Below are 115,343 nucleotides of genomic sequence, written 5' to 3' on the forward strand. Positions count from 1 at the left end.
ATGGTATCGCCACCTATCCTATTGACCTGCTACAGGGCCAACGTTCTGGTACTGACTATCTTGCGCACGTGAGGCGGATTACCTTCCGAGCAAGAGTACTTTAAGTTAAGCCGGATTACTTCTAAGCGAGAGTACCTTAAGTAGAGGCGGATTACCTACTAAGCAAGGGTATCTTAAGTAGAGCCGGATTACCATCAAATCAAGAGTACTCAGGGTTGAGGCGGTTTACCTTCTAAGCAAGAGTCTCTAAGTTTATACCGGATTACCCAAGACACAGGACTTCAACTGGTTCGAACCTTAGAATCCTTAGCCATACAAGCTTCATGCGCGTAAACAAAATGATATCCCGCTGAGGATTAAACTCTTCCAAATAACAAAAACCCCGTATCGGCTCAGTGCCTCCGAAAAATTGCAAGTTTTTCAGTGGCCGTGTCCGCATACGGGGTTTTCTACTATACAATGGTTATAGAGCGGTATCTGGTAGCCGCCTAGGAGTTCCACAGGCATTCCACTGTGCTCCACCCTTCGGGGCCGAGTATCCAAGATCGCCAATCCTCCGTTTACTCCTTGATATGACGATTACGCCCAGTCGCGCCGCAGCGTGAAGAGATCCTTTAGCTCATCGGTGGACAGCTCGGTAATCCAGCCTTCGCTGTTTGAGATAACCTGATCGCTCAGCTGCTGCTTGCTCTCCAGCATCTCATCGATCCGCTCTTCGAGCGTCCCCATGGAGATGAACTTGTACACTTGGACATCCTTGGTCTGTCCCATCCGATAAGCGCGGTCGGTCGCTTGATTCTCGACCGCGGGGTTCCACCAGCGGTCGAAGTGGAACACATGGTTCGCCGCGGTCAGATTCAGACCTACGCCGCCGGCCTTGATGGAGAGAATCATGACATTCGGCTGCTCTTCGGGCGGCAGCGTCTGGGATTGGAACTGCTCGATCATGCGGTCGCGCGTCCGCTTCGGCGTGCTGCCGTTCAAATAAAGCACGGGCTCTCCAAGCTCCTGATGCAGCACCTGCCGCATCATCTCGCCCATGCCGATATACTGGGTGAAGATCAGGCAGCGCTCGCCTTCGTCCCGCAGCTCCTTCACCATGGACAGCAGCCGCTCCAGCTTCGCCGAACGGTTGACCACGGCCTCGGTATCAAGCAAGCCGCCGCCTCCCGGCAGTTCCGGGAGCGGCTCCTTCGTCAGCAGAGCCGGATGGTCGCAGAGCTGCTTGAACTGCGTCAGAGCTGCCAGAATGGCGCCTTTGCGCTCGATGCCCTCAAGCTTTTGCATGCGTTCCAGGAGACTGTTCACGGTCTGATCGTAAAGCGCGCCTTGTTCGGCCGTAAGATGGATATAGGTCTTCATCTCGTTTTTGTCCGGCAGGTCGAGCTGAATCGCAGGATCCTTTTTCTTGCGCCGGAGCATGAAAGGCTTGATCAGCTTTTGCAGATCGGCCGTGCGCTGCTCGCTTTTGTCTTTTTCGATGGCCTGGATAAACCGGAGATTGAACGCCCGCAGGCTGCCGAAATATCCAGGGTTAATGAAGTCATAGATGGACCACAACTCGGACAGCCGGTTCTCAATCGGTGTGCCGGTCAGCGCGACGCGATGCCTTGCCGGAAAGCTCCGCACGGCGGCGGATTGCTTGGTGTCCGCATTTTTAATGTTCTGGGCCTCGTCGATGCCGATCGTTTCCCACTTCATGTCTCTTAACATTTCTTGATCAAGCGTCGCCGTAGCATAAGAGGTAAGGATAATATCGGCTTGGTAGGCCTCATGATAGAAATCCTCGCTGCTGCTGCGTTTCCCGCCGTAGTGCAGCATGACCCGGAGCGACGGGGCGAACCGTTCAAGCTCCTTCTGCCAATTGCCAAGCACCGAGGTCGGACAAATCAGCAGGGAAGGGAGGCGTCTTTCTTCCCGCTCCATCGTCGTCTCCTTCACGTGCAGCAGGTAGGCAATGAACTGCACAGTTTTGCCAAGACCCATGTCATCGGCAAGGCATGCACCGAGCCCGTAACGCCGCAAAAAGGCAAGCCAGGCAAAACCGTCATGCTGGTACGACCGGAGCTCGGCTTTCAGCCCAGCCGGGACAGGGAGGCTCGGCCATTCGCTTTGCCGGCCGAGTTGGCCGATAAGCTTCACGAGGTGCTCGTTCAGCTCCACCTCAAGCTTGATCCGTTCCGGGTCCCGCGTTTCCTCCGCATCCTGCTGAGTCTGCTCCGTCTCATCGTTGTTTCCGAGCAGATGCAGGTGCAGAATATCTTGAAACGATAGGCCTTCCTCACGGTCTACGCCCGCCATCATCTGGCGGATTTGGGCGACGAGGGCGGGGTCCAGCGGAATCCATTGGCCCCGGAACCGAACCAGCCGTTCGTTCCGGGCAACAAGCTCGGCGAATTCCGCTTCGGAGAGGGTAGCTTCGCCGATGGCGATGCGCCAATCGAAATTGACCAGCGCATCCAAGCCGAACAGAGAACCGCCGCTGCTTCGCTCGGCGTTCTCACCCTCGCCCGAGCGTACCTTCGCCCGCAGCTTGGGCTTCTTCTTGCTGGCAGCTTCCCACCATGCGGGCAGCAGGACCAGCCAGCCTGATTGGAGCAGCCGCTGGCTGTCGTCGGTCAGGAACTGCCATGCGGCCTCGTCGGACAGCGGCCTCCCAAGCACGTCTTCAGCCGGAGCGTGAAGCACTCTTGCCGGCAGTGCTGCCTGCAATCCTTGGAGCCAGCCGGAGGCCCGCTCCTTGATATGGGGTGTCCATGTCTCGGGCCACGATCCATATGCCAGCCCGTCTTCAGCAAGACGAACGGCTGCAAGCGCCGCGGCGTCTTGCTTGTCTTGCAATACAAGACGAAGACGCCATTCAGCTTCTTCTTCGTCAGGCTCCAACAATTGCAGCAGCGGCCGGAATGGAGCGGTATCCGGTCGCCATCCTATAGCGATCAGCCAAGACTTGTCGTCCATGCCCTCGGCTGCCGTGCGGTTCGGCGAGAAGAGAAGCGGGTATTCCCTGCGCAGGTCAGCCGCCGCCTCTTCGCTGCCGTAACACTGGTCTTGAACGGCGGCGGAGAACGCCGCCCGCAAGCCTTCATTCCATATCTCGTCTGCTTTCAGCAGGGAGAGGCGGGACTGCTCTTCCGCTGTGAACGCCTCTGCATCCCAGATCCATTGCAGTTTGCCCGATTTGAATGCGCTCAAGCTCGGCGCGTATTGCGTATCCTGAATGCAGGCTGCCAGCGAAGGCGCAAGTTCAATGAAAGGAAGGCAATCCTCGTCCCATACCCATTCAATATGTTCGAGCAGCCGTCCATCCGCAAAGAACGGTATAACCTGCTCGGAAGGCAGGATGACCACTTCCATATCCTGAACGGATTGAACGGTAAGCTCTGTTCCGTAGAAGGAAGCTTCGTGCCATGCGAATAAACGGTGCTTCAGGTATTGCCCGGACACATAACCCTTCATGATGGTAGAGCCGTATATGACGGCATCTCCGTATTCGCTTAGCGCCATGTGGACCGTGATGGTTTCTGTGTGTCTGCTCATGATATCAGCTTTCCTCTCCGCAGCTCTTCCTGGAATGCGCGAAGCCGACTGTTTCGTACAGATAACGAGATAATGAACAGATCCCAGCGCTCCTGCTGCTTGAGCTTTTTATATAGCTTGGCCAACCGTTTGAGCAGCTTGACGGCTGCTTTATAGCCGGCTCGGTTCTTATGAAGGATGTACCGCTCGACGGCTTGATGGTAAAAAGGCAGCAGCAGCTCGGGCGCGTTCTTCTCGATCGGTGCCAGCTCGCTGACCCGGAGCTCCAGCGGCTCCCGGCCTGTGCTTAGTTGATAGTCGATCCATTCCCGCCATCTGCCGTGCGTGATCAAGGCGTTCTGATAGATGTCCTTCGAATAAGGAAGCATGTCAGCGAGACTGCTCCACATCCGTTCGGCTTCCTCTGGCAAGTGCTCTATGACGGCATCCCAGTAGTATTGATAGCTGCTGAGATGCTCGTTGCGGTGACTGCCAAGCAGCGGGCCGATCTCCGGGAGCCAGCGGGCCAAGCGGTCCCATTGCTGTCCTGAATGCAGCATGTCGAAAAAGCCAAGGACGGAAGACGGGGGCAGGCTGCTGACCTTATCTGCTTCCCTGATCAGGTCCCAGGACGATTCGTCTTCTCCGAGATAGAAGGCCATTAAGCTCTGCGCCATATTCCATGAGGCGCGTGAAAGGCTGCTGCCGAATTCGGCTTCGGCTGCCTGCAGCTGCTCTAACTCCGCCTGGATGAAGCTGCTGTCTTTTTTTGCAAACGGATAGATCCAGTACATCCAGAGCTGCATATAGACCTGGGCGTAAAATTTGCGGTTCCGCGGCTCGCTCAGCATGCTTTGCCGGGCATGCGAAATGGTCTCGGTCAGTCGCTGCCTGAATGCCCCCCCATGTTCGCTGACCTCCAGCCCTTCCTGGAAGATGCGCTCGATTCTGGCCAGGATATGATCCGCTGCCACCTGTGTATGATAGCCGATGTAGGAGCCGGAGGAATTCCAGGCGCTGGCGGGCTGCTTAACAAGCTTCTCGAGAATGAAGAGATGCGCATGGAGCTCGTATAACGGATCCAGATCCGGCGGAAGCGGGGGTTTAATGTGATGGAGGGAAGCCAGCGCATTTTTGGCGTAAAACGAATTCTGCGTATTCGTTCCCAGCGAAGCCGTGCAAACTTCGAACAGCTCATGCCATGCGGAGATCGGATGTTCGGGCAAATGGTCCGCCTTGACTCTCCATTTTGATGCTCCGGCAGACGGTCGGTCCTGCGCTGGGCTGAAGCCGGACTCGTTTCGGTCATACGAAGAGGTGGAAGCATACGTGGTGGAATGCGCATTAACCAGGGCGTGAATGGAACGACCCTGAAGCTGAGCATAGTCAAGCAGAACAGCCACCATATGCTTGCAGCCTTCGTTAACGGGACAACTGCATTTGCTGTCGCTCAGGGAGTGAAGATGAAGCTTCGTGCGGTAGGTTTCCGTTCCATCCACGGAAGCCTCGACCACACCGGACTCATCCGCCGATTCGCTGGCGTGGACACGACCTTGCTTGTAATACTGAAATCCCCGTTTAATGGTCAAATCGCTGAAAAATCCGGCGGTTTGTTGAATCAGCGTCTGCCATTGTATATCATCTAACGTTTCGTTTGAGTTCATCATCGGACGGTCTCCTAAGAGAAATAATTCTAAGTATCCATTTAATCTATCATATTCCCATAGATGAAGAAACAAGCCAGGGCAGCTTCACGCTGGAAAAGCCCGGCAACAGGCTGCACGGGCTTTCTTTTATGGGCGGGAGCAATATGTTTTCGTCCTAAATCTAATACGTAATCGTAAACCGGCCGATCTGATCGCATTCCTCGGCGAACCAGACCTCGCCGCCGGAATCCACGGTAATGGCATGAGGTTCTGCAGAGGGGGTAGGGATTGGATACTCCGTAATGTCCCCGTTACAGGTAATTCGACCGATTTGATTGGTTCCCCATTCGGTAAACCATAGATCCCCGGAAACGCCCGCCGTGATGGCATGGGGTCTTGCATTCGCGGACGGGAGCTTGAATTCCGTAATTTCCCCGGCCGTGGTGATTCGACCGATTTGATTGCCGTTGATTTGGACAAACCATAGAGCGCCATCGGCACCTGCGGTGATGCCGACAGGTCCGGATTGCTTTGTTGGAATCCGGTACTCGGTAATTTTCCCGTCCACTGTAATTCGGCCGATGCAGTTGTTCTGGTTTTCCGTAAACCACAACGCGCCGTCCGGACCGGCTGTAATATAGGAAGGGTACGATGCTTCGCGTGGTAAGTCATATTCCGTGATAATGCCTGCCGGCGTTATACTTCCGATTCGGTTGCCGATTAGCTCGGTGAACCATATGGCTCCATCCGGACCCTCCGCCAGGCCGTAAGGGGACGAATTGGCTTCAGGCATCTCGAATTCCGCAAATGTTCCTTCCATTGTCATCCTTCCGATTTTATTCGCTTGGTACTCCGTAAACCAGAGGTCACCGGTATGGGCAGAGAGGATGGACATGACCCCGGCATCCGGAGTCGGCACTTCGAACGTGCGTAATTCCCCATCTTTGGTGAGCCGTCCGATCCGGTTTCCTTTTTGTTCCGTGAACCATATGGTCCCATCTTGTCTTGCCGTAATACCATAAGGTCCCGATTCCCGATTCGCTGTCTTGTATTCCTGTGCGGCGATCTGCATGCAACCATGCCTCCTGTTTAGAAAGTAGTTGTTAGGAATGCTTTATAAGACGGATTCTTCATTTGTCTGAGCGTAAACATGTCTCTCGCTCCGGTTGCCCGTAATCGGGGAGGTTCAGTCTTGGATGTTTGGATGAGTGCCTGTCATGGATAATCTCCATTCTCTCAATTGGTGTTTTTAAAATAGAAAAAGCCTCCCACTCCGAGATTTCGGAATAGGAGGCTAATATGAACAAGGAAGATGCGGACTTTCATATAGAAGTCTCAAACATCCACCTGTCACATATAAAAAAAGCCGCACGGATCCTATCCCGAAAACCTCGTATCGAAATCGAAGTGTTTTCCAAGTGCTTGGGACAGGATTAGTAGATCATTGGCTTTTGGTTCACCCTTTCATTTCTGGCTGCCTAGACTTTACCACAGGAGATTCAGTGGTTTCAACCCTGAATTACCTGAAGTTCACCTTCACAACCGCCGGTTTCTTTTCTCATCGATGTAGAGTTCGAGCGCGGTTATGGCCCGGATCATCAATTTAATGAGGAGATACAAAGCATATAAACCGAGAAGTGCGAATAGCCCGTATACGATAACGCTAAGCATGGAAAACATGCCGAAAAAGGATATTCCCTGGTTCAAAGATCTCACCTCCCTTCAAGGTATGGTTTTATGAATCGATATCGAACACTCTATTTGTCGTTAGCCTTAAGATCAGGTGACGGCTGGACTCACAGCTAAAAGCTCGGATACAGGAGAGAGAGCTTGCCCGCTCCATGACATTCATATCGTTGGTATTCCGAATGAAAGCCAATACCCTTGAATCTTGCTTATTCCATAATATAACAATCAACTCTGATTCTAACATAACAGAAGGGGCGTGGTCATGATTATTGACATGGAATGGGGTGAATGATTGGATGCCCGGCAGGAAGGGGACGACAGAGGAAGTAGTTACATCATTTTTGGATATGAACGAACCAATCCCGGTCACGATGCGTTTTAGTTATATAAACCTTATATTACAACCCAAGGAGATTTAGAGAACATGATCACCCGGAAATGGACAAGAATAGCAGTAAGCGGCGCTATAGCGGCCACCATGCTGATGAGTACCTTCGTACAGGCTCAGGCTGAAGCTGCACCCAAGAAGGAAATGGAATTAAACATCAATCATTGGATTGTTACGACGGATGTTAATCCCGTCATCGTGAATCAGACCACGCTGGTTCCCTTGCGCGTTATGAAGGACTACTTGAAACCCATGGAGCTTCACTGGAACAACAAGAACAAGACGGTAACTGTCAACACAGATGCCGATCAAGTCACATTAGAGATGGGAAGCATGAAGGCGAAGGGAAAAGGGAAGGCATATTCACTATCCGTTGCCGCAGCGTTAAAGGATGGCCACGTTATGGTTCCGATCCGATTTATAGCGGAGCTGTACGATGCAGAAGTAGGTTGGGATCCGAAGGAGAGAATGATTTACATTTATACTCCGGATGTCGACGTGTCAACGGCGGAGGAGAACGGGGATGTAAAGCTGTATCCGGTAAGCGTTACGAAATACGGCAGATATGAAGGCATGGTGGTCGAGGTTGAGGGAAGGAAGCGGGTCTTTGAAGACTGGAACGGCGGGGACGGTACGCGTAAACCCGTCATTCAATATCAGGATGTGACAGGCGATGGGAAGTCTGATGTTGTGGTGTTCTACGTGGACGGGACCGGCACGGGTCTTTACATGGGGGAGATGCATGTTGTCGACGCCGAGACTCTGAAGGAAATCCCTATCGAATCATTGGAGCAGGCGGTATTGAGCCATGTACAATCCAACATCGAGAAGTATGCGGATCACTTTGTTATCAAGCTTTGGATCGACGGGAAGGAGTATGTCCAAAGGGTCGAGGATGATTCCAAGGATAAAAGCTACTTATATGATAAGGTTGGCTTCGGGGCCGTCGTCAGGCACAAACTAGCGGAAGGCCAGCTTGTTACGGAAGCGGCAGGGAGCATAAGTCCGGCCGGTTTTGCCGGGAATCTGCAAATAACGTATCGATTTCAAGAAGAGTCGAACCGGTTTGTGGTGGATAGCATCGAATACAGTCTGGAAGAGTAGGAGAAGTAATCGTTTATTGCACACGGAACTTTAGAACTACATATAAACGCATATGCAATAAGAGGGTATAAACTTGAACGAGAAGTCATTAATCTTGAAAGAATGATAGGTCTTACTAATAAAAGGGGTGCTGCGGCGCCCTTTTTTGCGTTTTTTTTATTCAATTCATCCTGAATTATCCCCTTCCTTATCTCCAAAAAAGGAATGAATGGAAGTGGCATATATGGAACATATGCAAGAAGATTTTTTCACCATTCATAGGCCTTTATTACCATTTACTTGAGTCTAAAGATTCCTCTAAGATAGTTAATAAACCTGACACATTTTTGCTAGGAAAAGAGAGTGATTTCGAAGTAAACGCATTCAATGTCAAGTAATATAACAAGTCCATACCATGTGGGCTTTGAACGAGGTGTTTTTGTGCAGCAATGGCTTGGGAAATCGCTAAAGCATAAATTGTCGTTACTTATTATTGTCGCTACGCTGGTGCCGCTGCTGTTTCTTGGTATTTTCTCTTTTAACATAGCCAAGAGCCTGACGGAGGAGAAGGCCAAGATTACAGGAATGAATACGCTTCGGCAGCTGGAAGCTTACCTGGATACGATGGTCAAAGACGTGGAGAATATCTCGCTGTTTCTCATCGGGCATACCGGAGTTCAGGCCTATCTGAAGACCGAGCAGAGCAACTATGTCCAGCAGACGACGGTTATCAATTTTTTGACGAACCTGGCCTTTTCCAAGGATTATATCGCCAACATCATCGTCGAACCGCTAGGAAGCAAAGATGCAATCTCGCATAAATCTTTGGTACGCTCCGAGTTTCGGAATATTACCGAGGTGGTCCCCGACTATTACGAGCAGCATCCCAAATGGTGGTCCTTTGTTCATCGCCAGTGGACCTTCGAAGGCGTTAGGAAAGTCATTACGTTGGCCAGACCGATCCGAAGCACGGATAAATATAAGCCGATCGGGAACCTGCAGATCAACCTGGACCAGGCCGTCATTGCCAATCAATTCCGGCAGGCCGTTCTAGAGAAGACCGGGTTTGTCCTTCTTCTTGACGAGAATAATCGGATTATCGCCGGTCCGCCGGATATGGAGACCAATCTTACGCTTACAGATTATTATCCTGCGATTGGAGAGTTTGAGGGGCTCAGCGGCAATATTGACTATGGCGAGGGGAGCAACAAGAAGACCATTCTCTATAAGAAAATGTCCAGCGTGAACTGGAAACTGGTCGGCATCATTCCTTCACAGGAATACCGTTCCCAGAACCAGTACTTCATCAAATTGACGGCGGTTGCGGTCTCGGTGGCCATCCTGCTCGCCATTATACTGGTACTTTTCCTGATCCAGAAAATTACGAATCCGCTGTCCGTGCTAACGAAGTTTCTCAAGAACTCAAGCCCGGAGGAACCGCTGCCTGCGCTCCCGGTTAAGACGGTCGATGAGGTCGGACAGCTCATTATCAGTTATAACCGGCTCAGCTCGCGAATTGTGAAGCTTACCGATGAAGTGAAGCTGAACGAGTCGCTGAAGAAGGAGGCGGATATGCATGCGCTGCAAGTGCAGATCAATCCGCATTTCCTCTACAATACGCTGTCATCCATCCATTGGCTGGCGCTGATGAACCAGGATGTGAAAATTGCCGAGATGGTGGGCTCGCTCAGCGATTTCCTGCGGTTCAGCCTCAATAACGGGCAGGAATATTGCACGATTCAGCAGGAAATAATGCATGTCCGTCATTACGTGAATATCCAAACCATCCGCTACCCGGAAAAGTTCAAGTTTGAGGTTCATGCGGAGGAAGAGCTGTATCAGCACACCATGTTAAAGCTGCTGCTGCAGCCATTGGTTGAAAACTCCATGCTGCATGGTATTTTGAGCCGTGACGGGATGGGGACGATTACGATTCGCGGACACCGCGAGCCTGAAGGGATCCACTTTGTGGTGGAGGATGATGGCATCGGAATGACGACGGAGCGCCTGAAATGGCTTCAGGATCAGCTGGTTGAGAATCCGCTCCAGTACGAGAAGGGGCAGACCCCGCGCGGAAGCTACGGGCTGCGAAATGTCCATAAACGGCTGCTCCTTCATTACGGCAAGGATGCGGGCTTGCGTGTGGAGAGTACGGAAGGAGCCGGAACGCGTGTGATGTTTACGATACCTGATTTACCTGAATTTCAACAATCCGAATTATCCAGCAAAGGGGATGGCGACATTGAAGGTACTGATCGTTGATGATGAAGTGATCATTCGAAATGGTCTGAGTACAGTGATCAATTGGGCTGATAACGGCTTTACGGTGCTGACGCCCGCGGCTTCAGCGGAAGAAGCCCTTCAGCGTATTCCCGTTGAAATGCCCGAAATTATTTTTACCGATATTCGCATGACAGGCTTGAGCGGACTGGATATGGCACATGAAGTCAAGCAGCAGTATCCCGAGATCGAAATCATTGTTATATCGGGATATGATGAATTTTCATATGCGCAGCAGGCGATGCGGGAAGGCGTAAGTGACTATTTGCTGAAGACGAGCAGGCCCGGGGAAATTATCGAGGCTGCCGTACAAGCAAGAGAGCGTTTGTTACAGCGCAGGCTTAGCCAAGCAAAAGGAAGGGCGCAGGAGTTGGTAGTCAGCCGGGGTTTCCTGAGAAGGCTGCTTGCTTCCGGCACTCCGCTGGACGAGCATGCGGAGGCCGAATTGTGTGAGCGATACCCGGAGCTGCGTTTGGAATCGAACGGCTCGGTGCTGCAGATCTGGATACTGTCGGTATATCCGCTGCATCCGGAACAATCGAACGTTAGCGATCTGCATCGATTAATCGGCACGGAGTTGGCCGAAACGCTGCAATGTGCATGGCTGGAGTGGAACGGCGCCCTGCTTCTGTTGGTGCGGGCAGAGCCGAATAATAGCTGGGGGCGGGTAGATTCCGCTCTGCGGAAGATGGAATCTACGCACGCCTGCCGCATCACGGCTGCCAGCGGCCGACGGATCGCAAACGCCAAGGAGCTGCACATTGCGCTGGCTACCACGGTAGAGGCCAGCTCCTACGAGTGGCTGCTGCAATCGGAACGGCATATCCGTTATGAAGATATCGAAGGACGTACAGGTATCCGCACGGTCTGTTCGATGGAAGAAGAAACCAAGCTGTCATCCCTGCTGCGTTCGGGAGAATCCGCCGACTTGCAGGCATGGGTGACGGATTTGCTGCGCCGTATCCAAAGTCAGAGTCAGGCGACGCCTGGCTCGGTTCAAGCATACCTGCATTCCCTGCTCGTGTCGGCGCAGCGCTGGCTCATACGGGCTGCAACCTCTATCGGATATGCAAGTCCGGTGAAAGTGGAGGAGACGTACGATATACGCGATTTGAAGAAGACGCCGGAGAAGGTGATGATCGATTCCCTCGGGCTTGTCATGAAGCAGTATCGTGAGATGGTCTCAACCACCAGTCCTGTCCAGCGAGCGATATCCTTCATTCATGAGCATCTGGGACAGAGCTTGTCTCTTCAACAAGTGGCGAAGCATGTTCATATGAACCCTAACTATTTCAGCGAGATGTTCAAGAAGGAAACCGGACAGAATTATATCGAATTCGTGACCCAGGCGAAACTGCGAAAAGCGATGCACCTGCTTAGGGAAACGCCAGCCAAAATCAGTGAAGTCGCGAATGAAATCGGCTATGAGGATATTAAGTATTTTAACCGCCTGTTCAAGAAATGGACGGGACAAACCCCGTCGGAGTATCGGGCGAATCCTGAATTTTGTCCCTCTATGGACTGAATTATATCCCCTATGTAAGCGTTATATCCTTTTATATACTTGGACTAATCATCTAAGACGTTTCATCATTTTCGTATATTAAAAAGGGGGATTGACCATGAGACCAAAACGTAAAATAGGTCTTGTACTGCTGATGATGTCACTGGTTCTTGCAGCTTGCGGAGGCGGGCAAAGCAAAGAGCAGGCCGGAGGAAATGAAGGCGATCAAGAGAAGGTCAAGCTGACGATTTGGCATAACTTTGCCGGTGATGACCTGCGCGCAAAATCAGTCCGAAGCTTTATCGATCAGTTTGCACAGGACCATCCAGAAGTGACGCTCGATGCACAGGCGATTCCGCCGGACGGTTATCGTCAACGTCTGAGTACGGTTGCGGCTGCGAATGAAATGCCGGATGTATTCTTCGTATATGCAGGAAGTCAGTCGGCCGAGCTTCATCAGGCGAAACTGCTTCAGCCGATTACAGAGGTGCTCGATGCTCATTCGGATTGGAAGGATAAATTCCTGCCGGGAGCGTTTGATCCGTACGAGTTCGAAGACGGCCAGATCTACTCCGCTCCACTAGGCATGTCGGCAACTTCGATTCTCTATTACAACAAAGCATTGTTTGACAAACATAACGTAAAGGTTCCAACGACTTGGGAAGAAATGATGGCGGCCGTTAAAACGTTTAACGATAACGGCATAACGCCGATCGCGCTCGGAAACAAAGCGCCATGGGTTGCGCAATCCACCATTATCGGATCGATTGCCGACCGTGTGACAGGCACCGAATGGTTCAAGAAAGCGGCAGCACAGGATGGTGCGAAATTTACCGATCCTGAGTTTATACAAGCGCTTGGATATTTCAAAGAGCTGGTAGATAACAAAGCCTTCCAGGAAGGCGCGAACAGCATCGACAACACGCAAGCCGAGCAGTATTTCATCCAAGGCAATGCAGCGATGATGATCAGCGGTGCATGGACCCTCACGAACCTGGCGGCTTCTTCCTCGGAAGAACAAATGAAGGATATTGAAGTCACGACATTGCCTGCGATTCCGGGCGGTAAAGGTGAAGCTAACACGATCTCCGGCGGAGCTGGCGGCGGTTTGGCTCTTAGCAGCAGAACGGAAGGGAAAGCGAAAGAATTGGCGCTGGAGCTGATTTATGCGGTCAGCGGACCGGAAGCTCAAAAAGCGATTGCCGAGAGCAACTCCATGGTGATGTACGATACCGAAATCGATCAGTCCAAAGTTACTTCCTTGTACTACAAAGCCTTTAACCTGGTGAAATCCACAGGCATTACGCCGGTCTACGATGCTTATCTGTCTGCAGAGGCGGCTGAAGTCATCAACAACGGTCTGCAGGAAATTATGATGGGCGGTCCCGTCGAAGGTGTGGCCCAGAAGCTGCAGGACGCGCAAGCCAGATCCGCTACTCCATAAGAAACCATTCACCACTGCATAAGGATTAGGAGGGAGGAGGCTGCCATGCCTACAGCGATGAGAAGCAAAGGATTTATAGCCATAGCTCTTCTTCCTGCGCTTCTGTTGTTTCTGATATTTGTTATTATTCCGGTCTTCTGGTCAGCTTACTACGGATTTTTCAGTTGGAAAGGGTTCGGAGAAGCCACATTTATCGGCCTTGATAATTATATAGAGATGTTCAAGGATCCGATCTTCTGGCGGGCGCTTCGAAACAACCTGATTCTGGTCGTATCATCCATTATCGGTCAGGTTCCAATCGCGTTGATTCTGGCCATTGTATTGTTCAAGAATTCGTTCTTCTCCAGGTTCATCCGGTCTGCCGTATTCATGCCGATGGTTCTCTCCACGGTTGTTGTCGGTCTCATCTGGGGTTACATTTACCATCCTCAGTTCGGGATCGCTAACTATGTGCTGGAGATGCTCGGTCTGGAGTCATGGACCCGTGCCTGGCTGTCCGATCCCAAAGTCAATATGCTGGCGATATCGATCCCGATTAACTGGGCGAACATCGGCCCTTATCTGGTCATCTTTATCGCAGCGCTGCAAAATATCTCACCGGAGATCCATGATGCGGCCAAAATCGATGGGTCCTCCGGCTGGAACAAGCTGATGCAAATCACGCTGCCGATGATCTGGAGCACGGTTGTCGTAACCATTGTGCTCTGTATCTCGGGAAGCCTGAAAGCTTTTGATCATGTTATCGTCATGACGGGCGGCGGACCGGCGCAATCGACCGAGCTGCTTGCCACCTATATGTACAACAGCACGTTCAGCGTGTACCGTTACGGTTACGGCTCCGCCGTTTCCACGATGATTATGATCGTCAGCGCCATTCTTATCGCACTTAACTATTTCGCAACGCGCAGAAAGTCAAGTTAAAATGAAGGAGGGAGCGATGTGAATTTACAGACGACCGGGACCGGAAGTGCCTCAGGGAAACGCGTCATCACGAAGGGGTTAACCGGGTTCGTAAAATTGCTGCTGATTGTGTATGCGATTCTTACGCTCTATCCCTTGTACTGGCTTTTTACGAGCGCGTTTAAATCGAATCAGGATTTCTTCACCAACCCTTACGGTTTGCCGAAAGAGTGGATGACAGAGAATTTATTCCGGGCATGGGAGCTTGGAAATATGGGCAGAGCGATGCTGAATTCAACGGTTGTGACGATTACAGCCGTCGTTCTGACCATCCTGCTCAGTGTACTTGCGGCGTATGTACTGTCCAGATTCGAGTTTCGGTTCAAAAAGCTGGTGGTCGTGTTGTTTACGACCGGGCTGCTGATTCCGATTCACAGTACGCTGGTGCCCTTGTTTATTATGATGAAAAATATCGGTCTGCTCGACACGTACGGTGCACTCATTCTGCCGTATACGGCGTTTGAGCTGCCGATCGCGATCTTCTTGGCGATGGCCTACATGTCATCCATTCCTAGAGAGATTGAAGAAGCGGCCATGATTGACGGCAGCGGCTGGTGGGGAATCTTCGGCAGAATGATTCTTCCGCTCTGTACGCCCATCGTGGCAACGATATCGATTCTGGCATTCCTCCGATTCTGGAATGACTTCTCCTTCGCACTCGTATTTATCAATACGCAAGCGCTAAAGACGCTTCCGCTCAGTTTGTCCTTGTTCTCGGACGGCTTCGGCACGGATTACAGCTTGACGATGGGAGCGATGGCGATCGCTGTCATTCCAACGATTGTGGCCTACCTGATCTTGCAGGAGCAGATCATGAAGGGTATGGTGGCAGGATCCATCAAAGGTTAATTCGCCCGATTCAAGGAAAATCAATATTCTCGAAAGAAAAGCCTCTTCCGGTTAACGGAAGGGGCTTTTCGTATTATTAGGTCAACCAGGAATGATCAAGTCGCGCGCCTCCCCTCGAAAATATTCATGCACGATTTTCGGCTACGCGGCCCCGGCATATCCAATATAATAGGAACACCAGGACACTAAGAGCGCGATTAGGATGGCTTGAAAGCGATAGCCACAGTGTAAGTACAGAGATCGAGGGAGGAACCCAAGTGATATCAGCTGCGAATCGACAGGAGTATTACCAGGCACTGCTCGAAAAGAAATCGGAGTACGAGGGCGTTTTTTATGTTGGCGTGAAAACAACGGGGGTATTCTGCCGCCCGACATGCCCAGCCCGGAAACCGAAGATGGAAAATTGCGAATTTTACAAGACGGCTCAAGAAGCGCTGCTGGCTTCCTACAGACCCTGTAAACGATGCCGTCCGCTATCACACCCCAATCAGGTGTCAGACCTGGTCCGGCTGCTCGTCGAGGCGGTGGAAGAAAACCCGGAGAAAAGATGGACCAACCAGGACTTTCAGAAGCTGTCCGTGGATGCTTCGACCGCAAGGCGCCAATTCAAGAAGCGGTTCGGGATGACCTTCGTTGAATATGCACGGGCCCGGCGGATGGGACTTGCCCTGAAGCAAATCCGGGAGGGGCATGCCGTCATCGACGCGCAGCTGTCGACCGGCTACGAGTCCAGCAGCGGCTTTAGGGATGCATTTTCCCGCATCATGGGCGCGGCGCCTAGCCGGTCGGGGCACCATAACATCTTAAAAGCTTCATGGATCGACACGCGTCTCGGACCGATGATGGCCATCGCAGATGAGGAGGCGCTGTATTTACTCGAATTTGTAGATCGTCGGGGCTTGGAGCGTGAAGTTGAGCGTCTTCGGCGGAGAACCAAGTCAGCAATCGTTCCGGGTTACACAGCTCCGATTCGTTCGATCGAGCTTGAGCTCGGCACGTATTTTGACGGGAAATTAACGGAATTCAAGACGCCCTTGTTCCTGTTAGGATCGCCGTTCCAAAAAGAAGTCTGGGACCAGTTGCAACAGATTCCACCCGGACAAACGTCTTCGTATGGCGAGATCGCTGCAACAATCGGAAGGCCCACCGCTTATCGTGCCGTTGCCCAAGCGAATGGAGCCAACCAGCTCGCGATTGTCATTCCATGCCACCGTGTGATCAATACGAGCGGCGAATTGGGCGGATACGGTGGAGGATTGTCTCGCAAGCAGTGGCTGCTGCATCACGAGAAATCGATGAGCAATGCAACCATACATGAATAGTAGACTTTGGTCGTAGAAAATGGTCTTACCTATAGGTAAGACCATTTTTGTATAGATCGTGCAGTCATTGGTATGACGTAATGATATATGGAATGTTTAAAATTAAGAGCATACCTTACATCTGAGGAAAAGGGAGCGTGAACATTGTGCAGAGCCAAGGACAATTGCCTGAGTGGGCAAACAATTATTTGCAATATATTCAAGTCCCGATAAGGGAGGCTTCACTGGAATATTTAACCGAAATTTGCACCGCACATCATCAGCGTGTACCGTTCGAGAACATTACCACGTTGCTGCAATATCAAGAATATCATCAAAAAGGAAGATTGGAGCAGGATGAGAAGAGATTCGTAGATCAGCTGTGGCAGCTGAATGCGGGAGGCACTTGTTATATGATTAACAGCAGTCTTCATCAGCTCTTGAACCAGCTTGGTTTCCAAACCCGCTATGCGCTGCTGGGCGGGGGGCATGTTGGATTACTCGTTCGGATCCCGGGTGGGCAAGAAGAAGTGTACGTGGATTGCGGAAACTCCGCCCCTTTTTTCGAACCCGTTCGTTTGGAAACCGATCCCGAACAAGTATCCCAATATGCAGGGATTGAAATCAGATTACGCCCAGGGGATGAACCGGGAACATATACGTATTATCGGTATGTGGATGGTCGGCTGATTACAGAATTGGTTTGGTCATTCGACACGCGGGTAACGTATCAGTTCGATGATTTCCAGCCGGCCATTGCAAATTATTTTCAACCGAATGATCTCTTCACCTCTTCGTTACGGTGTCAGCTGTGGCAATTGGATCAGCAGCGCTCGCTGTCTCTGGTCGACAATGTGCTGAGTATCCGGCATGCAAACGGGAAGGTAGAAAAACGCATTCTATCCGATCTCAGTGAGCTGCGAGAGGTTATTGATCAGGAATTTCGTCTTCCCAAGCTGCCTATTGAAGATGCCGTGAGGGTTCTTCAGGAACTCGGATTTGATATTTTTAAAGGCAGCGGTATAACAAATTCCCTTGAGTAGAACGTTAAGAAACATACACATTCATTCTGTCGATAAGTCGACGGATGGTTTGATCGTGGAATGAATTGGAATGAGCACGACTCGATCTGTTACGGATATGCTACAATTTAACTAGTTATAGCGCTCGTGACTTCATTCAGCAGTGACTACAAATACAATCAATCCGAAAAATACGGCGCTCAGTTGGAGGTTAGAGATGAATCTTACCAAGAATAAGAGTTACGTATTTTTCTGGCTAGCTTCCACCATTTCATATTTTGGCACGTATATTACCACACTCGCTCTCCAAGTACTGGTGGTGGTTAATCTGGAAGGCAGCACCGTTGATGTGGGCTGGATCAATTCCTCGAGGTGGCTGCCTTATGTGCTGCTGGGATTGGTGGCGGGAGTGATTATTGATCGCGTCAGTCGTCGGAACATCCTGGTACTGACCGATCTGGGGCGGGGGATCTTGCTAGTAGCGATTTGCCTACTGGCATTGTTCGATGGAATCAGTGTGGGCATTCTGATGATCATCATGATACTCTTCGGGGCGATGTCGTTATTCAATGATGCTGCATCTCAATCTATTGTGCCCCAACTCGTGCCGAGAAGGTTGTTATTGCCCGCTTATGCACGGTTGGAGCAAAGCGCAGCCGTTGCGGAAACCAGCGGCCCCGCAGCTGCCGGTTTATTAGTCTCCATCGTTACGGCTCCGTTTGCAATCTTGGTTAACGCAGCTTCGTATCTGTTTTCAGGGCTGGTTATGGCTTTCATTAAACATCAGCCCATACCGGAAAAGGCCTCGAATGAACGCATAGTTGAATTGATAAAGGAAGGATTGCGCTGGGTCTACCGGCATCCGTTTCTCAGCACGCTGGCACTCAATACCCATGTGTGGTTTCTATTTAACAGTATGCTGGGTACGGTGCTGGTAACTTACGCTCTCACCGAATTAGGGTTTCATGCGTCAACCTTGGGACTTGTCATGACATCAGCCGGGATTGGCGCTGTTATAGGCACGACGTTATCAACCCGGGTCAGCAAGCGATTTGGAATTGGACGCAGTATCACGTTTGCCAGACTCTTGTATGCACCTGCGGTCCTGTTCATGGTTCTGGCACCACCCACTGACAACGGTGATCTGTCGATTCAGACCTTCCTCATGATCGGGTTTGGGCAACTGTTTTATGGTTTAGCATTAGGTATTGAAGGTCCGATTGAGATGGGTTACCGGCAGACGATCACACCTGCACACTTGCATGGGCGTATGAATGCCACCATGAGGTCTATCAACCGCAGTATGATCGTTATTGGAGCGCCTCTGGGTGGCTTCATCGCTGATTTATTTGGATTTCGCACAGCATTAGGCGTTGTTATCACCGGACTGGCTGTAGTCGGAGTTTGGTTCGTGTTCTCACCGATGCGGGCTGCCCGGATGGATGATACAACGGATGTGAGTAATTAGATCGATACGTTCTGCACGAATTATGCGGGTTTTGATCGGCTTTTCCCGAAAGAAGGGGAGACGGCCAATTTCCTGACTTCGGACGGGCTCAGGGCCATCGGCACGCTCTTGGTTGTGGCCGTATTTATGGTGTTGGCCTATGCCTGTACTTTGACCAGCGGCTCCTTGATCCGTTTTAACGGGATGGACCCTGCCTTCCAATACGAGCAAGGAAAGAAGCTGCTGTTTATCGGATTGGCCTCTGTTGCATGGTTTGTCGCCAGCTTCCAGTGGTTGCTCCCGTACATTGTCGAGATCAAGCCGCGGGAGTGGAATCGCAACCATCTGATAGGGGTCGGCGTTTATTTCGCACTTGTTTTTGCTGCCGCCGGCGGCGCGATGCTATGAATGTATATATGAGGGTTCGGATATAGGAATAGCAGGCTCCGGGAAACCGGGGCTTTTTTAATTTGGTTCAAATTACCTATATATGTTGTCGAAACATGGTATAATATTCCGGATTCTCTTAGAGGGAAGATTATACATATATTGGAGGACTATTCTGTGAAAAAGATGTTGTTTTTTCTGGTGTTCATGATTGCCCTGTGTAGTATGCCGGGGGTAGGCACCGCAGCAAGTTCGGGAAACATCACGGCTTCCAAGTTAAAGGAAGAGGGCGTGGTTCTCAAGAACAACACCATGGTTCCGGCGGCCGCTGTCACCAAGGCACTGGATATGAATTTCGAAATGAACAACAAAACCAGGCAAGTTTCCATCTGGAAGGGTACTATGAAGGTGGTGGCAAAAAAGGATTCCAAATACGTGAAAATCAACGGCGTGACAACGTCTTATGCCGCGCCAGTCCAACTGGTTGAGGGCAAGCTCATGATTCCAGTCCAGCTGCTGAAGGATGCCTTCAAAATCAAAGTTACCGCAGATTATGATTTGCTGGATGACTACTTGAAGAATGTGACGCTTCAAAGCGAAACACATAAAGTCACGGTGCCGGTAAACGATCTTTACGAATCCTATTATAAATACATTGGAAAGACAGCGTGGATTTTTAAGCACAACATGATAATAAATAATGCCCAGGGAAGCATTGCGAACGGCGTCGGTAATCTGGCACAGGTGAAAATAACCAAGATTAAACGCGATGGAACCCTTGGCGATTGGTTGAACGTTTACTTTACACATAACGGCAGGACGTATTATGCCGAACTGGATGCCTACGATTTTGAATCCGGCTTCATGACAACTAGTCCGTATAAGCAATTTAATTTTCCAGAGAAATATTGGAAGAAAATCAGGGAATCCGTAATCAGTACAGGAATGACGACCGAGATGGTTTATCTGTCATGGGGATTATATGATCGTCATTATGAAGATATTTATTCATGGGGAACGACCGATATGTGGGTCTATGAATCCTCGTATGGGTCAGACCATTATCTCTACTTCTATAATGGCATTTTAGAGAATATTTCGAGTTACTAAAGTACAAAGCAGCCTTGCCCCTGTCTTTAAGGAGGAGCATGGGCTGCTTCTTTATATTATAGTAGAAAAAAATCAGCGAGGGCTTTTCTCCTGTCCCGGCCTTGCCGGCACCGTTGCCGTTTCCCGGAATTTAACCGGGGATACGCCATAGTTAGCTCGGAATACCCGGTGAAAATAGGAGTAGCTGGCAAAGCCGCAGGTTTCCGCGATTTCCTCCAGCGTCATCGTGCTGTATTTGATGCGCTCGACGGCTGCGTTCAGCCTGATCTCGAGAGCGTACTGGATCATGGTTTTTCCGTAATACTCTTTAAACAACTTTACCGCACGGGATAAGCTTAGCCCGACATGGGAAGCGGCCTCCTCCAGCTTGAAGGTAAGGGTGGCATGCTCCTCCACGAATCGCTTCAGCCGCAGGGCAGTGAAGGCAAGGCGATCGGTCGGCTTGATCTCGGTAATGGCGCGGTCCAGGCAGAGGCAGAGACTGCGCAGCAGGTAGTCGGTTAGTTCCCCGATTTCCCCTTCAAGGCCGCGCCGCTTCTCCAGCAGCATCTGTCTCCACAGCCCCAGCAAATAATCGTCGAGCCCGACGTGACTGACGACAGGGCGGGGGATGCGGTTCCACCAATCATCAATCCATGAGCCGTCGCAGAATATAAAATAATCCCCGCTGGATACCCGGCCATCCTCGCCGTCTTCCTTCACCCGCAGCTCGTATTCATCGCCGGGCTTCAGCAGCAGCAGGTCGCCTGCCTGCACGTGATGCTCGATGCCGTTGCAGTAGATTTCGCAGGAGCCTTCGGTTTGGAGTCGGAACAGATAGGTTGTCAAGCCGCCCCGATGGCTGTTGCTGAATTGCTGAAAGTGATAGGAATAGTCGCAGATGAGCAGCCTTGCTTCCATAATGGTAACAACCCCCAGTAAAAATATGAGCAGATAGTTCATGTTGCAGCAATATTGTTTATGTTCATTTTAGCCTATTTGCATGTATGATAGTAGCAGATAGAGCAGTAACTCATTTTTGGAATCGAGGTGCGCTATAATGAGAAGAATGAACATTGGTTTGCAAATGTATACGCTGCGCGATGAAACGGCACAGGATTTCCGCGGTACGCTCCGCAAAGTCGCTGAATTGGGTTATGAAGGCGTGGAGTTCGCAGGTTACGGAGACATTCCGGCCGAGGAAATGAAAACGCTTCTTCAAGAGCTTGGCCTGAAAGCGATCGGCAGTCACGTGGGCCTGCATCTGCTTCGTGCAGATCTGCAGAAGGAAATTGATTACCTGAAAACCATTGGCGCTAAATATATGATGTGTCCATATGTGGCCGAAGAAGATCGTAAAGATGCCGAGGACTGGAAGAACCTCTTCACCTTCCTGGAGGAAGTGGGGGCCGAAGCCCGCAAGCAGGGACTGATCTTTGGATACCATAACCATGCATTCGAATTCGAAGCCGAGGTTGATGGCCAGTTCGTCTTTGATGCGATGTATTCCGCAACGACGCCGGAATCCGTGCAAGTAGAGATGGATGTATGCTGGGTACAATTCGCCGGACAAGATCCGCTTTCCTACATTCCGAAATACGCAGGACGTCTTCCGCTGCTTCATCTGAAAGATTTCAGCAAGGATGCGGAAGGCAACATGAAAACGCTGGAGCTGAGCCAAGGCTCGGTTAACCTGCCGGGCGTCATTCAGGCTGCATCCGATGCGGGCACGGAATGGCTGATCGTCGAGCAGGACGTATGTCAGAATCCGCCGCTGCAAAGCGTGGAGAACAGCATGAACTGGCTGAAGCAGAACTACCTGAACCAATTTTAATTTATGAGCACAAAGGAGACTTTCGATGAGTAAAATTAAAGTGGCAGTGTTTGGCTGCGGCGCGATCGCCCAGCGCAGACATATTCCTGAATATGCGAACAATGCTAACGTGGAGCTGGTGGCTTTTGCCGATCCGGTGAAGGAACGCGCCGAAGAGATGGCAGCTCAGTATGGCGGTAAAGCCTACGCAGACTACCAAGAACTGCTGAAGAACGAGAAGTTGGACGCCGTTAGCGTATGTACGCCGAACTATCTGCATGCTCCGATGAGCATCGCGGCTGCGAATGCCGGCCTTCATGTGCTGGTGGAGAAGCCGATGGCTACAACGGCTGAAGAAGGAGAGCAAATGATCGAGGCCGCCCGCAAGAACGGGGTGTACCTGATGGTAGGCCACAATCAGCGCCTCATGCCTCCGCACGTAAAAGCGAAGGAAATTCTGGATTCCGGCAAGCTCGGTAAAGTGCTTACTTTCCGTACTTCCTTTGGTCACGGCGGTCCGGAGAGCTGGAGCCTGGATGGACGGGACAGCTGGTTCTTCCGCAAAGAAGAAGCGATTATGGGCGCCATGGGCGATCTCGGCGTGCACAAATCCGACTTTATTCGATATTTGCTGAACGATGAAATCGTGGAAGTGGCAGGTTTCATCGGTACGGTCCATAAAGAAGGAACCGATGTGGACGACAACGCGACTTGCATCGTTCGCATGAAGAGCGGGGCCGTGGGCACGCTGATGGCGAGCTGGACGCATTACAGATCCGGTGATAACGGAACGGTATTGTGGTGCGAGAAGGGTGCCATGAAGATCGGTACCGTTAACGGCGACGAGGTGATCGTGGAGCTGACCGACGGTACGGTGGAGACCTACAAGGTCGGCGTTATGGCAACCAATGAGAAGCAGGTTCCGAGCGGCGTCATCGACGCTTTCGTTGAATCCATTCTCACGAACACGCCTCCTAGCATTTCCGGTGAGGAAGGACTGCGTTCCTTGAACGTGATCCTGGGTGCATTCGAATCCCAAGAGACCGGTAAAATCGTGAAGCTGTAATAGATATACAAAAGAGAGCCGTCTACATACGGCTCTCTTTTTCTGTTGTAGGCTGTGAAGCCGCCTTGTACGGCTTAGAAACGAACCAGATTGTCGATTCGTACAGGCATGCCGGTGGCGATGGCGCGGTTGGCTGCAATTCCTGTCAGTATGGATCTCGCTCCATCGATATGGTTGGCTGCACGGGCATATGGATCCTCCACAGGCTCCCCGAACAGATCATTCAGGAGAACCGGGTCGCCTCCGCCATGTCCCCCTTTTTTCTCTTCGACATGAACCTCGTAAGGGGCATCGAACATCGGAAGCACCCGCAGCGTTTTGCCGATTAACGCGCCTTCTTGGCTTTTGTCGCCCAGTGAATTGACGTAGGATTGTTCAATAATGTTCATCTCGATCCGGCCTTTGGTGCCGTTGATGGAAATGCGATAGCCTTCCCACGGCTGGTAGGCGACAAGGGAATACGTCAAAATGGCTTTGTTCTGGTAGCGCACGAGGACGCCCATCGTATCCTCGATGTTGATGCCGTCACCGAATACGCTTTGATCCCGCTGGTAGCCGTCCTCCGGCTCGGCATCCAGGTACATGGCTTTGAGATGCGCATCCGAATCCAGATGGAGGGCGAACGGGTCCTCTTTGGCAATCTTGTTGCCGGTGGCACGATTGTAAAATTGCGTAACGCCCCGCGCTTCGGCATTCTCTCTACCATAATACATGAGATCGCCAAATGCGAACACGGTTTCAGGATGGGAACCGATCCAGAAGTTGACCAGGTCGAAGTGATGGGTGGATTTATGGACGAGCAATCCGCCGCTGTTCCGCTTGTCCCGGTGCCAGCGCCGGAAGTAGTCTGCGCCGTGGCGGGTATTCAGCAGCCATTCGAAGTGAACCGAAGTCACCTGGCCGATGGTATCGTTCATGATCAATTCCCGTACCTTGGTATGGTGTGGGGCGTAACGGTAGTTGAAGGTGACCCTGATGTTTTGTCCGGTCCGCTTGGCGGCATCCAGAATGGCCTGGCATTTTTCCTCGTCGATCGTCATCGGCTTCTCGGTCACGACGTCGCACCCAAGCTCCATTGCGCGAATGATGTACTTGTGATGCGTCCGGTCGATGCTGGTCACGATGACGAAGTCAGGCTTCTCGTTCTCGATCATCCGGTCAAATTGGTCCGCGGGGTAGGTAGGTACCTCGGCGTATTTATATTTTTCCCGCAGCAGCTGATTCGCATAATTCATGCGGGTTTGATTGATGTCGCAAAAGGCAGCAAGTTCGGATTTGTCGCGGAAATTCTGGGCCAGTGCGCCATAAAAGAATTCGGCGCGGCCGCCGGTGCCGACCAATACATAACGTTTCTTGTCTCTCATCTCTATCGCCTCCTTGAATATAGCTCTAGCCTATAACAAGGGAGCACTGCTTTCGCCGCATTTCATGCGTAATCGCTTTCAAATGCCGCATATTTTGCTATAATCCTAGGAAAGGGGGCAGCCGCATGACCAAGCCGTTTCGAGCAGATTACCACGATCCCACCGGATATTTGAACATGGAGTATGACCGCCGTATTGGCTATTTCTCGATGACGGTCGACCATCTCCACGATCATTATGAGCTGTACTACCTGTTATCGGGCGAGCGGATCTACTTCATCAAGGATCGCTCTTACAGGGTTCGGGCCGGTGATCTTGTCTTCGTGGATCGAAATGCCGTTCATAAGACGCTGGACAGCGGCCGGCCCGACCATGATCGCCTTGTCCTCTATATAAGCTCGGAATTGTTCGCTGATCTGGCCGTGCCGCCTGAGCTGGCCGAAGGGCTGAAGGAGCCGTTCGGCTGGGATATTCCGATTCTAAGGCTTCCTTCGCCAGCGAGTGAAGCGGTGGAGCGAATGGTCGGCGAAATGGTGAATGAGATGATCCATCCCCAAGCGGGAAGCAGCTGGCTGCTGCGGCACCGAACGGTCGAATTGCTGCTCTTCGCCTATCGCAGCCGGCATTTGGGTACGGTTCGTTCGGCCGATACGGAGCCGGTTCTTCATCCGAAGACCCAGGCGGTGGTCCGGTATCTTAACGACAATTATCAGAAGGTTTTAACGCTGCCCGAGGTAGCGGAGGCGTTCCGAATCAGCCCGCACTATCTCAGTCGGTTGTTCAAGCAGACGACGGGGTTTACCTTTAGCGATTATCTGAACCTGCTGCGGGTTAAGGAAGCGCAGCGCCTCCTGCGGGAGAGCGATGATTCCATTACGGATATCGCCTGGCGATCGGGCTTTAGCAACTTCTCCCATTTCGGGAAGATGTTCAAACGGACGGTTCAGCTGTCGCCGAGGGCATACAGGAAGCAGTATAAAGAGTAGGGGCAATTTGACCTATAGAACATAATGGGGGGAATTTACGTCTATGACATAGAGGGAGTTGATGTTATGCGTTTGATGTGCGTGATGCTCATGGTTGTTGTTCTAATATCAGGGTGTGCCTCAGAACAGGGTATGGACAGCGATGCTGCGCTTGATAAGGTTATGGACAAAGTACCAACGTGCGGGGCGAGCTTAGAAACGATGAACCATGTTATCGAAACTACAGAGAACGAAAATGGCTTCAGGGTCATTATCAGACAAGATTGTGAACCGAAACATGGTGAAGGGCCGCAGATGCGAACAACCTATACGTATGTGGTAACTTCCAATAATGATGTACAGTTAGTTGAAAAGGACGGATTATGATTGCTTATTGGAACAGCCTGAACAGGAGCGGGGGATCCCGTCTGTTCAGGCTGGTTAGCCGACTTTTCTTTTTATGGATTACTCGTAATAAGTGTGCGTTATTGTCTTTAGCTATTGACGAAGACCCCGGAAAAATTGCCTTACATCCGAGATTAACAGATCCGGCGCATCGATTCCCGGGAAATGGGTTCCCCTGTCGTATTCGTTCCAGTGCACAATGTTGTTGTTCTGCTCTCCGACATGTCGGAGAGCGACATCGGACTGTTGGAATACGGCGACGCCAACTGGTGTCGGGGATGGATCCTTGTGCGCCCACGCAGCAGGGTCATGCGAATTTTCGTAATACATGCGTGCCGAGGAATTAGCCGTTCCCGTCAGCCAGTACAGCATCAGATTGGTTAGGAACCGATCACGGTCAACCGCTTCGGGATAGTCCCCGAAGCCATAGAATAATTCGGATGTCCATGCAAGGAGCCCAACCGGTGAATCGGTCAGACCGTACGCCAGAGTCTGAGGGCGGGAGGACTGAATGGCGTTGAAACCGAAACGTTCGCTCATGAACTGCCCGAGCCGTGCCAGTCGGATATTCTCTGCATCGGTGAACGATGCGGCCACCGCATCATCTGCCGGACCGAAAGGTACAAAGCCCATCGTGGCGGCGTTCACGTGGACGCCGGATACTTGAGAGGCCGCAATACGCCCCAATTCCGGTGCAATAATGGCCCCCATATCGCCGCCCTGAACGCCATAACGTTCATAACCAAGGCGGCTCATCAGCTCGCCGAAGGCTTTAGCCGTGCGGCCGGAAGTCCAGCCTGCCTCGGTTGTTGGACCGGAGAGACCGAAGCCGGGGATGGATGGGATTACCAGATGGAATGCATCCCGTGCGTCTCCGCCGTAGGAGGTTGGATCGGTCAGCGGTCCTATCAGGTCAAGAAATTCTACGGGAGATCCAGGCCAACCGTGGATCAGCAGGAGCGGCATAGCCTCCGGTTCGGCAGAAGGGATATGGAAGAAGTGAATATGGGCACCGTCGATGATGGTGGAATACTGCGGGTGTGCATTCAGCTCTTCTTCCGCTTTGCGCCAGTCATAAGAGGTTCTCCAATAGTCTGCCATAGGTTTGACGAATTCAAGCGGAGCGCCGTAATTCCAGCCGGTGCCCGGAAGCTGGTCCGGCCAGCGGGTCAGATCCAGCCGTGCGTTCAGGTTGTTGAGCTCTGCCTGCGGGATGTCGATGCGGAACGGACGGATCTCCGCCCCCGTGTTCAAATTACGGCCGGATGTCGTTTGATGGGTCATGATTTATTTCCTCCTCTTATTGTGTTGGCTTATGTTTTTATTATATGAGGGTGTTCCTGACAGCATTATGTCAAGGTTTCGGGAGTGCCTTAAAAGAAATCGATCGACTTCCATGACGTGGCTCATATTGCAAAATTGATAACGACAAGGGAAGATTTAGCGAGCACTCTTTTCTGATAAGGACTGCGTATAAAGAGGAAAATAAACACTCTGCATGTTCATATGAATGGAGGCCAAAAGAGGATGAAGATTGAACGCCTGCTTGCAATTACCATGATGCTGCTTAGCCAGCGGCGGGTGAGTGCCACCGTGCTGGCCGAGAAATTCGAAGTATCGTTACGTACGATATATCGTGATATGGAGACCATTAACGGCGCCGGGATTCCGATCGTGTCCTATACCGGAGCGGATGGCGGCTACGAGATTATGGAGCAGTTTCGAATTGAACGGCAGCTTGTCACCTTTGAGGATTTGCAGTCTATATTAGTAGCACTCAAGGGTGTGCAATCCTCCCTTGATGATCAGGAGATGGAAACGCTGCTGACCAAAATCAAGGCGCTGGTCAAACGGGCCGACCAGTATCAGATGGAGGAGACCGGAGATACGCTGCTCTTCGATACTAATCTGTGGCATGGCGGGGGAATATCGGACAAGTCTATCCTCACCACGCTCCGTCAAGCGGCGAGAAACCGGACGGTCGCTTCGTTTCTGTATACGAATACGACAGGCGAGGCCGAGCAACGTTCCGTGGAGCCGATTGGCCTTGCCTGGAAAGGCTATGCTTGGTATCTGTATACATACTGCAGGCTTCGGGAAGATTACCGGACCTTCCGCATCTCCCGCATGAGTGATCTGCGCATTCATATCGAGACATTCATGGATCGGGGCGTCACGTTAGCAGAGCTGGACGCCAGATGGGGCAACCAAGAAACAGGGCCCGGCGTGAATCTTGTGCTGCGATTCCAGCCACGGGTGCGGGTCCAAGTGGAGGAGGCGTTCGGCCTACAGCATGTGCAGGTCCAGGAAGACGGAACGCTGCTGGTTCGGGTCACGTATCCGGACAATCATTGGCTGTACGGCATGCTGCTTGGCTATGGACCGAATTTGCACATCGTGGAGCCGGCCTTCGTGGCCGAACGGGTGAAGAAGTTTGCGGAGCAGGTCGTGAAAGTATACGAGGGCATTTGAGTTGGTATCCTATCTTCGCAGGGCCTGCCGTCGCCTATTCGGACAACTGTTATTTTGGGGCCGCTGGTGGTGTGCGAGAATGCGACAACCAATCAGCCCTATGCGAGAAGGGGGTAATAGTGGCTGTAGCCCTAGTCCCTAATAGAGGCACCGTGTTCATCGAGTTGGATCTGGCGTGACTGTGGTGCTTTTTGGTGTGCATATGGTATCTTGGAAGTGAATGAAAACGCCATGTTTGATAGATTGGTTTGAGAGGATCGACAGTCAAAATGAAAACAAAAATACAAGAGTTGCCGCTGTCGCCGGGCGTATATCTTATGAGAGATTCGCGGGGAATGGTCATTTACGTTGGCAAATCCAAAAGTCTCAAGAAGAGAGTACAATCGTATTTTTACAACAATAAATCGCACTCCCCAAAAGTGAAAAGGCTGGTTCAGCATGTCAAAGACCTGGAGCATATCGTCACCGACACGGAGTTTGAGGCGTTCATGCTGGAATGCAGGCTCATTCAGGACTTAAAGCCGATGTATAACCGCAAAATGAAAAATCCGCTAGGTTATAGTTATATCATATTGCGGCAAAAGCGAGATTGGCGATGGCTGGAATTTACGGATACACTGGATGAAGGCGGTTCCGACCGGCTTCGTTTTTTCGGCCCCTATACAGCCAGCAGACATAGTCTTCAACATGCCGTGCAAAAGGTTAGGGAATGCTGTAAAATCGCCTGCAATCATACACCTGCCGCTTCTTTGGCAAATACTCCCTGCTTGAATTATTCCATTGGCCTCTGTCTTGGCAAGTGTCTTGGCGGCGAAACTGCGCGGCGATTTGATGAAATCATGGATCGATTCATTGCTTTGCTTCATGGGGACGACCGAAGTTTATATGATGAAATGGAGCGAAACATGCTCGATGCCGCAGCGCGTTTCGATTTTGAACAGGCTGCAAAATACAGGGACGGCATGGAGGCGGTGAACCTGCTCTTAAGTAAACGGGATGTGATCGAGTTCGCTGAAGAGGATCATAGCATCGTTGTCTACGAGTATTTAAACGAAGATACGATCAAGTTATTCCTGATAAAGGGGAACGTTGTGCTGCACAGCGAGCGATGCTCTGTGGCTGCCACAGCGGACATTGAATCGTTGAGGCAGAGGGTCAAAGCCTTGATTCTCAGCTATTTCACGAGGGATCCGGAATGCGATGCTGCCGAGGTTACCCGGCAAGATATCGATGCTGTACAAATCATCTACAGCTATTTGCAGAGCAGCGCCTGCCGCTATCTTGTTCTTCAGGATTCATGGCTCGAAGACGGTGGGGAGCCTGATATGGAGGCCGCACTGCGGGATTTTTTGAATCATTATGTTGTGTCATCTTAACTGGATCATGAACCGGGCTGCTGCAGCCCGGTTTTTTATTTACCTGTATATGTTGAGGGGCCACTGGGTGGAGATAGTATCGTAGGAAAGCTATCCTTGATTAAGGTTTATTAAAAAATCGCCCCATCGGCATCTCTCTCGTAAAAGTGATCCCAAAATACCTATATTTCACTTCAATTTGGGTGATGGGCTCATCGTTATAAAGACGGACGCCGTAATTAAGCGGAATACGCGAACCTTGATTGAGCGCGGCTCTCTTCTCGTCCGGCAAGAGCTCGGGCTTTAGCGGCACCTCCCAAATATCCACGAATTCAATATCGGGATCTTCATCAAGGCCGCTGCCGCCGACCAGATGAAGGGTATAACTGATGCCCAGCTCGGCCTTGGCAGGCCTCATGCCAGTATTCACCCGCACGTCCAGCAGCTTCACATCGGCGAATCCGTTATTGATCACCTCAAATATCATGGTGTTTTCATCCGTAAAGGATGTAAATCCGCCCACCTTGATAGGCGTGGGGCGAAGGAACAGCAGGTATAGAAGGATGGCCGAGAGGAGCAACCCCGGGCCCAAATACCCGAGCCGGCGGAGAGGTTTGGATTTTGGTTTCATGGCAGAGCAATCTTCCTTCTCTTATTAAGTAGACAGCTTTACAACCGATTTGCCTTCCTCAATATCCGCTTTCATCGCTGACAGATATTTCCGAGTGCGTTCATCCATCTCATTCCAACTTACGAATTTGGCGAAGTATACATAGGAGTAGATATTACGAAAGTCGATGAAAAATGGAATTCGCTCGATCCATTCCTCACTCAGCGTATTCTCTTGAAGGTAGCCGGATAAGAACGAGTCGAAGAATCGGGCCACAAACTCGGCTTTCCGGTTTTCCGGAACCGTCTGGACCGCATGATAGATGGCAATGGCGATATCGTAGGCGAACCAATGGTACGAGACATCCCCGAAATCGAAAAAGATCATCTCCCCGTTATGTACGTGAAAGTTGTGATGGTGAAGGTCATTGTGAACAATCCCGTAGCTTTCCTCATCCTGCGGGAGGGACGCTAATTCCTTAAGATACTGCCCCCACTGAGCTAGAACTCTTTCACCTGCAGCCTCCGGGAACGCATCGGTAAAAATCACATGATCATTCCATTGGGGAAACGCCATTCGGTGCACGAGTGAGGAAGCGGTAGTGTCCTTTTTGCCGAGCTTATGCATACGGCCCATCCCGCGTCCCCACTGCTTGATTATCGCAAAATCCGATGTTACATCCGTTAAGGGGCTGCCGGGAGCCTTCGTAAAGGCAATGACATGGTATCGCTTGGAATCGTGGGTGATCTCTTCGATAAGAAGATCCCGTGCAGATCGAATGGACTCGGCCATGTTCAGACCCTGCTCGGCGAGATAGGCCATCCACGTCAGTTCGCGAATGATCGAGGCTTTGCGGTATTTGGACGCGTCCAAGAATTTCATAATGAAGCGGCGTCCGTCTTCACCGTTGTATTCAAATACATTCTGATCGAATCCCCCAAGTAACTTCAGCGAATAAGAACCTTGGCCGAATCGTTCGGCCCCTTGATCCAAGACAGCCTGTTCCATGGAAAGTCCCCTTTATCGTATTCTCGATATGATGCTCATGCGTTCATACCGGAAAGTTACTGTACTAAGTTACTGTACTCACTACCAACTACAGTCTAACGAAGATCGAGGGTGGTTGCAAAAAATGGGAGAATATACGAAAAAGGCGCTCCCTTAGGAGCACCCTTTTTATTATTGTGGTCTGCCTTCAAACGTCTGCGCCAGCTCATGGAAATTTAGCTCCTCCGTGCTGGGCAGCACGATATCCGCATGAGGGAAATGCGCGGCGTTGCCGATCGCGACGGCGAACATACCGGCGCCCTTGATGGCTTCAACACCGGATGCGGCATCCTCTACGCCGATGCAGTCGGCAGGCTCTACGCCAAGCTTTGCGGCAGCGGTGAGGAAGATCTCCGGGTCCGGCTTGTTGTTCTTCAGCTTGGTCACGTCGACAATCACGTCGAATTGATCCATGATGCCAAGCCGGGTCAATACGGCAATGGCGTTCTTGCTGGCGGACGCGATGCCGGTCTTCAGGTCGGCCGACCGGATGTCTGCAACAAACTCCGTAATCCCCGGCAGCAGGTCGGCAGGCGTGATCGTTTCGATCAGCTCGACGTACAGCTTATTTTTGCGGTCGGCCAGCTGTACCAGCTCTTCATCGGAATAGTTTACCGGCGTCTCTGCCTGACTTAACAGGAGCTTCAGGGAATCCATGCGGGATACCCCTTTGAGATTCTCGTTGAACTCTCTCGTGAAAGGAATGCCCAGCTCGCTTGCCGTGGCTTTCCATGCCTGATAATGATACTCCGCGGTATCGGTAATGACGCCGTCCAAGTCAAAGATGACAGCCTTCAGCTTTCGTGTTTCGTTCATATCGTATAGCTCCTTTTTGAGATATCGGAGAGTACGAACCCGAAATAAGGCCCTTCCTGATATCGCAAGAAAAATGACGGTTTATCGTAGCCTGTTTTCCAGGAAATTTGTCGATCGATCGTTGTCCTTGTAAACCGGGAGTGAGGCCCTGCGCATAGGGAGGGCAATCGCCTCATGGCCTAAACATCGTTATCTGCTCTGCCAAGCATGCTTCACAGGTTTCCCGGCTTCAAGCGTTACGGCCTCGTCGTACAGCTTGATCTCGATGGATTCGCCTTCGACGATCTCCAAGGCCACACCGTCCTTCTCGATGGATACGCCGATGAGGCGGCCGCGGAAGTTCAGGCGGAACGCATACTTCTCCCAGTCCTTCGGAATGGCCGGGGAGAGGGATAGTCCGCTTTCCTTCAGGCGCATGCCGGCAAAGCCGTAGACGATGGACATCCAGGTGCCGCCCATGTTGGCCATATGCAGGCCGTCCTTCGTGTTGCCGTGCGTATTGTCCAGGTCCAGGCGTGCCGTCTCGATGAAATACTCATAGGCTTTGTCCATATTCCCGACCTTCGAGGCCATGATGCTGAAGATGCAGGAAGACAGCGACGAATCATGCGTCGTGATGCCTTCGTAGTAATCATAGGAACGCTGGATCGTTTCCAAGCTTTGCTCGTCTTCCAGCAGGAAGTGGGCGAGCACCGTATCCGCTTGTTTACACACTTGATAACGGTAAATGGTGAGCGGGTGATAGTTGAGCAGAAGCGGATATTTGTCCTCCGGCGTGTTCTCGAAATCCCATACCGCTTTGCGGAGGAACGTATCGTCCTGCGGGTTAATGCCAAGTGCTTCATCATATGGGAGGAGCATGGCATCCGCCGCTTTCGCCCAAGCCGAAATTTCATCCGCGGTTACGCCGAGCCGGTCGCACAGGGCTTTGAAGCCTTGGGCATCATAGGAATTCAGAATGGCGCAGCTCTTGGCGGCCCATTTCAGGTTATGCTTCGCCATGACGTTTGTGTAATAGTTGTTATTCACGCAGCAGGTATATTCATCCGGCCCCGTCACCTCATCGATATGGAAAGCGCCGTTATAATAGTGGCCGATATCGGCCCAAAGACGGGCGGTTTCGATCAGCACCTCGGCCCCGTAGGACAAGAGGAAATCCCGGTCCTGTTCGGCGAGGTAATATTGAATATAGCTGTAAGCGATGTCTGCGCTGATATGGTATTGCGCCGTTCCCGATGGGAAGAAGGAGGAGCATTCCGTTCCGGAGATCGTGCGCCACGGGAACAGCGCGCCTTGGCGATGTCCCATTTCCCGCGCTCTGTCTCTCGCCTGCTCCAGCGTGGAATAGCGATACAGCAGCAGCTGGCGTGCAATGTCCGGCTGCGTCATCAGGAATACCGGGAACATGTAAATTTCCGTGTCCCAGAAATAATGGCCTTCATAACCTTCGCCGCTCAGTCCTTTGGCGGAAATGTTGCTGTGCTTGTCCCGACCGGCGGATTGCAGCAGCTGGAATAGATTGAAGCGGATGCCTTCCTGGAGCCGGTCATCGTTCTGAATCACGATGTCGGCCGATTTCCAGTAGTCGTTCAGATACTCGGCCTGTTCGGCAAGCAAGTCCTCGAACGTAGAATCCTTCAACTCCTCCTGCAGCTGAATGCCGCGCTCGATCATCTCTTGCCCGTGACGAAGACTGTCGGTATACAGATTGTATTTCGTAAACTGGATCGGTCCGGTCAATGGAAGGGCAGCCGTGAAGGTAACCTCTCCGGTTCCGGATTCGAGCCGAATGTCCGCATCGGCATCCAAACGGTGACGGGTCACGCAAGCTGCACGCAGTTTGGACGCCATCGTCTCGTCAACGACATAGGCATCGCTGCCCTTGACGCCTGCCTCAACGACGGTCATCCGTTCCGCATGCCCTGCGCCTACTCGGGGATCGTTGGCATTGGTGTAGTTCTTCACTTTGCCGTTCACGGTGGAAACGATCCGAACCTGACCGTTGAAATTAACCGGCTCGATCTGTACGTCGATGGCAAACAATTCCCGGTGCCTGAAGGACACCAGACGGCGGAAGGTCAGCTTGATCTCTTTGCCTTCGGGCGACTTCCACTGTACGATTCGCTCCGAATACCCCTTGTCCATATGCAAGCGGCGTTCATGGGCAATGATCGTTCCATGATCGAGGCGGAAAGGTTCTTTTTCGTCGCCTAGATAGATCAGGACCGTCTGGGCATCAATATTGTTAACGAGTTTTTGCTGTGTATCGGGAAAGGCGAAGAGCTTCTCGCCGTAAGGGATTTCAATCATGTCGTGGAAAGCGTTCAGGTAGGTACCGCGGATGGTGGACATGCTCTCTCCGTAGCCTTCTTCGAAATTGCCGCGTACACCCAAGTAACCGTTTCCAAGTGCAAAAATACTTTCCATATTCAGCAGGGCTTGCTGCGACAAATCAGGATTTGATATATTCCAGGTCATGTTCTACACTTCCTTTCTAGCATGGTTATGCTTGAATTTTAGAGCCAAACGGAGTTATGTTATACTAAAATATCAAGGTTTTTATCAATATTTTTAGGTGGTGTGGAAATAATGAAAGGGCCTTCACGCTCGGGAAACCGTCCGTTTTATCTGTCCTCCCGTATGCATTATTTGCGCGAGAATTTTATCCATCCCCCGTTTGATTATGAGCACGAACTGCTGGAAGCGATCCGCTTCGGCGATGAGAATAGAGCCATGGATATGCTTCGTAAGATTAACGAGCTGGAAGCGGCAGTGCTTGCGACGTATCCGCTTCGGTCGAAGAAGAATGCCCTGATTGCGTCCTGTACCTTATTTACACGAGCGATAATCAAAGGCGGCGTAGACCCTGAGATTGCCTTTCATTTAAGTGATACGATGATCCTTGAGATTGAGAAAATGACCGATGTGGAGCGGCTGGTTCATTTTGAATATGAGATGCTGGTGCAGTTTGTGTCGATGATTCGCTCCGAGAAGGAAGACGTGTCGTACTCTCACATTGTAAACCTGGCGATCTATTACATCCGGGAGCATATTTTCGAGGAGCTGTCCCTGCAGAGGGTTGCGGAGTATTTGAAAGTCCACCCGAGCTATTTGTCCGATCGTTTTAAGCGGGAGACGGGCGTACCGATTACAACTTTTATTAATCGGCGGAAGATTGAAGAGTCCAAACATTTGCTGGCCAACACGAATCAGTCGATATCGGAAATCGCGTTTACGTTCAAGTTCTGCAGCCAGAGTTATTATACGCAATTATTCAAGGATTTTACGGGCATGACGCCGAGAAAATTCCGGATCAGCGGGACGGCGCGATAAAGGACGATTATATCTAGCAAAGAGAAGAGAACGACAACACCCATGAAGAAATTCAAAATCAATGAGAATACAACCGAACCGGATTTCATCTCGTTGGCTGATCGGTCATACGATATATGGCGGAGCAACCTGTCTCTTAGCTTTTAAGGTCAGGTTGTTTTTTGTTGAAATATTAGGAACGTATGTTCTATAATGGTGAAGCGAGTTTGAAGCTATTAGTTTATTATACATACCAGATTGGAGAGAACCTATGAATTCCTATTGTACATACGCATTGCATCAAATCGAGGTGGCGGTCGTTTCCGTTGTTGCGATAATCGACAAGCTGGATGAAACAGATCTACTTGTTCAACCGACAGAAGACAAGCATTCCGTTGGAGAGCTGCTCAAGCATATTGCAGTGATCTGCCGGGCTGATTTTTACATATCGGGCGGGGCCTCGCAAGAGGAGATGGACGCATATTATGAGGGCGTGTCGCTAAATAACCTGAAGGATATACAGGCCGAATTGTTAAGCAACTATTCACATTTGGAGCAGGCATTCGGAGACTTGACGGAAGAAGAACTCCATCAAGAGACAACTTCCTACTGGGGCGTCACCTATTCAAGGTATGAATGGCTGCTTGAAATCGTCGCCCATCTGTATCACCATCGAGGACAACTGCATGCGATGCTGGTTCACTGTAACGGGAAGGATCCGAAGGTTCCGTTATTCGAATAGCCTTGAGCGCTCTATCTTTCCCGACCCGAATTCTGTTTTCCGGAATTCGGGTTTTGTTTGTTCACAGATTTATATGTTAATATATCTGACTCAGAATCGAAATTATTAATGTGATTCCATTAAATATATTTAAATAGTGTTAATATTATTTACATTGATATATAATGATCCTCAATATAACGTTTTTTAATGTTAATATAATTAACATTGACGTTGATGAGGAGTGATTCGGCATGTCCAGATTAACCGGAGTTTTTTTCAAAAGCACGCTTGCCATTATCCTAATAACGACGACTTGGTTTGTCTCCTTGGGGCAAGTCCCCCGAGCTTGGGCATCCGGGGGACAAAGCGGCAACCTGAGCCGGTTGGAATCCGTTCTCCGGCCCATTGTGAAAGCCGCAGCGGAAGACGGAATCGAGCTGTACGTCGGAGTCCAGGATCTTAGCGGTACATATGGCGGCGGGAAGATTCAGGCGGGATCATCAAATGTTTACTATGCGGCCAGCACCATCAAAATGGCCATCGTAACAGCACTGATGCAGGATATTGAAGCAGGGAAATACGCGCTGGAGCAAACCGTCCAGGTTAAACCGGAGCAGGTTGTAGGCGGAGCCGGTTCGCTCAAGGATGGAAAGTTCCCTCAGGAGATCACGATCGAGCGTTTAGCAGGGCTGATGATTACGCAATCCGATAATACGGCAACCAATGCCCTGATTGATCTCCTTGGGTTCGAGCGTATTAATGCTTTCATAGATGAACAGGGATTTAAAACCATGCAGCTGGGCCGGAAAATGATGACGCCCGCAAAATCCCCTGCTGCTGATAATTATGTCAACGGGGAGGAGTTGCTGACGCTGCTGGAGAGAATCTATACTGGTGAGATCGTATCTGCCCAATCGCGGGATCAGATCCTGGCCTGGATGAAGGCGCAGGAAGTGAAGACCAAATTCGGCGCAGCGCTGCCCGGCAAGCCGATTGCCCACAAAACGGGGGAACTGGGCGATGTGAGCCATGACATCGGATATTTTCTCGTACCCGGACGCGAGGTTGCCGTCACGGTATTAACCAAAGTCAACAAGCCGGAGGATGCGGGCAAAGCCCAGGAACTGGGCAACCCGGTTGTGCAGCGCGCGGCCAAGGCGGTGTATAACTACTTGCTGGATACGCCGGCTGAATCCGTATCGGCGGACGCATGGCCGGCCTTGTCGTTAGCCGTAAATCCCATCATTCAAGAAGCTGAAGAAAAGGGAATCAGGGTATCTGTAGGCTTGAAGGATCTAAGCGGTAAGTCTGACGACCGGGAGCTGCTCCTGGGATCTCGCCAATCCTATATGCCTGCGAGCACCATCAAGATGGCGCTTGTATCGGCTTTGATGAAGGAAGTGGACGCCGGCAGGTTAACCTTGGAACAGAAGGTGAAAGTAGAGCAGGAAGATGTAGTTGGCGGAACAGGCTCCTTGCAAAAGGAAACATTTCCGCAGGATGTAACTATCGAACGATTGGCAAGGCTGATGATCACCCAGTCGGATAATACGGCTACGAACGTACTGATTGACGTGGTTGGATTAAATAAGGTCCAGGCTCTGTTGGATGAACTCGGCCTTGATGTCATGCATCTGGGGCGCAAAATGTTCGCAGCTGCCCCTACGCCGGAGCAGGACAACTATATTAATGCGGAGGATTTAGTCCATCTGCTTGCCAACATTCATTCAGGCGAATTCTTGTCGGAAAACTCTCGTGATCAGATCATCGACTGGATGAAAGCCCAGGAGGTGGACACCAAGTTTGGTGCGGCCCTGCCCGATGCGCCGATTGCCCATAAAACCGGGGAGAATGCCAATGTTACCCATGATGCCGGATATTTTCTTCAGCCCGGCCGGGAAATCGCGATTTCGGTACTGACCGAGGTCACGACGACCAGCGGCTTTGACGAAGCCCAGGCTATCGGAAATCCAGTGGTGCAAGAGATTGCGAAGGCTGTTTATCAAGCGCTGGAATACGAAACGACCTTCACGGACGTGCCGGAGGATCACTGGGCAGCGTCTTATATTGAAGGGGCCGCGGCGGCTTCCTTGGTGAAGGGGATCTCGGAGACGAATTTCGCGCCCGAGCATCCGATCAGCCGTGCAGAGGTGACCTCCATTCTTGCTCGATCCCTTCAACTGGAGCCCTCCCAGGCCTCCTCTCATTTCAGGGACGTTCCCGAGGACCGGTGGTATTCCGCCGATGTGGCAGCGGCTTATTCTTCCGGCATCGTCAGCGGACAGAATGACGGCACCTTTGATCCACAAGGTCCCATTAGCCGTGCGCAGCTGGCTGCGATGATAATCCGTGCTTACGAGTATGTGCATGGCCCGCTGGCTGGATACGAGGATGTACTTTCTTTTAAGGATGCGAACAAGATACGGGACTGGTCCAGAGAGCCGATTCTGAAGGCGGTCCAATTAGGCTTCGTGAACGGGTACAGCGACGGTACCTTCCGTCCGGACAGAACGGCATCAAGGGCAGAGACTCTTAAGATGATTATGCATCTCCTCAGCATATAAGGCCCTTGGTTTTATAAGCATTCGAGGCGCCGAGCACAGCGCGTTATCCGACGAGTCTTTGACTTCTTTTCTCATACCGATGTCCGTCATTACACGCTTCGATAGAGGTAAGCAGCGGTGTTATCTGAAGTAACTAAATACCGTATGAGGTTTAATCACACGGCAAGCTGCAGGTCTAGCTTTTTCAAGGCAACCTGCAGCATATTCCGTTTTTCAATGACCCCAGCTGTGCAGTTGTGCCAAAAGGACGGGCGATTGCAGCTTCAGAACAAGTAAGGGCAGTAATTTCACATGAAATCTGCAAGATGGTGATCGCAGGCTCTTTGAGCTGTTGCGCGATCATAGAATCGAGGGTTTTGCCATGATATTTGTTACATTGAATTGATATTCTTTTGAAATCGACAAAATAATACAAATTTCGCTATAGACTACGACTAAATCATTCCTCTATGATAGATATTAAATAGCTTGGCAAGTTATTGTGAAAGCGCTATCCCCATCTTCTCTGAACCGAATGATCCTAAGCCTAGGGGGAATCCACCAAACCAGGGATATAGCAGAATCCGTTAACTGAATGGTAAGCGCATACATGATGTCTCGAAGCTTTGACGAGTGCCGTTAACACAGATTTTACACATGGTTAATACTGTCATGATCCTATCGCCTTACCATAAGAGTGTTCGGTAAAAGGGGGCACGCACTCATGGCAGATCAAAGGACACGGCGTCTTCCCGTAATCGCTTCGATTACCAAGCTGGAACAGATCGATGCGGCTGTGAACAGCACGGTGGAACGGGTGAACCTGATGACAGGCGATATCTTGAAACTCAGGGATATCGTGAATCGACTTCACTCCTCAGGCAAAAAAGTGTTTGTTCATCTGGAGATGGTAAGCGGCATTGGCCGGGATAATTCGGCGGTGCAGTATTTGGCCGATTCGTACAAGGTCGACGGGATCATTACGACGAAGACGAATACGGTATTGGCTTCGCGCCAAGCGGGCATTAGCTCGATACAGCGAGTGTTTGCCATTGATACGACAGCTTTAAGAACCGCAGTGAAAATGATCGGACAAGCCCGTCCGGATGAGGTGGAATTAATGCCGGGACTCATGCCCCGCGTAATCCGCGACCTGAAGAAGGAGATTCACTGTCCGCTTATTGTGGGAGGTTTTTTACGAAGCGAGGAAGAAATCGATGAGGCGCTGGCAAACGGTGCAGACCTCGTATCTACAGGAGATACGCGTTTTTGGACGTAAGGTTCCCTGTACGGTGATGGATTAACTATAATTACATATTTGCTAGGGGTGGAGACGATGAGATAACCCGAGTAGCAGCTACTTTAGCTTTTATAGGAGGTGGTGGCTCTTAGGTTGCGCTCTTTTTGACGTCTCTATTTTTGTGCGCTTTTTAAGGGGTAGACGGGTTGATTGGATGGACTGCAGTGATGAAGATGAATGATGAGTAGATTCGAAAGGGGACAATAGATCATCTATGAAAAAGAAATCATGGTTGTTAATGTTACTGACCATATTTATGGTTATTACCACGGCTTGCGGAGGCGGCGGTGGAAGTGAAAGTGCCGGAGGAGAGGTTTCGCTTGACGATGTGGAAGCCGCTTCGATGGATATGAAGAATGATACAACGCCTGTCAAAATCCAGTACTGGCATGCCCACGCGGATGCCCAGCTGGAAGGCTTGAACTACATGATCGCAGAGTTCCAGAAGAAGTACCCGCATATTACGGTAGAGCCGGTGTTCCAGGGCGGCTATCCTGATCTTCACAAAAAATTGTCCGCGGCGGTCGCTGCTAACGATGTGCCGGCGGTTACCAATGTCGAGGTATCATCGCTCGCCAACTTTGCGGACAGCGGCGTTTTTGCCGATTTGGGTCCGTGGATCAAGCGCGACGAAGTGAAGATGGACGATTTCGCTAAAGGGATGTTGAATGCTTACGCATACAACGGCAAACAATACGGATTCCCTCTGATCGTCAGCACCAGCGTATTCGTTTACAACAAAACGATGCTGGACGAGCTGGGCGTAGAACCGCCGCAGAAGTGGGACGAGATTGAGGACTTTAATGCGAAGGTAACGAAAAAGGAAGGCGACAAAACGACGCGTTATGCCTTCTCTGTTCCGGGTTGGGACACATGGTACTATGACCCGTGGAACATGAACGGAGGCGGTCAAATTCTGACGGAGGACCTGAGTGCTTCGGCTGTCGAGACCGAAGATTCTCTCCGTTACCTCCAGAACTTCTACAAGTGGCAAAATGACGGCAGCATGCATATGGGCTTCGGTAAAGGAGCCTCTGATAATATGCGACAAATGTTCCTGAACGGCGAAATCGCTATGGTACAGCACACTTCCGCGATGTTGAAGATGTACCGCGAGAACGCGGACTTTGAGGTTGGTGTGTCTTTTATCCCTGGCGATAAAGTCCGTACCTCCAACATTGGCGGCGCAGGCATCGTCATGATGGACGGTGCTGAGGATTTGGAGAAAGAAGCGGCTTGGAAATTTATCGAGTTCATGACTTCGGCTGAGCATAACATTAAGTGGGCTGAATCCGTTGGATACCTGCCGACAAGAAAATCCGCAATCGAGTCTGAAGAAGGAGATCAATATTTCGAAAGATGGCCGCAATACAGAGCGGTATACGAGCACTTCGACGAAGTAACGCCGCGCCTGCAGCACCCGGCTTACCCTGAATTCAGCGAAGTTTACAAAGAAGTCGTAGGGGAAATGGTGCTGAACAAAAAAGATCCGACACCACTTATGCAGGATGCAGCCAAGAAGATCAACGATATTCTGGCTGACTATGAGTGATGCCTATGGAGACCAATAAACAAGTGACAAAGGCGGCGTCCAATCGGGCGACCGCTTCGGTCTCTAAACGGATGTCCCATACGTTGATCGAGAAGTGGAAGGACTTTTCGTTCGCGGTTCCGGCGTTGTTATTCATGGGCGTGTTTCTGTATTATCCCCTGGGCTATTCCGTGTACATCAGCTTTACGAACTGGAACATGACGCGGCCCGTGAAGAAGTTCGTAGGTGTCGATAACTATACGCGCTTGCTGACGAACCCGGATTTCTATCATTCCTTGAAGGTCACATTCCTGTATACCGTCATGGACGTTGCATTCACGCTTGTCATCGGGCTGCTGTTGGCGCTGCTGCTCAACGTGTCATCCTCACGGTTGTTCGGTTTCATGCGCGGCGTTATCTTTATGCCGTATTATGTCTCGATGGTTGTCGCCGCCATGGTATTTACCTGGATATACAACGGGCAATACGGGCTGCTAAATTCCGTTGTCTCCTGGTTCGGCATGGACCCGGTCGAATGGCTGACCAACCCTTCGACGGCATTGCCGGCGCTGGTTGCCGTTTCGGTCTGGAAGGGTGTCGGCTTTGCAATGATCCTCTTTATTGCAGGCATGCGCGGGATTCCGGCCGAGTATTATGAGGCTGCTTCGATTGATGGAGCCAGCAAGTTCCGGCAGTTCTGCAACATTACGCTGCCGCTCTTGTCGCCTATGACTCTGTTTTTGGTCATCACCAGCTTTATCTCCTCCATGCAGGTGTTCCAGTCAATCGACGTCATGACGGACGGCGGTCCACTTAAGGCAACGAATGCGATTGTGTACTGGATCTACACGATGGCCTTTGATGAATTCAAAACAGGAAGAGCCTCGGCGCTTGTCATGATTCTGTTTGTAATCATATTGCTGTTAACATTGGTACAATGGGTGGTCAGCAGGAAGAAGGTGCACTATGAAGGATAATTATATGGCTGGATCCGCTAAGAACCGAAAGACCATGATGACGCTCCGCATTATCGGAGCCGTGATTGTGACCCTCGTCATGTTCTTTCCGGTGTATTGGCTGCTGATCAGCGCGCTCAAGACGCAGTCCGAGATGCGGATGGCCGTTCCTACATTCTGGCCGGAAACCTTTGCCTGGCAGAACTTTGCCGAAGCCTTCCGGGTTATCCCTTACGCCCGGTTCTTCGGCAATACCTTGCTCATGGCAGTGGGAACTATTATCCTGCAGTTGAACGTGGCGCTCATGGCTGCTTATGCATTCGCGAAGGGGAAGTTCTGGGGACGTGACGCGCTGTTCCTGTTGGTGCTTGCCGCATTAATCGTGCCGGAACAGGTAATTTTTGTTCCTGTGTACGTCATGATGTCCAAGCTCGATTGGCTGAACACCTTCTGGGCGCTCATCGTTCCTCACGGGGCGTCCGCCTATGCGATATTCCTGCTCAGGCAGGCGTTCAAATCGATTAACAACGACGTGCTGGAAGCGGCACGCGTGGATGGAGCCGGTCGGTTCTCCATTCTGTACAAGCTGTTGTTCCCGATGGCGATGCCGACGATCGTCACCATGGGCGTGTTGATCTTCATATCGTCCTGGAACTCGTATTTCTGGCCGCTGATCATGACCAACAACAACGACATGCGCGTACTTACGGTAGGCATTGCGATGCTGCGGGATTCCATCGCCGGAAATGAAGCCATGTTCTTCAATGTCATTATGGCGTCCAGCGTCATGGCGATTATTCCGATCGTGCTGGTCTTTACGGTCATGCAGAAGCATATCGTGGCCGCGATGGCGAATTCGACTTTTAAATAACCGTATAACCGTGATTAAGCAGGCATTCTAGACGGTGTGGAAACGGTGGGTAAGGATACACCGCCATGCCGTCTCTTTGTTTTCTCCTGAAGGGTTATGATCTGCTGCAGACAGCAGGGATCGGAAAGTTCATGGCGAACAGTCCTATAGAGCTTCAAATAGTACCCCGATTACGTAAGTCAGTCCGTTACCATAAGATACTGACGTGATCGAGGCCATCAATCGACTAGATATGGAGGAATTGCACATGGAAGTACGTGGATTGGCTCATAGAGGGTATCCGCTGAAATACCCGGAGAACACGATGCTGGGCTTTCAGAAAGCATTGGAGCTTGGCTTCTCGCACTTGGAGCTGGATGTCCAGCTGACAAAGGACGGCGTCCCCGTTGTGATTCATGATGCGACGGTAAACCGGACGACCAACGGAACAGGGGCAATCAATGACTTCACGCTGGAGGAAATACGCAAGCTGGATGCAGGTTCAGGAGAAGTGATTCCCACGCTGGAGGAAGCACTGCGTTTTGCCAAGGATCGGATGATCGTTGACATTGAGCTGAAGCAGATGGGGGATACCTACCCCGGCCTGGAACAGAAGGTCATTGACGTGATTAAGGATACGGGCATGGAGAAGCAGGTGTTCCTCACCTCCTTCGATCATTATTCCATTGAACGGGCACGCTCCCTGGATCCTGACATTGAGCTGGGCCTTGTGATATATGGAGCTACGCCATCGGTGTTCCCTTATCTGGAGAAGATCGGGGCTCGTTATGTGTCCGTCAAATATGTGTACGTGACTCCCTCATTTATGGAGGAGGCGCGCAACCGTGGCATCCAGCTCATTGTCTGGACGCCGGACGATGAGGATGTACTGGCATCTCTTGCCCAATACCCTGAGCTCTTGATCGTTACGAACAATCTGGAGGGCTGGGCCAGAGTATACAAGGAGAAGATTGCGCTGAACGCGTAACGGCTCCAGAAAACTGATGCGCTTGCTGTGATGACATGTACAAAGCGTCGTCTGCATTTATAAGGTTAGGGGAAACGCCCGTTGACGGTCCCTGAAGTCGGCAGGTGTAAGTATCAAAGGATGTGTCCTTGGTCGTGGATCGGGGGCAGGTCCTGTTTTTAATTAATTGGGCTAAATACCTGATATCCTGCGTGTTTCTGCTGCTTATACTAGCGGGCAACGCGGTGGACTTCATTCGGATTGCCGAATTTGAAAATTTAATGAAAATTTTCAGTTGACCTGCGGACAATTGTCCGTTAGAATAAAAAACGCATGACCGGACAATTGTCCGTATACAGAGATAAGGGAGGATAAGGTCTTGGATATGGGAGTGGGGCCAAGTTCGGCCAAGATTGATTTAAGCAAAATAAAGAGAGGGCCGATTGTTGCCGCACTGATTATCGGCGCGTTCGTTTCCATCTTGAATGAGACACTGCTGAATATCGCTTTCCCAAGCTTGATGGAGCAGTTTGGTATTGGAGAGTCGACGGTTCAGTGGCTTTCAACATCCTATATGCTGGTTGTGGGTATTCTGGTGCCGGTCACGGCGCTGCTGCAGCTGTGGTTCACGACAAGACAGATGTTTATAGGCGCCATGACGCTATTTCTTATAGGTACGATAATTTGCGGCTTCTCACCGGTATTCGGGGTGCTGCTGGTAGGGCGTATCCTGCAAGCGGTCGGAACGGGGCTCATGCTGCCGGTTCTGATGAACACCATACTTAGTATTTATCCGCCTCAAAATCGCGGAGCCGCCATGGGCATGATCGGTCTTGTCATTATGACGGCCCCGGCGATCGGACCGACGCTTTCGGGCTTGATCGTGGACGCGCTGAACTGGCGCTGGTTGTTCTATCTGGTCATTCCATTGGCTGCGTTCTCCATTATATTTGCTGCGGTTTTCCTGAAGAACGTATCCGTACTGACCAAGCCGAAGGTCGATTATATTTCGATTATTCTGTCTACTATCGGTTTCGGGGGTATCGTATATGGATTCAGCAGCGCCGGAGAAGGCACCTGGTCTGATCCCAAGGTGATATGGTGCATTGTGGCAGGGGCCATCAGCCTGCTGTTCTTTGTATGGCGCCAACTGAAGATGAAGGAACCGATGCTGGATCTGCGTACATTCAGATTCCCGATGTTCTCACTCGTAACCGTATTAATGCTGGTACTGATGATGAGCATGTTCTCCACCATGATTATGCTGCCATTGTTCCTGCAGAACGCATTGGGCTTAACTGCGCTTGCGGCAGGCCTGGTCATGATGCCTGGTGGTATCATCAACGGATTGATGGCGCCGATTACAGGGAAGCTGTTCGATAAATTCGGACCGAGAGTTCTGATTATCCCTGGTCTTGCTCTCTTGAGTATCGCTATCTTCCTGTTCTCGCGCATCGACGCTTCATGGACCGGTGGTTATGTTATCTTCCTTCATGTTATGATGATGATAGGGATTTCGATGGTTATGATGCCGGCCCAGACTACAGCCTTGAATCAGCTGCCGCGCTTGCTGTATCCGCATGGAACAGCCATCATGAATACACTGCAGCAGGTAGCAGGAGCCGTAGGTATGGCCCTCTTTATCAGCATCATGACAGCAGGTGCTAAAAATTACGTTGAAACAACCGGGGATCTCAATCCGGTAGAGAGCATGGTTGCCGGTCTTCATAATGCTTTCGTAATCGGGCTTGTTCTTGCAATCATCGCTTTAGTACTGGGGTTATTTGTTAAACGCACAACTTCACCCGTTGAAGAAGAACAGTCTGCTGCATAAGGTTCCCGTGTGTTCAAATTAGAAAGGGATGCGTGCATTGCCGAAAGAGAATGACGAGTTGGGTCAAAAGATTTTGGATACGGCTCAGGCTTTATTTAATAAATACGGAGTCGAGGACGTCTCCATGCATCAAGTGGCAAAAACAGCCGGGATCGGGCAAGGCACCTTGTACCGCCGCTACCCCAGCAAGAGCAAGATTTGCTTTACGCTGATGGAAGCCAAGATCGATCGGTTTATGGAGGGGCTGGAGGTTTACCTTCAGAGCAGCGAAGGTGAACCGGTGGCTCATCGGCTGCGGACGGTGATGACGAAGGTCATTCTGCATTTCAATGAAGACTTGGAGTGGTTAAGGGTGATGCTGACCTCTGACCGGCTGGAGGACACCAAGAACATTATGTGTGAGAACCCGCCCTTCACGTTTTTGCGGTTTCAGATCAAGCGTCTGCTGGAGCGTGCGGCGGAGCAGGGAGTACTGATGCCGCTTGACCCTCAGTTTACCTCTGTGATGCTCGCATCTCTGCCGCGCGCGGATATCATTCTATACATGCGTGATATGGGATACAGCGCGGAGCAGATAGCGGAGGAGTATTGCAGAAGCTTTGTTGACCCGCTGTTTATCCATCGCTAAGTCAGATAATAGAGGCCGTTTCGGAAGACTTGATAAGTCTAACCCGGAACGGCCTTTTTGCGTGCTATCTTCCACATTCTCTTATCAATCCATTGCAACATTTGGCAAATACGCCCGTCAGTATAGTAGTACATGATAATTTAAGGCACCTAGAAAGGATGATGAGCATGAACAAACAATGGAAGAAGCAAGCAGCGACACTGATGGTTGCGGCCATCGCTGTCTCCGGTGGCGCAGCGGCTTATGCGGCACCCCAGGCAGGTGATAGCCAGGAACAGAAACCGGTCGTAATTTCGGCCGTAATGGATTATGGAGTTCTGGTTAACGGTAAGCAAGTGGCTGGTGTCGGTTATATGAACGCCGATGCGAAGCAGGTCATGATCCCGCTGCGGAGCGTATCCGAGGCGCTCGGATTTGAACTGGGCTGGAATCAAGAGGCCCGCTCTGCGGAGCTGACGAAACCGGGATCCCCGATCTGGACCCTCGTGAAAACAGGCAAAGACCAGTATGCGGTTAACAAAATGTACAAGTCCCTCGGCGCTGCGCCGGCGAATGTGAATGGCACGCTTTATGTTCCGGCTAACTTCTTCAGCGAGGTGCTCCATGCCAACGTCTCGACCGATGGCACGAAAGTGAGCATCTCGTCTGAAGAGGAAGTGAAGAAGGAAACCGTAACTGGCAAAATCACCGAAATTATCAATAACGAAGATCGCCAAGCCGTTCACATAAATGGAACGGGAACGGAAGGAATCCTTCTGAACGTGGATCAGAACACCGTTATCCGCGATGAAGAAGGCAAGGGCATCAAGTTTAAGGATCTTGCGAAGGGGATGGAGATTGAAGCCGTTCACAGCCTGGCGATGACCATGAGCCTGCCTCCGCAGACCTATGCTTATGAAATCAGCGTGAAGTCGGACAAGGAAGAGACGGAGCAGCTCGCTACAGCCGGTGCCATCACAGACATCAATGCCGATGGCGGCAATCTGCGCGTAACGATTAAGGGTAAAGGATTAACGAAACCATCGCCGAATGAAGTCGTCCTGAATTTGACGGCTGAGACGGTTGTCGTGAATAAAGACGGTAAAACCTTGATAGCAAGCGATTTGACTGCCGATGCAGAGATTATCGGTTACTACAGCCCGGTGCTCACCAAGAGCCTGCCGCCGATCGGCCATGCGATCAAAATCGTTCTTCAATAAGAAATGTAAACATAAACAAAAAGCCTGGCGGATAACGCCAGGCTTTTTTCATCGTTACTGAATTGGAAGATCATCTTATCGTACGGTTGCAGTATGGTTTGGCGTAGCTCAATAATGGAAATCCCTCTAACTCCGGCAGGAGCAGGTATATTCGTGCCATGCGCAGAATACTGTACAACAAAATCGTCCATGACGGATGGAGGGAAACGGATGAAGCGCAGTTGGGTGAATTCGCCGTATTCATATTCGCTTGGCATGTTTGCCATGATGGTTCCGAGCCAGGCGTTCAGCTCCTTTTACATCTTTTTTTACGTGGATACATTGGGTCTTGGCATAGGGCTGGCATCCCTGGCACGAACCGTATTCCTGATCTGGGATGCGGTTAACAATCCGCTGATGGGGTATTGGTCCGACCGTACGAAGACCCGGCTGGGGCGACGGAGGCCGTGGGTATTCGGCGCCATTCCGCTGTTCATGCTGACCTTCGTGCTGGTGTTCTCGCCGCCGGAAGGATTGTCTGAGAACGGACTGTTCATGTGGTTCTTAGTCGCGCTTATCCTGTATGAAGCGGTAGCGACCGTATTATGGGTCAATTATGGAGCGCTGTTCCCTGAGCTGTTCCGCGGAGACCGCATCCGGGCGAAAGCCTCGGCCATCCAGCAGGGCTACCAGGTTGTGGCGTTATTGATCGGTACCGCGCTGACCCCGATTATTTATGACGCCATGGGATTTTCGAGTATGGCGATTCTGTACGGGCTGCTGTTCGGCGTGTTCATGTTCCTCTGCATGATGAGCGTCCGGGAGCAGGAGACGTACAGCGCCAGCGAGCCGCTGAAGCTTGTCCAAGCATTTCGCGAAACCTTGCGCAACAAGAAGTTCTGGGTGTTTAACATCTCCAATTCGTTTGCCCAGACGGTAAATGGACTAATAAGCTCGACGATTCCTTTTTACGCAAAATATGTGCTCGATATCCCGGATAATCAAGTATCTATTCTGCTGGCAGCCGTGTTTGTATCGGTCATTCCGCTGGTATTCGTCTGGTACTGGATAATCCGCCGGATGGACGGCGTAAAGGCATGGCGTTTGTCGCTAGGAGTATATGGGTTATCCGTCATCCCTCTGTGGTTTGGCTATGATCTGATCAGCGGGATTCTGGCAGGCATCGGCGTGGGATTCGGTCTTGCGGGATTTCTGGTAACGCCGGCCATGGTGAGCGGCAACATCATCGACGAAGATGCGGAGCGGACGGGGCTGCGCAGAGAGGGGATCTATACGGCTGTCAGCGGGTTTATTACGCGTTCCAGCGGATTGATCTCAGCCCTGGCATTTTTTGTGGTAGGCATGGTATTCGGGTATGAAAGCGGTGACAATCCGGGGAGCGATCCGGAGTCGACTTTCAGGTATTTGATTAGTGTCGTTCCATTGTGCTTGCTGGCGATTTCCTTCCTGTTATCGTTTGCAACCAAAATCGAATTCTCAAAAACCATAGGAGGCGGGCACGACCATGGAGCGAAGACTGATCATCAACTGTGACGATTTCGGGCAGAGCAAGGCCATGAATGAGGCGATCCGGCATCTGCTGGAGGAGAACAAAGTCTCTTCGGCAACCATTATGACCGTGGCTCCCGGCTTTGAAGAGGCGGCCTCCTGGGCGGCACGCCGACGCCAACCGAATGTGGGGCTGCACCTCACCATGACGAGCGAATTTGAGGCTCTGCGATGGAGCAGCTTAACAGGGCATTCCTCCCTTCATGATGCCAGCGGCCATCAATACCGGACCGTTCAGGAGTTTGAGCGAGGGGCAGAGACGGGTGCCGTATTAAAAGAGCTGGAGGCACAGTACCGGCTGGCGAGCAAGGCGGGCATCCGCATCAGCCATGTGGATAATCACATGGGCAGCCTGTATGGGATGGAAACGGGGCGAAGTCTCATTCCGCAGATGCTGTGGAAGACTTCGCGTTGGCGCCTCCCCGCGCGACTATTCCGCTATATCTATCCGGAGGATCCGCTGCTCAGCTCGCTGCCGAATATCGAGCGTCCGGTCGCGCTCGCTTCAGGCCTTGCCGACACGTTTGGCGTGCCGATCCCGGATTATCTGCTCTCTCATCCGTTTCCCGTTGTTGAGGGAGAGACCTATGAGAGTTTCAAGCAATCGCTGATTGATAAGCTGTACAGACTCCCTGAAGGGGTCAGTGAAACCTACGTCCATCCCGGAGCGGAAGATGAATGGATGCTGGCGAATATCCCGCATTGGGAGAAGCGGGTATGGGAGTACCGGCTGCTGTTCGATGACGATTTTGCTTACGGACTGCGGGATGCCAAGGTGATCCTGACGGATTACCGTTATGTAGAGGAGCATTTGAAGAAGCCTCGTGTGCGCTCGGCCATGAAGCTGATGAAGGCAATGGCCAAAAAAACGTAAGTCGATGCCAAAACAAGCCCTGCCGCGGCACCGGCAGGGCTTGTTTGTTAAGTACGATTGGCTTTCGCCGACAGATGCTAGATGCTGCTGACGTATAAGTTTACTTCGCTTCAGCTTCCAGCTTAGCGATCTGCTCCTTGTATTGGTCCAGCAGCTTCGCCAATGCCTCTTTAATGGCATCCGAGTCCTTGGAACCTACGGCTTTGAAGAGGTTGATTCGGGCATGGATGAAAGCCAGATCTTCATCACTGATTTTCACACCTTCCAAATTTGCTGCATCGCTGATCTTCACTGCCTCCAAACCTGCTGCCTCGCCATGGACCACGTGTTGTTTCACTACGCCGGCATCGGATTTAACAGCTTCGGCTACTTCTATTGCCGTACCTTCTAGTGGAGTAAACTCCTTGATCTGGATCGCTTTGAATTCCTTGATATCCCCGCTGCCCGGGGATCCGTTGATATCTACAGCCGGAGTAGCCTCTACGGCAATTGCAATTCCGAATTCGCCATTTCCCGTACCCGGCTGTGCATCACCGTTGTCTGCGTCGACAGCTGCAGCCTCCGAGAAGAAGAAGTTTCCCTCGGCTCCGGCAAGCTTGCCGTACTTCTCAAGCGTTTCTTTCCAATCCTGTACCGTTTCCGGCGCATATCTCTCTGCCAATTCCAGCGGGTTCGGCAGAATGGAGATGGTAGTGGCGGCTTGTATAGGTGCGCTTTTGCCTGGTTGTTTTGTTACATCACTTGTGTCAGCTCCTGATGCATGTACGGGGACGGCTGCCGTTCCAAGCAGGGCGGCGGACAGGGCGAGCTTGCCAAACAGTTTGTGTTTCATCGTTTAACACTCCTTGTGGGGTTGGTTTGTCTTACAGTACCCAGTGTACGAGTCAGCATTGGCAGAACATTGGTGTATTTGTGGAAAAATAATGGCAATCCCCTTCATCTTCCTACAGCTTGGTATACTGAGAGGAGATGAAGCCCGGAGGTCTATATATATGAACCAAAATTATCTCATCGCCGTAGTTGACGATGATCAGCATATACGAAACTTGGTGGAAGCCTATTTGCGTAAGGAGGGCTACAAGACGGTGGGCCTTGGCACGGCAGAGGAGGGCTGGGAGATGTGGAGAACGAATCCGCCGGATATGTGGGTGCTGGATATTATGCTGCCCGGCATGGACGGCTTCGAATTGTGCCGACGGATCCGTGCAGAGGCCGAAGTCCCGATCATCATGATCTCTGCCAAGGATAGCGAAGTGGATAAAATACTGGGGCTAGAACTGGGAAGCGATGACTACATGGTCAAGCCATTCAGTCCCCGCGAGCTGGTTGCCCGAATCAAACGACAACTGAACCGATGGTACAAATTCCATCATGAGGATCGTGTTCCGCGGCTTGCGGCAGTTTCCCCGGAGCTTAGCAATGGGCGGCTTCAGTTAATGCTTGAGGAGCGGCGCGTGTTCTGGGATGGGGAAGAAGTGGATATGACCAACAAAGAATTCGAGATGCTGAAAGTGTTTGCCGAGCATCCGAACCGTGCGTTTACAAGGGATGAGCTGCTAACCTCCGTATGGGGTGACGACTATTTTGGAAGTGACCGTGCGGTCGATCATCTCATTAAACGGCTTCGCAAGAAGGTGGAGCAGCTGCCGATCGAGGCCATCTGGGGGCATGGATACCGAATGAGAGCGGATGGGGAGGAATCATCGATATGAAGCTGGTGCATCAGATCAATCTTGCGTTTGCCTTGTCGTTAATACTTGTGCTTTCCGTGTCGGCGGTTGTGATTCATTATGTGCTGATGGACCATTTTATCGGGACGCAGAGAAAGGACATGCAGACCATAGGGGCTGAGCTGACGGCAAAACTCGAAACTGCCGCCGCCCAGAGCATCCCTATAGAGAGTGCGCCTTTGGCGGTTAGCGGCTTGACCTCGGCACAGGTTGCGGAAGTAGGCGTAATCATCCAGGATAACGAAGGGAATGTGGTCAGCTCGAGTCCGGTAACTCCCTCCGCCCAGTTCATGGTAAGTCAGGCGATCCGTCCGGACTATGTGGCTTCGTACTCATCCGCAGCGGGGAGCGGCCAATTCCTCACCGAGGTGACGGCGGTTCCCCAAGGGACGATGACACTGATCACTCCGATCAGCAAGATTAAGGCCATTGAGCAGGCGCTGATGGGGCGTTTGATGCTCGTATTTGCTGTGGGGGGCGTAATCATGGTTATCTTAAGCTTGTTCATCACCAAGAGATTAATTAAGCCGCTCATGCTGCTGCGGGAGGAATTGAAGAAGGTGAAGGAACGACAGTTCTCCGAAGTTCGGCGGGTGTCGGCAAGCGGAGAGATCGGCGTAGTTGCAGATTCCGTGTACGAAATGGCGGGTGAACTGGAGCGATACAATCATGTGCAGAAGCAATTCTTCCAGAACGCATCCCACGAGCTGAAGTCGCCGCTCATGTCCATCTCCGGGTACGCGGAGGGAATTCGGGACGGGGTATTCGAAGGGGATGAGATCCGCAAAGGGCTGGATATCATTATGAGTGAGAGCAGCCGCATGACCAATATCGTAACCGAGATGACGCTGCTCGCGAAGCTGGACAGCGAGGATGGCATCTTTAAGGCAACGGCGGTCAATTTGAAGGAGCTCGTGGAGGAAACGATCGAAAGAGTCAATCCCGTCTTGGTGAAAAAAGGACTGTTCGTGCATCCTTCCTATGGCGATAACGAATCGTTAATGGTGTATGCTGACCGGGATAAGCTGCTGCAAGCGCTGCTGAACATCGTTTCGAATGGAGCAAGGCACGCGAGCAAGCATATATACATTCAAGCCGGTATCCAAAATGGCCGGGTATTTCTCACCGTTTCCGATGATGGCGAAGGCATATCCGAGGAACTGCTTCCATATTTATTCCACCGGTTTGTGAAGGGCAAGAACGGGGAGTCCGGTCTAGGTCTGGCCATTGCTCGCGCCATCGTGGAGCGCTGCGGAGGTCTGATCACGGCTGGGAATCGAACGGAGGGAGGGGCTGTCATCTCGGTAGGTTTCCCTCCGCATAGGAAGACCGCCGTCTTTTAGTTCAGGTGTGTCCCCATCATGGTCTACAAACAGAATCATCAGAATATTGCAAGAGGGGTCCTTTCTGGGTAATTATACTTAGATAAGGCCTCTTTTTTTGCGCATTCGCACATATCATTCAATATTCTCTAACAAAAGGCGTAAGCTATAGAGGATTTCAAGTGGGAAGGCAGAATTCTGTATATATCCGGGCAAGCTGGATGATAACAGGTGACAAGCATGATACAAAATAATCAAAAGGCGATGGTGATGTTGTCCATGGATATGCAGTATCGAATTGAAAGAGATTTTCTGGGGGAAAAACAGCTTCCTGTGGAAGCCTATTACGGCATTAACACGGTTAGGGCGGTAGAGAACTTTCCGATCAGCGGGGTACCCATCCATGCAGAATTGATATCTGCACTGGGCGAAGTTAAGAAAGCCGCAGCCCTGGCGAACATGGAGCTTGGCCTGCTGCCGAAAAAGATAGGCAGTGCCATTATAGAGGCGGCAGACGAGATCATCGCGGGCAATCTCCGTTCCGAATTTATTGTCGATTCCATCCAGGGCGGAGCAGGCACTTCGATCAATATGAATATGAATGAGGTATTGGCAAACCGAGCGCTGGAGATTTTGGGAAAACAGAAGGCCGAGTATTTCTACTGCAATCCTAATAATCATGTTAATATGTCGCAGTCCACGAACGATGCCATCCCGACGGCGATCCGCATCGCGTCTTACCGTCTGACGCAGGATCTGCTTGAGGTTTTCCGGACCTTGGTTGCCGGGATTCAGGTGAAGGCCAAGGAATTTGATGATGTCATCAAGATGGGGCGCACGCATCTGCAGGATGCGGTACCGATTCGACTCGGACAAGAGTTCGGGGCTTATGCCAACGTTCTGACGCGTGACATCAACCGGATCGAACGGGCGGCACAAGGCTTGTTAGTCGTTAATATGGGGGCGACCGCGGTAGGCACGGGGCTGAATGCAACACCGGACTATATGCACAGTGTCGTCCAGCATTTGATTGAGCAGACAGGCTTCTCCTTGAAGCAAGCCGAAGATTTGGTCGATGCCACCCAGAACACCGATGCGTATATGGAATTGTCGGCTGCGCTCAAAGTGTGTGCCGTGAACTTCTCGAAAATGTGCAACGATATCCGTTTGATGGCTTCCGGTCCGAGAGCGGGCCTGAACGAATTGAACGTACCGGCAAGACAACCGGGTTCGTCGATTATGCCGGGCAAGGTCAATCCGGTGATGGCCGAGGTCATGAACCAGGTGTCGTTCCAGGTTATCGGCAATGACCATACGATCAGTTTGGCATGCGAAGCCGGGCAATTCGAGCTTAACGTTATGGTTCCTGTCGCAGCGAACAACTTGATGCATTCCCTCAAAATCCTGAAGAACGGCATGGATGTGTTCTACAAGAATCTGATGGTCGATCTTACGGCGAATAAGGAACGCTGCAAGTACTTCGTAGATAACAGCTACGGCATTATTACGGCATTGAACCCGCATCTGGGTTATGACGTAGCCTCCAGACTCGTGAAGGAAGCGCAGAAGACAGGCCAAAGCATCAGGGAGATCATTCTGGAGCAGGGTCTTTTGACAGAGGAACAGATCCAGGTTATTCTGGACCCTTATCATATGACCTCCCCAGGTATTGCCGGAGAAGAGTTCCTGCTGAACCAATAGGGTCTCCCCTTGTTTTATCGATACGAAGAGCCGACCAAGCTGTCATCTTGGGTCGGCTCTTTTTTGGTGCTGTTGGTTATCTCTGACGGATGACGTAGATCATTAATGAAACCGTTTGAGTCCAGTCGAAATATGAGCAGCAGCGCAAGGGTGTGATTGGTGTTATGGATTGTTGAGTGCAGCTATAAGAGAGGCGATGACGTTCTTCTCGGGATCATCCAGCTCCTTATTCGTTTGCCATTGCTCTAGCTCTTGTTTCACCTGTGTAACATCCTGGTAACCAAGATGGTAGGCAATACTGGAAACGACGCTTTGCCTAATATCGTTGTCACTCAAGTCAGCGAGTGCTCGAACCACGCCTTCCGTGTCTCTGGTAAACAATTCACCTGCAATAGCGGTGTATTGCTCGGCAGAGGCACCGTCGAGATTGGTGGTTGCCAGAAACAGGCTCCTGTAATGTTCGGGTTTGATAAGGGACCGCTGGGTATACAGCAGCTCTAGAGTCTCCAATGTTTTGCCATCGCTCAGGCGGTTGTATTCTGTCCAGTCCATGCCTTCCAATTGAGCAAGCATGTTCGTGACTTTATCCTCGGTACTCATGTCTTCCCTCTCATATAATGAAAATACGTTTTCCGCCGTACTGTTGTAGTCCGTCACTGCAGTTGTCGGAGGCTCAGATGATGGAGCCGGGGCTTCAGCTTGATTGCTGGAACAGGCTGTTACAAGAAATATAACGGCCATGAGGAACAAATAAGCCATATTGGGTTTGAACATGGATTCTCATCTCCTTTACATCCTAAACGGATCTTTGATGTAAATAGTTACATAAACAGGAGGAGAATATCAGAATATGTTTCCAAATATCTGCTCATCTCGTATACCTTGATAAATGTTAAGATGAAAACTGCCATGTTCACATTCGATTAAGTTTTACTGGCAGGCTCCATTTGCCGATAAAAGTGATAGAATAAACGTTAGGTTACATTAAAGTGGCAGTATGATAAAAAGGGGTATGTGGTTTTGGATAATCGATGTGGTGAAATAACCGATCAGGAGATCATTCGGCAAACGAAGCAGCAGTGTATAGACAAGGGGATGAACCCGAAGCTGGTTCCAACACATACGAATCGATTGAATGACGAAGTATTGGCCGCAAGACGTGCAAAATATAAAGAATACATCGAAGTGATACAGGTTTTCGTGAATAAGTTCCTTTCTTCAGGATCAGGGAACCCTGTCGTGATCACGATTACGGATAACGAGGGATTCATTCTTGATATGGAAGGGGACCCGACCATCATAGAAACAGCCCGGTATTTGGGTATCACCGAGGGCAACGGCTATTCCCAAGAAGACGGTCTAAGCTCAATTGATCTGTGTCTCCGGTACGAACGGCCGTTTACGTTGATAGGAGAGGACCATTTTCATCACATTCTTCACCGTATGGCATGTTATTCGGCTCCCTTTCACGGCGAGGGTGGGAAGGCGATCCTAGGAACGATCTCTCTAATGACGAACACGGAGTTTGTTCACCCGCATTTGCATGCTTTGTTGTGCACGATGGCCGATTCCCTGGAACGGGAGATGGTTACCCGCAAACAGAACACGCAGCTGCAAACCTTGAATCAGGTGCTTCTCGGAACGAATCATTATGGCGTGATCATTACCGATGCAAAGGGTCAGATTCTGGAGATGAACGAAACCAGCTTAAACCTGCTGTACAAAGGCGGCAGTGATCGGAGACGAACCCAATATGTGGGTCGCTCGGTGTTTGGTATTAAGCCGATTGGCGAGTATTATGAGCGTGTGATACACCGGCAGCAAATCTGCATCGGAGAAGAGCTTTCGCTCGAGATATCCGGAAACATGAATCACTATATTCTGGATGTTCAGCCTGCTTACGACCGTGAGGGACAGCTCATGCGGGTGGTAGGTTTTCTTCGTGATATTACGGAGTTGAAGCGTACGGAAGAAGTGCTGCGGAATACGGAAAAGCTGGTGTTTGCCGGTCAGGTTGCCGTAAGCATCGCCCATGAAGTGCGTAACCCGCTCACCACGGTGAAAGGAATGCTCCAGTTAGCGAATAAGGAGGCCTGTCTTCGGCACTATGACCTGATCATGTCCGAGCTGGAGCGGGCCAATCTGATGGTAGGGGAATTTATGATTCTGGGCAAGCCCCAGGCTGCGGTCTTTAAGCTTGAGGACTGCGGTCAAATTCTGGAAGAGGTGCTCCACTTGTTTGCGATCCAGGCGGAGCTTAGCGGGATCGAGATGACCCGAAACATCGGGCAGAATGCTACGATTCTATGCGACCGGAACCAGATTAAGCAAGTTTTTCTTAATATTCTGAAGAATTCGATGGAAGCCTTGCCGCATGGCGGGAACATTCACATTCATCTGGATGTGCAGGAAGGATATCAACGCGTGATCTTTACGGATAACGGCTCCGGCATGACAGACGAAGTGCTTCAGCGGATCGGGGAGCCTTTTCATACGACCAAGCCGGACGGCAATGGCCTTGGCATTATGATCGTCCAACGGATTATGGAAAGCCACAATGGCCGGATAGTCATCCAGAGCGAGGAAGAGCGGGGAACTTCGGTCGAAATAAGTCTGCCGATCCCGATTCAAAACCCAACGGGATGATCCATAGAAACAGCGCTGACCAAGCAAGTCCTTAAAAAGTCGAAGGACAGGGCATGCCAGCGCTGTTTGTTATTGGATAAAGTACTTCATCCTTATTCCCAGTAACGGGACATGATGTCCGTAGCCCATTCGGGCTGCTTGGTCTGCGTCTTCGGCAAAAACTCCTCCATGACAGGTTTGATGTCAACGACGGGAGTCCCGTCTATGGCATCCAGCCCTTTTACGAAAAGGGACCTGCCCTCTCTGCTTACCAACTCCACCATGGTGGCTCCTAATCTGTTGGGACGGTTCTTGCCCCGCTGGGCGAAGATACCGACCTTGGGAAAGCTCGGATTATTTCGCGGATGTCTCGCCGCGTACTGGATGCTGTCGTCCTGGACGAGATGGAATACGTAGATGATTTCAAGGTGGCTGAACGTTTCAATCCCATCCAGGGAGCTTTCATCCCATGCTTCGCCCAGCTTGATCTCCGAGATGACATTCCCCCAGTAATCATCCTGAATCGCCTTTCTTTCGTTATGGACCATTCCGATCGCCTGTATCGTATACATGGTTAACCTCCTTCAGGTTATCGTTCCTTCATATAAACCTCCGGCGTTTTACCGATCACCGCTTTAAAATCCCGGATAAAATGCGACTGGTCGTAATAGCCCATGTCCATGGCCAATTGCAGTACATCCTGTTGATCAAGGCCTTCAAGCATCTCGGCGGCATTTTGCAGCCGGTACAGGCGAATCACCCATTTAGGGCTTACCCCGATGTACTGCTTGAACAGGCGCTGAAGTGACCTCGGACTCATCTGGAACCATTCGCTAACCTGCTCGACCCGGATGATGTCCCGGTTGTGATGAATTTGATCGATGATGGTATGAATCCGTTCGATTTGTTCGTCTTCTTCGGGGAGAACGCGGCGGATAAGCTCCTCCATGTACCTGACTTTTTGCTCCGGTTCCTCTGCGGTCAAAAGCTGCTGCTCCAGCGTATGGGGGTCGACTCGGAGAATCTCCATGGTCCCTACGGAGGAATCCGTCAGTCGGTCCATGGACGTCTTCACGAACGGATAGAATCCGCCGGGTCTGAACTTGATACCGAATACTTGGCCCCTCCCCTCCAGATGGTGGGAATGCCTGGTGCTGGATACGCCGTAAAAAGCGGTTCGATGAGGCTGAACGACCAAGTTTGCGCAAGGATTAGGAACAACATCCTGCAGATGAGGCTCCTGACCGGTTAAATCCCAATGAATGATCCAGTAATGCTTGATGAAATAGGAAAGGTCGCTGGATGGGGGAACTCGCAGGAGCTGGAACTTCTCACCGGCTCTTTTCATGTTCAAAATGCCAAGGCTGGATTGATGAGGATGCTGAATCATGGACATAAACACCTCCAATAATCCGTAACAGGCCTGGATCGATAGACCATTGATCACTGGCCCCATACGGGACTTGTGCTTGAAGTGATTCGAAGTGATTCGAAGTGATTCCATAGGTTGCAGCCTGTCGCATTTTTACAATACTTGGATCGCAGCTGCTTGATAACATCATCATATCACAGGAGGACAAGTCGGTCTTCCTGCGCAATTTATAGAGGGTAGGAGGAAGCTGCATGGAGCCGTTGAAGTATGAGTTTTATATCGGTGCTTCGCCAGAGAAGGTATGGGATGTCTTAATTTCGCCGGAGGGTACGCGGGCCACCTTTTTCGGGAGCGAACTGAGATCCTCATTTGAAGTCGGGGAGCCTTATGCATATGTGGGTCCGGGGAATGACGGGGAGGAGACGGTTCATGTCTATGGGAAGGTTCTGGCTTATGAGCCGCAGAAGACACTGAGTCTGTCCGAGCATCCGGGGCCGTCGTATTATGCCAATCATGAGGAACTGGAGTCCCGGATTACGTTCACTCTCGAGCCGGTAGGGAATTGTACCAAGCTGACCCTCGTCAATGATCAATACACGCCGGATCATCCGTCCCGAGCCAAGGCAGCGGGCGGCTGGTGGATGACCATGAGCATTCTGAAAACCTATGCGGAGACGGGGAAGACCCTGGATTTGGGCTGGTAGCTCATCGTGAATGATCGGCATATGGCCGACAGCATCCAAGGATCTCCCCGACCGCACATCGCGTGCAAGCATGGAATCTTATATATCGAGGAACGAGAGTCGATTAAAGAGCCGTAATGGCTCTTTTTTTGCGGGGGTTTATAGAGGGAGGAAGCAGGATTGGAGCCGAAAAGCAATGAATCTCGCCGGCCATTTTCACTTGCCAAATTTCCGATAGCGGGTATGATTTAGGTATCCATGCCGGCTTGTCGATAAGGGGCATCCCGGCAATGGGAAAGATGGGAGTGAAGGAAACATGACGGAGCGGAGGCAACTCCCTGTCCAGCAAATTCGTATCGGTATTATCGGAACCCAGACGATCGTTGATAAAATTATGAAGGTCATTGAAACCTTTCCTTCCTTTGACCCCGTGCCGCTTGTTTTTCAGGATGATGGCGAAGCGCCGGCAATGGCTGAGCGGATCGGAGGCGAGGTTGAGGTGCTGTTCCTCTCGGATCCGCTGACCCAGCGCAAGGTGAAGGAGCTCGGACAAGTCTCGATCCCTGTGCATTATGTCCCCGTCACGGACGCGGGTTTATATAAAGCGTTGTTCCATGCCGGGCAGCGGGGAAGACTGGCTGGCGGTATATCGGTGGATACTTTAACCGAGACGATGGTGGTCCGGACGATAAGGGATCTGGGTATCCCGGCCGTACAGGCCGCCATTTACGATGGACCGGCTTATGCCCCGAAGGAGAATCTGATTGCTTTTCACCGTCTACAATATGAATCCGGCAGGTGCTCCGTTGCGTTCACGGGAGTAGAAGCGGTGGCCCATGAGCTGACGAGGCTTGGGGTCCCTAATGAATGGCTGCTGCCTTCCGATCAGGATATCGTGGTGTCGCTGGAGCGGGCTTTACTGTCTACGGCATCCCGCCGCAGCAGGGAAGGCCAGATCGTGGTGGGAATGATTAATATAGACGATTTTGGTACCCAGGCGTTAAGACGGAATAATGAGCATGAGGTGCAGAAGCTGAAGCTGGATATTCACCGGATGGTGCTCGATTATGTGGAATCGCTGGACGGTTATCTGACCCATCTGGGTGGGGACGAATATCTGTTCTTCACGACGCGTGGCATCTTTGAAAGGGAAACGGGCGGTTATAAAACGATCCCCTTGGCAAAAGACATAAATAAAACCTACGGTATTTCGCTCAGCATCGGCATGGGTTTTGGCCAGTCGGCCAGCATGGCGGGAACCAATGCGCGAATCGCGATGCGGAAATCCAAGGAGGTTGGCGGCAACGCCTGCTTTATCGTGCGTGAGGATGGCACCCTGATCGGACCGCTGGAGATGGCCGATCCTGTGCAGGAGGTGTTGTCCTTTACGGATGCAGGGCTGATCAAGCGGGCAGAGGACGCCGGGATGACGAGCGCCTACTTGAGCAAGCTGCTGAACCAGCGTGCCCGTTCGGGTAAATTTGAATACAAGGTCCATGAGCTCGCTCACCTGCTGGACATTACCGTCCGCAGTGCACATCGGCTGCTCCAACTGTGGACCGACAACGACTTGGTTGAGATAGCCGGAATCGAGAAGGTGCCGAGGGGGAGACCAAGGCAGATATTCAGATTTACGTTTTTGGAGTAGCGTGGTGAAATTACTTTTGGGAACGGCGTCTTTTCTGTTATACGACGGAGGAGGTGCCTTTTCCGGTGTGGCCCGGCATGGAGTTTTTTAGCGGGCCTGCAACCTTCCAGATGATGGAGCCGTTAGTAGATAAAATGGAATATAATTATCTACAGGGGGTTGAAGTATGGGAAAGCGGGGTTCATGGATTGCTGCTTTGATGCTTATCGTATTGCTGGTCAGCGGCTGCTCTTCGGGTTCTCAAGACAAAAGCGCCGGAGGTGCCGCGCCCGTCGAAAAGCAATTAACATCGACGGATCAAGCCTCAAACAAAACGGATGGAGTTGCGGCGAAAGCCGAAAGCGAAACGGCGGATAAGAGCAAGAACAGCGCCGAGGAGCCGGCATCGGCGGATGCTGAGCTTCCGAATATGCCAGCGCTTGCCCAGACTTCCGGCGCAGGGTTTAACCCACAGGATTTGTCAAGCGGCCTTAACCAAAAGCTGATGTACAAAGCGAATATCGTGATGGAGATTCAGGACTATGGAAAAGCGCAGTCGGAAGTCCGGAACACAGTGGCGCTTTCCGGCGGTTATATTGTTAATTTCAGCGAAACCCAGTCTACCAGCGAAAAAGGCGGCACGTTTATTGTGAAAGTTCCTGCAAACGGTTTCTCCTCCTTTATAGACCGTTTGGAGAACATTGCGCATGAAAGCCTGCAGCGAAGCATCGAAGGGCAGGACGTGACCGAGGAATACGTCGATTTGGAATCCAGGCTCAAGGCCAAGCAAATCATGGAGGAGCAGTACGTCGCTTTCATGAAAAAAGCGACCAAAACGACCGACCTTGTCGCTTTTGCCAACGAGCTGGAGCGCATTCAATCCGAAATCGAGCAGATGAAAGGCCGGATGCGTTACATCGACCAAAACGTGTCTTATTCCACGGTGGAAATCAGGCTTTACGAGCCGCCCCAAAAAAAGGATGATCCCAAAGCGTCCACTAATCAAGCGCCGCTCGGACAGCGGGTTTCCCAAGCTTTTCAGGGCAGCATCGATGTGATCACCATCATCATCCAATGGATTATCGTTATCCTTTCCGGCTCGCTTCCCTTGTTGGTCATCGCGGCCTTCGTTCTGCTCATCTTATGGCTGGTGCGAAGATCGGGGCAGCGGAAACGGGAAGAGGCAGCCCGAATACGAAAGCTGCTCAATAACGGACCGACATCTGAGCAAGGGCATCCGGAAGGCCACAAGGACGAGGAAAAACGATTGAAAGATGAGTAACGGCAGGAGCAGATTCGAATACGTCAAAGAACGATCATAAAATCCAGAGGAAGGCCAAGGCAAATCCTCAAACTTATCCTCATGGAATAAGATATCGGATATGTATTATAATGGGGGACGAGGTGATCGTGATGAATAAAATGAAGGTCAAATTCACTCGCGTTGAGAAAATCGTCATCTTCACGATGCTGGGGCTGGCAGCCTCCTTTATCCTTGCCTTCCTCGTGCTTCGACACATCGTGCTAAACGTTTCGTTTGCTCCCTGAGACCAGGGAGCTTTTTTTAAGAGATAAGAAAGTATAAACATCCGAGGCGTAGCATCTTTATCCCGCAAGAAAAACTTCCTCTAAACGCAGTCTGTTTACCTATTTAAAGACGATTTAAAGATTTGTCTTTATATCAATTGGGGCCGTATGATGAAGAAGAATCATCAATCGGAGGAGGAGATTGTTCATGTTAACCGTTGCAGAATTAGAAGCGAAGCTGGCGGAGCCTTCAGCACAGCTTGTTGCCGATCTGGCATCTTTGGAGGGGGATATTCTTGTGCTGGGCGTCGGCGGGAAAATGGGCCCCAGCCTTGCAAGGCTGGCGGCCAACGCCGTTCGGGAAGGCGGTGGCGGCAAACGGATCATCGGCGTATCGCGCTTCTCGAACCAGGAGGCTAGACGCGAGCTGGAGGAGGCGGGCGTTCAGACGATTTCGTGCGACCTGCTGAACGATGGGGAACTGCAGCAGCTGCCCGAGGCTCCGAACGTGATCTACATGGCGGGCAATAAATTCGGCACGACCGGCCGTGAATATTTTACTTGGGCGATGAATTCGTACTTACCGGGCCGGGTGGCCGAAAAGTTCAAGCAATCCAGAACGGTCGTATTTTCATCAGGAAATGTGTACCCGTTCTCGCCGGTGGGCAGCGGCGGAGTCAACGAATCGGTAGCGCCGGAGCCGGTTGGAGAGTATGCGCAGTCTTGTCTCGGCAGAGAGCGCGTCTTTGAATATTTTTCCCACCAGAATGGTACGCCGATGGCGATCTACCGCCTGAATTATGCCATCGACATGCGGTACGGCGTTCTGCATGAGCTGGCCAGATCGATTCACGAGGACCGGCCGATTCACCTGGCGATGGGGCATGCGAATATCATATGGCAAGGAGATGCCAACGAGATGGCGCTCCGTTCGCTCCTGCACTGCAGCTCGCCTCCGGAAATTATCAACATTACCGGACCGGAGACGATGTCGATCCGCTGGGCGGCACAGGAATTGGCGGCACTGATGGGCAAGGAAGTGACCTTTACGGGTGCGGAATCCGAGACGGCACTTCTGAACAATGCTGCGAAATCCCACCAGCTGTTCGGTTATCCGAAGGTGTCTCTGCTGCAGATGTTGGACTGGACCGCAGCATGGGTGCAATCGGGCGGCGAGAGCTGGAATAAGCCGACTCACTTCCAAGAGAGAAAGGGGAAATTCTAATGAGCGGACAGGTTCCTTCAACTCAACGTTTAGCCCCCGAGAAGCTTACAGCCCTGCATGAAGGGCTTGTTATACCGGCTCACCCGCTTGCTTTGGATGAGAACCGGAAGCTGGACGAACGACGCCAGCGGGCATTAACGCGCTATTATGCGGCTTCCGGTGCGGGCGGTGTTGCCGTCGGCGTTCATTCGACCCAATTCGAGATTCGCGACAAGGGCATCGACTTATATGAACCCGTGCTGCGACTTGCGGCAGAGGAGGTTCGCAAGGCGGAGCTCGATCGGCCGTTCATTATGGTGGCCGGCGTCTGCGGTCCCACGGAGCAGGCAGTAGAGGAAACGGAGATCGCCCGCAAGCTCGGCTATGACGCCGTCCTTCTCAGCATGGGCGGTTTAAGCGGCTGGAGTGAGGAAGACATTCTAAGGCGCACAGAGGAGATCGCGCAGAGGATGCCGGTAATCGGGTTCTACCTCCAGCCGTCGGTTGGCGGCAATATCTTCTCCTTCGACTTTTGGCGCGCCTTCGCCGAAATTCCGAATATCGTGGCAATCAAGATGGCTCCCTTCAACCGCTATCAGACGATTGATGTCGTTCGAGCCGTCTGTTATTCGAGCCGCAGAGATGACATTGCGCTCTATACGGGGAATGATGATAACATCGTCAATGATTTGCTGACGACGTATCAATTCCAGGTGGACGGAACGATGGTCACCAAGGCTATCGTCGGCGGTCTGCTCGGTCATTGGGCGGTCTGGACCAAGAAAGCGGTAGAGCTGCTGGAAGAAATCAAGGAGGCGCGCACACAGGAGCGATTCGCGAAGGAGTGGCTTACACGCAATGTGGAGATTACCGACTCCAATGCAGCCTTTTTTGATCCCGCCCATCAGTTTGCAGGCTGTATTCCGGGCATCCATGAGGTGCTCCGCAGGCAGGGGCTGCTGCAAGGAACATGGTGCCTGAATCCGCATGAAACGCTGTCTCCCGGACAATCAGAGGAGATTGACAGAGTCTACCGGGATTATCCGCATTTGAACGATGACGATTTTATTCAAGAGCACTTGGAAAGTTGGCTGGCGGACTGATACAATGAGGGCAGAATAGTTGAAAGTGGGGAATCGCGCATGCGGTTTAAAGATGTGTTTTCTATTATTGGGCCCAGTATGGTGGGGCCGTCGAGCTCTCATACCGCTGGGGCCGTGCGGATCGGAAGGGCTGCGCGGCGCATATTTGGAGCATTCCCCGATCAAGCGGAAATTGTGTTCTACGGTTCTTTTGCTGAGACCTACCGCGGCCACGGCACCGATCTGGCTGTCGTGGGCGGGTTGCTCGATTTTGCGACGGATGATATGCGTATCCGCCATTCGATTGAGCTTGCGGAGGCGGCAGGCATTGAACTTAATTTCAAAACGGCACAGAACGTGGCCTTTCACCCGAATACCGTGGGGCTGAGGCTGACGGACGGCGATCATACCGATGTCATTGCAGGCGCTTCCATTGGCGGAGGCAGTGTAGAAATGCTGCGCGTGAACGGTTTCGACGTCAAGTTTACGATGAATTATCCGGTGCTGCTGGTCTTTCATGATGATACGCCGGGCATGGTCGCGCATATCACCCGGCTCCTGGAGGCCGGCGGCGTCAACATTGCCTATATGGACGTGGACCGCAAGGGAAGAGGCGGCGATGCCATGACGGTGGTGGAGTCGGATGAAGCGGTCCCGGCTGAGTTGATGAAGCATATCGAAGGGCTGCCGAGCGTGCACCGCGTCGTGGTTGCGGATTTGACAGTAGAGGAGGCGCAGTCATGAAGTTTTCTACGCTGGAGCAGATTATCGCATGCTGCCGGGAGGACCAGGTTACGATCGGCCAGCTAATGCTGAATGAACAGATCAAGGAAACCGGCAAGAGTAGGGAAGAGACGTTTAAACAAATGTCCGATTATTACGGCATCATGAAGGAAGCGGTGCACCGGGGGATCCATGAACCTGTTCCTTCCAAAAGCGGCCTGACCGGCGGGGATGCCGTGCGCGTCCATCAATATATGAGCAGCGGGGTGCCTGCGCTCGGTACCGACGCTTGCACGGCACTGGCCTACGCGCTGTCCGTGTCTGAAGTGAATGCCTCCATGGGGCGGATCGTGGCTACGCCGACGGCAGGCTCCTGCGGCATTATCCCTGGCGTATTTGTCAGCACGCAGGAGCGCTTCGGCTGGGAAGACGAGCATCTGGTAATGGGGCTGTTCAGCGCAGGCGCGATCGGCTATGTGATCGCCAACAATTCGTTTATTTCCGGTGCGGAGGGCGGCTGTCAAGCTGAGGTGGGCTCAGCCATCGGCATGGCGGCAGGCGCTCTGACAGAGCTGAGGGGCGGCACGCCGGAGCAAGCGGTTCATGCCGTTGGACTTGCATTGAAAAATTCCTTAGGGCTCATCTGCGACCCGGTTGGCGGACTGGTCGAGATTCCTTGCATCGTTCGAAACGGCTTTGGAGCCGTGACCGCGCTGGCGGCATCGGATATGGCGCTTGCCGGCGTTCGCAGTGTCATTCCATCGGATGAAGTGATTGACGTCATGCTGGAAGTCGGCACGGCCATGCCGTCCAAGCACAGGGAAACGGCGAAGGGCGGACTTGCGCAGACGCCGACAGGAAAAAAAATCCTGAAGGATTTGTACGGCAAGGAAGGCAAGAAGCTGCGCGAAAAGGGCACAAAAGGGGGAGAGTAACCGGGTGTGACGCTGTTGAATATCGGTATTATCGGACTGGACGCGTCCCACATGGTCGTTTTTCCCCGGAGGATCGCCGGACTTTCCGCTTAGCACCGGCTGGGTGGATGCCTTCATGAAGGAGATCAAGGAGCAATTCGGCGTTGCGCTTCTGAATACTGGAAGAGGTGGTTGCCGCTTGTGCTGCCGTCCTTCTGCTGTCGGCAGATGGGCGGGTGCACAAGCGGCAGTTCCGCTCGATCGCGCTTCCTATGGCAAGCGGGTGTTCCTCAACAAGCTGTTGGCGCTGCGTACGGATGAGGCGAAGGAGATCCTCGCTTGATATCGGCTGTTGAAGTACTCTCTGGATAAGGATGAAAATAAACAATCTCTTATATAAATTCCAAATCCGATACAAAATGACTGCTGCCTCCGTATGTAAGAGAAGATCTTGTGACTCAACTCCCTGACTCATCAAGGCAGCGATGCTTTGTTCAGCATATCCCAAAATCTTGTTGATATCCGAAAATGCAGTAAGATCCCCGCCGTCTGCCAGCGGCTTGCCGGCTGTCTTCAGCGCACGGACGGTCATCACCATCATGTTCTGGCGGTGAGAAGCTGATCTAAAGGTCTGGTCAGTGAAGGCGCTTATAATCCCCATTCCACTGCAACGGCGATATCATCGGCGAACTCCTCGTTAGTATGGACATCGCTGAACAAGAACTCGATTTGGCGGTACCCTCTAATTCATGAGCTTTAATTAGAAGCGAGACGAAATCTTGATCGAAGCGGCAGGAGTAAAGCTGCCTTCTGCCGCTTCCTGGATGATTCCTCCTGTTACCTTGAGCACGCCAACACCGACATCAGGCCCAACTCTGGTACCAACACCAGCTCCAGCGCCGGCACCGGTTCCAACGCCGGCTCCAACTGAGGCCGGATAAAGCAATTACCCGTGCCGAGTTTGTATTTGTATTGCCCAGTCTCCTCGATGTGAATGGCACGAAGCTTGCCGATTTAAAGGATATCGACAAGCATTGGGCACGGGATGCCCTTGCTGATTTCGCTGCAGCCGGAATTATTCAAGGTTACAAGGATGGCAGCTTTAAGCCTAATAAATCGATTACTCGTGAGGAAATGGTGGTCATCTTATCCCGTATTTTGGATCTGGAAAACGTGCCGAAGGAATCTCAAGGCGTGGACTTCTTGGACCTGCAGGGGTCATGGGCATCAGATATCATTAGACGGACTGCGCATGCAGGAATCATCTCCGGTAAACAAGCACTGCTGAAGCAACTAAACTAAAACCATGCCATTAGCGCCCCTAATAGGGAAGGACCTGTGATTCTTCAGGCCATTCATATCAGAGGCGCTTTTCATATTTGTAGTAGGTTACAGGGTTTGCGCTGACAGCAACAATTTGTTATCGATGCTTTTAAATTACCGTATATCTGAATTCATGGGGACGGTAAGATAAATCTATAAGAAAGGTCAACCACGGTTGGTACAGAAGGGAAGCATGCGAATGAAACAAACGGAATCATCCAATAAGCAAAGCGAAAGCGGCAAGAGTATAACGCAGGCTGCTTCAAACCCAAAGGGGGCGAAGTGGAAAAAGACGATTGTACTCGATATGATGCTGGCGCCGGCGCTTATTCTGACGTTTATTTTTTCTTACATTCCAATGGCAGGTTTAGTCATGGCGTTTCAAAATTACAGGCCGGCGTTAGGGATGACGGGATCAGAGTGGATCGGGCTTGATCACTTTAAATTTTTGTTCAGCATCGATGAGAACGTTCAGGTCATCTGGAATACGGTCATTATCGCAGGGCTGAAGATGGTTGCGAATCTGATCGTTCCTTTCATTTTTGCCCTTCTTTTAAATGAGATCCGAAAGATGCTCTTTAAAAGAGTAGTCCAAACGATTGTTTATATGCCCCATTTTCTGTCTTGGGTGCTTGTCGGGGGAATCTTGATTGATCTGCTTGCACAGGATGGGGGCCTTGTGAACCAGACTTTAACCGGCGTTTTTGGCATAAAGCCGATCTTCTTTTTGGGAGACGGGAACTGGTTCCGTTTGGTCGTGGTAGTGAGTGATGTATGGAAAGAGTTCGGTTTCAACACCATTGTTTTTCTGGCAGCGCTGTCAGGCATCAACCCCTCGCTGTACGAGGCGGCAGAAGTGGACGGAGCGGGAAGGTGGCAGCAAACCTGGTCGATTACCATCCCATCCATGCTTCCGATTACGATCGTGGTCGGCACACTTGCGCTCGGTAATATTTTGAACGGGGGCTTTGATCAAATTTTTAACCTGTATAATGCTCTCGTCTATGATAAAGGCGATATTATTGATACCTTTGTTTATCGCTACGGAATTATCGGCGGTAAATTCAGTTTCTCTACGGCTGTGGGTCTGTTTAAGTCGGTTGTCAGCTTTGTCCTGATCGTTATCGCTTACCGGATGGCCTATAAACTGGCGAATTACCGAATCTTCTAGAAGAAAGGAGGCCTCAGGGCGCGTGTATCATAAATCGACATCTTACAAAGCTTTTACAGTGTTTAACTATGTGTTCATGATCGCAGTTTCTCTGGCTTGTATTATTCCCTTGGTTCATATTCTGGCCGTTTCATTCAGCGGCAAGGCGGCAGCGAGCGCGAATCTGGTCAAGCTGTGGCCGGTGGACTTCACTTGGGATGCTTATGTAAAGACCATAGCGAATGAAAATTTTATAAGATCCATTTGGGTTACACTCCAGCGTACGGTCCTGGGCACCGTGTTCGGTATGCTCATTGTGATCTTTGCGGCTTACCCGCTGTCCAAGGAGCCCCGCAGCTTTAAACGAAGAAATATCTACATATGGTATTTCGTGTTCACCATGCTCTTTAGCGGCGGTTTAGTCCCCTTCTATATCTTGATTCGAAATCTGGAGATGCTGAATACGCTGTGGGTTCTGATTCTGCCTGGTGCGGTTTCGGTATGGAATATGATCCTGCTCCTTAATTTCTTTCGGGGGATTCCAAAGGAGATGGAAGAAGCATCGTTAATTGACGGGGCGGGACATTTAAGGACCCTTCTAAGTGTGTATCTACCGATTTCAACACCCGCCTTGGCTACGCTTTCCCTGTTTACCTTAGTCGGGCACTGGAACTCATGGTTTGACGGTCTGCTGTTCATGACAGATCACAAAAATTATCCCTTAGCTTCTTACTTGCAGACCGTTATTGTACAGCAAGATTTCAGCAAGGTGTCTGTCAGGCCGGAGGATCTCGAAAACATCTCTCAGAGAACGGTTAAAGCGGCCCAAATTTTCATCGGAATGGCCCCGATTTTGCTTGTCTATCCGTTTCTGCAGCGGTTTTTCGTAAAAGGCATCGTACTAGGAGCTGTAAAAGAATAGATCGATTTTCTCCATAGCATTTCAATGGGAGGTGAGGGAAGGCTGGCAGCAAGAAGACCAGGTTCATAATAAACATCCTACGCATATCACTTTTAAAGATTATTGGGGGTTGAAAAAATGGCAATCACGATGAAAAAAACCATGATGGCCTTATTAAGTACCGTCATGTTATCCGGCGTATTAGCAGGCTGCTCCGGTACCAGCAAAAAAACAACAGAAGAAGCGGGTACGGGGGAGGAGAGCTTTTACTCGGCTCCTTTTGAAAACGGCAAATATACAGAACCTGTAACCTTGACCACCGTATTTCCGATCTCCAGCAACCTGAAGTTCAAAAACGGAGAAAACATCGAAGACAACGTCCATACCCGGTGGGCAAAGGAGACCCTTGGCATTGATATAAAATATTTATGGACAGTCAGCGAACAAAACAATGCCTATGAAACCAAGCTGCGTCTCATGCTGACGGCCGGCGAAGAAATGCCTGACATTGTGGCATTCCGGGGAAGTCCTGCCCTGATTGCCGATCTGATTGACAGCGGGCAATTTACAGATGCAGGTGAGTTGTTTGATAAATACGCTTCGGATACTTACAAAAAGGCGATGGCAGAGGATCCGAATGTCTGGAATCCTTTGATGAGAGACGGAAAAAGAATGGGTATCCCGATTTTGGAAAATGCCTATAATAATGATCCTGTGATGTATATCAGAGAAGACTGGCTTAAAAAGCTCAACTTGAAGGCACCGACAAACATTACTGAGCTCGAGGCCGTCATGGACGCTTTCACAAATCAAGATCCGGACGGAAACGGCAAGAACGATACGACAGGTCTTTCCGTTGGGTTTAAAAACAACCTGAACACCTGGATGTCGGATTCCGGATGGATATTCGGAATGTTTGGGGCCATGCCGAACCAGTGGAACAAAACAGAAGATAACCGGCTTGTTTACGGTTCTGTCCAGCCTGAAATGAAACCTGCCCTACTCAAAATGAAGGAGTGGATGGATAAGGGATACATCTCTGCCGAGTCCGGGTTGTATGATGAAAATAAGGCGACGGAAGCATTCACGGCAGGGAAGTCCGGGATTATCGTAGGTCCGTACTGGATGACAGGGTGGCCGCTTCCAGACTTGAAGGTAAACGTTCCGGATGCTGAGTACAAGCCATACCCTCTGCCAGCAGGTCCGGATGGCAAAATTGGACGTCACGGTACTGCGATCAGCAGCGGCGCGGTATTGATTAACAAGGATATGAAACATAAAGACGCTTTCTTCGTGTATCAGAATTACCTGTTTGATCACTGGGCTAATCCGGAGAGCACGGTCTTTACTGATGGATTTGCCAAAGGTTATGATTACGATATTGGTCCGAACGGAGAAGTGTATAGAGAGCAGCAGAGCGATAAAATACCTGGCGGATGGGTGGATGCCATTCGGTATACGCTGACCTTTGACGGTGCGATCATTCCAAATCTGATGATGAACTCCCTGGCCAAGCTTGCAGACGGGGCCGAGCCGGCTAACCAGTATGAGAAAATCCTATCGGAACGTATTGCTGAGCAGATTCAAGCAGCCAAAATTGTAATCGATCAGAAAGATGCGGTTATGCCGGAAATGTTCACGGGTGCGCCAACTCCTACACAATTGTCCCGCGGGGATATGTTGAGCAAATTGGAGAAAGAAGTCCTGAACAAAATTATTTACGGTAAAGCTTCCATTGACGAGTTTGATGCCTTTGTGGAAAAATGGAAATCTACAGGCGGGAATCAAATAACGGAAGAAGTTAACGCCTGGTATCAATCTGTCCAGAAATAAATAGGACACAGGTTGGACAAGGGCAGCCTTAAAGGCTGCCCTTTATTTGCACTATTCTTATTGGCTAGAACACCAATCCAGTCTTAATAAATGTAAGTTTACTGTCAAGATTGATACAGATCATGCTCCAGGAGGAACTGCTAATGATAACGCGACTGTCCATTTTTCAGAAACTTCTATTATTTCTTCTGCTCATGGTGGCGGTTATTGTTATCGCTTTCTGGTACATTTATAACTTGAATATCAAAGCTATACAGTCCGAAGTCAATAAGAACAAGATGAATGATATCCGTTTTATCACCTCCCAGCTTTCAAACCAGTTTGAGCAGGTGCTCATGAATACGATGACGCTTTCTCAAGACTCCACGGTCCGCAGCTTTCCTTTTGCTATAAAATCCGGCGATAAATATTCGCGGTATGAGACGAAGCTAGCCATCATGGATAAACTGGCGTTGAACTCTGCCTCCACCTCATGGAATAATACCGTGATTCTTTACTATCTTAATGAAAAAGAAATGGTCTCATCCGCGAATTCCTTTTCGTTTACCACCTTCAAGCTTCCGGATGCAAAATATAACGAATGGACAATTCATATGGAGGATGATGAAACAGGCTATTACTCCTATATCATGCGGAGTCATCTCAGCGCGCTGTTGATCGAGGTTAGAATCTCTTTGGAAAATATAAAAAAGATGATGCAGCAGTACAATTCCGGAATTCCTTTGCTTTATGATGCCGGAAAAAATACGTTCATTCGCAGGGAGTTTGATCTCCACAAGGATTCATATCGGACGATAGCAGAAGAAATTACTGGCGAAAGCGGTTCTTTTGTATTAAAGGATCAGGGAACAGAGTATCTGGTTAACTACATGAAATCCGATATGCTCGATCTTTATTTTCTCGACTATCACCCTAAGAGCCAGTATACCAAACAAATCTTTCGCAATAACCAGTATTTTGTTTATGCGGTTCTAATCGTACTCATAGGAGCTCTCGGTTATACTCTGCTGCTGCGAAGACAAGTTCAAAAGCCTATTCATGTGCTTCGGAGAGCGATAAACCGCTTTGACCGGGGAGATTTGTCCAGCCGGGTCGCCACTCTGAATTCCAACGAGTTCTGGATGCTTGGCAATTCGTTCAACCGCATGGCCGAGAATACCCAAAGACTGATCGAGCAGGTCCTGTTAATAGAAATTGAAGTGAAGGAAGCCAAGCTTAAACAGTATCAAGCCCAGATTAATCCCCATTTTCTGTTTAATTGCTTGAATTACATTCAAAGCAAGGCAAGTGTCAAAGATTACGAATCCGTAACGGCAATGACACTTCACCTGGGTTCTTACTGCCGGTATATTCATAAAATTGAGCTGGTTGATTCTACCTTGCTGGAGGAGTTTACATTTGTAGAGCATTTTCTTTCCATCGTCCAGCTCCGTAAACGAGAGATTGCCTTTGACATACACATTCCGGCAAGCCTCTATGATGAACGGGTGCCAAGGATGATTGTTCAGCCTTTGGTCGAGAATTGCGTGAAGCATGGAATTGAGCCGGGAAATCGGCCAGGGATTGTCTCTATAACCGCTGTGCTTATGAAGGATGGGTTTCATATCGTCATTTCGGATAACGGGGTAGGGATGACGGAAGAGAGAAGGCAGGCTATTCAACGACACATGGATGACGTGGTACCGCAGAATGGAGCTCTTGGAGCCGGCATCCGGAATGTGCACCAGCGGCTTCGTTTGTATTACGGAAAAAACTCCGGCATTATTATTGAATCAGCGCTTTCTAAGGGAACCTGTTACCGGATTCACATCCAGAAGGGAGACGTTGAACATGCTGCAGATCTTGCTGGTTGATGATGAACAATATGTGGTAGACGATCTGAAAGTCGCCTTCCCATGGACGGAGTTCGGAATCGGCCAAGTCCATAAGGCCTATTCCGGCCTTCAAGCCAAGCAGCTCCTGCAAGAATATCCAATTGATATTCTCATTACCGACATCGCCATGCCAGGCATGAGCGGGCTGGAGCTGGTTGGCTACACCAGAGAAAGCCATCCCCAAACCAAATGTATTCTGCTTACGGGATTTTCTGATTTTGAATACGCGGTAGAAGCGCTTAAACATGGAGTTCTTGAATATCTGGTCAAACCGCTTGATCAAAACAAGCTGCGTTCTGCACTCGAGTCAACTATACAGAAGATTCAGGAAGACCTGCGTATGTCAGCCTCTATAGATAACGCCAAGCTTGCCTTCTATGAGCATTTGCCCATGCTGAAAGACAAGCTGCTGTGTGAGCTGATTCAGGGGAAAAAATTTAAAGCGGGCGAGCTGGCGGAGAAAATGGCAATCTATCAGATCTCCATTCACGAGCAGGATCGGATATATTTGGTTTTGATACGTTTGGAAGAGCGTTTCACCAATTATGGACCAGACAGCCAAATGCTGTTCGAATATGCCGTTATTAATATTGCGGAAGAGATATTTGGGGACAGCTTTGAAGTTTGGCATTGCCGGGACCCCTATGAATATCTCGTGCTTATTCTTAAACACAAGGAAGACGAAGAGGAACCGGATCATGACAACGTGATGAAGCAGCTTAATTATAAGGCAGATCAACTTCATTACAATGTGAATGAATATTTGAAGGGGGGCATCTCGGTCGTAGTATCCTATTCCGGATTGTTCGCTCAAGATGTGCGGACAATGTACGAAGATGCCGTCTATGCGCTGAGGCAGCAGGTGGGTAACTGCCAAGGATATTTATTATCGGTGGCAGGAAAGCCTAAAGAAACCTCCGTACAGCCTTTAACCATTCTCTACGAGCCGCCATCACTTATTCATTTGCTGGAGACGGGGCAATGGACAGGTTATAAGGAACGGCTGAACCGAATCAAACAGGAGTGCGGGAGCCTGTCCGGTTATAATGAGGAATATTTTGAAGAAATCCGCAGCTTGCTGCTGGCCTCATTTCATTATATAGCTCATAAAAATCAAAAACTTTTATCTGATTTAGTGGGATATGAACGAATGCAAAGATCCTCCTTTCGCTCACTGGAGCAACTGATTCGATGGGGAGAAGACCTGGCGGACCTTTTAAAGGACAAGCTGGAGACGGATACGCGTTCAGCCCAGCAGAAAGTGGTTCATGAGATCCGTCACTATGTAGACCACAGTTATGCGGATGCCAGCCTTCAAGCAGCAGCCGACCATGTCTCGCTGCACCCGTCTTATGTGTCAAGGCTGTTCAAACAAGTGACAGGGAGCAGCATTAGTGAATATATTCATAAAGTGAAGATGGAACGGGCTTTAGTTCAATTAAAAGATTCGGAGGCCAAGGTTTACGAAATATCCGAACAGCTTGGATATTCGAATTCCCAATATTTCATTAAGGTATTTAAAGATCAATTCGGGATGACACCGCAGGAATATCGTGAAAAAGCAGCAATCAGTTAACTTCTCGCCTTATCCGTGATAAAGAGGTGGCGAATTGCCATATATAACGGGTGATGTGCAGATGAAGCTTCTGATCCAAAGCCAAGAAAGACGAAACGGATGAATGAATCCACTCCCATTTTCTTATAACGCCTAAGGCGTCAGCTTCTCTAATGTACGATGGGGAAGAGAAGAAATTTAACATACTCCGTGAGGGATTTCGTTATGAAATTCCTCATTTTTTTTATCTATTTCTACTGCTTTAGCATTTTCCACCTGCCCGAAAAGCCTGATATTATGCGGGTTTTCGGCCTTAAATTCGCCTGATCGAGAAAAAACACCATCTCGCAGAAATACGCTTCTTTACGAATCGTGGAAGCGTTTTTATGATGTGGATGGGTAGAAAAATCCGTACCGGGGATCGGCATCGGCTGCCCGAATGATTTTAGAATATTCCCTGCGCTCAGCTGGGGATCTTCGACAACAAGGAGGGGTGATAGAAAGCGACTTGCATCCGCAGCGCAGACCGGATTAAGTAAGCAAACATACACAGATGGATGGAAATGACGGGGGTAGAATAGCGATCGCACAGATTCAGACAGCCTGATTCAAATGATGAATATTGAGGAGGAACGAACATGACAAAAAAGTGGTTTCGCATGGCACTCGTATTTACATTAATCATTTCGATCCTGGCCGCCTGCAGCGGAGGAGATAAAAAGGCAGCTCCCGAAACGGACGGAGATACAGCACCTCCAACGGCACCGGCAGATCCTGATCAATATGGAGATACAGGAGGCCTCGCGCTTCCATTGGTCGATAAACCGACAACGATCAATTGGATGGTCGTCAGCGAGAAAACCAACCTGAACGATTCCTTGCTTGCCAAGGAAATCGAGAAGCGAACCGGAATCAAAGTGAATTTCCAAGCTTATTCCTCGGCTACGTTTCAAGACAAACTGAAAGTAACCGTTGCATCCGGCAAGCTCCCGGACATTATCCATGGGCTGACGCCTCCAGAGCTGAAGAAGATCGGCAAACAGAAAGCGGTTGTTGCCATTAACGAATATCTCGACATGCTCCCGAACTTCAAAAAAATGTATGTGGACGAGAACCCGTGGGTCATTCCGTCCTTCGGAGACGAATCCGGCAACATCTATACCTGGCCGGTTGCGAACATTAACCGTGACGTCAACCACGGCTTCCTGTACCGCAAAGATATTTTCGATGAGCTGGGCATCAAGGAATGGACGAATACCGATGAGTTTTACCAGGCTCTGAAGAAGTTGAAGGAAGCTTATCCGGACTCCTATCCTTACGCCTCCAAGACGAAGGAGCACATTTTCCGCGACTGGGCCTTCGGCTGGGGAATCGGCGGAGCCAACTATCCGACGTATTACGACGAGACGGCGAAGGTGTGGAAATACGCTACGATACAGCCAGAGCACAAAGAAATGCTCGATTTTATGAAGAAGCTGTATAACGAGGGACTCCTGGATCCGGAATTCATGACGGACACCGATGATTCCTGGACGGCGAAAATGACGTCAGGCAATAAATCCTTTGTGACCTATGACTGGATCGGACGTTTGGACCTGTTCTACAACCAGGTGAAGGATCAAAACCCGAATTATGACCTGAGATACGGAAATCCGGTTGGACCGACCGGCAACGGCAAAACGATCGAGAGCATCACGAACGGCTTCAGCATCGCGGTAGCAAACAACGACAACAAGGAAGCTGCCCTGAAGCTGCTCGACTACCTGACGAGCCCGTCCGGCGCAACGCTGGTAACGATGGGCGTGGAAGGTGAGACGTTCAAGATGGAAGGCGATAAAGCCGTCTATCCGGAGCTGACCGACGTGCCGTTGGTGGATATCAGCGTGCTGGAGGACCGTTATGGTCTGTGGCTGCAAGGTCTGTATGTCAATTCCGATAAGCGCAGCGTGTACTTCAACTACACGGAGAAGGAGCAGGAAGCTCAGGATAAGCTGCTGAACGGCAATAAATTCGAGCCGCTGGATCCGGTTGTGAACTTTACGGATGACGAAACCGCAACGATTGCGGAAATCCAAACCTCGCTGAAAAAATTGGCGGATGAATTTAACGCAAAATACATTCTGAACAAAAACTACGGCGATGCCGAGTGGCAGCAATGGCAGGTGCAGGCTGAGAAGCAGGGAGCCAAGCAGCTCGTCGATATTTTCAACGCAGCCCAGAAGAGATTGGATGAAGCCACGAATTAATCTGCAGAAGAAATAGGCGTGATGACGGCATCCGGGTACCACGCTCGGGTGCTGCTCATCATCTTAAGGAGGGAACACCATGTCAAGTGCAGGGACAGAGACGAAACTCACCCATCCCCGCGGCGGGCTTGGAAGAAGAATGGTTTCGGCCTTTCAGCATATGAAGCGGGACAGACAGCTGTTGATTTTGTTTATCCCGTGCCTGTTGTTTTATATTATTTTCCGATACGGGCCCCTGTACGGCTTAATCATTGCCTTCAAGGACTACAGCGTATTCACCGGCATCCTGGAGAGCGACTGGGTGGGGCTCAAGCATTTTGAGAAGTTTTTCAACAGTCCGGATTTCTGGCTGTTGTTCAAGAATACGCTGCTTCTCGGCGTATATAATCTCATTTTCGGGTTTCCTTTTCCCATCATTCTGGCGCTTCTCTTAAACGAGGTCAGAGTGAAATGGTTCAAAAAGTCGGTGCAAACACTCAGCTATTTGCCTTCGTTCCTGTCGGTCGTCATTATCAGCAGCATGATCATCGACTTCCTGTCGCCCAATCAGGGGATCATTAACCAGCTTATCGCGGCGCTAGGTTTTGAGAAGACGTACTTTCTCATAGAACCGAGCTGGTTTAGAACCATCTATGTTTCCTCGGATATTTGGGCAACCGTCGGTTATGAGGCCATTATCTATATGGCTGCCATCGCAGGAATCAGCCCGTCGCTCTACGAAGCGGCCAAGGTGGACGGTGCCAAAAGGCGCCACATGATCTTCAGAATTACGATTCCCGCCATTCTTCCAACGATTATTATCATGTTTGTCTTGAAGACGGGGTCGATGCTCCGGATCGGATACGAGAAGGTACTGCTGCTTTATAATCCGATGACCTACGAGGTAGCGGATGTATTCTCGACTTATGTCTACCGGAAGGGTCTTCTGGAGAGCAACTATAGCTATGGCGCTGCCGTGGGTTTGTTCGAAGCCGTGGTTGCCATGATATTGCTGCTGTCCTCTAACTACTTCAGCAAGCGGCTGGGAGGTAGCGGATTATGGTAAACAACAAACGCTTCAGCCTTCGGAATATCTCGTTGTTTGGCATCATCAATACGCTGATTCTGACGTGCCTTGCCATTATTACCGTGTACCCAATCGTGTATATCACCGCCGTTTCCCTCAGTGCGACTTCCGAAGTGGTGCAAGGGAATATCACCTTGTTTCCCAAGGGATTTAATCTGGACGCCTATGCGCAGGTGCTGAATGATGACCGGGTGCCGCGCGCCTACCTGAACACGATTTTTTATACCGCGCTCGGTACGGCCATTAACCTGCTGCTTACGGCCGTAGCGGCTTATCCGCTTGCGCGCAAAAACTTTTTCGGTCGCAAGTTCTTTCTGCTGGCAATCATCATGACGATGTTCCTGAATCCGGGGATCATTCCGAACTACCTGATCGTATCGGAGCTTGGCCTCCTGGACAGCGTATGGGCGCTCGTGCTTCCGAATGCGATTTGGACCTTTGAACTGCTAATCCTCAAAAGCTTCTACGAGAACATGTCGGAATCTCTGCGCGAGGCTGCCGTTGTTGACGGCGCTTCCGAGTACCGTATCCTGTTCCAGATCGTGCTTCCGCTGTCCAAACCGGCGCTGGCCTCGATCGGATTGTTTTACTTCATGGGCCACTGGAACAGCTTTTTTATCCCGCTGATTTATCTGAACGACGCGAATATGTATCCGCTCCAGGTCGTGCTTAGGGATATGCTGATCTTCAGCGAGAACGGCAGCAACCCGAGTCTGGTGGATGCGTCGGCGCTCGCTCCGCAAGCCATGAAGAATGCAACCATCGTGCTGTCGATGATTCCGGTGCTGCTGATCTATCCGTTTGCCCAGAAGTATTTTGCCAAAGGAGTCATGCTTGGTTCCGAGAAGGGATAACGGGGAGGTGACGAGGGCTTTCATGTTGAATATGAAGGGATGACATCCAAGAGAGGTGAATCCGTATGAATCGATTGATCGCCAACAGAGGTTTGCTCCAGATTTTCTTCGCTCTGCAACTGGTCGTCGGCATCATGTTCATATTCAATTACATTGTGTACAAGAATTCCATTACCGGAATTTACGACAAGGTGAGCGAGAACAACCGGATGGTGATCAGAAATATCATTCAGTCGTTTGATACCAGTTTCTCCTCCGTAAACAACCTGATTTTTAATATCCATGCGCTTCCTTCAGATCGGATGCTGATGGAGAACGGCATGCTGGACATGGAGAAAGTCATCTCCTTGCAGGACAGCGTCTCCAGCATTGTGTCCAACGTGGACATCGTGGAGGATGTGGTCATCTCGTTCGACAATCATGATTTGGCCATTACGACGCGCGGAACCAGCAACCTCGACGCCTTGTTTGACAGGCGGTACAAGTCCCAGAAGTTCAACTCGATGTTCTGGAAGACGTTTACCCGATCAGAGCACGAGCTTACCATCTTTCCGGCAGAGGTTTATGCGGATCAGAGCAGCGGATATGGCCGTAATTTGATGATAGCCGTGGACGGCAACAAGGTCAGGATGTCGAACAAAAACCTCATGGTCCTGATCAACGTGAACCGGCTGCTGAAAGGGATCGATTTGAACTCGATGATTCCCGGCGCCTCGCTTATTGTGCTGGATGCGAACCGGAACGTCATCTTGAGCACCGAGAAGGATCTGGATTTGGTAGGCATTCTGAACGATGTATACTTCAACCCGTCGCAGGAAGCCTCCCTCACGCACGACGATTTTGAGTACAATTTTTACAAATCGGACTATAACGGTTTTATATATATCAATAAATTGCCGTACAAGTTTCAAAATATCGATTCCGTCACGAATGCCAATACGTGGATTATGTACGGCGCGATTGCGTTAAACGTCATCTTGTCGGTGCTGCTCAGCATTTATCTGTACCGGCCGGTGAAGAACATTGTGCAGCTGCTCGGAGGTAGTTCTCTGAAAGGGAATGATTTTGTAAAAATCCAGAGCGGCATCATCAAAGTCCAGCGGGAAAATGAATCCCTGAAAAAGCAGATGGACCTGGTGGATGAGGATATTCGCCGAGGCGTATTCCTGCAAACGCTGGATGGCCATCACCATTCGCGCGAGCAGGAAATGCAGATGCAGAAGCATTACACGCATTTTTTCCAGTGCCGGCATTTCATGATGGCGGCCGTGTATTTGCAGCCTGCCGGCAAGGGAGCGGCCCAGGCCGATTTTGTCCTGGAGGAGTTGACGGCCCAGATTCGAAGCAGCCTGCAGGAACGCTACGAACATGTGGTGGTTTATCATGTGGAAGAACTGAGATTCCTTGCGCTTATCGGTTTGGATCAGCCGTCGGAGCGCAAGCAGCTGATACGGAAATTCGAAGACTATATCCGCCTGTGCAACCAGGAGTATACGGAAATGTTTACGGTGTGGGGCTGCGTTAGCCGGACGTATGAGTCCAAGATCAGCAACTGCTGCGAGGCATACCGGAACATTAAGGATGGCCGGTTATACCGGAATGTGAATGCGGACACGGATATGGTCGATACGGAGCAAATTCGCTACGTTTCGGATATTTATTATCCGCTTCAGCAGATTGAGAAGCTGAGCAACTGCATGCTGAGCGGCAAGGTGGACGAAGGACTCCAGATTGTGAGTGACATTGTTCAGCAAAATGCGGACCTTCACATCCATCATCATCAGATGGTGCATATTGCGAAGAGTTTGTTCTTTCTCGTCATGAAGCAGGCGGACTCGCCGTCCGTTGATCGCAATGAGCTGTTTCAGCTGGAGAGTGATTTCATCCGCAAGGTCGATCAAGTTTACACCTATGAGGAGATTCAGAAGGCGCTGATGGAAGTGATGCGCGTGGTGGCCAATACGCGGAACCATGATCCGCGGAGCAAGCTGAATCCCGCCTTCATTTCCCAATATATCGAACTTCATTATATGGAGAATCTGTACTTGGACCATATGGCTGAAGTGCTGGATACCAGCTCGAAATATTTCTCGAATTATTTCAAGAAGACATTCGGCGTCAATTATGTGGAGTATTTGAACAAGGTCAGACTATCGCACGCACGTGAATATCTCCGGAACACGGATCTCAGCATTGCCGAAATCGGAGAGAAAACCGGGTATTCGAACTCTTCCACATTTACGACAACGTTTAAGAAGTATAGCGGCGTATCGCCAAGTGAATATCGGAAAGCATCAGGAAAATAAGAGGTGGAGGAGGAGGGTTCATATTGAAGGCTGTTGCCACGATTCATGGAAAAGTGATTGTTGACCAAATCGAGAAGCCGGCTGAATTGCCGGCAGGCCATGTGCGGATACGTACCGAATACTCGGCGGTAAGCCCGGGCACGGAGATGATTTTTATACGAAGAGCATCGGATCAAAAGGTCATTATGGGTTACAGCGCTGTTGGAATTGTCGAAGACATGGGGGAAGGCGTGCAGGGGCTGACCGTTGGTCAACGGGTGGCCTGTTATGGGGCTCCTTACGTGCGTCATGCCCAGTGGCTTACGGTGCCTTCCAATCTAACAGCGAGGGTTCCGGATGGCGTGGATCCGCAGGAAGCGGCTTTTGCGGGACTGGGAGCGATTGCGATCCATGCCCTGCGGGTGGCGGATCTTCGCTTTGGCGAATCGGCCGTGGTGGTCGGACTCGGCATCCTGGGGCAGATCATTGCTCAGATCGCGCACGCAGCGGCTTGCCCGGTTGCGGGATTTGACCTGAATCCGGAGCGGGTGCAGGGGATGAAGCGGCATATTCCTTATGCCTATGATAACCGGGAGCAGCTTGAGGAGCAGATTCAGGTTATGACGGGCGGGTATGGAGCCGACAGCGTCATTCTGTGTGCAAGCGGTCCCGGGGAGGAACTCATCAACTCTTCGATGTCATGGATTCGGGATAAGGGAAAAATCGTCATTGTCGGCGATTTGTCCATGACATACGCCCGGGACCGGATGTTTGGCAAGGAGGCGCAGGTGCTCATATCGCGGGCAGGCGGTCCGGGCAGGTACGACGCAAGTTACGAACTCAACAATACGGATTACCCGATCGGCTTTGTGCGCTGGACGGAAGGCCGCAACATCGCCGAGTATATCCGTCTGTTAGCGGAAGGGAGAATATCGGTTAAACCGCTGATCTCGCATGTGGTCCCCGTGGATGAAGCGGACAAGGCTTATGAGCGGTATGGCCCCGGCTCAACGACGCTGGGGACGATATTTAACTACGCGGACAACGCTTGAATTCGGGGAATGGGGTTCCCGGCACAGGAATGAGAAGAGGAAACATGATAGCTGTCTTTCCGAGCGGTGATGGCGCTGCAGAAAGGCGGCTTTTTGCTTGCGCCGGAATCCAATCCGTCAAACTATTAATTTACAATAATATACAATTCTACTATACTGGTAGTAGATATGAATAATGTCTCATGTTATATGGAGGCAGTTACATACCTATTCTTCTTAGTAGTTATACATAGAGCAGCGTTCCTCGTTTCCATCGATGATTGGAAGGGTGGTGGTTGATTCGAAACCGGTTTACCAGGCTGTAGTGGTAATGGCTTTCCAATTCGAAAAACAAAGGAGCGAAGCGTGATGAAAGTGTTCCGAAATTCGATCATCCGTAAGTCTGCTGTGTTGTTCTGCGCTGTTCTACTGATCTTGCCAGCCGGATTGTCTCTGGCCGCCAACAAGCCGTTTCCCCAGCATACGCCGTATACGAGCGGTTCGATTAAACCGAACAATGTGACGCAGTCAGCGATGGACAATGCGGTCAAGAGCAAATGGAACAGCTGGAAAGGGTCTTTCCTGAAGCCAGCAGCGACAGGGCAATATTACGTAAAATACAATTCGGCGGGCGAGACGGTGTCCGAGGCTCACGGCTACGGGATGCTCTTTACCGTTCTGATGGCGGGATATGATAGTAATGCCCAGTCGTATTTCGACGGACTTTATCGCTATTATAAAGCGCATCCGAGTAATAACAATCCGTATCTGATGGCTTGGAAGCAGAACAGCAGCTTTCAGAATATAGGGGGAGCCAATTCGGCAACGGACGGCGATATGGACATTGCCTACGCACTCCTGCTTGCGGACAAGCAGTGGGGAAGCAGTGGGGCGATCAATTACCTGCAGGCAGCAAAGGATATGATCAATGCCATCATGAGCAATGACGTTAATCAGTCGCAGTGGACGCTGCGCTTAGGCGATTGGGCAACAAGCGGCATCTTCGACACCGCCACGCGGCCATCGGATTTCATGCTGAACCATATGAAGGCATTCCGTGCGGCTACCGGCGATGCCCGTTGGGATAATGTCATTAACAAAACCTATACCATCATCAACTCCATCTATAACGGCTACAGCTCCAATACCGGCTTGCTTCCGGATTTCGTAGTCATGTCAGGCAGCAATTATCAGCCTGCAGAAGCGGGATTCCTGGAGGGGGCAAATGACGGGAAGTATTATTATAATTCGTCCCGGACCCCTTGGAGAATCACGACCGACTATCTAATGACGGGCGATACGCGCACGCTGAATCAGTTGAACAAGATGAACACGTTCATTAAATCAGCCACAAGCAGCAATCCTGCCAACATCAAGGCAGGGTATAACCTGAACGGCACTGCACTGGTGACTTATAACAGCGGGGCGTTCTATGCTCCTTTTGGCGTAAGTGCGATGACTTCATCCAGCCACCAGAGCTGGCTGAATTCGGTATGGAGTTACACGGCGAATGCATCCGCCGAGGGATATTATGAGGAAAGCATCAAGCTGTTCTCGATGATCGTCATGTCAGGTAACTGGTGGACATATTAACGCAAAACGCCCTTTAATTTTATATAAAAATAAAACAAAACCCTGATCCGCATTGGATCAGGGTTTTGTTAGGTCTTTCCTACCAATAATTGATTTGTAGCCATAAATAATAAGAATTTGCATTGATATTTCATGCCGAGCAGTGTTAATATCTTATCAAATATAAAACAATTTATATTAATCTAAATTAAACAGCGGCGAATTTACGAAACGAGCATCTTGGTTTTTCATTTATGAAAGGGTTTACAAAAACGAATCGGGAACGAAGGGAGAATCATATGCACAAGAGTATGCTGAGTAAGACGGCTGCGGCAGGGATAGCCGCGGTTTTAATGGTGGGAGGTTTAGGCGCTTCAGGCCAAGGGCCTGCAGCGAGCGGTCCTGAGGTATACGCGCAGGAGGCGCAGGTGAAGAAGAAGGAGAAAGGGCCTATATTCCGAGAGGCATCCGTCCATGATCCGTCCGTCATCAAGACAGGGGATACATATTATGTGTTCGGTTCTCATCTGGCCGCCGCCAAATCGAAGGATCTGATGAGCTGGGACATGGTGGCGTCGGGGGTCTCGAAGGGCAACCCGCTGATTCCGAACGTGACGGAGGAATTGAAAGAAACGCTGGAATGGGCGCAGAGCGATACCTTGTGGGCAGCCGATGTGATTCAGCTTGCCGACGGCAAATTCTATATGTACTACAATGCTTGCAAAGGGGATTCCCCCCGCTCGGCTATGGGCATCGCTGTAGCCGATCAGATTGAAGGCCCGTATAAGGACACCGGCATTATTCTGAAATCCGGCATGTGGGGCGAGATCAGTGAGGATGGAACCGTCTATGATGCAACGAAACACCCGAATGTGGTAGATCCGGATGTGTTCTTTGATAAGAACGGCAAGCTGTGGATGGTGTACGGATCCTATTCCGGCGGGATTTTTATAATGGAGCTGGATCCTAAGACCGGAAAGCCGCTGCCTGGGCAGGGATACGGCAAGAAGCTGCTTGGCGGCAACCACAGCCGGATTGAAGGGCCGTACATGCTCTACAACCCGACCACGGACTATTATTACCTGTATCTGTCCTACGGGGGATTGGATGCGGTCGGCGGCTACAACATGCGGGTGGTTCGCTCCAAAAATCCGGATGGTCCTTTCTTCGATGCGGAGGGCAACGATATGACAGAGGTGAAGGCCGACCCTTCCCTTCCGATCTTTGATGACCGATCGATTGAGCCGTATGGCGTGAAACTGATGGGGAACTACTTGTTCAAGCGCTTGATCGGCGACCCGGGAACGGGGATCGGCACCGGGGCCGTATCGCCGGGCCATAACTCCGTCTATTATGATGAACAGAGCGGAAGAACATTCCTTATCTTTCACAGCCGCTTTCCGCAGCGGGGGGAGGAGCATGAAATCCGGGTGCATGAATTGTATATGAACCAGGACGGCTGGCCGGTATCGGCTCCATACCGCTATGCGGGTGAGGAAGCCGAAGAATCCAAGAAAATCACGCCGAATGATGCAGCCGGAGGCTACAAGCTGATTCAACACGGGAAAGATATTTCGTCCGTCATAAAAGAGTCGAAGCCGGTTGAGCTTCATAAGAACGGTAAAGTGACGGGCGGAGCATCCGGGACATGGAAGATCAGCGGCAAGCGGGATGTGTTGCTTACTCTGGATGGAAAGAGTTATAAAGGCGTTCTGACTCTGCAGTGGGACCCGGAAGCGAAGCGGCAGGCGATGACCTTTACGGCTCTCTCGGCAGATGGCACCGCTGTATGGGGCGCACGTCAGCTTGATCGAAGCGACAAGGAACTCGTGGATGCCGTGCAGAAGGACCTGTCCCTCGGGGATGTGAGCGGGGTTTTCTACGATCTTGATCTGCCGTCAGAGGCTTCCGGCGGTGCGGTTATTCGCTGGAGTTCCTCTCATTCCCAGGTCGTATCAGCGGAAGGTAAAGTCCATCGCCCTGCTGCCGGTGCCGGGGACGCTAAGGTTACGCTGACCGCTCAGATTACGAAAGGCAAAGCGAGGACTTCCAAGACCTTTGACGTGACCGTGTTGCAGCAATCAGCAGGGCCGCTGCTGCTGAATTACCCATTCAGTGAGAATGAGGGCGGCTCGGTATCCGACAACTCGGATAATGGATTTCATGGCAAGGTCCTTGGAGGAGTCCAGTGGAATGAGAAGAGCCGGCAGGGAGGAGGAATGGACTTTGGCGGCTCGGACGGCTATATCGAACTGCCGAATCGGGTCGCGGATACAGAGGACTTTACCTTTGCTGCTTGGGTATATTGGAAGGGTGGAGCACCGTGGCAGAGAGTGCTGGACGTAGGGAACGGACTTGCCAGGCATATGTTTCTGACACCATCCCAGCATTCGGGCGTTCTTCAATTCACGCTGCATGGCAGCATGGGAGATCAGAGTCTCTTGGCAAAGGCGCCACTGCCGAGCAATGAATGGACGCACGTTGCGGTCACGCTGCAAGGGGATGCCGGTAAGCTGTACGTGAACGGTCAAGTCGTAGCATCCGGTGATCATATGAAGCTGAATCCGAATGAACTGCTGGCAACGGAAGCTTATTTAGGTAAAAGCCGGTTTGCGGCCGACCCTTATTTTAACGGGAGCTTGGATGAGGTTCGGATTTACAACGTGGCGCTAACCGAGAGTGAAATCAAGAAGCTGGCGGAGTAATCGGCCGTCGTCATGAGGCTCTATAGCTATAGCGTCAGCTGTGTACAATCAGGTGATCCGCCCCTTGGCGGGTCCCTTTTTTTGTATTCCGGCAGCCATCCAGGTGGTGTATCCAATGGATAAACAAGTTATTTAGAAAGCCTTTACAAATTCATGCTCCGGGGCCTAGACTTAATGATAGAAGCATGCTGGTCAGCAGGGGGGTGGACCTTACTTATGGGGCGAATCAAGCAATGGGCAAGCCGGCTGAATTCGATCCGCAACCGCATTTTTTTCTCCATACTGCTGTTTTTGATCATTCCGTTTCTGCTCTCCAATCAGTATTTGGACAAGCCCTTGGAGAGAACGATCGAACAGAAGATCGCGAAATCGGCTCAGGATGCGCTGGTCCTGATGACCTTCAACGTCCAGTTGTTTATGGAAGACATGCTGAATTCCGCCGTAGATATCACGATTAACGACGATACGAAAAGGATGCTCAAGGATCCGGATGCCCTTAGCCAGTACGAGAAGCTCAGGCTGAATGACGTAACGCTCAACCGTTCGTTCAGCTCGTATTTTTCGAACACCTACGTTACGCTGTTCGACCGGCACGGGAATTGGTACAGCACCCGCTATCTGGAGGAAAGGCTTTATCAGGAGTACACGCATTCGGACTGGTACGAGAAGATGATCAGCACGCCATACCAAATCCGCTGGATGTTTAATAACCAGCAGTTCTTATACACCGACCGTGAGCCGATCATATCCTTGGCTAAGAGCATCACGGAGCTCCAGAGCAACCAAAACATCGGCATGATCGTTTTCAGCGTCACCGAGAAGGACATCCGCAAATATTTGACCGGACTTGAAGGCGACGTGTATCTTGTGGACAAACAGGGAAATATCGTCTCCAGCCCGAAGAGGGAGATGATCGGCCAAAGCGTTGCCGAAGAATCCTATATGCAAAGTTTGTGGACACAACGAAGAGGACAGGCCATGGTAGAGAAAGAGGACCGGAAATTCATCGTGAATTTTGATACCGTGGACTTGAACGGATGGAAAATCGTACAGATGGTTCCCTATGACGCCGTTTTCAAAGAGATCTATGATTTGCGTAAAACCCAAGCGCTCATTGTTCTGCTGATCTTTGTTATTTTTACGATGATTACGCTGTCCATTTCATACGGGATGTCCCGGCCCCTCAAGCTGTTGAAGAAACGGATGCAGGTGCTGGAGGAAAAAGATTTCCATTCCGTGCTATCGGTAGCGGGTCCCAAGGAAATTTCGTCCCTTATCGAGACTTACAATAAAATGGTAACGGAAATCCGCCAGCTGCTGAACCGGGTGAAGGACGAGTATCAGCAGAAGGAGGATATGCGGTTTCGCGCGCTTCAGGCGCAGATTAATCCGCATTTTGTGCTGAATACGCTCAATAATATCAAGTGGATGGCATATATACGCAACGATAAAGAAGTCGGGGATATGCTATCGAGTTTGGGCGGCGTGCTGGAGCAGAGCATCGGGCGGGGCGGCACGCTGATTGCGCTGCGTCAGGAAATCCAGTACATCGAGAATTATATCGAGCTGATGAAAATGAAGTTTAATGACAAGCTGTCGGTGGACTATGACATCCCGGAGGAGCTTATGGATCAGGAAGTCATCAAAATCATGCTTCAGCCTGTGATCGAGAACAGCCTGATGCACGGCATCGAGCCGATGAACGGAGCGGGCCGGATTCTTGTCCGGGCCAAAAGGCAGGAGGACCGGTTTCTGTTGACCGTGGAGGATAACGGTGTCGGCATGTCTCCCGAAAAGCTGCAGGAGCTGAGAGCGAGGCTGGCGGCCGGATCGGAAGAATTGCCTGTACGCATCGGCATCAAGAACGTCCATGACCGGATTCGACTTCAATACGGGGATCCGTACGGTATCCAAATTCACAGCCGAATCCATGAAGGAACGGCGGTGGCTTTTCTGCTGCCGGCTAAGAAAATGCAGGAAGGGGTTAACGATGACCTTAAAAGTGATGCTGGCCGATGACGAACTCCTTGTACGCTTAGGGATTAAATCGTTGATCGAATGGGACGCGCACGGTTTTTCCTTTATTGGAGATGCCCCGGACGGTTTGAAAGCGCTTGAGCTCATGGAGCGGGACGTGCCGGATATCGTGCTGACGGACATTATCATGCCGCGAATGGACGGGCTCGAGCTTATCGAGACGGCCAAACAACGTTACCCGGATACGCTTTTTATCGTTCTCAGCAGCCATAACGAGTTCGATTATGTCCGGAGATCAATGAGAATGGGCGCTGAGGATTATATCCTGAAGGCGTCTTTAAAGCCGGCCGAGCTGCTGCAGATTCTGACGGAGGCTTCCCATAAGATTGCAAAAAAAAGGGAGCATGTCTCGGCCGGCAGCGTTTTGGCAGAGCAGCGGCTTTCGCGTAAGGAGCTCCTGTCCGGAAAGCTGCGTTCATGGCTCGAAACGGCCTTCGCGGATAGAGAAGGGGCGGACTTGCTGCAGGAAGAGAAGGAACTACCGCCTGACAGCTTCTTCCTGATTGCCCAGCCCCGCCTTTTGCGCGAAGGCGTGCAGGAATCCTCTGCCATGAAAATGCTGGCGCATCTTTTTCAATCGGAACTGGGCGAGCGGCTGGTCTGCAGCCCTATCGAAACGGAAAGCCGGGAAATCGTGCTGCTGATCTCGGAACGGGATCCTGCCGCTGTGACGGAGCTTCTGATCGGAGCATCCAGCCGGATGCTCGGCATCGCCTTGCACGTGGGGGTCAGCGGAGCGGTGGGAGCTTGGCAAGGGATTGGCGTTGCTTACGCCCAGGCCAAGGACATGCTGAACGAGAACCGGGTAAACGGAACGGCCAGGGAGGATATCAAACGGCTGCTGGAATTCATGAAAGAAAACTACATGAAGGACATTTCGCTTAAAACTGCCGCGGACCTTATTAACATGAGCGAAAGCTACCTCAGCTTTATTTTCAAGAAGGAGACCGGGACGGGCTTCACGGATTACCTTAACAGTCTGAGGGTGGATAGCGCGGCCCGTTATTTGGTGAACTCTCAGCTGCCTATTTATGAGATCGCTTTGGAGGTGGGGTATGAGAATATCAATTACTTCGGCCGCATCTTCAAAAAAGTAAAAGGGGTCAGCCCGCAAAAATACAGAGCGCAGTATAAATGAAAAGAGTACCGTGCAAAGACTGCTTTTTAAAAGAGACGATCTTTTAAAAGAGCGGTCTTTGTGTGTTATATGGAGGTTATCCAAAAATAATGAACATCCGCACACGAAATCGTGAATATGAAGGCGCTGTCAAAACATTGTGAATAAAGTCCGTAAATCCGTTCCTGTCGCCCCCGGAGCACAGATTCTATACTTGGTGTAAGCCTTTTCAATACAAGAAAGGGAGAAACAAGATCGTAATCAGAAGGGGAGAGACGCACAATGGGAAAACATGATTTAAACAAGTTCAAAGGCGTCATCGTTGCATTCTACGGTTGTTATGACGGCAATGGAGATATCAACCCGCAGGCGGTGCGCGATCTGGCCCGGCATTATAAAGAGGCTGGCGTGACGGGGCTTTACGTCGGGGGCAGCAGCGGTGAAGGCATGCTTCAAACGGCAGCGGAGCGCAAGCTTGTGCTGGAGGCCGTCATGGAGGAAGTCGGGAGCGAAATGACGATCATCGCCCATGTCGGTGCGCCATCGACCCGGGAAAGCGTGGAATTGGCCAAACATGCGGAATCCGTAAAAGCGGATGCCGTATCCGCAGTTCCTTCCATCTATTACAGACTGTCTCCGGACAGCGTTGAGCGTCACTGGAGAGCCATGATCGACAGCACGGCTTTGCCGTTCATCATTTATCATATCCCGCAGTTAACCGGATTCCATTTGTCGACGGGACTTCTGAAGAAGCTGTCCGCACTGGATAACGTAATCGGCGTCAAAATATCATCGGAAAGCACGTACGAGCTGCAGCAGTTCAAAGCGGTGGGAGGGCCGGACTTCCTGGTTCTGAACGGACCGGATGAGCAGTATCTGGCAGGACGCAGCATCGGAGCGGACGGGGGCATCGGAGGAACATACGGTGTGATGCCTGAGCTATTTCTCAAGCTGGAGCGGTGCATTCAGGAGGGCGATCTTGAATCGGCGCGCGAGTGGCAGGGCAAGATCAACGAGGTTATCTCGGAGCTGCTTCAGTTCCCGTCGCTGTATGGTGGCTGCAAGGCGCTCTTGAAGCTTCGCGGTTTGGATATCGGTGAACCAAGACTTCCGCTGCTCCCGGTAACGGACGGCGACCAGGAGACGGTCTCACGGCTTCATGACAAGCTGACCAAATATATAGCACAGGCCAAAGCCTAAGGAGCGAGGACACCATGACGAAAACAACGCATCGAAATCTATTTTCTGAACGGGGCTTGATCGTTTCCTGTCAGGCGCTGGAGCATGAACCGCTGCATGGCGGCGATGCCATGGCCAAAATGGCCAAAGCCGCTCTTCAATCAGGGGCCATCGGCATCCGCACCAACGGCGTGGATGATATTCGCGCGATCAAGAAGGCGGTGGATCTCCCAGTCATCGGCCTCATCAAACGGGATATGCCGGGTTCGGATGTTTTTATCACGCCAACGCTGGACGAGGTGGTGCAGATCATCGAGGCGGGTGCAGACATCGTAGCGCTGGACGTCACTGATCGGGAGGACCGGCTCGCCAAGGCGGCGGAATTGATCGCATTTGCCCATAAAGCAGGCGTTGCCGTGATGGCGGACGTATCCACCTACGAGGAAGGGATGGCGGCCGAGCAGCTCGGTGCCGATTTCATCGGTACGACGCTGTCGGGATACACGCCGTACAGTATGCAGATCGAGGGCCCGGACCTGGCTCTGGTGAGCAGACTTGCTGCTGACGCCGAGGTGCCTGTTGTGGCGGAAGGGCGCATCTGGAATCCGGAGGAGGCCGCGTTGGCTCTGCAAGCAGGAGCGACTTACGTGGTTGTAGGCAGTGCCATTACCAGACCGCAGCTGATTACGGCGCGTTACGTGGAAGCGGTCCGGCAAGTCATCGGATCGGAGGCGTGAAGAGTGAATGGTGAAGGAAGTTCACTTCAGGCCTATGCCATTGGAGTCGATGTCGGGGGCACCAAGATTCACGCCGGCATCGTGAATAGACAAGGGGATGTCCTTTATTCGGTCAATCTCCCGACTTTGGCCGGACAGCGGAGCGTGCCTGACCGAATTACAGAAGCGATCGAAGCGTTAATGGCTGGAGCTCCACAGCCTGAGGGCGGCTATCCGATTCAAGGCATAGGAATCGGAACCGCCGGCCAAGTCGATCACTCGGACGGAAGCATCCGATTTGCCTCGGAGATTCTCCCGGGTTATACGGGGGTCCCACTGAAGCGAAACATCGAGGAACGTTTCGGTCTGCCGGTTTACGTAGATAATGACGTAAATGTTCTGGTACTGGCCGAAAAGACGCTCGGGACAGGCCGCGGTGCCGGCCATATGCTCTGCATTACGCTTGGAACGGGAGTCGGCGGTGCCGTTTTCGCCGACGGGAAGCTTGTTTACGGCGCATGGGGCGGTGCGGGAGAGCTTGGGCATCTAAGCGTTGATTTTAACGGCCTGCCCTGTGTATGCGGAGGCGTAGGATGCCTGGAACAGTACGCCTCCGGTACGGGAATCGCCAAAAGGATGCAGGCGAAACTGCACTCTCTCGGAATTGAACCGGTGTCTCCGGTGGATTCCAAGGAAACGCTCTTTCGCTGGCAGTCGGGCGACCCAGTCGCGGCGGAAGTGATGGATGAAACGTTCGCTGCCTTGGGCGCCGCCATCACTTCGCTGGTCCACACGCTGAACCCGGAAGTGGTTGTGATCGGCGGCGGCGTTGCGGAGGCCGGGGAGCCGTTCTTGGAGCGGGTGCGGGAGGAGACGGCAAAGCGCTGCATGAAGTCCTTTATGGATAGCGTGCGGATCGTGCAGGCTCATCAGGGGAATTTTAGCGGGATGATTGGTGCTGCGCTGCAAGTCTTCGAACCGGTTAAAAAATTGGATTCATAAGGGAAGGATAAGGCATGATTGTAGGACACAGAAACCATTGGGAGACGGAGCGGGCATTCGCCCACCCGGTGGTGCGGAAGGCAATCGATTATTTGATCTCGACGGATTTTACCCTGCTTGGGCCGGGACAGTATCCGATCCAAGGCGAGGACATGTTCGCCAGAGTGATGGAATTGACCACAAGATCGAAGGATGAACAGCTTGCCGAGATGCACGAGCGTTTTTTTGACATCCATTACCTGCTGGAGGGGGATGAAACCATCGGCTGGAGCCTTCGCGAAGGAGAACTGCCGTCTCCTGCGGAGCCCTATAAGCTGGACCAGGACGCTGCGCTATACGGTGACATTCCATTCGAAACGCTGATCCGGCTGACGCCGGGCATGTATATGGTGTTGTTTCCGGAGGACATTCACCGGCCTGGACTCACCATGCGGGAGCCGGGAGCCGTCCGGAAGGTCGTTGTCAAAATCAATGCCGGGCTGTTCAAAGTCACGGCCTAGCGACGGGCGACGGATTCTAAACTATATTTTTTATATATCGAAGGGGGCTCTATCCATGTTTAAGAAACGCTTTCTGGCTATGTTTACCGCATCCGTTATGATCCTTACTTTGCTTGCCGGCTGCGGCGGGAAAGACTCGGGGGCAAGCGGCGGCTCCGATAATGACGCGGCAAGCGGAAAAGAGAACGTCGAGATTTCCTTATGGCTCACGCCGCAGTGGAAAGGCGTATATGAGGCGACCGAGGAAAACGCCGATTACGACAGCTTCTTTAAAGCGGCGGCCGAGAAATTCGCCAAGCAGTACGACAAGTATAACGTGAAGGTGAATGTGCAGGTGATTGCCGGCGACCAGCGTGATGAGCTGCTGAACGTTAACCTGAACGGCGGAACGCCGCCCGATATTTTCTTCGAGAGTGTATTTGCCATGGGGGATTTTGCCCATCGGGGCGCGCTGGTGCCGCTCAATGACATCATTGACGGGGAATCGAAGAAGGACATCGCCCAAAGCTACTGGGATAACGTAACCTTCGGAGACGACATCTATTTCTATCCGTTCTCCCACAATCCGGGCACGCTGGCTTACAACGCCGATATGTTCAAAGCGGCAGGCCTCGAGAGCTTTGTCGGCGGAGAGAACGAGATCAAAACTTGGACGCTCGGCGAATATGAGCAAATTCTGGAGGGGCTGAAAAACGATCTTCCGCAGGACCAATATCCAAGTGCACGCCCCATGGCCTTGTACGGTTTGAATAACCAAGGCGATACATGGAATCTCGCATACCTGCGGATGTTCGGCAACCCGTTTTTTGATGCCGAAGGCAATATCGTGCTGGACGATGTAAGCGGAGTTAAGGCTGCGGAATGGCTGAAAAAGATTTACGACGAAGGTTACAGTAATCCGGGCGCGGAGTCCGTTTCCTCCAATGATGCCAACGCCATGTTCCAGAACCAAAAGCTGGCCATCAGCTTCACCAACGCGGTGTTGTTTAACAATGCCAAAGCCGATATGGAAAGCGGCAAAGCGCCTAAATTTGATATCCGTCTGGCGAACATCCCTTCGGAAAGCGGCGATCCGCTGTCCTTCACTTACGTGATCGGATCTAACGTATTCAACACTGGCGATGAGAAGAGGACCGAGGTAGCCAAGGAATTCGTCAAGTTCTATTCCTCTGATCCTGAGCTGGTGAAGGCTTCGAAGAACAGTATTCCGGTGCGCAGCTCGGTTGCGGGTGAGCTGAAGGACCAGTACCCGCTGTTCGGGGCATATGATGCCAACTCGAAGTATCTGTTCAACTTTACCGGGAACGTACCGGGCTACAGCCAGCTGCGCCAGATTCTGTATCCGGAGCTGCAAGCGATCTTCATTGGCGAGAAAGAGCCGGCCCAAGCGGTGAAAGACTATCAGACCCAAGGCAATACGGTGATTCAAAAGGCGAAGGAAAGCTCAACCGTGTACAAATAAAACTTGCCCTTATACCGGCAAATTGATTCGGCGCCTGGAGCCTGAAATCTGAAATCCCAAAAGGCTTCGGGACGCTGAATAAGAAAGGTAAAGGATATCTATGAAACTACGCCATCAGCACATTAGAGAAAACATAACGGGTTATCTGTTTATTCTGCCCCAGTTCCTGCTCTTTCTCCTTTTTGTTGTATATCCGATCCTGGAAGGGATCAGGCTGAGCCTGTACCGGGTCGATTATCAGAATGAAACTTTTGTCGGTCTGAGCAACTATACGACGTTATTCCAAGATCCCGTATTTTTCAAATCGATTTTCAATACCGTTATTTTCGTCGTGTTTATCGTCCTGCTGACCGTTATATTCTCCTTGTTCGTTGCGTCCTCCATCTTTGATAAAAATGCGAAGTACGTCTCCTTTATCCGGGGAAGCTATTACATCCCGGTTATGGTATCCATGGTTGTTATGAGTATGGTTTGGAGCTTCCTGCTCAATCCGGCAAACGGGTTGATCTCTTATTTAACGAGCCAGGTCGGCTCGGGCCATGTCAATTTGCTCGGGAATAAAGCGACCGTCATGCCGGTCATTATTTTCGTCACTTTTGCCACGAATGTCGGTCAGGCGATTATTCTGTACATCGCCGCGATGATCGGGGTGCCAAAGGATCTGTTCGAGGCGGCCGAAGTGGACGGGGCCAGCCGGATCAAGGTCATATTCAAAATCCTGATTCCACTGGTGAAACCTACAACGATTTACATCACCATCATCAACATTATTGCGGTATTGAAAATATTCGTCGTTATTCAACTGTTAACAGGCGGTGGACCGAATAACGCCTCGGTAACCATGATGTACTATCTCTACAACAATGCGTTCAAATACAACCAGATCGGCGTTGCTTCGGCTGTAGGGGTCATTATGTTCATCATTACGTTGTTACTGTCCGTTCCCCAGTTGAGAGCGATGTTCAAGGATAAGTGAGGGATAACCATGCAGCTAATGAAAACCGGGAAACAGCGGGAAAAGTTCGATGTGGTTGCGAATATAGTCGTCATTTTCTTTGCGATCCTTAACCTGTTCCCTCTTTATTGGTTATTTACAAGTTCATTGAAAAACAGCTCGGACGTGTTGAAAATGCCGCCGGACTGGTGGCCTGCCACCATTACGTTCTCCAACTATACCGAGGTATTCCAAAGCCAGCCCGCCCTGCGCTGGACGTTTAACAGTTTGTTCGTTGCGGGCGTGACTACCGTCTTTGTGGTTGTCGCCAGCTCCATGGCCGCTTATGCCTTTTCCAAGCTGAAGTTCTCAGGGAAAAACGTCATCTTCATTGTATTTATCTCCAGCTTGATGGTGCCGAAAGAAGTTATGATTGTGCCATTGTTCCGGATTTCTCAGGATCTCGGGCTCGTGAACAATCTGTTCGGGATGATCTGGCCGAATGTGGCTGTAGCCTTTGGCGTGTTCTTATTGAAGGGCTTCTTCGACTCCGCACCGGATGCGCTTCGGGAAGCTTCCCGAATCGACGGAGCCGGCGAGGTCCGGACTTTCCTGCAGATCCTGCTTCCGATTGTGAAGCCGGGGATCGGCGCGCTGTTCATTTTGAACTTCGTGCAGGTATGGAACGACTACCTCTGGCAGCTCGTGATCGGCCAGGACAAAGAGATGAAGACGCTGATGGTCGGGGTGGCTACCCTGATGCAGGATCTCAATCCGAATTTTGCCTACAAAATGGCTGGGGCTACGGTGGCTGCCATACCGATGCTCATCATCTTCATCATGTTCCAGAAATACTTCACGAGCGGTATCTCAATCGGCGCGGTGAAGGAGTAATCACAACCATATTTATACGAAAGAAGGCGTCCCAAGGTGCTAGGCATGGACTGGCCTTCTTTTTGATGAAGCGTACCGCACCAAAACCAGTCCCTGCCGGGAAATCGGCGGGGATGTTTTTTTAGAGCTAATTTTTAAAAATAACGGTTGACAGGAGGATGTGTTTCATATATCTTAATATTAAGTTAAGTGACTATATAAAAGTTAGTTGGTTGAAAGGGGTAAGTTAAAAGTGTTTAAACGTTAGCGAAGATGAAGCAGGTTAATCATTCTATATGTATATATCTTTAAATTAAGATATCGATAAACGTGTCGATGGATTTCTATAAATTATGAAAACGAAAATTATAATGGAGGCGAATAAAATGGCTATAGATATTGGATTGTTGTTACTTCGTTTGGTGGTTGGTTTGTCGTTCATGGCGCACGGCGCGCAGAAGCTGTTTGGATGGTTTGGCGGCTACGGGCCGAAAGGGACAGGCGGCTGGATGGAGTCGGTTGGCATTAAGCCTGGTGTCACGATTGCGGTGTTGTCAGGACTGATGGAGCTGGTTGGCGGGCTGTTATTCGCGGCTGGATTTCTCACGGTGCTCGGCGCAGCGCTGATCACGCTGACGATGCTGGGCGCAATCGTGAAGGTGCATGGCCGAAACGGGTATTGGTCTACGGCGAATGGGTACGAGTATAATCTTCTGTTGATCGCAGTCGCAGTTGCACTCGTATTCACGGGTGCAGGTGCCTATTCACTGGATGCGGTAATCTTTAACTAATCGATGATTGGAGGCGTGCGGATATGAGTGATCTGACAACATTAATTAAGAGCCGGAGATCGGCCAACCTGTTTATGGAAGGGATCGAAATCCCGGATAAGGTTTTGAATGATATATTTAATGAAGTTAAATATGCGCCTTCGGCTTTTAATTTGCAGCATGCACACTATGTTGTAGTTAAGGATCCCGATGTCAAGCACAAGGTTTACGAAGTCGCCCACAAGCAGCATAAGATACTCACCGCGTCGGCCGTCGTCGTTGTGCTGGGGAATCAGCAGGCCTACCGGGAAATCGGGAGAATGAATGAGGGTTTTCTGAATTTGGGCGTGATCGACAAGCTCGAATATGACATGACGGTTGAATCTGTCACGAACTTTTATGAAGCGGGCGGAGAATCCTTTATGAGGGATGAAGCTATCCGCAATGCCAGTCTATCCGCGATGCTAATGATGATGGTGGCCAAGGACAAGGGGTGGGATACCTGCCCGATGATCGGTTTCGAACCCGAGATCCTGCAGAAGGAACTGAACATTCCGGATTCTTATGTGCCTGCCATGCTAATCGCGATCGGCAAGGAGGACGCAAGAAAGCCTCGTCCCCGGGGCTATCGTAAACCGGTATTGGAATTTGTAAGCTATAATCAATTTTAAATTGATGCCCAATAGTAGAAGGAGCTCCCGCTGCAGGTCTTTAGATCTGGCGGGAGCTTTTTTCATCTACAATGATAAACATTCCCCTCTGTTATGACGATGATGAATATAAAGAGATCGGTGCAGCGCCAATCCTAAATACGATTGTATTCGTTATCTATGGAGGTGAACGAAATGAAGACGAGGCCGTATCTGCGATCCGGACAGATCCTAATTATGGCTGCCATAACGATAATGCTAATGGTGGCATGCACGAAGGAGGTACCGGGATCTCTACAGCAAAGTAGATCGACCGCCGCCGCATCAGATGCACTAAAAGCCGGAAATCCGGCAGAAATACCGTCGCCGGCTTGGGAGAGTTTGCGTACGGCATTACAGCCGGAAGATCAAAGCCATCACCAGGTTAAGCAAGAAGTAGAGCCGCCAGCGGGGGAGTCCAACCATTATCCGATTCAAGCGGTTCTTAGCATGTATGAGGCGCTGCGGGCTAACGATTCTGCATCGTATTTCCGTCATGCTGACATTCCGAGCGTCCGTACGTCCCCTGCCATGCTGAAGGTGCTGTTCGAAGAGGCCGGCCAACGTGAGGTGAGACCGGAACGATTCAAGCTTTTTAATAAGGAGGGGCTGGACCGGGAAAGTCGCGAGCTGCTATCACTTACTTACGGCACCCAGGCCGATGTTGTGCTGGAGGAGCTTAGTCAAGGCGATCATCACTTGTGGTTTGTGACGGCCTTCACGGATGGGCTTAAAGTGGTGGAGCAATCCACGATCTACCCCGGGGCTTATGAGCTTGGAAGAGAAGCGACAATGGAAGAGCTTATCGCTATAGAGATCCGGCATACGGCTGAAGACAGGGCGTATCTTGCAGCAAAAGCGAAGCAGCCTGTATGGAATCCGGTGCAGACCGTTTCCTTGCTATATCAGGCAGCACGGGCGGAGGATGCGGAAACCTTTTATGCGATGTCGGGTGGGGACGAGGGATATTTTTCGGGTCAGTACGCCCGGGACATGGTGGAATTTACGGAATGGATGAGACCGTTTGAAAGCGTGCAGCATATTGCAATCGAATCGGTTCCGCAGGAGAAGTTGGCAGGGAGTTATAGAGAGGAATATAATAAAAGCTTTGGCGACGCCTGGCAATTCATTGTGGCTTGGGACCCGAGGGATGAAGCAGGATACCAAGGGACATACTGGATTATGACGCCTAGCGAAGACGGAATTCGATATGTGGCAAAGCAGACGCTGACTGCCAATCTGGAATCATTTTTTAGATGAGGAATGAATACATACATAAACCTTAGTAAACACAGCAGCCCTGCTCATCAGAGCAGGGCTGCTGTGTTATCGTCATGACCTTGGCAAATTACGGCTGCAGATTTTGGAGCATATCCATCGTTTCGTTAATTTTAGTGATGGTTTGAACGATGTTGGAATTCTGGAAGTCGGTCACTCCGTTCTGAATTTGATCCATATAGCCGTTGATGTCGGTCAGCAGCGTGTCATTTAAACCGACCAGCTGTTCATGGATGGACTGCGCAAAGGCAGGGGCATCAATGCCATTAAACTCTGAGATCCGGGTTTTCATCGCCTCGAGCTCTTGGGTCAGCGTTTCCTTGGCATCTGTATTCGTGGCGGCCTGCTGGGCAAGCTCCGGAATGGACTCGGCAAATTGGGATGTTTCATTTATAAAAGTGGTGGCTTCCTTCGTATAATCCAAGGAATTGTTCACGCTGTCCACCAAGGAACAGCCGGAGAGAACTCCCAGAACAAGTGAAATCAACAATAATCTTTTGATCATTTCTCATCCTCCTGTCGTTTAAACGCAGTTCTTATACGTTGTATACGTATAACATGGAGAATGGTTGTATTTTTTTCGCGCGAAGGAGCAGGTATTTTCAAGAAACCCTGAAACAGCGATTCCTGAGATGGCTGGGAAGGGATTAATATTTCCCTAGCAGGTAGCGAACAAGCTCAATCAAACCCGTTAGGATACCGCCGAACTTTCGGCTTTCGGCCGATCGAGCCGGCTTCTCAGGCTGGATGCCTTCCCCCAGCGAAGTCACGTCAACGGAAGAGGAAGGCCCCGTATTTCCGCAGAGATGGGGTTTGAGTGATTCCCCGCTCTTCTCGGCGAACACAATATATTCCTTGCCTGTTTCAAAGGATTCCCAGCCATTGGAATAAAGGGTGACGGTTGGTGAATCCGATTCTCCTTTCCACCACTCGGAAATCTGGAATACATATTTGCTTTTGGATATATCGGCTTTAGGATGGGACGAGGCCAAAGTGCCCCTGAATACCGCGTCCGAGGTTTTTAACTCCTCGGTAACCTTTCGGGGCTCCGCGCATGACAAGGCGGATACCGTGGATTGATCCGCGCCAAGCCATAGTCCGACAGTAAGGGAAAGAGCGATCAAGGCGATAAAGCCTTTTTTCATATCGGCGTCTCCTTTCGGGAGGATTATGTATTTAGACGAGGAGGGTTTCGCCATTGTTGCAGCGTACTTGGAAATAAAACCGATGCATATATGGCTTTAGCTGCGGGGAACTTGGGTTTTAGAATTCGCAGGTGCTCCGGAAGCGCCCAAATACCCCGCAAGCCAAAGCAGCTGCGGAGTAGGATTGGACATACACGGCGTATGGCGGGCAAGTGCCCCTTTTTAGCACGATGGTTGGCAGTCCATGCAGGAAGTTGCAAACGCTTAGCAGGGTTAGATCTGTCTTGCTTCCAGCCGCTTGGCGATGACGGACAGAAGATAATTCAGCGTGAAGTACAGCAAGGACGCAAAAACAAGGGCAGGAATAACATAGTCATAACTGGAACCGCTAAGAATCTGCACGTTGCGCATCAGCTCAGGCAGCGAAATGATCACGGCGAGCGATGTGTCTTTAATGAGCGAGATGAACTGGCTCACCATAGGCGGGGACATCCGGCGCAGCGCCAGCGGGAGAATCACGTGCCGCAGTGTCTGCATATAAGAGAGGCCCGAGGCCCGGGCCGCTTCAATCTGGCCTTTATCCACCGATACGAGGCCGCTGCGGACAATTTCGGCGATCATGGCTCCTTCAAAAATGCTCAGGCCGACGACGGCCGCCCAGAAGGTGGGGATTCGAATCCCGGTCTGCGGCAGAACCATGCCGATGAAGAAAATGATCAGCAAGAGCGGCAGATTGCGGATTATATCCACGAATATGGCCGTCGTCCTCGACAGAAAGGGAGTTTTCGTATACCTCACGGTCCCGAGCACGGTTCCAATGATGAAGCTGAATATAATGGATAAGCCGGCAACCTGCACCGTGATCCAAAAGCCTTGAAGGAGATACCGCAGATTCGGCCAGGAGTACGCACCGATAAAATCCATCTCATGCCACCTCCTGTTTATTAGGCAAACTTGCGTTTAACGTCAATTGCTTCTCGCAAAGCGGCGCTCCATGTAATGGACGGCCAGGCTGAGCGGTATGGTCAGGAGCAGGTAGAACAGGGCCACAAACGTATAGACGGGAATGCCTTTAAAGGTGCTTAGGTTAATCAGATCGGCATAATACATCAGATCCAGTCCGGCGATAACGCCGAGGACCGAGGAGTTTTTGACCAAATTGATCAATTGGTTTCCGATCGCCGGCAGCACGATTTTGATCGCCTGCGGAAGAATGATGTACCGCATATTCTGGATATAACTCAGTCCGGAGGAGCGAGCCGCCTCCGACTGCCCGGAGGGTACCGCCTGGATCCCCGCACGAATGGCTTCGGCAATGAAGGCAGCCGTATACACCATCAGCCCGAGCGTACCCGAAGTAAACGGGTCAACCGGTATGCCGAGAGAGGGCAGGCCCAGGAAAAAGAAAAAGACAACCACCAAGAGCGGAATGTTGCGGATAAACTCTACATAGATGGCGCCGATGGCTTTCAATATGCGGAATGGGGCAATCCGCAGGATGGCGATCAAGGTGCCCAGCACCAGGCTGCCGATCAGCCCAAGCAGGCTGGCGAGAACGGTCTGGCCCAGGCCAGCCATGAATTGATCCCAGTGCTGCGTCAGAATGTTAAAATCCCACAAGGTCAAAATGCCTCACCTCCAATGGGGATGATGGTCGTTTAGCCGGTCAAAAGTAGATCAGGCTGATCCGCCCGATAATAGGGAGGAATCTAATTGGAGCCATAACGCCTTAAGCCCGGCCGACCATTACATGTTTGCGGTTATTCCGGCTTTACGCCCATCCATTGCTCATACAGTTTGTCGTATTCTCCGCTATCCTTCAGCTCCTTCAACAGCTCGTTGACGGTTTTCACGAACTCCGGATTCCCTTTTTTGATGGCCATGCCGTATGGCTCATCCGTAAAGTTGCCGCCGACCAGCTCAAAGCTCGGGTCCTGCTGCTGCATGCCGAGGAGGATGGAATTGTCGGTGGTCAGGGCATCGCCCTGTCCCGCTTTGAGGGCGGTGAAGGCGTCCTGATAGTTCTCGAATTCAAGAATGACCGCGTCGGGCGCCTTCTCGCGGATATTTTGCGCGGACGTAGAGCCCTTTACCGTGAGCACCTTCGTATCCTTGTTCAGGCTTTCCAGACCCGTGATCGGGCTTCCCTTCTTCACGAGCAGCGATTGGCCGGCTTCAAAATACACATCGCTGAAGTCCACCTGCTCCTTGCGCTCCTCCGTGATAGTCATCGTGGCGATAATGATGTCGATGTCCCCGTTCTTCAGCATGTCGATCCGGGTTTTGGAGGTAACCTCCTTCAGCTCGACCTTGGTCTCGTCACCGAGAATTTTTTTGGCCAGCGCTTTGGCAATGTCAATATCGAAGCCCTCCACATTGCCGGTGGCAGGGTCCTGCAGCCCAAACAGCTTCGTATCATATTTCACCCCGGCTACCAGCTTGCCCCGTTTCTTGATCGCCTCCAGCGTGTCCGTGCTGCCCGAACCCCCGCATCCGGATGCGATCAGCATGATGACTAGAGCTAGCATGGCCGTGCTCCACTTGAAGGTCCTTGTCAATCTTTTCTTCATACACCAGATCCCCCTTAAAGATATGAATTCTCTTAATAAGCAAGCTCCTAAAGAGCAATGCCGCAATTTCTTTCCCCCTACGCACCAAGTCCGGGTTAGTGATGCAGCAGGCGGCTCAAGAACGCCCGTGCTCTTTCTTCCTTCGGCTGATCGAAGAATTCGGCAGCCGGCGCATCCTCGATAATCCGGCCTTCGTCCATAAAGACGATTCGATCCGCGGCTTCGCGGGCGAAACCCATCTCATGGGTGACCACGGCCATAGTCATGCCTTGGTGGGCGAGTGAACGCATGACATCCAGCACTTCGCCGATCATCTCCGGGTCGAGTGCCGACGTCGGTTCGTCAAACAGCATAATCTTCGGGTTCATGGTCAATCCGCGGGCAATCGCAACCCGCTGCTGCTGGCCCCCCGAGAGCTGAGAGGGATAGCTGTCCGCTTTGTCCGCAATTCCGACTCGCTGCAGGTACGTCATGGCTTTTTCCGTTGCCACCGCTTTGGACATCCCCAGCACCTTCATGGGCGCGAGAATGATATTGTCGATCACCTTTTTGTGCGGGTACAGGTTGAAATGCTGGAAGACCATCCCGATATTTCGCCTGAACGTATTAATGTCGATCTTCTTGTCATGCAGCTTGACGCCATTCACGACAAGCTCGCCATCCGTAATGCTTTCGAGCCGATTGATGCACCGCAGCAGCGTGCTTTTACCTGAGCCGGAAGGTCCAACGATGACAACGACTTCCCCCTGGGAAATGGTCAGGTCGATTTCTTTCAGAACATGGAAGGTTCCGAAAAATTTGTTGACGCGTCTAAATTCAATCAGTAGAAATCCCCTCCTATTCACTTCGAATTGGACGCTTGCATCATGTAAGCTTGTGTCCTGTCTTGGTGCCAGGCCCTTTTTACACTGGTATGGCAAAGGGAGCTTGTTCCATGCCACTTTTAGGAAAATTTAGTATCCAAGCGGTGGGGAGTGAGATATAATAGGGGGCGTATTCATATGAAGGAGGCAACATGGATAAACGTGCAAAAATAACCGAAATCGACCTGGTTCGGGGCTTTGCGATGATGGGCGTGCTGATGGTGCATGCGACGTCGTTCGCCACAGTTCAGATGCGCGGGGACGATTTTTTTGGCTTGTATAACTTCTTGAACATATTCTCGAAGGTTGGAACGACGACCTTCATATTTCTGAGCAGCTTCGTGCTGTTCTATAACTATTATCACCGTCCTTTCAAGGGCCGTGACCTTGCGCGGTTCTTCAAAAACCGGCTGATGTATATTCTGGTGCCGTACCTGCTGTTCTCCGTGTTATTCTTTACGGTGGCCTGGTATCATCGCGGAGGCGAGTCCGATCCGGCGGCAATGCTGGAGAGTTTCTGGCCCAAGCTGGCGACGGGGAAATCCTACACGCACTTATATTTCATCTTCATTAACATCCAGTTCTATCTGCTGTTCCCGCTCGTGCTGATGCTGCTGAAGCGATTCCGCGGCTTCGCGGCGTTCTGCGTGCTGGTCGGCATTGTGCTGCAGTGGTTGTTCTATATCGGCAACGATGCCTGGTGGGACGTAACGAACCGGAACAGCTGGTCGCTGTCGTTTCTGTCGTATTATTTTCTTGGGGCGTGGATCGGTATTTATTATGACCGGCTCAAGGATTGGTTGACTACAACGCAGCGTGCCGCAAGACCGGTGCTGCGCAAGCTGGGCTGGATCGCGCTCTGGGCGGTATGGCTGGGCGCCGCGCTGGTGCATATCGGCCTTCGATACAATCAGCGGCTGCTGGGGACGGAATATCATCCGCTGCTCTACGATGCCTTCTGGAATGTGCATACGTTAACCACCGCACTGGTCATGCTTCAGGTTGCTCTCCATTTCGGGAATAAGAGAGTTTGGTGGTTGAACGGGTTCAGACGGCTCGGGGTGTATTCCTTCGGTGTGTATCTGGTGCATCCGCTGGTTCTGCTCCTCTACCGGGATTATCCTCCGCAGACGGAGAACTCCTGGCTGCTGCTGGCGTGGTATGCTGGCGGACTTATCAGCGCGCTGGTGGTCTCGTATATAGTGGTGTACAGCATAAGTCGTCTCGGGAACTGGACCTGGATCTTCTTTGGTAAACTGCCGGGCAGCTTGCGGAAGGGAAGATCTGCTAATCACCCCGTTCCGGCCCAGCCGGTTACGGAGGTTTCCTCGTAAGACTGATAAGTGGAAAGGTGCAATCCTTTAACAGAGGAGAGCGCCTTTTTCTTTTTGCCCGGGTGGCAATATTTCAGAATAATGCCCTGATTTTCGGCAATGAGGCTCATCACCAGGGACGTCATGATATATTTTGTTTGATGTCTATGGGTGGAATGTCGTCAGGTCAATTACATTCGTTACAGACATGAAAACCGAGGGGGTGCCAATATGAAGGATAGCAGAGATTCTTTAGTAAACGGTTTCGTTAAGGCGGACGGCCAACGTTTAGTCAATGGGGAGGGTCAGGAATTTCTGCTGCAGGGAGTCGGACTTGGAAGCTGGCTGCTGCCGGAAGGATACATGTGGAAAATGCCGGAGCAGGGAGACCGTCCGCGGCGCATCGAAGGCATGGTCAGGAATCTGATCGGCGAGGAGAAGGCGGCTGCGTTCTGGGAGATCTATTACGAGCGTTATATCACGGAAGCCGATATCCGACAGATCGCTTCTGAAGGCTTCAATTCCATTCGCGTACCGATCAATGCGAGGTTCATTATGGAGGAAGGGCAGCACCCGCCATTTGTATATCATGAAGGTCATCTGAGGCTGATTGATCAGGTGATCGATTGGTGCAGGACGTATTCGCTGTATGTTATTCTGGATTTGCATGGCGCGCCAGGCGGGCAGACCGGCGCCAATATCGACGATTCCGAGCGGGATATGCCGGAGCTGTTCACGGATCGACGGAACGCGGAGCGGACGGTGGCGCTGTGGCGCATGCTGGCGGAACGCTATAAAGACGAGTGGATCGTGGCCGGTTACGACCTGCTTAACGAACCGCTGCCCGACTGGTTCAGCGAATACAATGACCGGGTGATGCCGCTGTATAAGGAAATCACCGCGGCTATACGCGAAGTGGACAAGCGCCATATGATCATTTTGGAAGGCGTCCACTGGTCTACGGATTGGAGTATTTTTGACGACAAGTTTGACGATAATTTGATGCTGCAGTTCCATAAGTACTGGAATAATCCCGACACGGAGAGCATTCAGAAGTACCTGGATTTTCGCGAAGCATGGAATGTGCCGATCTTCATGGGTGAAGGCGGCGAGAATAACCCGCAGTGGTATACGGGCGCGTTCCGAATGTTTGAGGATCATAACATATCCTGGAACTTCTGGACCTGGAAGAAGATGAACACCCACAACTCGCCGTATTCGATTCGCATGCCGAAAGGCTGGGAAAAGCTGACGGGTTACCTGGAAGGCGGAGAGAGGCCGGCGTCAACTGAAGCTGAAGCGATTCTGGGCGAATACCTGGATCATCTTCCGCTGGCAGCTTGCGATGCTTACCCGAACATATCACGGTCGCTGCTTCGACGGCTGCCCATTCAGATTCCGGCGGAGTTTTACGGATATCGGGGCGAGGGCGTCTCGTATCATGTTGAGACGAAGGCCAGCCAGGATATCGGCTTCCGGATTTCTGACGGCGTTCCGATGCGAATGATGACGGGCAAGGCGGAGAAACCATGCTACGCTTCGGAAGGCGGCAAGCCATGGAAAGAGGATAATCTGGTATGCGTGCAGCTCCGGGAGGGAGATTGGCTCGCTTATGATGTGAATTGCGCTTCCGCAGACCTCTTTCATTTGGATATTCGGGGACGGGTTTCCGACGGTATGGTGGATATCATGCTCCAGATCGGGGATCGGGAGCCTGAGCTTATCTCCTTGTCTGATTCTGGAGAAGGACAGTGGCACATCCATAGAGTGGTTGAGGCTGTGCCAGTTGTGGAAGGACCTGTGGAGTTGGTGTTCATGGTGAATAAGGGCCGAATCGAGCTGGATTGGCTGGAATTTACCGAAGCGCGTTAAACATTATCAGTTGAAGGAGCGATGGTGCTGTGACGGAACAGGCCGCAATATCGGAAGGACTGCACCAATGGCTGGATGGAAGTAATCTGGAATCGAAACAGCGCGAAGCGATGCTGCTATTGAGCGTGACGGAAGAGGGATGGCCGCACACGGCCATGCTCAGCGTGGGGGAGGTTTTGGCCTTAGACCGGAATCGGCTTCGACTTGCGTTATGGCAGGGAACGGCTACGACTGGCAATCTTCTTCGCTCTGGACAGGGGACGTTGGTGGCGATTCATGATGGAGCGGCCCATTATGTTCGGCTGCGACTTCACGCGCTTCCCGATCTGCCGGATGCCCGGCATCCGCTGCAGCGTTTTGAAGCCAAGGTCGTGGCTGTTCGGGAGGATATCGCGAAGTATGCGGATATCACATCGGCCGTGAAGTTTCAGCTGCACGACCCGGGTGAAGTCCTGCAGCGCTGGAAGGAAACGCTGGAGGAATTGCGGAAGTAAACGTTTACGCGCAAAAAACCTGCTCAAGATCTAGGCTCCCGGCATATGCCGGGAGTTGTATATGCCTGCCATACCTAATCGGAATGATGCCGAAGAAAATAACTTTAATTTTTCCGCAGAATCTTTTGCTTTGGTATTTGCTATCGGCAGTCAAATGTGTTAAGATATGAATATCGAAATCGACCTGAATTCACATATTGTAGAGGGTTGTCATTTCTGGTAACCTTGTGCAATATGTGAATTTTTTTATTCCGTCTGCGAAGAAAAAAGGTCATGTAAATATATATCAAGGAGGATTCCCCCATGCAAACAGGAACTGTTAAATGGTTTAATGCTGAAAAGGGCTTTGGTTTCATCGAAGTTGAAGGCGGTAACGATGTATTCGTTCACTTCAGCGCGATCCAAGGCGACGGCTTCAAAACGCTTGACGAAGGCCAACGCGTTGAATTCAACATCGTTGAAGGAAACCGTGGACCACAAGCTGAGAACGTTGTTAAATTGTAATTACAATTGAAGACTGCCCTTAATGTGTGACATTAAGGGCAGTTTTCTTTTATACGGCGTTTCTATTTTCTAAGACGAGAATAAGGAGGAGCGTTCATGTATTCGCGTAAAAACTCGATGGAGAGTATTCCTGAAGAAATAACGGAAGTTTGGGCATGCACTAAGGAAGACTGCAAAGGGTGGATGCGGGACGATTTTGCGTTCGACACGGAACCGGTATGCCATTTGTGTCAATCCCCTATGGTCAAGGAAACGAGAAGCCTGCCGCAGCTAGTTAATACCAATAAACAACAGAAATCTCTGGCTAAGGGGATTCAGATCGAGCGCAAATAGCAGCTAATACCTAGAGAAAGCGCTGGGCAAACACAAATTCTTCTTGAAGCTACCTTCGGATTTTATGGTAAATCCGTCTATTTCTGTTTCATTGGAAGGAGAATGGTTAGTAATATGTGTACCCTTTCATTCTGATTCAGAATGATCTCACGGCATAAGGGACGCAAAATTCAAAGGAGTGAAATGTATTGAACACGCAAACCGAGGTACTGAAGAGGAACATTGACAACATGATCATCCAGGATAACCAAGGCGGCTTGAACGATCAGGAAAAATTCATCATGCAGAAGCTGATGCGTGAGAAATACCAACAGGAACACGAAAGCAAACAGGAACAACGTGAGGAAGACAAAGGGGAATAACTGGGAAACCGTTTGATATACGTGACAAAAAACGATAATGCCGCTCTACTGATCCGATGGATCGCTTGTGGCGAAAGATCGTTAGAGCAAGAGGAAAGGCATGAATGGCAGCTGTAGAGGCTGCCATTCATGCCTTTTTTTTGTGTCCGGAATGAGTAGAGGGTACAATATTTCGTTTTTGGGTTGCATTTTTTCGTAAATGGCGAAGTGTACCCGAAAAATGAGCCCCTTGAAACGAAATCTGAAACCTATCGTGCAGAGAAAGGACGATCTACAATATAAACATAGAGAATGTAAAGGTTTTCAAAATGATAGGATCAACCTGGAGGTCATAACCATGCAAAACCAACTTCATGCCGACGTTTCCGAAACCGGTGTCGGTCCCTCGATGGAGCCTTCTGTACAGAAGAAGCTTGACAGAAAAAGATGGCTCAGAAAACTCTACGGCCAACGACATCTCCAAATTATGGCGCTGCTCGGCGTTGCGTGGATGATCATCTTTAACTACATTCCGATGTACGGTGTCATCATTGCATTTAAGGAATTCAATATCGTGAAGTCCATCGGCGAAGCTCCATGGGTAGGGCTGGAGCACTTTAAGGAGTTCTTCTCAGACGAGGACTTTAGGAACGTCATGCGGAATACGCTCGGGATCAGCTTGCTGAAGCTGTTTATCGGATTTCCGCTTCCGATCATATTTGCACTCTTTCTGAACGAAATCCGGTCTGTTCGATACAAAAGGACTATTCAGACGATTTCTTATCTGCCTCACTTCTTGTCATGGGTCATTCTGGGCGGCATTCTGATGACCTGGCTGGCGGATATCGGGATTATCAACAATATTTTGATGGCTCTGCATATGATCGATGAACCGATCACGTATCTGGCCGAACCGAAATACTTCTGGGGAATCATTATCACCTCGGATATATGGAAGGAGCTTGGGTGGTCCGCGATTATCTATCTGGCGGCCATTGCCAGCATTTCGCCTGAAATGTACGAGGCGTCGACGATTGATGGCGCAGGTCGATTTCAGAAAATGTGGTACATCACCCTTCCCAGTATCAAATCGACCATTTCCATCCTCTTCATTCTTGCAATTGGTGGTGTGCTGAATTCCAACTTCGATCAGATTTTGGTGCTCCGGAACTCGCTGAACGAGAGCGCGAGCAACGTCATCGATATTTTCGTGTACCACACCGGGATGCAGAACGGACGTTACTCTTACGCGCAAGCCGTTTCATTGTTCAAGTCCGTCATTGCGATTATCCTGCTGTTGATCGCGAACAGGGTGACCAAAAAACTGAACGACACATCACTATTCTAGCGAGACCAGCCAGAAGGGAGACGAATAATCCATGTTTAAACGCAGAACCAAAGGCGAAGCCTTCTTCGATATATTCAATAATTTCGGCATGCTGATCGTATGCTTTCTGACGATCTACCCGATCTGGTACGTGCTGGTGAATGCCTTCAATGACGGGCAGGACGCGATGCGCGGAGGAATCTACTGGTGGCCGCGGATATTCAGCCTCGAGAATTTCAGCGCGGTGTTCCAGAGCACCGGCATCATGACGGCGATGGGCATCACCGTAGCCAAAACCGTGATCGGCGTGTTCATCCACGTCCTCTTTACCGCGATGGTCGCCTATGCATTCTCGCGGAAGGGTCTGATCGGCGGCAAATTCTATATTTTGCTCGGAACGGTGACGATGTTTTTCGGCGGCGGACTGATTCCTACCTATCTGTTGATCAAGGATTTGAATATGCTCGACAGCTTCCTGGTGTACATTATTCCGGCCATGTTCAGTTTCTTTGATCTTATCATCTTCATGACCTTCTTCCGGGAAATTCCGGACGGTCTGGAGGAGGCGGCAAAGATTGACGGGGCCAACGATTGGTCGATCTTCCTCCGGGTCGTGCTGCCGGTATCCATGCCGGTCATCGCAACGATCGCCTTGTTTCACGGGGTTTATCAATGGAACGACTATTTCACCGGCGTCATCTATATCAACAATACGGATCTGCAGCCGATCCAGACGTATCTGTATAAGGTCGTCGCTCAATCCAGCTCGAATCAGATGATGGCCCAGGTGCCGGGCGGCGTGGCCAAGACGGTCACCTCCCAATCGATCAAAATGGCCACCATGGTCGTAACGACGGCACCGATCGTATTCGTTTATCCGTTCCTGCAGCGATACTTCGTCAAAGGGATGATGATCGGCTCCATTAAAGGTTGATTCACAGGGTTCGTTGTTAACCTTCCTTCCCCTCTCCCGGGGAGACCCCGGGGGAAGGGGAATCTTACAGGTAGCTTCTCTTGCCTAATCCGGCGGGAGTTCTATATAATCATATTTTTAAATAAGAAAAGGGGTAAACACATGAGCAAGATGCTTAAGCCAAAGAGCCTTCTGTTGTTGATGTTCGCACTGGTCATGGCCTTTACAACAGCATGCTCGTCCGGCGGTGATAATAGCGCGTCGGAAAAAGAAGAGGACAAACCGGCAGAAGAAGTGAAATTGACTCAGGATCAGCCGGGATGGGAAGTCGATACCTCCCCGATTACGTTTGACTGGTACATCAACTTCGCCTGGTTCCCGAACAAATGGGGCGAGGACATTACTTCACAATACGTAACGAAAAAGACGGGAGTGAATGTCAACTTCATCGTACCGGCAGGGAACGAAGCCGAGAAGATGAATACGATGATTGCTTCCGGCACACTGCCTGATTTTATTACGCTGGGATGGTATGAAGACGCTGTCAAAAAAATGATCGAAGGCGACCTCGTTCTGCCGCTGAACGAATTGGCCGACCAATACGATCCGTATTTCTATAAAGTAACCGACCCTGCGAAGGTGTCGTGGTACACCAAGGATGACGGCAATATTTACGGTTATCCGAATGCCTCCTCTTCACCGAAGGACTATGAGAAGTTTGGCGATAACATTACCTCCAACCAAACGTTCCTGGTCCGCAAAGACATGTATGAGGCGCTCGGAAGCCCGGATATGCGCACACCTGAAGGTTTCCTGAAAGCGCTTGAGGACGCCAAGAAAATGTTCCCGGACGTGAACGGACAGCCGCTTATTCCGTTTGGACTGCATGATTTCCATGAAAAAGGAAACAGCTCCCTCGAGGGCTACCTGCAGAACTTCCTTGCCATTCCGCAGGATAAAGACGGAAAGCTGTACGACCGCAGCACGGATCCGGAATATGTAAGATGGTTGAAGACGTTCCGTATGGCGAATGAAAAAGGTTTGATGTCCAAGGATATTTTCGTGGATAAACGTCCGCAGATGGAAGAAAAAATCGCACAGGGCCGCTATTTCGCGATGCTGTACCAACGCAGCGACATGGCGAACCAGCAGAACGCGTTGTATGCAAACGATCCGAACTCGGTTTACATCGCGGTGGACGGACCGGCTAACTCCAACCTGGATCAGCCGACCTTGTCGGGTCCTTCGATCTCCGGCTGGACGGTAACCCTGATCTCCAAGAACGTAAAAGACAAAGCGCGCGCCATTCGCTTCCTGGATTACCTGATCTCCGAAGAAGGCCAGCGTGATACTTACCTCGGCGAAAAAGGCGTGACATGGGACACGATTGACGGCAAAGATCAATTCCTGCCTGAGGTAGCGGAGCTGCTGAACAGCGACCGCGGGGCATTCGATAAGAAGTATGGCGCATCCCACACCTTCTGGATGATGATGGATAACAACGTTACGCAGCCTTGGATGCCTGCTGCCGTCGAGCCGTTTAAGCAGATGGAAGACTGGACTCGCGGCAAGACCCAGAGCTTCTCGCAATTCGATCAGTTGGATCCGGATGCCAGCTCCGAGGAAGGCATCATTAACGACAAGGTAATGAACGAGTGGGGTAAAATCCTGCCGAAGCTGATTTTTGCCAAAACGGATGGCGAGTTCGATCAAATCTGGAACGATTACCAAGCGAAGCGTGAATCCCTTGGTTTCGCGAAAGTTCAGGAATTCAGACAGAAAGAATACGAAGAGAACGTCAAGAAGCTTGAGGAATTCCTGAAGTAAGGATGATCCGCTCAGGCGGATGAACAGAATGAGGACTTAAGGTACCCTATTATCGATATTGTCGAAATAGGGTGCCTTTTGTCGCATCACGAGCTAATATAGGAGGGTATCCGATCGGCTGATGCCGCCTTTCCATACTTGGCGCGGCTGCGGTCATTCATTGAAAACGGGATGTGACAGTCATGATGACACGAATAAGATCGCTTATTCAATCGTTTGCTTATTGGTTTGGCCGCAGGTCGATGCAGAGCCGTTTGGTTGCTGCTTATATCTTGATTTTGCTGATTCCGAGCATTATCGTGTCAAATTATTTTTTTAAGCAGATTCGGGACACCTATATCAGCGATGCGCTCAACCAGAATTCGTTCCTGCTGGAAATTGAGAAGATGAACATGCTGAACCAGATTGAGGCGATTGAAATGGCCGCGCAGCTTGCGATTTCGGATGACAGCGTCAAGGATTATCTTCGGATCCATGAAGAGCCCGAGCCGGCGTGGCTGATCGATTTGGCTCGGGGGCCCTTTAAGGATATCCAGCGGATCCAAACCAACAATCCGAATATTACCCACCTTCGGTTGTACACAAACAACGCAAACGTGACGGAAATGTGGCCGATCATTTTTCAGGAGAAACGGATTGCAAGCGAGCCGTGGTTCCCCAAAGTCAAGGAGTTGGACGGCGGAGAGATGTGGATATTCAACCACCGCGATCCCGATATTCTGCAGCGCTACGCTGCCGACGTGTCCGAGGAGCTGCCGAAGGTGTCCTTGATTCGCCAAGTCCATAGCGGGGATAACAGCGGCGTGATCCAGGTGGATATGCTGCTCAAGTACTTTGCTCCGAAGACCTTTGCCGGTATCGTGGATAACAGCTCGCAGATGGCCATCGTCGATCAGGAAGGGCAGCTGTTCATGGACCGAAACCAATCGTTCATGAACAGTCACGAGGGACTCCGAGGCGAGGTGGAGCTTCAGTTCGCTAAGCTGAAGCAGGAGGCGGGCGACTCCGAGAAGACCATACATGCCAGGTTTAGCCTGGACGGATCCTCGTTCTTGCTGATTGCGACGCCGATGGAGCGGCTTCATGCCCATGTGCTGAATGTCGTTTCCCTGGAAGGGGCGCTGAATAACGTATCCAAGGCCCAGGGGCAGATTATAGCGGCGAACATTGTATTGATTTTTCTGCTGTCGATTATTACGTACTACCTAAATTCCATTATTCTGAAGAGCCTGCGCCGTTTAACGGAGACGATGAAGAGAGTCCGCAAGGGAGAAGTTACCGCAGCCATTACGATTCAGGGGGGCGGCGAGGTTGGTGAACTGGCGCATCATTTTAACAAATTGATCCGCACCATCAATGAACTGATTGCCCAGGGCGTACGCAAGCAAGCGGTGACGAAGGAAGCGGAGCTGCGAACGCTGCACAGCCAGATTGACTCTCATTTCCTATACAATACGCTTGAAAATATTAAGATGTTGGCCGAAATCGAGGGGCAGCGGACGATTTCGGATGCGTTGACCTCACTTGGCGGGATGATGCGCTACAACTTCAAGTGGTCGGGGGATTACGTTAAATTGAAGGATGAAATTCGC

General features: G+C 50.9%; 100 protein-coding genes (1 of these 100 running past the window's edge). 78 read left to right on the top strand and 22 right to left on the bottom strand.

Annotated features, from left to right (window positions below; translation table 11 throughout):
* Positions 1–579: 579 nt before the first annotated feature.
* The 4 genes from DP091_RS15760 to DP091_RS31365 all read right to left on the bottom strand — a co-directional run bounded on the left by DP091_RS15760 (position 580) and on the right by DP091_RS31365 (position 6,872).
* Positions 580–3,540, bottom strand: coding sequence for a DEAD/DEAH box helicase (locus tag DP091_RS15760; protein ID WP_113059190.1), 2,961 nt, complete (start codon positions 3,538–3,540; stop codon positions 580–582).
* Complete coding sequence (locus tag DP091_RS15765) at positions 3,537–5,186, bottom strand: SWIM zinc finger family protein (protein WP_113059191.1); 1,650 nt, start codon at positions 5,184–5,186, stop codon at positions 3,537–3,539. Before DP091_RS15765 ends, DP091_RS15760 begins: the two co-directional genes overlap by 4 nt.
* Positions 5,187–5,346: 160 nt before the next feature.
* Positions 5,347–6,237, bottom strand: coding sequence for a streptogramin B lyase Vgb(C) (gene vgb(C), locus DP091_RS15770; RefSeq protein WP_113059192.1), 891 nt, complete (start codon positions 6,235–6,237; stop codon positions 5,347–5,349).
* Positions 6,238–6,701: 464 nt separating this feature from the next.
* Positions 6,702–6,872, bottom strand: coding sequence for a hypothetical protein (locus tag DP091_RS31365; protein WP_181469823.1), 171 nt, complete (start codon positions 6,870–6,872; stop codon positions 6,702–6,704).
* A 406-nt stretch (positions 6,873–7,278) separates the two neighbouring features.
* On the opposite strand from DP091_RS31365, the gene DP091_RS15775 reads away from it, so the two are divergent.
* The 11 genes from DP091_RS15775 (at position 7,279) to DP091_RS15825 (ending at position 20,629) form a co-directional block, all read left to right on the top strand.
* Positions 7,279–8,346, top strand: coding sequence for a copper amine oxidase N-terminal domain-containing protein (locus DP091_RS15775; RefSeq protein WP_113059193.1), 1,068 nt, complete (start codon positions 7,279–7,281; stop codon positions 8,344–8,346).
* Between the two features lie 420 nt (positions 8,347–8,766).
* The gene (locus DP091_RS15780; protein WP_113059194.1) at positions 8,767–10,587 is read left to right on the top strand and encodes a cache domain-containing sensor histidine kinase; all 1,821 of its coding nucleotides are present in this window, start codon (positions 8,767–8,769) and stop codon (positions 10,585–10,587) included.
* Positions 10,568–12,130 carry a response regulator transcription factor gene (locus tag DP091_RS15785; protein ID WP_113059195.1) on the top strand — a complete coding sequence of 521 codons (1,563 nt, stop codon included), beginning with the start codon at positions 10,568–10,570 and terminating at the stop codon, positions 12,128–12,130. Before DP091_RS15780 ends, DP091_RS15785 begins: the two co-directional genes overlap by 20 nt.
* Positions 12,131–12,227: 97 nt before the next feature.
* On the top strand, positions 12,228–13,553 hold the full coding sequence (locus DP091_RS15790) for an extracellular solute-binding protein (RefSeq protein WP_113059196.1): 1,326 nt from the start codon (positions 12,228–12,230) through the stop codon (positions 13,551–13,553).
* Positions 13,554–13,598: 45 nt separating this feature from the next.
* Entirely contained in the window at positions 13,599–14,474 is an 876-nt protein-coding gene (locus DP091_RS15795; RefSeq protein ID WP_113059197.1) for a carbohydrate ABC transporter permease, read from the top strand.
* An 18-nt stretch (positions 14,475–14,492) separates the two neighbouring features.
* Positions 14,493–15,362, top strand: a complete 870-nt coding sequence (locus DP091_RS15800; RefSeq protein ID WP_071219105.1) for a carbohydrate ABC transporter permease — start codon at positions 14,493–14,495, stop codon at positions 15,360–15,362.
* A 257-nt stretch (positions 15,363–15,619) separates the two neighbouring features.
* Positions 15,620–16,684, top strand: coding sequence for a bifunctional transcriptional activator/DNA repair enzyme AdaA (locus DP091_RS15805; RefSeq protein ID WP_113059198.1), 1,065 nt, complete (start codon positions 15,620–15,622; stop codon positions 16,682–16,684).
* Between the two features lie 137 nt (positions 16,685–16,821).
* A complete protein-coding gene (locus DP091_RS15810) occupies positions 16,822–17,706 on the top strand; it encodes an arylamine N-acetyltransferase (protein WP_113059199.1) in 885 nt (294 codons plus the stop codon).
* Positions 17,707–17,848: 142 nt separating this feature from the next.
* Positions 17,849–19,153: an MFS transporter gene (locus DP091_RS15815; protein ID WP_258394557.1), complete on the top strand. Its 1,305-nt coding sequence runs from the start codon at positions 17,849–17,851 to the stop codon at positions 19,151–19,153.
* A gap of 126 nt (positions 19,154–19,279) precedes the next feature.
* Positions 19,280–19,540: a hypothetical protein gene (locus DP091_RS15820; protein WP_258394558.1), complete on the top strand. Its 261-nt coding sequence runs from the start codon at positions 19,280–19,282 to the stop codon at positions 19,538–19,540.
* A gap of 165 nt (positions 19,541–19,705) precedes the next feature.
* Positions 19,706–20,629, top strand: a complete 924-nt coding sequence (locus DP091_RS15825) for a copper amine oxidase N-terminal domain-containing protein (protein ID WP_258394586.1) — start codon at positions 19,706–19,708, stop codon at positions 20,627–20,629.
* A gap of 72 nt (positions 20,630–20,701) precedes the next feature.
* Here the strand turns inward: DP091_RS15825 and DP091_RS15830 are convergent, their stop codons facing one another.
* The gene (locus tag DP091_RS15830; protein ID WP_071222296.1) at positions 20,702–21,529 is read right to left on the bottom strand and encodes a helix-turn-helix domain-containing protein; all 828 of its coding nucleotides are present in this window, start codon (positions 21,527–21,529) and stop codon (positions 20,702–20,704) included.
* 139 nt (positions 21,530–21,668) lie between these two features.
* Between DP091_RS15830 and DP091_RS15835 the strand changes: the two genes are divergently transcribed.
* Both DP091_RS15835 and DP091_RS15840 read left to right on the top strand, forming a co-directional pair.
* Positions 21,669–22,442 (top strand): sugar phosphate isomerase/epimerase family protein, encoded by a 774-nt coding sequence (locus tag DP091_RS15835; RefSeq protein ID WP_113059202.1) that lies wholly within the window; start codon positions 21,669–21,671, stop codon positions 22,440–22,442.
* 25 nt (positions 22,443–22,467) lie between these two features.
* Positions 22,468–23,487, top strand: a complete 1,020-nt coding sequence (locus DP091_RS15840) for a Gfo/Idh/MocA family protein (RefSeq protein ID WP_113059203.1) — start codon at positions 22,468–22,470, stop codon at positions 23,485–23,487.
* Positions 23,488–23,561: 74 nt separating this feature from the next.
* On the opposite strand, the gene DP091_RS15845 is transcribed toward DP091_RS15840, so the two are convergent.
* Positions 23,562–24,851 carry a Gfo/Idh/MocA family oxidoreductase gene (locus DP091_RS15845; RefSeq protein WP_113059204.1) on the bottom strand — a complete coding sequence of 430 codons (1,290 nt, stop codon included), beginning with the start codon at positions 24,849–24,851 and terminating at the stop codon, positions 23,562–23,564.
* 125 nt (positions 24,852–24,976) lie between these two features.
* On the opposite strand from DP091_RS15845, the gene DP091_RS15850 reads away from it, so the two are divergent.
* Positions 24,977–25,837 carry an AraC family transcriptional regulator gene (locus DP091_RS15850; protein WP_113059205.1) on the top strand — a complete coding sequence of 287 codons (861 nt, stop codon included), beginning with the start codon at positions 24,977–24,979 and terminating at the stop codon, positions 25,835–25,837.
* Positions 25,838–25,903: 66 nt separating this feature from the next.
* On the top strand, positions 25,904–26,203 hold the full coding sequence (locus DP091_RS15855) for a hypothetical protein (RefSeq protein WP_113059206.1): 300 nt from the start codon (positions 25,904–25,906) through the stop codon (positions 26,201–26,203).
* Between the two features lie 111 nt (positions 26,204–26,314).
* Here DP091_RS15855 and DP091_RS15860 read toward each other — a convergent pair whose 3' ends face one another.
* Complete coding sequence (locus tag DP091_RS15860; RefSeq protein WP_113059207.1) at positions 26,315–27,505, bottom strand: epoxide hydrolase family protein; 1,191 nt, start codon at positions 27,503–27,505, stop codon at positions 26,315–26,317.
* 243 nt (positions 27,506–27,748) lie between these two features.
* Here DP091_RS15860 and DP091_RS15865 point away from each other — a divergent pair, with 243 nt between their 5' ends.
* Together DP091_RS15865 and DP091_RS15870 are read left to right on the top strand one after the other, a co-directional pair.
* Positions 27,749–28,693, top strand: a complete 945-nt coding sequence (locus DP091_RS15865) for a helix-turn-helix transcriptional regulator (RefSeq protein WP_181469824.1) — start codon at positions 27,749–27,751, stop codon at positions 28,691–28,693.
* Positions 28,694–28,962: 269 nt separating this feature from the next.
* On the top strand, positions 28,963–30,069 hold the full coding sequence (locus tag DP091_RS15870) for a GIY-YIG nuclease family protein (RefSeq protein ID WP_113059209.1): 1,107 nt from the start codon (positions 28,963–28,965) through the stop codon (positions 30,067–30,069).
* Between the two features lie 100 nt (positions 30,070–30,169).
* Here the strand turns inward: DP091_RS15870 and DP091_RS15875 are convergent, their stop codons facing one another.
* From DP091_RS15875 to DP091_RS15890, 4 genes are all read right to left on the bottom strand, one after another.
* Positions 30,170–30,679: a hypothetical protein gene (locus DP091_RS15875; RefSeq protein WP_113059210.1), complete on the bottom strand. Its 510-nt coding sequence runs from the start codon at positions 30,677–30,679 to the stop codon at positions 30,170–30,172.
* A 24-nt stretch (positions 30,680–30,703) separates the two neighbouring features.
* Positions 30,704–31,666 (bottom strand): phosphotransferase enzyme family protein, encoded by a 963-nt coding sequence (locus DP091_RS15880; RefSeq protein WP_113059211.1) that lies wholly within the window; start codon positions 31,664–31,666, stop codon positions 30,704–30,706.
* A gap of 171 nt (positions 31,667–31,837) precedes the next feature.
* The gene (pgmB, locus tag DP091_RS15885) at positions 31,838–32,521 is read right to left on the bottom strand and encodes a beta-phosphoglucomutase (RefSeq protein ID WP_113059212.1); all 684 of its coding nucleotides are present in this window, start codon (positions 32,519–32,521) and stop codon (positions 31,838–31,840) included.
* Between the two features lie 189 nt (positions 32,522–32,710).
* Positions 32,711–34,999 (bottom strand): glycoside hydrolase family 65 protein, encoded by a 2,289-nt coding sequence (locus tag DP091_RS15890; RefSeq protein ID WP_113059213.1) that lies wholly within the window; start codon positions 34,997–34,999, stop codon positions 32,711–32,713.
* Between the two features lie 111 nt (positions 35,000–35,110).
* Between DP091_RS15890 and DP091_RS15895 the strand changes: the two genes are divergently transcribed.
* The 13 genes from DP091_RS15895 to DP091_RS15955 all read left to right on the top strand — a co-directional run bounded on the left by DP091_RS15895 (position 35,111) and on the right by DP091_RS15955 (position 50,787).
* Entirely contained in the window at positions 35,111–35,854 is a 744-nt protein-coding gene (locus tag DP091_RS15895; protein WP_113059214.1) for a helix-turn-helix domain-containing protein, read from the top strand.
* 250 nt (positions 35,855–36,104) lie between these two features.
* On the top strand, positions 36,105–36,575 hold the full coding sequence (locus DP091_RS15900; protein ID WP_113059215.1) for a DinB family protein: 471 nt from the start codon (positions 36,105–36,107) through the stop codon (positions 36,573–36,575).
* A gap of 233 nt (positions 36,576–36,808) precedes the next feature.
* Positions 36,809–39,121: a serine hydrolase gene (locus DP091_RS15905; RefSeq protein WP_113059216.1), complete on the top strand. Its 2,313-nt coding sequence runs from the start codon at positions 36,809–36,811 to the stop codon at positions 39,119–39,121.
* Positions 39,122–39,824: 703 nt separating this feature from the next.
* The gene (locus tag DP091_RS15910) at positions 39,825–40,379 is read left to right on the top strand and encodes a glycerol-3-phosphate responsive antiterminator (RefSeq protein ID WP_113059217.1); all 555 of its coding nucleotides are present in this window, start codon (positions 39,825–39,827) and stop codon (positions 40,377–40,379) included.
* A gap of 235 nt (positions 40,380–40,614) precedes the next feature.
* Positions 40,615–41,952: an ABC transporter substrate-binding protein gene (locus DP091_RS15915; protein ID WP_113059218.1), complete on the top strand. Its 1,338-nt coding sequence runs from the start codon at positions 40,615–40,617 to the stop codon at positions 41,950–41,952.
* On the top strand, positions 41,952–42,908 hold the full coding sequence (locus tag DP091_RS15920; RefSeq protein WP_373456926.1) for a carbohydrate ABC transporter permease: 957 nt from the start codon (positions 41,952–41,954) through the stop codon (positions 42,906–42,908). Before DP091_RS15915 ends, DP091_RS15920 begins: the two co-directional genes overlap by 1 nt.
* Positions 42,898–43,758, top strand: coding sequence for a carbohydrate ABC transporter permease (locus DP091_RS15925; RefSeq protein WP_113059220.1), 861 nt, complete (start codon positions 42,898–42,900; stop codon positions 43,756–43,758). The genes DP091_RS15920 and DP091_RS15925 overlap by 11 nt, the downstream gene beginning before the upstream one ends.
* A gap of 247 nt (positions 43,759–44,005) precedes the next feature.
* On the top strand, positions 44,006–44,725 hold the full coding sequence (locus DP091_RS15930) for a glycerophosphodiester phosphodiesterase (RefSeq protein WP_113059221.1): 720 nt from the start codon (positions 44,006–44,008) through the stop codon (positions 44,723–44,725).
* A 364-nt stretch (positions 44,726–45,089) separates the two neighbouring features.
* Positions 45,090–46,538 carry an MDR family MFS transporter gene (locus tag DP091_RS15935; RefSeq protein ID WP_373456927.1) on the top strand — a complete coding sequence of 483 codons (1,449 nt, stop codon included), beginning with the start codon at positions 45,090–45,092 and terminating at the stop codon, positions 46,536–46,538.
* A 28-nt stretch (positions 46,539–46,566) separates the two neighbouring features.
* Positions 46,567–47,166, top strand: coding sequence for a TetR/AcrR family transcriptional regulator (locus DP091_RS15940; RefSeq protein ID WP_258394562.1), 600 nt, complete (start codon positions 46,567–46,569; stop codon positions 47,164–47,166).
* 167 nt (positions 47,167–47,333) lie between these two features.
* On the top strand, positions 47,334–48,365 hold the full coding sequence (locus DP091_RS15945; RefSeq protein ID WP_113059224.1) for a copper amine oxidase N-terminal domain-containing protein: 1,032 nt from the start codon (positions 47,334–47,336) through the stop codon (positions 48,363–48,365).
* 210 nt (positions 48,366–48,575) lie between these two features.
* The gene (locus DP091_RS15950) at positions 48,576–49,898 is read left to right on the top strand and encodes an MFS transporter (RefSeq protein WP_113059225.1); all 1,323 of its coding nucleotides are present in this window, start codon (positions 48,576–48,578) and stop codon (positions 49,896–49,898) included.
* On the top strand, positions 49,870–50,787 hold the full coding sequence (locus tag DP091_RS15955; protein WP_113059328.1) for a polysaccharide deacetylase family protein: 918 nt from the start codon (positions 49,870–49,872) through the stop codon (positions 50,785–50,787). Before DP091_RS15950 ends, DP091_RS15955 begins: the two co-directional genes overlap by 29 nt.
* Before the next feature lie 100 nt (positions 50,788–50,887).
* Here the strand turns inward: DP091_RS15955 and DP091_RS15960 are convergent, their stop codons facing one another.
* On the bottom strand, positions 50,888–51,619 hold the full coding sequence (locus DP091_RS15960) for a hypothetical protein (RefSeq protein ID WP_113059226.1): 732 nt from the start codon (positions 51,617–51,619) through the stop codon (positions 50,888–50,890).
* A 160-nt stretch (positions 51,620–51,779) separates the two neighbouring features.
* Between DP091_RS15960 and DP091_RS15965 the strand changes: the two genes are divergently transcribed.
* The 3 genes from DP091_RS15965 (at position 51,780) to DP091_RS15975 (ending at position 55,540) form a co-directional block, all read left to right on the top strand.
* The gene (locus tag DP091_RS15965) at positions 51,780–52,499 is read left to right on the top strand and encodes a response regulator transcription factor (RefSeq protein ID WP_113059227.1); all 720 of its coding nucleotides are present in this window, start codon (positions 51,780–51,782) and stop codon (positions 52,497–52,499) included.
* Positions 52,496–53,860, top strand: a complete 1,365-nt coding sequence (locus DP091_RS15970) for a sensor histidine kinase (RefSeq protein WP_113059228.1) — start codon at positions 52,496–52,498, stop codon at positions 53,858–53,860. The genes DP091_RS15965 and DP091_RS15970 overlap by 4 nt, the downstream gene beginning before the upstream one ends.
* 219 nt (positions 53,861–54,079) lie before the next feature.
* Entirely contained in the window at positions 54,080–55,540 is a 1,461-nt protein-coding gene (locus DP091_RS15975; RefSeq protein WP_258394564.1) for an aspartate ammonia-lyase, read from the top strand.
* Between the two features lie 162 nt (positions 55,541–55,702).
* On the opposite strand, the gene DP091_RS15980 is transcribed toward DP091_RS15975, so the two are convergent.
* The gene (locus DP091_RS15980) at positions 55,703–56,314 is read right to left on the bottom strand and encodes a hypothetical protein (protein ID WP_113059229.1); all 612 of its coding nucleotides are present in this window, start codon (positions 56,312–56,314) and stop codon (positions 55,703–55,705) included.
* A gap of 240 nt (positions 56,315–56,554) precedes the next feature.
* On the opposite strand from DP091_RS15980, the gene DP091_RS15985 reads away from it, so the two are divergent.
* Positions 56,555–58,186 carry an ATP-binding protein gene (locus DP091_RS15985; RefSeq protein WP_113059230.1) on the top strand — a complete coding sequence of 544 codons (1,632 nt, stop codon included), beginning with the start codon at positions 56,555–56,557 and terminating at the stop codon, positions 58,184–58,186.
* Positions 58,187–58,278: 92 nt separating this feature from the next.
* Here DP091_RS15985 and DP091_RS15990 read toward each other — a convergent pair whose 3' ends face one another.
* Positions 58,279–58,737, bottom strand: a complete 459-nt coding sequence (locus DP091_RS15990) for an SAM-dependent methyltransferase (protein ID WP_113059231.1) — start codon at positions 58,735–58,737, stop codon at positions 58,279–58,281.
* Positions 58,738–58,754: 17 nt separating this feature from the next.
* A complete protein-coding gene (locus DP091_RS15995) occupies positions 58,755–59,669 on the bottom strand; it encodes a helix-turn-helix domain-containing protein (protein ID WP_258394565.1) in 915 nt (304 codons plus the stop codon).
* Positions 59,670–59,788: 119 nt separating this feature from the next.
* On the opposite strand from DP091_RS15995, the gene DP091_RS16000 reads away from it, so the two are divergent.
* The 9 genes from DP091_RS16000 (at position 59,789) to DP091_RS31130 (ending at position 67,640) form a co-directional block, all read left to right on the top strand.
* Positions 59,789–60,241 (top strand): SRPBCC family protein, encoded by a 453-nt coding sequence (locus DP091_RS16000; RefSeq protein WP_113059232.1) that lies wholly within the window; start codon positions 59,789–59,791, stop codon positions 60,239–60,241.
* A 295-nt stretch (positions 60,242–60,536) separates the two neighbouring features.
* On the top strand, positions 60,537–61,868 hold the full coding sequence (locus DP091_RS16005) for a hypothetical protein (protein WP_113059233.1): 1,332 nt from the start codon (positions 60,537–60,539) through the stop codon (positions 61,866–61,868).
* A 166-nt stretch (positions 61,869–62,034) separates the two neighbouring features.
* The gene (locus tag DP091_RS16010) at positions 62,035–63,129 is read left to right on the top strand and encodes a DUF4349 domain-containing protein (protein WP_113059234.1); all 1,095 of its coding nucleotides are present in this window, start codon (positions 62,035–62,037) and stop codon (positions 63,127–63,129) included.
* A 131-nt stretch (positions 63,130–63,260) separates the two neighbouring features.
* Positions 63,261–63,395, top strand: coding sequence for a hypothetical protein (locus DP091_RS31910; RefSeq protein ID WP_258394566.1), 135 nt, complete (start codon positions 63,261–63,263; stop codon positions 63,393–63,395).
* 187 nt (positions 63,396–63,582) lie between these two features.
* The gene (locus DP091_RS16015) at positions 63,583–64,599 is read left to right on the top strand and encodes an NAD-dependent epimerase/dehydratase family protein (protein ID WP_113059235.1); all 1,017 of its coding nucleotides are present in this window, start codon (positions 63,583–63,585) and stop codon (positions 64,597–64,599) included.
* Positions 64,599–65,681, top strand: coding sequence for a dihydrodipicolinate synthase family protein (locus DP091_RS16020; protein ID WP_113059236.1), 1,083 nt, complete (start codon positions 64,599–64,601; stop codon positions 65,679–65,681). The genes DP091_RS16015 and DP091_RS16020 overlap by 1 nt, the downstream gene beginning before the upstream one ends.
* A gap of 39 nt (positions 65,682–65,720) precedes the next feature.
* Positions 65,721–66,404 (top strand): L-serine ammonia-lyase, iron-sulfur-dependent subunit beta, encoded by a 684-nt coding sequence (sdaAB, locus tag DP091_RS16025; RefSeq protein ID WP_113059237.1) that lies wholly within the window; start codon positions 65,721–65,723, stop codon positions 66,402–66,404.
* The gene (gene sdaAA, locus DP091_RS16030) at positions 66,401–67,318 is read left to right on the top strand and encodes an L-serine ammonia-lyase, iron-sulfur-dependent, subunit alpha (RefSeq protein ID WP_113059238.1); all 918 of its coding nucleotides are present in this window, start codon (positions 66,401–66,403) and stop codon (positions 67,316–67,318) included. Before sdaAB ends, sdaAA begins: the two co-directional genes overlap by 4 nt.
* Before the next feature lie 115 nt (positions 67,319–67,433).
* Positions 67,434–67,640 (top strand): hypothetical protein, encoded by a 207-nt coding sequence (locus tag DP091_RS31130; RefSeq protein ID WP_146747004.1) that lies wholly within the window; start codon positions 67,434–67,436, stop codon positions 67,638–67,640.
* Between the two features lie 417 nt (positions 67,641–68,057).
* Here the strand turns inward: DP091_RS31130 and DP091_RS31605 are convergent, their stop codons facing one another.
* Positions 68,058–68,243, bottom strand: coding sequence for a hypothetical protein (locus tag DP091_RS31605; protein WP_220091173.1), 186 nt, complete (start codon positions 68,241–68,243; stop codon positions 68,058–68,060).
* 26 nt (positions 68,244–68,269) lie between these two features.
* On the opposite strand from DP091_RS31605, the gene DP091_RS16040 reads away from it, so the two are divergent.
* The 25 genes from DP091_RS16040 to DP091_RS16160 all read left to right on the top strand — a co-directional run bounded on the left by DP091_RS16040 (position 68,270) and on the right by DP091_RS16160 (position 100,231).
* The gene (locus DP091_RS16040) at positions 68,270–68,599 is read left to right on the top strand and encodes an S-layer homology domain-containing protein (protein ID WP_181469825.1); all 330 of its coding nucleotides are present in this window, start codon (positions 68,270–68,272) and stop codon (positions 68,597–68,599) included.
* Between the two features lie 328 nt (positions 68,600–68,927).
* On the top strand, positions 68,928–69,791 hold the full coding sequence (locus tag DP091_RS16045; RefSeq protein WP_113059331.1) for an ABC transporter permease: 864 nt from the start codon (positions 68,928–68,930) through the stop codon (positions 69,789–69,791).
* A gap of 22 nt (positions 69,792–69,813) precedes the next feature.
* Positions 69,814–70,692 carry a carbohydrate ABC transporter permease gene (locus DP091_RS16050; RefSeq protein WP_113059241.1) on the top strand — a complete coding sequence of 293 codons (879 nt, stop codon included), beginning with the start codon at positions 69,814–69,816 and terminating at the stop codon, positions 70,690–70,692.
* Between the two features lie 117 nt (positions 70,693–70,809).
* A complete protein-coding gene (locus DP091_RS16055) occupies positions 70,810–72,504 on the top strand; it encodes an extracellular solute-binding protein (RefSeq protein ID WP_113059242.1) in 1,695 nt (564 codons plus the stop codon).
* Between the two features lie 143 nt (positions 72,505–72,647).
* A complete protein-coding gene (locus tag DP091_RS16060; protein WP_181469826.1) occupies positions 72,648–74,357 on the top strand; it encodes a sensor histidine kinase in 1,710 nt (569 codons plus the stop codon).
* Complete coding sequence (locus DP091_RS16065; protein WP_181469827.1) at positions 74,335–75,954, top strand: response regulator; 1,620 nt, start codon at positions 74,335–74,337, stop codon at positions 75,952–75,954. The genes DP091_RS16060 and DP091_RS16065 overlap by 23 nt, the downstream gene beginning before the upstream one ends.
* Before the next feature lie 617 nt (positions 75,955–76,571).
* The gene (locus tag DP091_RS16070) at positions 76,572–78,179 is read left to right on the top strand and encodes an ABC transporter substrate-binding protein (RefSeq protein ID WP_113059245.1); all 1,608 of its coding nucleotides are present in this window, start codon (positions 76,572–76,574) and stop codon (positions 78,177–78,179) included.
* A gap of 79 nt (positions 78,180–78,258) precedes the next feature.
* Entirely contained in the window at positions 78,259–79,224 is a 966-nt protein-coding gene (locus tag DP091_RS16075; RefSeq protein WP_113059246.1) for an ABC transporter permease, read from the top strand.
* Positions 79,218–80,099: a carbohydrate ABC transporter permease gene (locus DP091_RS16080; RefSeq protein ID WP_113059247.1), complete on the top strand. Its 882-nt coding sequence runs from the start codon at positions 79,218–79,220 to the stop codon at positions 80,097–80,099. The genes DP091_RS16075 and DP091_RS16080 overlap by 7 nt, the downstream gene beginning before the upstream one ends.
* Before the next feature lie 65 nt (positions 80,100–80,164).
* Positions 80,165–82,405, top strand: coding sequence for a helix-turn-helix domain-containing protein (locus DP091_RS16085; protein WP_113059248.1), 2,241 nt, complete (start codon positions 80,165–80,167; stop codon positions 82,403–82,405).
* A gap of 23 nt (positions 82,406–82,428) precedes the next feature.
* Positions 82,429–83,436, top strand: a complete 1,008-nt coding sequence (locus tag DP091_RS16090) for a zinc-dependent alcohol dehydrogenase (protein WP_113059249.1) — start codon at positions 82,429–82,431, stop codon at positions 83,434–83,436.
* Between the two features lie 348 nt (positions 83,437–83,784).
* On the top strand, positions 83,785–85,008 hold the full coding sequence (locus tag DP091_RS16095) for a family 8 glycosyl hydrolase (protein ID WP_113059250.1): 1,224 nt from the start codon (positions 83,785–83,787) through the stop codon (positions 85,006–85,008).
* Between the two features lie 278 nt (positions 85,009–85,286).
* The gene (gene abnB / locus DP091_RS16100) at positions 85,287–87,692 is read left to right on the top strand and encodes an arabinan endo-1,5-alpha-L-arabinosidase AbnB (RefSeq protein WP_113059251.1); all 2,406 of its coding nucleotides are present in this window, start codon (positions 85,287–85,289) and stop codon (positions 87,690–87,692) included.
* A gap of 216 nt (positions 87,693–87,908) precedes the next feature.
* A complete protein-coding gene (locus tag DP091_RS16105) occupies positions 87,909–89,711 on the top strand; it encodes a sensor histidine kinase (RefSeq protein ID WP_258394576.1) in 1,803 nt (600 codons plus the stop codon).
* Positions 89,683–90,867, top strand: coding sequence for a response regulator (locus DP091_RS16110; protein WP_181469828.1), 1,185 nt, complete (start codon positions 89,683–89,685; stop codon positions 90,865–90,867). The genes DP091_RS16105 and DP091_RS16110 overlap by 29 nt, the downstream gene beginning before the upstream one ends.
* Before the next feature lie 261 nt (positions 90,868–91,128).
* Positions 91,129–92,046 carry a dihydrodipicolinate synthase family protein gene (locus tag DP091_RS16115; protein WP_113059253.1) on the top strand — a complete coding sequence of 306 codons (918 nt, stop codon included), beginning with the start codon at positions 91,129–91,131 and terminating at the stop codon, positions 92,044–92,046.
* 14 nt (positions 92,047–92,060) lie between these two features.
* Positions 92,061–92,762 carry an N-acetylmannosamine-6-phosphate 2-epimerase gene (locus tag DP091_RS16120; protein ID WP_113059254.1) on the top strand — a complete coding sequence of 234 codons (702 nt, stop codon included), beginning with the start codon at positions 92,061–92,063 and terminating at the stop codon, positions 92,760–92,762.
* 3 nt (positions 92,763–92,765) lie between these two features.
* On the top strand, positions 92,766–93,743 hold the full coding sequence (locus DP091_RS16125) for an ROK family protein (protein WP_113059255.1): 978 nt from the start codon (positions 92,766–92,768) through the stop codon (positions 93,741–93,743).
* 14 nt (positions 93,744–93,757) lie between these two features.
* Positions 93,758–94,243: a NanQ anomerase/TabA/YiaL family protein gene (locus DP091_RS16130; RefSeq protein ID WP_113059256.1), complete on the top strand. Its 486-nt coding sequence runs from the start codon at positions 93,758–93,760 to the stop codon at positions 94,241–94,243.
* Positions 94,244–94,298: 55 nt separating this feature from the next.
* A complete protein-coding gene (locus DP091_RS16135; protein WP_113059257.1) occupies positions 94,299–95,705 on the top strand; it encodes an ABC transporter substrate-binding protein in 1,407 nt (468 codons plus the stop codon).
* Positions 95,706–95,805: 100 nt separating this feature from the next.
* Positions 95,806–96,681 (top strand): carbohydrate ABC transporter permease, encoded by an 876-nt coding sequence (locus tag DP091_RS16140; protein WP_113059258.1) that lies wholly within the window; start codon positions 95,806–95,808, stop codon positions 96,679–96,681.
* A gap of 9 nt (positions 96,682–96,690) precedes the next feature.
* Positions 96,691–97,533 (top strand): carbohydrate ABC transporter permease, encoded by an 843-nt coding sequence (locus DP091_RS16145; RefSeq protein WP_181469829.1) that lies wholly within the window; start codon positions 96,691–96,693, stop codon positions 97,531–97,533.
* Between the two features lie 365 nt (positions 97,534–97,898).
* Positions 97,899–98,303 carry a DoxX family protein gene (locus tag DP091_RS16150; RefSeq protein ID WP_113059259.1) on the top strand — a complete coding sequence of 135 codons (405 nt, stop codon included), beginning with the start codon at positions 97,899–97,901 and terminating at the stop codon, positions 98,301–98,303.
* 23 nt (positions 98,304–98,326) lie between these two features.
* Positions 98,327–98,953 (top strand): nitroreductase family protein, encoded by a 627-nt coding sequence (locus tag DP091_RS16155; RefSeq protein WP_113059260.1) that lies wholly within the window; start codon positions 98,327–98,329, stop codon positions 98,951–98,953.
* 174 nt (positions 98,954–99,127) lie between these two features.
* Positions 99,128–100,231, top strand: a complete 1,104-nt coding sequence (locus DP091_RS16160; protein WP_258394582.1) for a hypothetical protein — start codon at positions 99,128–99,130, stop codon at positions 100,229–100,231.
* An 88-nt stretch (positions 100,232–100,319) separates the two neighbouring features.
* Here DP091_RS16160 and DP091_RS16165 read toward each other — a convergent pair whose 3' ends face one another.
* The 6 genes from DP091_RS16165 to DP091_RS16190 all read right to left on the bottom strand — a co-directional run bounded on the left by DP091_RS16165 (position 100,320) and on the right by DP091_RS16190 (position 104,809).
* Positions 100,320–100,754 (bottom strand): DUF6376 family protein, encoded by a 435-nt coding sequence (locus DP091_RS16165; RefSeq protein ID WP_071222237.1) that lies wholly within the window; start codon positions 100,752–100,754, stop codon positions 100,320–100,322.
* Positions 100,755–100,896: 142 nt separating this feature from the next.
* Positions 100,897–101,394: a hypothetical protein gene (locus DP091_RS16170; protein WP_113059261.1), complete on the bottom strand. Its 498-nt coding sequence runs from the start codon at positions 101,392–101,394 to the stop codon at positions 100,897–100,899.
* A gap of 273 nt (positions 101,395–101,667) precedes the next feature.
* Entirely contained in the window at positions 101,668–102,318 is a 651-nt protein-coding gene (locus DP091_RS16175) for an amino acid ABC transporter permease (RefSeq protein ID WP_113059262.1), read from the bottom strand.
* Positions 102,319–102,360: 42 nt separating this feature from the next.
* Positions 102,361–103,020, bottom strand: coding sequence for an amino acid ABC transporter permease (locus DP091_RS16180; protein ID WP_113059263.1), 660 nt, complete (start codon positions 103,018–103,020; stop codon positions 102,361–102,363).
* A gap of 134 nt (positions 103,021–103,154) precedes the next feature.
* Positions 103,155–103,964: a glutamate ABC transporter substrate-binding protein gene (locus DP091_RS16185; RefSeq protein WP_113059264.1), complete on the bottom strand. Its 810-nt coding sequence runs from the start codon at positions 103,962–103,964 to the stop codon at positions 103,155–103,157.
* Positions 103,965–104,059: 95 nt separating this feature from the next.
* On the bottom strand, positions 104,060–104,809 hold the full coding sequence (locus tag DP091_RS16190) for an amino acid ABC transporter ATP-binding protein (protein ID WP_113059334.1): 750 nt from the start codon (positions 104,807–104,809) through the stop codon (positions 104,060–104,062).
* A 170-nt stretch (positions 104,810–104,979) separates the two neighbouring features.
* Between DP091_RS16190 and DP091_RS16195 the strand changes: the two genes are divergently transcribed.
* The 10 genes from DP091_RS16195 to DP091_RS16235 form a co-directional block, all read left to right on the top strand.
* Positions 104,980–106,161 (top strand): acyltransferase, encoded by a 1,182-nt coding sequence (locus DP091_RS16195; protein ID WP_113059265.1) that lies wholly within the window; start codon positions 104,980–104,982, stop codon positions 106,159–106,161.
* A gap of 210 nt (positions 106,162–106,371) precedes the next feature.
* Entirely contained in the window at positions 106,372–108,012 is a 1,641-nt protein-coding gene (locus DP091_RS16200; protein ID WP_113059266.1) for a glycoside hydrolase family 5 protein, read from the top strand.
* Positions 108,013–108,041: 29 nt separating this feature from the next.
* A complete protein-coding gene (locus DP091_RS16205) occupies positions 108,042–108,506 on the top strand; it encodes a pyridoxamine 5'-phosphate oxidase family protein (protein WP_113059267.1) in 465 nt (154 codons plus the stop codon).
* A 303-nt stretch (positions 108,507–108,809) separates the two neighbouring features.
* The gene (cspD, locus tag DP091_RS16210; RefSeq protein WP_006207896.1) at positions 108,810–109,010 is read left to right on the top strand and encodes a cold-shock protein CspD; all 201 of its coding nucleotides are present in this window, start codon (positions 108,810–108,812) and stop codon (positions 109,008–109,010) included.
* Between the two features lie 96 nt (positions 109,011–109,106).
* Positions 109,107–109,343 (top strand): cold-shock protein, encoded by a 237-nt coding sequence (locus DP091_RS16215; protein ID WP_071222231.1) that lies wholly within the window; start codon positions 109,107–109,109, stop codon positions 109,341–109,343.
* 188 nt (positions 109,344–109,531) lie between these two features.
* The gene (locus DP091_RS31370; RefSeq protein WP_181469830.1) at positions 109,532–109,705 is read left to right on the top strand and encodes a hypothetical protein; all 174 of its coding nucleotides are present in this window, start codon (positions 109,532–109,534) and stop codon (positions 109,703–109,705) included.
* Between the two features lie 337 nt (positions 109,706–110,042).
* The gene (locus DP091_RS16220) at positions 110,043–111,032 is read left to right on the top strand and encodes an ABC transporter permease (RefSeq protein WP_113059268.1); all 990 of its coding nucleotides are present in this window, start codon (positions 110,043–110,045) and stop codon (positions 111,030–111,032) included.
* A 31-nt stretch (positions 111,033–111,063) separates the two neighbouring features.
* Positions 111,064–111,945, top strand: coding sequence for a carbohydrate ABC transporter permease (locus DP091_RS16225; protein WP_113059269.1), 882 nt, complete (start codon positions 111,064–111,066; stop codon positions 111,943–111,945).
* Between the two features lie 141 nt (positions 111,946–112,086).
* Positions 112,087–113,751 (top strand): extracellular solute-binding protein, encoded by a 1,665-nt coding sequence (locus tag DP091_RS16230; protein ID WP_181469831.1) that lies wholly within the window; start codon positions 112,087–112,089, stop codon positions 113,749–113,751.
* 182 nt (positions 113,752–113,933) lie between these two features.
* Positions 113,934–115,343, top strand: the 5' portion of a protein-coding gene (locus DP091_RS16235) for a cache domain-containing sensor histidine kinase (RefSeq protein WP_113059270.1). Its footprint extends 516 nt past the window's final position; only the first 1,410 of its 1,926 coding nucleotides appear in the window; it begins with the start codon at positions 113,934–113,936; its stop codon lies off the right edge, out of view.

Origin of the sequence: Paenibacillus sp. MDMC362 (assembly GCF_003269305.1) — a bacterium.
Classification (GTDB): domain Bacteria; phylum Bacillota; class Bacilli; order Paenibacillales; family Paenibacillaceae; genus Paenibacillus_AQ.

Bases quoted from the DNA above. Each gene is read 5' to 3' on its own strand.
- DP091_RS15760 (WP_113059190.1), bottom strand. From the start codon at position 3,540: ATGAGCAGACACACAGAAACCATCACGGTCCACATGGCGCTAAGCGAA.
- DP091_RS15765 (WP_113059191.1), bottom strand. From the start codon at position 5,186: ATGATGAACTCAAACGAAACGTTAGATGATATACAATGGCAGACGCTG.
- DP091_RS15775 (WP_113059193.1), top strand. From the start codon at position 7,279: ATGATCACCCGGAAATGGACAAGAATAGCAGTAAGCGGCGCTATAGCG.
- DP091_RS15790 (WP_113059196.1), top strand. From the start codon at position 12,228: ATGAGACCAAAACGTAAAATAGGTCTTGTACTGCTGATGATGTCACTG.
- DP091_RS15795 (WP_113059197.1), top strand. From the start codon at position 13,599: ATGCCTACAGCGATGAGAAGCAAAGGATTTATAGCCATAGCTCTTCTT.
- DP091_RS15820 (WP_258394558.1), top strand. From the start codon at position 19,280: ATGGTGTTGGCCTATGCCTGTACTTTGACCAGCGGCTCCTTGATCCGT.
- DP091_RS15825 (WP_258394586.1), top strand. From the start codon at position 19,706: ATGTTGTTTTTTCTGGTGTTCATGATTGCCCTGTGTAGTATGCCGGGG.
- DP091_RS15830 (WP_071222296.1), bottom strand. From the start codon at position 21,529: ATGGAAGCAAGGCTGCTCATCTGCGACTATTCCTATCACTTTCAGCAA.
- DP091_RS15835 (WP_113059202.1), top strand. From the start codon at position 21,669: ATGAGAAGAATGAACATTGGTTTGCAAATGTATACGCTGCGCGATGAA.
- DP091_RS15840 (WP_113059203.1), top strand. From the start codon at position 22,468: ATGAGTAAAATTAAAGTGGCAGTGTTTGGCTGCGGCGCGATCGCCCAG.
- DP091_RS15845 (WP_113059204.1), bottom strand. From the start codon at position 24,851: ATGAGAGACAAGAAACGTTATGTATTGGTCGGCACCGGCGGCCGCGCC.
- DP091_RS15850 (WP_113059205.1), top strand. From the start codon at position 24,977: ATGACCAAGCCGTTTCGAGCAGATTACCACGATCCCACCGGATATTTG.
- DP091_RS15855 (WP_113059206.1), top strand. From the start codon at position 25,904: ATGCGTTTGATGTGCGTGATGCTCATGGTTGTTGTTCTAATATCAGGG.
- DP091_RS15860 (WP_113059207.1), bottom strand. From the start codon at position 27,505: ATGACCCATCAAACGACATCCGGCCGTAATTTGAACACGGGGGCGGAG.
- DP091_RS15865 (WP_181469824.1), top strand. From the start codon at position 27,749: ATGAAGATTGAACGCCTGCTTGCAATTACCATGATGCTGCTTAGCCAG.
- DP091_RS15870 (WP_113059209.1), top strand. From the start codon at position 28,963: ATGAAAACAAAAATACAAGAGTTGCCGCTGTCGCCGGGCGTATATCTT.
- DP091_RS15875 (WP_113059210.1), bottom strand. From the start codon at position 30,679: ATGAAACCAAAATCCAAACCTCTCCGCCGGCTCGGGTATTTGGGCCCG.
- DP091_RS15880 (WP_113059211.1), bottom strand. From the start codon at position 31,666: ATGGAACAGGCTGTCTTGGATCAAGGGGCCGAACGATTCGGCCAAGGT.
- pgmB (WP_113059212.1), bottom strand. From the start codon at position 32,521: ATGAACGAAACACGAAAGCTGAAGGCTGTCATCTTTGACTTGGACGGC.
- DP091_RS15890 (WP_113059213.1), bottom strand. From the start codon at position 34,999: ATGACCTGGAATATATCAAATCCTGATTTGTCGCAGCAAGCCCTGCTG.
- DP091_RS15895 (WP_113059214.1), top strand. From the start codon at position 35,111: ATGAAAGGGCCTTCACGCTCGGGAAACCGTCCGTTTTATCTGTCCTCC.
- DP091_RS15900 (WP_113059215.1), top strand. From the start codon at position 36,105: ATGAATTCCTATTGTACATACGCATTGCATCAAATCGAGGTGGCGGTC.
- DP091_RS15905 (WP_113059216.1), top strand. From the start codon at position 36,809: ATGTCCAGATTAACCGGAGTTTTTTTCAAAAGCACGCTTGCCATTATC.
- DP091_RS15910 (WP_113059217.1), top strand. From the start codon at position 39,825: ATGGCAGATCAAAGGACACGGCGTCTTCCCGTAATCGCTTCGATTACC.
- DP091_RS15915 (WP_113059218.1), top strand. From the start codon at position 40,615: ATGAAAAAGAAATCATGGTTGTTAATGTTACTGACCATATTTATGGTT.
- DP091_RS15920 (WP_373456926.1), top strand. From the start codon at position 41,952: ATGCCTATGGAGACCAATAAACAAGTGACAAAGGCGGCGTCCAATCGG.
- DP091_RS15925 (WP_113059220.1), top strand. From the start codon at position 42,898: ATGAAGGATAATTATATGGCTGGATCCGCTAAGAACCGAAAGACCATG.
- DP091_RS15930 (WP_113059221.1), top strand. From the start codon at position 44,006: ATGGAAGTACGTGGATTGGCTCATAGAGGGTATCCGCTGAAATACCCG.
- DP091_RS15935 (WP_373456927.1), top strand. From the start codon at position 45,090: ATGGGAGTGGGGCCAAGTTCGGCCAAGATTGATTTAAGCAAAATAAAG.
- DP091_RS15940 (WP_258394562.1), top strand. From the start codon at position 46,567: ATGCGTGCATTGCCGAAAGAGAATGACGAGTTGGGTCAAAAGATTTTG.
- DP091_RS15945 (WP_113059224.1), top strand. From the start codon at position 47,334: ATGAACAAACAATGGAAGAAGCAAGCAGCGACACTGATGGTTGCGGCC.
- DP091_RS15950 (WP_113059225.1), top strand. From the start codon at position 48,576: ATGAAGCGCAGTTGGGTGAATTCGCCGTATTCATATTCGCTTGGCATG.
- DP091_RS15955 (WP_113059328.1), top strand. From the start codon at position 49,870: ATGGAGCGAAGACTGATCATCAACTGTGACGATTTCGGGCAGAGCAAG.
- DP091_RS15960 (WP_113059226.1), bottom strand. From the start codon at position 51,619: ATGAAACACAAACTGTTTGGCAAGCTCGCCCTGTCCGCCGCCCTGCTT.
- DP091_RS15965 (WP_113059227.1), top strand. From the start codon at position 51,780: ATGAACCAAAATTATCTCATCGCCGTAGTTGACGATGATCAGCATATA.
- DP091_RS15970 (WP_113059228.1), top strand. From the start codon at position 52,496: ATGAAGCTGGTGCATCAGATCAATCTTGCGTTTGCCTTGTCGTTAATA.
- DP091_RS15975 (WP_258394564.1), top strand. From the start codon at position 54,080: ATGATACAAAATAATCAAAAGGCGATGGTGATGTTGTCCATGGATATG.
- DP091_RS15980 (WP_113059229.1), bottom strand. From the start codon at position 56,314: ATGTTCAAACCCAATATGGCTTATTTGTTCCTCATGGCCGTTATATTT.
- DP091_RS15990 (WP_113059231.1), bottom strand. From the start codon at position 58,737: ATGTATACGATACAGGCGATCGGAATGGTCCATAACGAAAGAAAGGCG.
- DP091_RS15995 (WP_258394565.1), bottom strand. From the start codon at position 59,669: ATGGAATCACTTCGAATCACTTCGAATCACTTCAAGCACAAGTCCCGT.
- DP091_RS16000 (WP_113059232.1), top strand. From the start codon at position 59,789: ATGGAGCCGTTGAAGTATGAGTTTTATATCGGTGCTTCGCCAGAGAAG.
- DP091_RS16005 (WP_113059233.1), top strand. From the start codon at position 60,537: ATGACGGAGCGGAGGCAACTCCCTGTCCAGCAAATTCGTATCGGTATT.
- DP091_RS16010 (WP_113059234.1), top strand. From the start codon at position 62,035: ATGGGAAAGCGGGGTTCATGGATTGCTGCTTTGATGCTTATCGTATTG.
- DP091_RS31910 (WP_258394566.1), top strand. From the start codon at position 63,261: ATGAATAAAATGAAGGTCAAATTCACTCGCGTTGAGAAAATCGTCATC.
- DP091_RS16015 (WP_113059235.1), top strand. From the start codon at position 63,583: ATGTTAACCGTTGCAGAATTAGAAGCGAAGCTGGCGGAGCCTTCAGCA.
- DP091_RS16020 (WP_113059236.1), top strand. From the start codon at position 64,599: ATGAGCGGACAGGTTCCTTCAACTCAACGTTTAGCCCCCGAGAAGCTT.
- sdaAB (WP_113059237.1), top strand. From the start codon at position 65,721: ATGCGGTTTAAAGATGTGTTTTCTATTATTGGGCCCAGTATGGTGGGG.
- sdaAA (WP_113059238.1), top strand. From the start codon at position 66,401: ATGAAGTTTTCTACGCTGGAGCAGATTATCGCATGCTGCCGGGAGGAC.
- DP091_RS31130 (WP_146747004.1), top strand. From the start codon at position 67,434: ATGAAGGAGATCAAGGAGCAATTCGGCGTTGCGCTTCTGAATACTGGA.
- DP091_RS16045 (WP_113059331.1), top strand. From the start codon at position 68,928: ATGATGCTGGCGCCGGCGCTTATTCTGACGTTTATTTTTTCTTACATT.
- DP091_RS16055 (WP_113059242.1), top strand. From the start codon at position 70,810: ATGGCAATCACGATGAAAAAAACCATGATGGCCTTATTAAGTACCGTC.
- DP091_RS16060 (WP_181469826.1), top strand. From the start codon at position 72,648: ATGATAACGCGACTGTCCATTTTTCAGAAACTTCTATTATTTCTTCTG.
- DP091_RS16065 (WP_181469827.1), top strand. From the start codon at position 74,335: ATGCTGCAGATCTTGCTGGTTGATGATGAACAATATGTGGTAGACGAT.
- DP091_RS16070 (WP_113059245.1), top strand. From the start codon at position 76,572: ATGACAAAAAAGTGGTTTCGCATGGCACTCGTATTTACATTAATCATT.
- DP091_RS16075 (WP_113059246.1), top strand. From the start codon at position 78,259: ATGTCAAGTGCAGGGACAGAGACGAAACTCACCCATCCCCGCGGCGGG.
- DP091_RS16080 (WP_113059247.1), top strand. From the start codon at position 79,218: ATGGTAAACAACAAACGCTTCAGCCTTCGGAATATCTCGTTGTTTGGC.
- DP091_RS16085 (WP_113059248.1), top strand. From the start codon at position 80,165: ATGAATCGATTGATCGCCAACAGAGGTTTGCTCCAGATTTTCTTCGCT.
- DP091_RS16095 (WP_113059250.1), top strand. From the start codon at position 83,785: ATGAAAGTGTTCCGAAATTCGATCATCCGTAAGTCTGCTGTGTTGTTC.
- abnB (WP_113059251.1), top strand. From the start codon at position 85,287: ATGCACAAGAGTATGCTGAGTAAGACGGCTGCGGCAGGGATAGCCGCG.
- DP091_RS16105 (WP_258394576.1), top strand. From the start codon at position 87,909: ATGGGGCGAATCAAGCAATGGGCAAGCCGGCTGAATTCGATCCGCAAC.
- DP091_RS16110 (WP_181469828.1), top strand. From the start codon at position 89,683: ATGACCTTAAAAGTGATGCTGGCCGATGACGAACTCCTTGTACGCTTA.
- DP091_RS16115 (WP_113059253.1), top strand. From the start codon at position 91,129: ATGGGAAAACATGATTTAAACAAGTTCAAAGGCGTCATCGTTGCATTC.
- DP091_RS16120 (WP_113059254.1), top strand. From the start codon at position 92,061: ATGACGAAAACAACGCATCGAAATCTATTTTCTGAACGGGGCTTGATC.
- DP091_RS16130 (WP_113059256.1), top strand. From the start codon at position 93,758: ATGATTGTAGGACACAGAAACCATTGGGAGACGGAGCGGGCATTCGCC.
- DP091_RS16135 (WP_113059257.1), top strand. From the start codon at position 94,299: ATGTTTAAGAAACGCTTTCTGGCTATGTTTACCGCATCCGTTATGATC.
- DP091_RS16140 (WP_113059258.1), top strand. From the start codon at position 95,806: ATGAAACTACGCCATCAGCACATTAGAGAAAACATAACGGGTTATCTG.
- DP091_RS16145 (WP_181469829.1), top strand. From the start codon at position 96,691: ATGCAGCTAATGAAAACCGGGAAACAGCGGGAAAAGTTCGATGTGGTT.
- DP091_RS16150 (WP_113059259.1), top strand. From the start codon at position 97,899: ATGGCTATAGATATTGGATTGTTGTTACTTCGTTTGGTGGTTGGTTTG.
- DP091_RS16155 (WP_113059260.1), top strand. From the start codon at position 98,327: ATGAGTGATCTGACAACATTAATTAAGAGCCGGAGATCGGCCAACCTG.
- DP091_RS16160 (WP_258394582.1), top strand. From the start codon at position 99,128: ATGAAGACGAGGCCGTATCTGCGATCCGGACAGATCCTAATTATGGCT.
- DP091_RS16165 (WP_071222237.1), bottom strand. From the start codon at position 100,754: ATGATCAAAAGATTATTGTTGATTTCACTTGTTCTGGGAGTTCTCTCC.
- DP091_RS16170 (WP_113059261.1), bottom strand. From the start codon at position 101,394: ATGAAAAAAGGCTTTATCGCCTTGATCGCTCTTTCCCTTACTGTCGGA.
- DP091_RS16175 (WP_113059262.1), bottom strand. From the start codon at position 102,318: ATGGATTTTATCGGTGCGTACTCCTGGCCGAATCTGCGGTATCTCCTT.
- DP091_RS16185 (WP_113059264.1), bottom strand. From the start codon at position 103,964: ATGAAGAAAAGATTGACAAGGACCTTCAAGTGGAGCACGGCCATGCTA.
- DP091_RS16195 (WP_113059265.1), top strand. From the start codon at position 104,980: ATGGATAAACGTGCAAAAATAACCGAAATCGACCTGGTTCGGGGCTTT.
- DP091_RS16200 (WP_113059266.1), top strand. From the start codon at position 106,372: ATGAAGGATAGCAGAGATTCTTTAGTAAACGGTTTCGTTAAGGCGGAC.
- cspD (WP_006207896.1), top strand. From the start codon at position 108,810: ATGCAAACAGGAACTGTTAAATGGTTTAATGCTGAAAAGGGCTTTGGT.
- DP091_RS16215 (WP_071222231.1), top strand. From the start codon at position 109,107: ATGTATTCGCGTAAAAACTCGATGGAGAGTATTCCTGAAGAAATAACG.
- DP091_RS16220 (WP_113059268.1), top strand. From the start codon at position 110,043: ATGCAAAACCAACTTCATGCCGACGTTTCCGAAACCGGTGTCGGTCCC.
- DP091_RS16225 (WP_113059269.1), top strand. From the start codon at position 111,064: ATGTTTAAACGCAGAACCAAAGGCGAAGCCTTCTTCGATATATTCAAT.
- DP091_RS16230 (WP_181469831.1), top strand. From the start codon at position 112,087: ATGAGCAAGATGCTTAAGCCAAAGAGCCTTCTGTTGTTGATGTTCGCA.